Consider the following 108,139-nt stretch of genomic DNA (forward strand, 5'->3'; position numbering starts at 1 on the left):
TCTCCAGCCCTGAAGTCCGTCAAACGGGTATTTCGGGCATGCAAATGAACAATGAGATGGTAGCAAATATCTTCGCTAATCTTCAAACTGAAACCATGACCAATGCAGTTTACATCCAGATTCGCAGTTTGCAAAATTTCAACAATCTCAAGGACGATTCGACCTACTATTGGCGGGTCAAGGCAGTGGATCAATATGGAGCGGAATCCAATTTCACCAGCGGCACTAGTCGGTTCTTTTTTAATAAAACCAACACGGCCCCGCAGCCTGTGATCGCTGGTTTCTCGCCCAAAGATGGCATCGAAGTGCGAACCAACAAGCCTGAGCTAAGCTGGCATCCCGCTAAAGATGCGGATTTGAGCGACCATGCGGGGACGCTGCGCTACAAATTGCAGTTGGATGATGATGGCGAATTTGTAAGCAATTATAAGTATCAATACACCACTGCCATGGGATTGAACACCTTTGAAGTGCCCGATCCGCTCAGCGAAAATGTGAAGTGGTACTATCGAGTGCAAGCGGTCGATGATGAAGGTTTGTTCTCAACCTGGTCAGCGGTTCAGAACTTCTGGGTCAATGCCATCGATGAAGCGCCAAGGCCGTTTGCATTGTACGCCCCTGCTAATAATAGCGCTGTAAGTTCAGACACGCTCAAATTTTCCTGGGCCAGCACCTATGATGTTGATCCCAATGATAAATTCAGCTTCACGATGGAATATAGCACAAGCAGCAGCTTTTCAGAGAATGTTAATTCGATTCCCAATTTGACGGATTCTACTTTCATCATCGAAACCAAAGGAATGAGACAGACAGTCTATTATTGGCGGGTCAAAGCTGTCGATAGTGATGGACTGGTCACGTGGGGCAGCAATAGCGGGATTTCCCCGTGGTCTTTCCAGTTCCATCCCACGGCTGTTTTCGATGATCATAAAAATTTTCCCCAAGAATTTCATTTATCCCAGAATCATCCCAACCCCTTCAATCCTGAGACAGTCATCGATTATCAGCTTCCCATCTCCTGTCATGTGGTGATTACCATCTACAATACCCTTGGCCAGGAAATTAGAAGACTAATCGATAACGACCACCAGCCAGGCTACCACCAAATCCTCTGGGATGGGAAGGACAATTCTGGCAACCAAGTCGGCACGGGAATTTATCTGTATCAGATGCGGGCGGGTGAGTTTGTGGCGGTAAAAAAGATGATCCTCATCCAATAGTCGCTACTAATTTGGCAGCGCTGGGTGATGCGCCGGCGCTGCCGCCTCTAATTTTGGTCTGACCACTTTATCCTATCTTTAAATTTTCGACACATCTATCTCACGATTTCGAGCGCGCTGGAGTTTGCTGGTAAATTATGGTGTTGAACCATAATTTTTTAGAAAGGAATAATCATGAAAACTATCTCCCAAAATCGCCTTGTCCTTGGATTGTCGATCCTTATTTTCTTTTCTTGCGCGTTTTTTCATAGCAGTCAGAAGAAAGAACTGAGCTTAAGAAAAGAGATCACGAAAGGGGTGACAACCGAGGCGAATGTGATGAATCTGCTGGGTATGCCGACCTCAGTAACTCCAAACAGCATCGGGGATGAAGTATGGTTTTATAAGAACCTCTCTTATTCGTTTCAGCAAAGCAATAATGGCAAGAGCCTCATTTTATGGGAAGTCGCTAACGCCGATTCTTCGAACCCCGTACGATCATATAATTTGCTCATCACCATTGATCAAAATGATATCGTAAAAGATTTCAAGCTCGATTGGTTGGATCTCGATAACTTTTAAAACCGTAAATTTTAAATCTTCCTTGAGCGAAGCGGATTTTTCAAGGCCTACTCATGCCAAGCTGAATCAGTTTTCATTAAAAAATTCTCATAGGCTTGTATGCATCGGTCATCGGATGAATTTGCACACGATATGAGCATTTCATTCTAAAATATTCCTCATTGCAGCTTAAGATAAAAATGCTCCTTGAATCCTGCTCCCCAAAAAAATGCTTGTATATTACCGTTTTTTTCGTTATTTTTGTGTCCTTTATTTTGGTTTATCAATTTGGATCTTCCAATTGTTAAGATGGAATACGTTCGAACGAAAATCAAGGGGATTGATTATGACAATGGGCTCCAGTCAAGTGGAATCGATTTATCAACAACTCGAAAGTCGCTTCTCCTATTGGGAGAAACTAAAAGATATGATCGATCAGTGTATTGATATGATGTTGAACCTTAGACAAAGTGGGCACCCTGGCGGTTCGCGGTCCAAGGTGCACTTTTTTTTGGTGACGATGCTGAGCGGGGTCATGCGATATGATATTCGTCACCCAGAGAAACGCTTTGCCGATCGTTTCATTCTTGTGGGTGGACATACGGTGCCTCTGATTTATGCTGCGCTTGCGGTTCTGAATGAGGCACTGAGACGGAAATTCAAGCAAACTGGCGATCCTAAATATAAAATTCCAAATGAAGCAGAGCGAGCATTGTATTGGGAGGATCTTTTGACGCTGCGCCACAATAAAGGTTTGCCTGGCCACGCAGAGATGGGCGGGAAAACCTTGTTTTTGAAGTTCAATACAGGGCCTTCCGGCCATGGTTCGCCGGCTGCTGCGGGTGAGGCGTTAGCATTGAAATTGGCAGGCGCTGATGATATTCGCGTGTTTGCCGTGGAGGGCGAGGGCGGTTCGACCGCAGGCTGCACCCATGAGACCCAAAACTCTGCCTGGGGTTTGGGGCTCAACAATCTCTATTATCTATTTGACTGGAATGATTATGGGATTGATGATCACCCGATGAGTAGTATCATTTATGGCACGCCAGCCGATTGGTTCGGTGCCCATGGCTGGCGGGTATTCGGAACTGAGAAGGGCATGGAATGGCCCTCAGTCACGAGAACCATTTTAGAGATGATCTATTCCGAAAACAAAGAAAAGCGGCCAAATATCGCTTGGTTCAAAACGCGCAAAGGCCGAAATTACGGTGTATACGATAACAAATCGCATGGTACCCCCCACAAGCCGATGAATAGTCCACTGTTCTGGGAGACGACCAAGATCTTTACTGAGCGCTACGGCATCGAGTTCGAGGGGTTTGGTCAACCTGCACCAGAGACGCACGCTGCACAAGTTGAACAAACCAGGAATAATTTGCAACGAGTCATGCAACTTTATGATCATGACCCTGAGTTGTTGGACTATGTGGCGGATACCTTGGTCGAGTTGGGCGAATCGATTCCAGAGCAGAAAACGACTCTGTTTTATGACTTCAACAAGAACCCATTCAAAGATCCAGTTTTTACCGATTATCGAAATTATCCCGCTGATATCTTCGCGAAGCCAGGACAAAAAGAGCCCAATCGAGCTGGACTCTCAAAATTTGGCGCGTGGATCAATGCCAAATGCTATGAAAAATATGGCCGGCCAATGTTCATCGCGATGTCTGCAGATCTGGCGGATTCGACGAACATCTCCGGTTTTGCCAAAGGTTACGGTAATTTCAAGGGCTTTGGAGTGTATGACCGAAACGGCAATCCGCAGGGTTGCCTATTGCCGCAGGCGATCACTGAGTTTACTAATGCCGGCATTTCCGCAGGAATCGCTACTGTAAATCTTTCAGAGCGCCCGTTTGAGGAGTTCAATGGTTTTTATGCTGCTTGCTCCACATACGGCTCATTCATTTATTTGAAATATGGTCCCATGCGATTGTTCAGTCAATTAGCACAGGATTCAGAGATCAAGGTGGGCAAAGTGTTGTGGATCGCTGGGCATTCCGGACCGGAAACAGCCGAGGATTCTCGAACCCATTTTGGCATCTTTGCGCCCGGCGTTTCCCAACTATTCCCCGAAGGCCAGGTGATCAATTTATATCCTTGGGAGCACAATGAAGTGGCGCCGATGCTCGGAGCAGCCTTGGCTACGGATAAGCCGATCATCATTTTACATCTCACTCGACCGCCCATTGAAATCCCAGATCGTCAGAAGCTGGGAATAGCCTCGCATTTTGAAGCAGCGAAAGGGGCGTATCTCATCCGAGATTACAAGCCCAATCTTCCCAAAATGGGAACCATCTTTGTCCAAGGGACCAGCACCACAGCCAATCTGATCAAAATACTACCCAGATTGGAAGAGGCAGGTTTCAATGTTAAATTGGTCGCTGCTGTGAGCTATGAGTTATTTAAATTGCAGCCCGAGAGCTATCAAAAATCAATTGTCTCAGATTCCGATTGGCTCGATTCAACCGTGATCACCAACACTGCCCGACGGAACATGCACGATTGGATTTTTTCCAAGATTTCAGAACAATACGCCATGTGCTCGGATTGGGACAATCGCTGGCGCACTGGCGGCTCAGTGGAAGAGCTTTGTGAAGAGGCGCATATTTCGCCAAATTGGCTATTTAAAGGGATCGAGCGATTTGTCAAAGAGCGCGAACAGAGGTTGCAGATGGTTAAAGCCATGTTGCCGAAAAATTCCTGATTGAAAAGGCGCCTATTATCTGGCGCCTTTTTTATTTGAAGAAAAAAGATATGGTCCTTGGCTCCTAGGGAAATGGATTTCATCTGCCTGGGAACCAAATCTTAAGCTTCTTCAACCATAATTGAAGTATTGACATTCCTTTTTAATTTTTAAAAGTCCAATTTCAATAACCGCCAGAATTCCATCAATTGTCTTGCAATAGTCTTTGCAGATGTTGTTAACTCGCTGGAAAAGTATTTTCAGTTTGTCCCTCGATCAGAATATTGACTCGCACCACAATCGAAGATGTCCTTCAGAAATGTTCTTCTCTCACAATTCGCCCAATCGATAGTCCTGAAGCTATTCCTGCAATTGGTCCGAGTCAAATCTTTTGAAGATTAAGCAATCGCCCTCTCGAGCGATTACTGTAATATCCTTTGGATCACAATGCTCCAGTGATAAAAATTTTTTAGCAATGACGAGCAACTTTTTAGCCTCTCATGTGTTTTACTGTTGAAAGTAGAGAAAAGCAGACCAAAAAAGGAATGGTTTTGGATAAGACTGATCAAGAATTGATGGGCGTTTTTCAGCAAGGTGATGATCTGGCGTTTGTGATATTATATAATCGGCACAAACGCAATTTGGTCTTTTTCTGTTCCAGAGTGCTTCAGGATCATGATGTAGCCGAAGATATAGCACAGGAAGCCTTTTTGAAAGTTTATCTTCAACGAAGCAAACTAAACGCGGATGGGAATTTTAAGAGTTTTTTATTTACGATCGCCAGAAATTTATGCCTGAATCGGTTGAGAGATCAAAAAAAAAATATCCGTATCGCTGAAGAAATCTGCTCAGCCAATGAGTTTGTAATTAAAGAGAATACAATAGCCATTGAAAACAATGACATTTTAAACCGTGCGTTGGCTCAATTAAACGCCGATTATCGGGAATTGGTTCTTCTTAGAGATTATGAAGGATTTTCTTATCGAGAAATTTCTGAAATAACCCGTTTATCGGAAAGCGCAATCAAAGCGAAACTTTTTAAGGCACGATTGAAATTGAGAGATATGCTTTTGCCAATTTTAAAAGAGGGAGCTTAATATCATGTCATGTAAAGATTATGAAGAAATGATTAGCATAGCATTGGATGGAGAATTGTCATCCTCAGACGCCGACCGTTTGCAATTGCATCTCGTTGGCTGTCAGCATTGTCATGAATTTTTGAATTCCTTGCAAAAGATCAAAGGATTGTTCCAATTACAGCCTGATACCATTCTCTCTAAGGACTTTGATCATAAATTTTTTGCAAGGCTGGCCGAGCTTCGACAAGCACGCCAGCGCCAGATGAGCACTCAATCCTGGTGGCGACGAAAATTCCTGGTACCTGCACCTATAGCGTATGCGGTGGCCCTTGCTTTGATCTTCTTTATGGGGTTGGCATTTCATAAAAAAATACCATTCAGAACAGTTCCATCAAAAGAAGCTTACACCCAAAAATATGTTGATGCCCCATATGAAAAAATTCGCAAGATTAAAATCACTAAAGATGATATCTTCAGCATTTATGGAGAAAAGCGTTTTTAAGAGAGGTGAGTCATGAATAAAAATTTGTCTCCGATTCTTAGGGTCATTATTTTGTTCGGCATCTATTTCACAATCATTTCAGTAGCCTTCCCCCAGCAGGATAGCATTATTGTTATGCTAAAGCGGGTAAGTTATAGCAAAGATGGAGAAAAACATCCCGGATCCACAGTTTATCAAACTGTCTATTTAGGAACAGGGCCAAAACTACCAATCGAATTTACACCTTCACTAACTTTTGGCAGCACCGAATCGAAAGATTATATGGAAGGCAGTAGTTCATCTAGATTTCAAACTTATTTTGATTTAAACAGAACAATTGATCCGTTTTGGCTTAAACTAGCGAGCAAGAATGTATCCAAAACAACTCCTTTGTTAATTTACAATTTTTTGATTAGACCGGAACGTCTTTCATCAGATAAGATTCGTATTAAGCTAGCCTATGAGAAAAACGAGTTTGTGCAGTTTTCAAGCAATAATCATCCGATCTATGAAAAATCATTTATGGTACAAGAGTTCGATGCAGATTTCGACAAACCACGCGAGCTCTTTGTGGTTGCAACAGTTCCATCCAAAATTGCTGCCGAGATTGTCATTCAGCATCCTATTCGCCCCCCCATTGAATCAAAAATTTCGACCGATATTCTGGAAAAATTGGCAAATTTAAAGGCTTTGGAAATTCCTGTCACTTTTTATATTGAATATATGCGCAAGGATAGTGCCACTGGTAAAGTAATATTCCGCAAGCAGACGGTTCAGAAGGGTTATAACCGGGACAATCCCTTCTCGCTTGAATACCTTATCGAAACACCTAAAGTATTTCTTCAGAATGATAGGAATTTAAATTACGCCATTAGAGGTTATTTTGTACCACTGGCCCTAAACAGAAACGACTTGGATGTTTGCTTGATTATCGAACAAAAACACATATCAAGTCCTGGCGGGCATGTAGGTCACGGAATCAAAAAAGAACTGAAAATTAAAAAAGGAGAGAAGCTGGAAATTGAACTGGTGAAAAATAATGGAACAACAGGATTTCAAAACAAATCTGGAGAATACATTATATTTGAATATGCAGAGCTATTTAAAGGAATGTCAGAAAGCTTGTTGGTAACAGTTGAATTTTAATGCGGACAAAGATCAAAGCATAAGGCCATTTTCGCTGGCAGATGAATTCCATCTGCCTTACTGCGCATTCTATTTGATCAACACACACCTGCCTGACTTAATATTTCCATCCCACTGCAACTGGTAAAAATATACGCCAGAATTATGCCTGCTGCCATCCCATGATATAATATGAGCGCCCGAACATTGCGCATCATCGGCCAGGACAGCGACCAATTGACCGATGGCATTAAAGATTTTTAGGTGGACTGGCGCCGAATAGGGCAGTTCATAACTAAAATGAGTGATCGAATTGAACGGGTTGGGGTAGTTGCGCACCAAAAAATAGCAGTCGGGCTGAATCCAATGTTCGTTCAGACCGACTGTAACCTGGTGCAAAATCCTGATCATTTGCTCCAGCATCAAATGCAATCCATACAGATGTTTCATGTGATCGCTGGCGGTGTCACCCGCATAGCCTTTGAGATGGAATTTGCCTGTGTCGCAGGCCGATTGCTGGAGCCCAATTTCATCCACCGCCGAGACGAAGACGCGCTGAGCGCCGATGCCGTTGATGAGATAGTTGGCGGTTTGGGTGGTGCTCTCATACCCGCTGGTGGGAATGGCGGAATGGGTGAGACAAAAAATTTTCTTGCCATCCCGAGCATCCCTGGCAAAACGGAGGAAATCCTTCATCTGCTGCTCTTTCAGCGCAGGGTCGGAATTGCAATGGAGTCCATCGGCCAAGGCCAGGGCGTTGATCTGATCGTAATAAGCGGGCGTTTTGAAAATCTCTCGCACGCCTGCGTAGCCTGCGCTAAACGATGTCACGATGAGCGTATCCACTACTGGATTGGCGATGATATTGTGATCCTGGAGCACGGCTTTGACTTTATCCAGAATAAGGCGAAATTTATTGGCGTCCTGAAAATAATTTTGATAAGGACTGGATAGCGCGCCCAGATGGATATTAAATAGCACCGCATTAGCCTGCGCTTTATAAACCACATCTTCAGCAGCCCAGGAGGCGCTATGCAGATGGAACACCAGCATCAATTTTCCATCTTGAGGTGCCTGGTAATAGTTGGGCACAAACACCTGGGCAAATTGACCCGTAGTGCCGTGATTCAATTGCAGCTCAGCCGTCAAATCGAAGCGCTGGCCAATGGCCACTCCTTGCGCCAGAGCCGCAGTCGGGAAAACAGACAATAGCAACAGCACGGCAAAGCATAATTTCATTGGCAATGTTCTCGCTATTTTTTGTAGATTGCTTATATCGACGGCTTTTCTATCATCCATAAGAATAAAATTAAATTGCTTTAAGACTTGTTCATAATCACCTTTTTTTATTATTTTGATTTCTAAAAGACAAAGATACTGCTGCAAGCACATTGATGGAAACTTAACTGAATTATCAGAGCTTAAATTTAAAAACAACAATTTTGGGATTAAGGACATTTTGAAGCGCATTGCTGATCAGGGGAATATCTATATCTATCGGTTCCTCAACTGCAAAAATGCAGTTACCATAGCTGCCAAGGATGGCACTCTTCAAATATTTGGAATTCTCAGTGTCAATTTCAATCTTGCCTTTCAGTAAATTGCCCTTCAGATCAAAAAATGATAAATAATATGTTTCATTTCCAACAAACGTCACCATTGCAATATTATCCTGAATGAAAAATATATCATGGATCATTGTGTGTTGAGAAATCAACTTCAACATCGTCCTAGAATTGTCGACAGAGGCAAAAATTTCTGGTGAAACAGCATTTGGCAAATGGCTGATATGCTCTATAATGGTTCGTTGGACTTGACCATTCGGATCATGAATTCTAATTGTTAAATCAAAAATATTTCCGATCCAAATTTGCCCATTTGGTGCTAATTTCACTGAACCTCCTAGATAAAATATTTTTTGCAACGTTTCTTCCAATTCACTATACCGATATTTAATTCGGCCGTTTTGATCAATTACTACAATTTTTTTCCCTTTAGAGGCATCAGAAAATGATGGATTAATTGTATAAAAATATAATAAGCCATGAGAGTCAATAAAGAATCGCTGAGGAAATATTCCCAAAACATCAAGCCTCATCTGTTTTTGGTACTCTCCATTTCTATCGTAGAAGATTAATTTGAATTTTTGACTATCCAATATCACGATTCTTCCCTCGTTATCTACGCAGGCATACTCAGGAATAAGATACTCGCCAGGCCCCTCACCGTTAATTCCTACTTGGCGAATAAATTTTCCAGTTTCGGAAAAAAGAAGCACGCTCTTGGTTACCCGAGTGTCAACGACAATAAATCTTTCATCAGATTTAATAATCTGATCAATGCTGCCTACATAGCTTTTGGTACCAGTTGCTAATTGAATTTCCTTGGACTTTTCAAACAAATCCTCAAAATTCTTTGCTTGCTGGAATTTTTCCATCAAGGAAATTGGTAATGCCAATTCATTACTGCTTTCACGACTATTTTTCTGACAGGAAATCAACAATAAGCCAAACCATAACGAAACTATCAATTTAATATATCTTCTTAAAATGCTGTTCATAGAATATCCCTTTCATTTTTGAGCAAATAGCCTCTCAATGAATTGAATAAATTTAATAGATTCTTGAGGGACTTTGGCTACTGGAAAATGTGCTTTAAGAATTTTTTTTGTGTCACGATCAACTAAGAAAGATAATGGCGTTTTATGGATATCGAAATACTTTCGAAGTGTATCAGTATTATCGTAAATTAGAGGAAAGCTAAAGTTATTAGCAGCTCGAAATCTGTTAAGCATATTGATGCTGGAGGCATGGGCAATAGCAATAATGCTCATTTTTATCTCGGAGTTAAGGCTTTTTGAATATAAATCTTCAAAATATTGGATTTCATCCTCAACACAGACATTGCAATCGGAGAGCGAAAACAAAAGAATCAAAAGATAATTGTTGTTCTCTTCGTGGAATAAATTTCTCTTTCTTTCAAGCGAAAAAAGAATATCCATCGGAAATGTCAATCCCTCCAGTATAGCCTCGTACGCGTTGGCTTCGATAATTTCGCTCACGACTTTGAAATCTTTTAAGAGTTTGTTCTGATATTGAATCTTTGATTTTAGCTGTTGCAATTTCACTTGCAAAAGAATGTTTAACAGACTGAGAACCAGAATCACAATGAAATAGATCCTTTTGCCATACAACCTCAAATTGTTAGAGCCACCATTCATAAACAAAACTAAATCGACTTAATAATTTCGCTGACTAGTTATGAAAAGAAGCTTCTGCTTACTTTTGAGCAGAAGCTTCTTCTTAAGAACCCTAATGCGGGTCATATGCGCCGCACTTGACTGGTGTGCAATCTTTTGATCCTACCACACATACAATTTCATGTTTGGTACCCCAAAAGTTGCAATGTCTAATCTGCTCTTGCTCGTCATCTTTAGGAATGTTAGCACTAGATTTGACAAGCAAAGACATGAAAGAGCTGATGATGATTACAAGTAGTAAAATGGAACACAGCCTTTTAAGCATGCTTCTCACCTCCTTCAATTGTTTTGCTTTGCAAAAAAAATTGCTGCAACTATTTCTTCTCTCTAGGCCTTGAAATGCTTAGTAAGGTTGAAGTTTCAAATTTTTTTTTCTGAGCCAAGGATTAAGCCATATCAAATGCCTAAAAGAGACAATTTAATTTACAAAAAAAACATTTGTCAAGATTTTTTTAATTTTCAACAAAACTTTCTGATAGCTATTCAGATTCTTTGGTGGGGTGATCTGGATTCGCAGGAAAAAAATCTCGCCAAGCTGAACCACTCATCTAGTCATTCCTACCAAGCTGAATAATTGCAGTTTCTGATGTAATTTTTTTCCCTGAATGTCCGCTGGAATTTTGTCATCCGCCGAAGAATCAAAGTTAATTGTAGTAATTATCTATTGGATCGAAAGAACATTAAGACTCAAAATCGTTTCCCGTGGCTAATAAGACATACCCGATACTCCTTGATCGTTTATATCCTAAGCTGTTTTATCAGCCATAGGGAAATTCCAGAGCGACCATCCGTTGGGTTGTTTCTATCCGTTGGAGAAATAATTTTGGTGCTCACTCAGCTTTCCCACGGATGATAGAACCTCCACAGATATTTTCAATGGCTCATATCCGTGGATGTTTTATTATCCGCGGGAAAAACGGAATAAACATCCTGCTATTTTTCATATAATCCCGATAGGCATCGCCGAATTTTTCCAGATTCTCTTTTTCTTCAATTTTTGCTGTGGCGTAGAGCAATCCCGTGATCAACAAAACCAGCAGCACACTAACGATTGAAATATGCTTGAGCCATGCGCCCCAGGCGCCAGCGAGCAATGAAGCATAGAGCGGATGGCGAATGTAGCGGTAGGCGCCCACCTTGACCAGTACGCTGGTGTCTTCAAAATTCTGTCGAGGTTTTCCAATGATGTGCAATAGATAAAATCCATGAATGGCCAAAACCAGAGAAATCGTAAGCAACAGCCAGGAGATGATCTGCCGAAAAACAAACGGCTGATCAAACCAGTAATTCACGTTTAGCAGCACCAGGATCAAGATGCCTTCGAAAGCGAAAAACCGAAAGAAACCGTGATTACAATATGACTTTAAAGATTTCCAGGAGTAGAGCAAGAACAGAATCGAGCACAAACCGAATATGAAAATTTTGATCATGGTAATCCACCTGACGGTTAGAGCAGAGTTCGACAATTCTCGATTCCCAATCCCAAATCCCAATTTTCAGAGAAGGAAGACCAGTTGCGATTAAAGCTCGGCCAGCGCCTTTTCATAATTTTCCACCACAAACTTTTTGCCTTTTTGAACCACCCTGTGCCCTTCTTGTTCGAGGAAGAACTTCACATTTTCGATGCCACCAGGATATTTCTCGTTCAACACGCCGCCTGCTTTCAAGGTTCGCCAGTATGGGGTGATGTCCTTTTCGCCCTGGCGTGCCTCTTCATCTGCGGCATGGGCAGCCACCCAGGCAAAGATGCCTGTGGTCATGGGACAGCCGATGGTCGCCCCGTGCTTTTTGGCCAGCTTGGCTCGAATTTCATTGATGGTGATCAGCTTGCCCTCGGGCACCTGCCGCATGATTTCGTCCACTTCGCTGGGGGCGGGAATGACCACCGTGCCCGTTCCCCAGCGCTGGCTCATGTTTTCCGTAATGCGCTCGACTCTGGGGAGGCCTTTGTTATCCAGTAGTTTTTGTTTCCAGGATTTTTGTTTTTTCATACGCTCGCTCCCAATTAAAATTTTTGACCACAGAAATGGAACAGCCACAGAAATAGCTTTCGGCATCAATTCTGTGGATTTCATTTCGGTGGGAGACGCTATGTTTTTTTCTCCCACAGAATTGGGATGCCACAGAATTGGAAATCTTAAAAATTGTATTCAGAAATGAAAGGACCGAGAAAAAAACTTAATTCTATTCTGAGAGCTTTACTTTCTGATTGCAAAAGAAATCCACACCACCGAAATGGAACAACGGCTGAAATAATTTTCATCATCAATTCTGAGGGACTTTACCTCTGTGGGAGTCAAAGATTTTTTCTCCCACAGAAATGGTATCCCACAGAAAAAAATTAAATTCTTGGTAAAGCTTGACGCTCCAATTTCTCGAACAGGTCTCGAAAAATAGGATCTCGTTTGACAAAGAATGCCCGACGAATAAAATGCCGTCGCTGATCAAAACTCCAGGTCACTTGATCGGTGACGATGGGGCTGTGGACGATTTCACTGGGTACCCAACTGTCGTTCACCAGCCAGGCGATGGCCGAAATATCCCAGATAGGGCGAGAAAAGGCAAAATGATCGTTGCTGCACGCCTTGAATGTTTCAGCCAAATATTCGCCGATGGCGCCTCGGCCCGCCACATATTGCTCGATCTCTGGCAGCGTGGTTAACAGATGCGAAGCCACGCCCAGACAGGGGATCTGCACGAGGGGCACGCCACAATCGAACAGCAGTCGGGCGGCGAGCACATCTTGCTTCAAATTAAATTCTTTCGTGTGATGCCAGTGATGCGGATGTCCGCCCAGCCAGACGATGACAATGCGATCGATAATTTCAGGCTCAATCAGGATGGCTGAGGCGATATTGGTCAAAACAGCGATGCCGACCACGTAAAGCAATTCGCCTGGATTCAAATTCATGGCGCGATTCACTAGATCCAGCGCGGCTTCGCTGTGGATGGGATGTTCCCAATCCGTTAAATAGCGATCCGATCCTCGGAACACCACTCCTTGAATAGGCCGGTTCAGCTTATTTAATATCTTCAAAATTTCACGATAGCTTTTCTCCATGCCATCTCCTGGACCTACCGATCGATCATTGAAGAACGGCGCCGCGTAGATCGCCTCGACAGTTAATCGTTCAGACGAGAGCAAAGCGTAGACAATGGCAAACTGATCATCAATCTCATTGTATGTATCAGAGTCGATGACTATTTTGATCTTCCCCTGGGGCGATTGTAATCGCTCCAATCGCAAAGATTCCGATATGATTGGGAATTTCATAAATCTCCCTTGTTCCTTTCTGGATGATTGATGCTTAAGATCGCTCATTTTGTCGGATTCCTTGAAAATTGGAAATCAAATAAAGGTCTTAGCCTACATTCCGCTCGAACGAAAACTCACCTTTTCGGCATTTCGACTGAGGGGAGAAAGCTGTAGGTCTAACCTTTTAAATATATCCAGAATCCTCGTTTCGTTCGGAATGACATTTTTAATTCATATTTAATGGATTTCGCTTTAATACCAAAAAATAAACTGGGAATCGGTTCCCGTCTCATTCCTGCTATGATGGCAGATCATTGGGATGGAAAGTCCACGAAAGTTTTTCTAAATTTCGTTTGAAAATTCGGTCAGCACCTTGATAAAATTTTCATAAAATGGTTATGAAAAGATGTATCGCTACTCACGGAATCATTATTTTTGTTTTGAATAAAAATAATGCAATTTTTGATAAAAGCAAAGAATTTTCTAATCAAAATTTCAACTTGCATTTTCCAAATCTTTTTGGTAATTTGCCAAAAAAGGTGATGGACAAAAAATATTGGCCTGTTCGAATCGTGCAACCGTCATCGTGATCCAAAAACTAGGTGGAGGAATTAATGAAGATTATCCGGGTTATTGGGCTGATTATCGTGGTCCTGGCATTCGTTGTACTGATACTCAGCTTATCTGCGCCAAAATCGTATCACGTGGAGCGTTCCATCGTTATTCAGGTACCCAAGCATCAGGTCTTCGAGCATATCAAATATTGGCGCAATTGGAAAGCATGGTCGCCTTGGGCTGAAATGGATTCAGCAATCGTGGTGACCATTGCAGGTATCGATGGGCAGATCGGCTCAAAATTTCAATGGAAAGGAAAGCGCGCAGGCAGGGGCGAAATGATCGCCACCAACATTCAAGAAGATGAGGAACTGGCTTATCATCTTCGATTCGTTAAGCCCTGGGAGAGTGAGTCGAACGGCTATCTTCGGCTAACTGCCGTTGATGATCATGCTACTCAGGTGACATGGGCCTTTTATGGCAAAAGTCCGTTCCCATGGAATTTCATTACATTATTTTTCAGCTTGGATTACATGATTGGGGGCGATTTTGAGCGGGGTTTGGAACGACTGAAATCGATCCTTGAATCTCAATCGAAAACTCGTCCACAAAATTAAAGTGTTGGTATAAAGATTAAACAGCATTCACTTACTGTTTAGTAGGATTCTAACTTTTTTCACCTTCACCTGATTGAATCTCCCCTGTCCTGGAGGCAGCACGGACCGATCGAAGTCATATATTTACCTGAAAATCAAGCCAAAACCAAAATGAAAGAGAACTCTTGCTTAAAAATTTAGCGCGTTACTCTATGGGGCGATGTGCTTGCATAACTTTTTGAAATGCGCTTCTGAACGTTTGAAACAGGACAGCCGATCGCGCCGTTGGTCTTTTATCACTGCCCTGTGCAAGAAATTCTCACTATTGTGATTCTCTTGCGCAGCTTAATAATGAAATAATCCTGAAATCCACTAATGGTTTTGCCTTGAGATAAAATCAGTTTCATCAAAAGAAGCATAATTTTGCAGATTGAAAGAAAATCAGATAACTGCCTACGATTTCGAAATTCAAAATTGAAGTGGACAAACCAGAAAAAGCCATTCGATTCATTAGATGCTCAACGTTTTTATTCTGGGTTATTTAATTTCAGAACAACTTGTTTCGATATATCCGAATGAATCGCTTGCAATTCCCATCAACCAATTGAATTGGTGCAAAATAATCCTGAGTGGGACCATATTGAGTTTCGGTGGCACAAAATTTGTCAAATTGAACGGTCGATTAGCAGGGGAAATCCAGTTAAAAGGTATGAGGATCGCAGTTCGAATCTGAGTTTTCACCAATTTTGCCAAATGAAGGATCGCTAATTGTCATTACGATCTGAAAAGGAAGGGTATTGGTTCGAACTCAGGCTTTCCAGTCATGCAATTTACGTAAGACTCAATCAATGGAGGTACCAATTATGAGAATTAGATTTTTGGCGATGTTAAGTTTGCTGGCGTTAATGAACATGTGCAGCAAAAATGCGACTTCGCCGGACCAGAATGTGGCAAGCCAGCTCAGCAATACCGAGCAGATGCAGATCGTTTCTGCTGAAGTTGCTGCCAGCTCCGGCGGTATTGTGGCTGATCTCGGAATAATGGGGCTCATCGCAAAAGGGGGATTTAGTACTGGGCTTTATAAACCCGCGAGTTTCGATACGACGTTCAAATACGGCTGGATCACCTATTCGGTGAGCCTGTCATTTTATAGCGTGCTTGGCAATGAGCAGCCATTCTATATTCCTCGACTAACTGATAAAATTGTCTACCAAGGCACATTAACTGGCCACGATTCGACAGCAAATCGTGAGGTCGACCTTAACAAAACCGCCTCATTTGTCGTCACTGGCATCACCACGGGCGTAATCACCATCAATGGGACAGCGAGCAATAACTCATCTTATGAATTTACCGGCAAGCAGGTAAGTTCTGAGGCTGAGGTGCACAGCACTTTTGTGGTAACTGATGTGGTTATCGATACCAAGGTTGACCCATTCATCCCGCAAAGCGGCAAGGTCGAATGTAGTTTCAAGGGCAGCTTCCATCGATCGGGCCCAGTGCAAGACAAAGATGTCGAATACGATTTTGCTCTAACATTGGAGTTCACTGGCAACAACCAGGTAAAGGTCACTCTGCCCAACGGCGATCAGTATACGCTGGATTTGATGACTGGGGAGTATACCCCCACCAAACCATAGCGTTCCTTTATGACAACGGCATTCTATTAATTAGGGCTTGAACAAAAACTCAGATCTCTGTTAGGTCGGCTCGCCATTTGACTACTGGTGTCAACTTAAGGATATGGAGTGTTATTCTGAGCGATCCGCCAATTGGCTATTGGCATCGATGGTGGATATTTTGTCTTCAGAGACCGCTGAAGCGGTCAGCAAATACTGTTAATTTGTGATTAATACCTGAATTAATTCGGGCATTAATGACAAACTCATACCGTTTTCAATGAACGTTTTAATGGTTTTAATTTTTTTTTGTACTTAATTTGGCGGTAATGACAAGTTGGCGGTGAGAAATCTGTAACACTAACAATCTCAAGGTCACCAGATTCCTCGCTTCGTTCCGAATGACGCTGTGACTTCAAATTCTAATGTTTTCGTTCAGTCACTAATTGGGCTCTTGGAATGCCGTTGTCATTTTTGGGAAATCATGCGATGAATTCAAAATGGGGGAAAAATAGTTCATTCAGCGGTTAGCATCCAGGATCTTATAAATATTTTCAGGACTAATAATGAGGTTGCCAGATTCAATTTGTTTGGTGAGGCTGATCAATTTTTGATGGATTGGCAAAGTCAAGTTATGCTGTTGACCTTTTTGAACCAGATAGCCATTGATAAAATCGATTTCTGTCCCCTTACCTCGCTGCAAAAATTGCAATGATGATGATTTGACCCGTTGAAATCGTAAGCCCAAGAGTTGCAAGCTGAGATGTTTTTTAAACAACTCAAAGCTAAACCGGGCACTCTGTTCTTTGGCACCAATAGCAAGCTTATGAAGATCGATATTGTTCGCGGTAGGTTCCAGCTTTATTTGGTGGCTATTAGCAACGGCGACGCCCTCCGAGATGGCGAGCAAAATAATGGCGCGAGCCAGGTTAAGTTGGAATAATTTCCCCCACACTAGACCTGTAATACCCGCCAATGAGTTCACGCTGGCATTAAAAATTAAATCAGCGAATCGTGCGCCGAGGATATTGGAGCTGACGGTGACTGGAAAGATTTTCTCCAGCATCGATTTAATAATCAGCAAGCGATGGGTGACTTCACCATCCAACTCGCCAATGATGAAATTTGCATGACTGGTGATTTCGCTTCTCCCAGGTCCCAAAAGGGTAGCGGTCCAACCGACCACGCAGGCAATGGTTCGATCTGGTCGAACAACATCAGCGACAATTTGCTCGCACATGCCTTTTTGCAGCGTAATGACGGCAGTATCGTCTCGTAAAAATGGCACCAAGTTTTGAGCAAGCTCTTTAGTCTCATTGGCTCTGGTTGCAAGAAATATCATATCAGGTTGCTCGACCATCTGGGAAATATCTAAGACCACTTCCGGATAGCAAATGATCGGATCATGTACACCTTCAATACGCAGGCCGTTATTCTCGATGGATTGCAAAATTTCTCGATGTTTACAAACAAGCTGAACATTATAATTCGAATTGCAAAGATACCCAGCGATGACACTGCCGATAGCACCAGCACCAATCACAACGATTTTCATTTCACCTCCACGCACAGACGTAATCGGCACCAAAACGAGATCAATATTTCAAATATTTTCAGTTGTAGCGTGATCGAGGATTCAGATCGATAATACGGCCAGCACCCCGAAATCTGGAGCGGTAATAATGATCGTTTAAATGAGAGATTTTCACCCCAGATGAAATGCTGGCATGAACGAAATAATTTTTGATCAGGTAAATGCCCACATGATCGATCCCTGTCCGGTTCGTAAAAAATACCAAATCACCCAAATAAAGGTCTTTCTTTTTCACGCGAACGCTGGTTCGATAAAGCTGATCCGCATTATGCGGCAGCTCAATACCAAAAGCTCCCTTAAAAACAGTAGCTACCAATCCCGAACAATCCATGCCGTTCGCTGAGTTGCCCCCATAACGGTAGGGTGTTCCGAGATAAATTTTTATCTGGTTCAAAAGACGCTGATGCAAAGATCGAATGCTATCTTCTGTCACAAATCGTGTCTGAGAAAATGCTCCATCAATGGCCTTGCGCTGATGAACCCTTGGATTAGAACAGCAAAAACTGCATAGAAAAGTTATAGTAATGAATAAGCAAATAGAGTATTGCATAGGCGTTGCACTCAAATTAAGTGGCTCAATAAAATTCTTGATCGTTTACTCGATTCCTTCTCATTGATTGAAACGCTAATAATACGCTTTAATCAAGAGATTCGACCAAGACTCAGTTCAGCGAGATATTTCAAAATATCATGGCTTGGGATCAGTCGATTGAGTGGAAAACCCAATAAAGATCCATTAACTATTCAATATAGTTCAAAAATCCTGCCATAATAGTTTTGCAGCCAAAGGGAAACAAAATAGGATTAGAGATAAATTTTAAAATGTCAAGCATCCAGATAAATATCGCGCTGAAAAGCGTTATTTCAGACAGTATTCACAATCCATTGGTATGCTGGGATGGTGCTTTTGTCAGCGCAAACTTATGGGAATTGGATCAAAAAGTCAATAATTATTTGCTGAATTAATGTCCCCCGATGCAACAGTGTTTCAAATTGAACAAAAAATTCATATCCCTTGTCTGCAACTTAATTTTAAAACTAAGCTATATGCTTGATTTTTTAAAAGCCGAAATTGAACTTAATCGGCTTCTGGCTTGGTATGATTTTCGCATATTCATTGCGGGTTTTTTGGAATCTGAAAAATGAGAAAGTATATGTTTATGAAGTGGAAATAACGCAGGGGGACTTCGGTGAAAGAGATTCTATTAATCGGGAATGGTTTAAAAGGAACGAAATTGATTAGTGATTTGATGAAACAGGGCAATTATAAAATTCGACAGGCTAAAACTCCATTAAAGGCCCTGCAGCTATTAAAACAAAATAGCCCTGACTTTTTGATGTGCACGGGCAAAATTCGACAGACGATCGATGGTAAATATTTTTTAGAATTAGAACCTTGAGCACTCATTCATTATTGCGAACGCGTGATCAGTCGCAAAATCCAGTATGAACCGATGAACGAACCGCGTCGGGGATTTTGTCCTTAAAAACTAAAATGAACTCCTTCCTTCAGGCCGACAGGACATGATTCTCTTCAGCAAGGAAGAACTACATCTATTTATCAAGCTCGCAAGGCATTCCATCAATTCGAAAATGAAGCTTAATTCAAAACGAGTGGGCTAAGCTGGTGGGAGATAGATTGAGCCTAAAATGACCAATTCGGCAATTAGATTTTTGGCTGGGGAAAATTGACCTATTAAGTTAATTGGAGAAGTGTAGCATGAGGCATTGCTCGATTCTGAAGATCATCAGTTCATTCAATCGTCGACTTTTTACCAGAATTGGTTTATTTAGTTTATTCCTCATAAGCTTTATCGTACCTTCACATGCGAATGCCCAGCAGATTAGAATTATGCCATTAGGGGATTCGATTACCCATGGTGAGCATGGCTCAACACCGATCGGTGGTTTTCGGGACGATCTGGCGGATCTCTTATTAAGAGAGGGCGTCAATTTTGATTTGGTGGGAACGCTCAATGATGGGACTGGTAGTAATTACCCCTATCATGAAGGGCATCCAGGCAAAACTGCGGAATATTTGGCTAACAATATCCTTACTTGGCTCTCGGCAACCAATCCAAACATCGTCTTGCTTCACATCGGCACCAATGACATAAATTCCTATTATTCGAATACTGATATTCGGGATGACATTGAGCGGATATTAGAAAATATTTGGAGCTTTGATAGCAAAATTCCAGTGTTGCTATGCAGCCTAATTCCTCGAAATGATAATTTGAATAACACCAATACAGCTTTATGCGAGCTTGTTCACGAATTAGCAGTAAAAAAGCTGATGCAGGGCAAATTGATCCGCTATGTAGGTCAAAACGAGGTCTGGGTGGTCAATTCCAATTGGCCGACTGCGTACCTGTACGATAAGTTTCATCCCAATAACTCTGGCTATAATGTGATGGCCGAAGTTTATTTTAATGTCCTCATGAACCAGCTTACCAGTTTCAGTCAATTCATTACTGACAACTTTGATCGAACCAATCTGGGGATGACATGGAATAGTGAGAATGCTTATAAAATCATTTCAAACCAATTGACGATTCAGAGTGGGGGCAATTTTTGGTGGAAACCAGCCATTTATGTAGCGGAAATGGATCCCATATCCGTATCATTTGATTGGGCGAGATCTGTGGATTCAACGAAAGACGGGAATGCGGGACTGGCGCTTCATTTGCAATCGAATCAGATTAATACCAATGGCTATCTGGTTTATAAAGAAAGCGCAACTCGGAAGTTGAAGCTTTATCGTTTGCAAAATGGTGCCGTGGCAGAACTGCTGAGCGAAGTTTCTGGTAAATTGCCACCGGCCAAGCAGGGAGATCAATTTCGCGTAGCGATGTACAGCGATTTTCAAGGGGCCCATTTCACCTGTTACATTAATGGTGACTTTGATGGAGATGTGATTGATCGTAACAGCAGTTATAGCACTGGCAAGAATCATTTCGCTGGCGTGATGCTGGCCGGTACTGCAAACAACGTTGTCGATAATTTCCAGTTGATCCACAGCAAAGGAGCGGCGGAGCGAATCTACGCGATCTGGGGAGATCAACAGCAGGGCGATCCTGGGGAGCGATTGCCTGATTCCCTGGTCGCTATGGTTACCGATCAGAATGGAAATCCAATCCCTGCAATTCCAGTGAGCTTTGAGGTGATCGAGGGCACTGCAACGATTGCCCCTCCTGAATCCCAAAATCATTTCGAGTTCGAAGCAGAAAATGGAGTCCTTACGTATCCAATGCAGGTCATGAATGACCCGAATGCATCGAATGGAAAATATGTGGAGGTCCCAGCCGAATATCCTGATGATTCTAATGCCAAAGTGGTTTTCACATTTACTGTCGCAGAAGAAGCCGATTTTGTGGTTTGGGGCCGGGTCCAATCGGGCGATCATCTGCACGACTCCTTTAAGGTCATTATGGATGAACAACCAGAAATTGTTTGGCACATCTCAGGCAAATATACCTGGACTTGGGATCAGGTGTATGTGTTGAATGGTGAAGATCCGAAAATTTTTCATCTAACCGCTGGTACGCACACACTCGGAATTAAAAATCGGGAATGGGGATCGAAATTAGACAAGATCATCATCACCAACAATTTGAGCTTTAACCCAGCCACATTGCAGAAACCTCAGCAATATTATTATATCACCAATTCTTCAGGCCGTGCGCATGCGATTGTCACACTCGGAGCTACCCCTGGACTGGTGAAAATCAAGGCCAGTTCGCCCAACTTTTCCGATCACATCGTTTTTACAGCAACGATTCGATCTGATAAGGTGCCAGCCAGTCTGGCTATTGTCAGCGGGAACAACCAAAGCGCGAAACCGAATGAAACACTGCCGAATCCGCTCGTGGTCGAGGTGCGCGATGCGCAGGCTCAATTGCTTCCAAACATTGCGGTGAAGTTCGAAATTGTTCAGGGCACAGGCGCCAGCTTGGGCTCTCCTCAACCGGTAATGACCAATAGTCAGGGTCAGGCCGCTACCACCCTCAAACTGGGCAGCGAGTATGGTACTTATCTTGTGCGCGCCAGTTGTCCTGGCTATACCATTTCTCCAGTCACTTTCCAGGCAACTGCGACTTCGGCAGTTTTGGCTATTTCGGGAAGTTGCAACTACTACAATGGCAATACTCCAATTAACAATGTGGTAGTTAGAGCCACTGGTAACGCAAATACCTCTGCGATAACCAATACGCAGGGCCAATACCAGCTTACCGGCCTGGAAATGCACAGCAATTATACTTTGACGCCAGAGCGGGTGATTTTCAATGATTGGTCATCCCATCTGATCACGACTTATCAAGCGGCACTCACCCTGCGACAAGCAGTGGGATTGGAGAACTTTTCCTCGTTGCAAGTGAAAGCTGCCGATGTGGATCGCGATGGCAAAGTCACAGCTTACGATGCTGCTCTCATTGCCCAGTTCGCAGTTGGGTTGCCCAGAAGATCCGATTCGCATGTCGGAGAATGGCAATTCATCCCAGGTTTCCGATCGTATTATGATTTGACCACGAGCTATCAGAATCAGGATTATACCGGCATTCTGCTGGGGGATGTGACAGGCAAGTGGAATCAATCCTATAATGCGCCAAAACCTGCTGTTGAGCTGCCACCAGCATGGTTAGAGGAAATCAGTGTCCATGGCGACCGCCTGGTTATCCCCATCAGCATCCCTCAAGAGGTCGCTGTGCTCTCATGGCAGCTTCAGCTCCGATACGATCCGAGCAAATTGCGATATATCAAGGTAGATTGTATTCACACTGACTTTCATCTGGTTCAAAATCTCAGCCATGGCATGATAGAGGTAGGAATGTATGGCGTTCAACCGATCCATTCTTCCGAGCCGTTTGCAACGCTCGTGTTCCAGGCAATCGATGACAAATCCCAATCATTTGCCATCGAAGTGCCCTATTTTCAGATAAACGATCAGATACACCAACAGGGCAATACCGCGATCGCTGTTCAGACATCGGAACCAAAAGCATTCGTGCTGCTGAACAATTATCCGAATCCGTTTAACCCATCCACCACAATCGTATATCAAATTCCCGAGACTGGATGGGTGAGTCTGAAGATCTACAACCTGGCAGGCCAGCAAATTGTCCAATTGGTTGATGAAGAGCAAACGCCAGGAATTCATCAAGTCGAATGGAACGGTTTGGATCAGAATGGTCACGAGGCAGTGGCGGGGATCTATTTTGGTCAATTGCGCTATCGCAACCAACACAAAACGATCAGATTGGTCAAGATAAAATAATTAATCCGTGTCGCATATAGCAAAACAAGCTGTTTTATTCCAGAAATTATTTGGGAATCTGAACGAAGCAAAGGATATCATGTCATTCTGAGCTTTCCACCAACCGATGGATGCTCAGAATGACAGCGATTTCGTGTTAGTTCGTTTGGATCTAGGCTACTGCTAATGTCCAACTAACTCAAAAGGATCTCAATATAAATCGATCAGCGCAAGGTATCGCAAAGAAAAAAACTGTGCTTTTGGGCATGAGTTTTTGATATTTTGCAGCAAATTCATTCGAAGGCAAGACGGTCATCAGCTTTGTTGTTGCTCGATCGATTGAACTTGTTGAGAGAGCAAGTCGAAAAATTTGCTGAGATCTACATTGCCGCCAGAAATGATGATCCCGACCTTTTTTCCAGCGAGGTTCAGCTTTCCCGAGAGTAACGCGCCGAATGGGACAGCGGATGATGGCTCAATAATAACTTTCATTCGTTCAAAAATATGGCGCATAGCGAGGATGATCTGCTCCTCGCTCACCAACACAATTTCATCCACTAATTGCTGAATAATCGGAAACGTTTTTTCCCCAAGGGATGTTTTTAGCCCATCGGCAATGGTATTGGGATGTACAGGCGGGATGATCTTGCCAGCTTTTATCGAGCGATAGGCATCGTCAGCATTTTTGGGTTCACACCCGATGACCTTGATATTTTTACTGGAAGACCGAGCAGCGATGGCAGTCCCGCTGAGCAATCCCCCACCGCCAACTGGGGCCAGAATATACTCGAGATCGGGGACGTCCTCCAACAATTCGAGGGCGGCTGTCCCTTGGCCAGCGATCACCGTTTCGTTATTGTACGGATGGATCATAACTGCCCCGGTTTGTTTGATAATCTCGGCAGCCGCAGTTTCACGAGCCAGTTGAGTGGGCTCACAAAAGGTGATTTGCCCACCGTAGTTTTTCACCGCGGCGATCTTTACGGCCGGTGCATTGGAAGGCATCACAATCCTCGCTGGGATCCCCCGTTTTCGAGCCGCTAAAGATAACGCCGCCGCATGATTACCAGACGAATGAGTGACCACCCCCTTTGCTGCTTCGTTTTCTGGAAGCGAGAATACAGCATTGCACGCCCCACGGAATTTGAACGCCCCCACCTTTTGAAAATTTTCACATTTGAAGAACAACTGAGCACCAGTCATTTCATTTAATGTCGTACAGGTCAACACAGGTGTCCGATGCACTAAGCCAGCAATGCGCCGCTGTGCAGCGCGAAGATCCTCGATAGTTGGTTGATTGCCCATTTCTCTCGCCTCGATTTTGATATTGCATGATTTTGAGGAAAAAATTGATAACAATTGCTTAATTGGATGGAATCAATCAAAAGAAAAGATCGGCAATTTCAAGTGCCTGAGATCCATTTTTTCACAATCCCATTTTTCATGGTGGAGATTATTGCGCCGCAATTTCAGCCACCGCCTCGATTTCAATTGAGAAACCGTGATGCAAAGTGCCGACAGGCACAATTGAGCGCGCTGGTCGATGATCGCCAAAAAATTCGGCATAAATTTGATTGACGCGATCCCAATCTCGGATATCTGAAAGATAGATCGTGGTTTTAATCACATGTTGTAGTCCGCTGCCGGCAGCTTCAAGGATCGCTCTTAAGTTTCTCAGCACTTGACGCGCTTGGTCTTCGATACTACCCAAAACTTTCGCCCCGGTTCGAGGATCAAAGGGCAATTGCCCAGAAATATAGACCAATCTCTGATGAATTATTGCCTGGGAATAATGTCCACCTGGCACGGGTGCTTCAGTGGTGTTCACTATTTTCATATTATTGATCCATCAAAATGAATTCAATAGTGAGCGAAAGCAAAATGATTCAAAAATCATAACCAGCAAGCTCACGAAAGAAAAAATGATTTGAGAAATCGCCCTTGAGCAGTTTGCAATAGGCAAATTGAATACACATTATCCGCTTTCTGGTGTACCAAACCGCTTAAAGCGATATAAGAGCTGGGAGATCTCTGCAAGCTTAGCGCTGTCCATGTAGAATTTCTGCTTAATGTTTTTTCGAGACGCGCCTGAGAACCAACCGCTGAAAAACGAGATTTAATGGCATTTTTTGTAAGCCAAAAGAATTACCAAGCGTAAGCTTCCGGAGCAGCCCCGCCAGGTCCAGGCCAGATCTCATCCAGACGCTTCAATTGCTGATCAGTCAGCCGCAAGTCCAGAGCACGGAGGCTACCAGTAAGCTGCTCCAGCGTTCGAGGTCCAATAATCGGAGCGGTCACCGCTGGTTGATGGAGCAACCAAGCCAAGGCCACATCGGCTGGCTTTTCTCCGATTTCTCGGCAAAATGCTTCATAGGCCTCGACTTGAGGTCGATATTTTTCTAGAGAGGATTGGACGAATTTCCCTGCGCGTCGTCCCTGCTGTGTCTTTTCCAATACGCCACCTAATAAGCCCCCAGCAAGCGGACTCCACGGAATAATTCCCACACCCAGCGCTTGGCATGCAGGGATCACTTCCAGCTCGATCATGCGCGATTTCAGGTTATATAAACTTTGCTCTGAAACCAATCCCAAAAAATTGCGCTGCGCAGCTATATAATTGGCTTGAACAATATGCCATGCGGCGAAATTGCTGCTGCCCACATAAAGGACTTTTCCTTCCCAAACAAGTTGCTCCATCGCCTGCCAAATCTCCTCCCAAGGAGTCTCCCGATCGATATGGTGCATTTGGTACAAATCAATATGATCGGTTTTCAACCGTCTCAAGCTGTCTTCACACGCACGTTTGATATGATAAGCTGAGAGCCGCTGATCGTTAGGCCCTTCGCCCATCTTACCGTAAACTTTGGTGGCGAGCACCACTTTTTCTCGACGGCCGCCGGCTTGAGCAAACCAGCGACCGATGATCTGTTCGGTAACCCCTTCACCGATCTTCCAACCGTAAACATTGGCCGTATCGAAGAAGTTGATGCCCAGCTCAAGCGCTTTGTCCATGATGACGTAACTATCTTGTTCGCTCGTTTCCGGTCCAAAATTCATCGTGCCTAAACATAAGCGACTTACCTTTAATCCAGTTCGACCTAATTTGACATATTCCATGAGTGCCTCCTAAAATCCGATTGATTCGAGTCATTTCACGATCCGAAAACACCATATATTGCTATTAAGCCGGAAGTTTTTCATTCGGGAAAATCATCTTTTTAGAAACTGAACCATTGACCGAGACGGTTGCATGCCCCATTTGGTGCTCTTGTATTATACTTTTGAAGCGCGCATTCACAACAACCGTGTAGTGTAAAACCAAGTCGCATCGGATTATGTTCCCGGAATTTTCGCTTGACATTTTCGGCTTATTTGTTATATTAAGGCGATGGTTGTTCGGTTTGTATTTCATTATTGAAAACACCCTGAGAGATCACCTCGGAACTTGGATTTGGAATGAACGAGTGATTTTTATATGTACTAGATCGACCAATTTTTTTAGGATAGTATTGGAGCAGATCGAGGGAAAGATTTGTGTCGAAGCCGCGCTCAAAGCTCGTCAGCGAAAAATTTCGCTTTTGGTGATTCGGGAGGGATTGCATTCGCAGCAGATTGAGGCGATCTTGAACGAAGCGCATCAGCGCCACATCCCGATCAAATACGTGCCGCGCGAGGAAATTGATGCCATGGCGCATGGAAAAACCCACGGTGGAATTATTGCCCTGGCTGGCCCGAAACCGCTGACCCCCATCGAAACGTTGTTGGCTCACATCGCGGCAAAAAATTCATCCCACCTTGGCGCGCTTTTGCTTCTTGAAGGCATTGATGATAGTCAGAATTTGGGTTTTACGCTGCGATCGGCTGAAGCACTGGGGATCGATGGGGTACTATTAAAGAAGCACCTTTGGGATTTCGACAGCAATTCAGTGGCGCGGGCTTCCTCGGGCGCATACGAGCGCTTGCCCTTGGTATTGTTGGATGATACCGAGAAAATGCTCAATCGGCTCAAAAATCAGGGATTCACCGTATATGGCTGCATCGCCAAAGCCAAGCGCACCATTTACGACATTGATCTCACCAGAGCGGTGGTGCTGGCAATTGGAGGTGAAAAGCGCGGCCTTTCAGCAGCTGTTCGAAAGCAATGCGACCGGTTGATCAGTATCCCTATGGTTGCCGATATCGGTTCATTGTCGCTGAGCCACGCTGCCAGCATTATTATGGCCGAGCTGATGCGACAACGCTTGCAAAAAACCACTCGCCTGAACCAATCCAATTCAATGACAAGTTGAGTGCTACCATGAGCAAAAAATTTCATTTGGCTGATCAAATCCTGTTTGAAGATGAGGCGATCATCGCTATCAATAAACCCGCTGGGATGCTGGTCATCCCAGATCGGTGGAATTTGGAACGACCCAATTTGCTGGCAATGTTGAAACATCGGGACGCAAAGGCCAAGATTTATGTGGTCCATCGCCTGGATCAGGGAACCAGCGGGGTGGTCCTGTTTGCTAAAACCGCCTCAGTGCATCAACAGCTCAATTACCAATTGGAGACGCGCCAGATGCAGAAAGAATATCTTGCCATTATTCGCGGTGAAGTGGATCAAAAGGGCTTGATTGAATTGGCGATTGATAGGGACCCGCATCGAAGAGGCCGGATGATGGTCTCTCGGGGGGGCAAACCCTCGCTTACAGAATATCAGGTCATCGAGCGATTCAGAGGCTACACTTATTTGAGATTGTTTCCCCGTACAGGCCGAACCCATCAAATTCGAGTTCATCTGAAAGCAATTGGACATCCGCTGGCGATCGATCCCCTCTATGGGACAGCAGAACCGCTTTATCTCTCAAAACTGAAGCGCGACTATCGGTTCAAACCCGATGAACCAGAACGACCGCTCATCGACCGAACGCCGCTCCATGCTGCGGCGATCCAATTCATCCATCCGCTCACCGGCGATCAAATTGTGTTGACCGCTGCGCTTCCCAAGGATATGCGTGCGATGTTACATGCTCTGCGCAAATATCAACCGTTGCTCGAAAACGACTAGCCTCAAGGAAAGTCGTTGTCTCTTATCAAGAAAAATAGGATCAATGGCTGGTCGATAGATCGCCAACACCAGAATGCGAGCCGTGCTGATTAAGGATAGCGATTAATTGATTGAGTTCACGTTGAGAATAGAGGTAGAACGGCCCGCATTTTTTGCTCCCTTTGAAATGAACCGGTAGGTCAACGAGAACCAGCCGACTTAATTTTTCATGGCGAAATCGTTTTTTCTCCCTCCCCTGAAACGATCGGGGGGTACTGATGTAGCAATTCACTCCAAAATATTGGTGCTTATATTTGATAATGAAATCGATCCCATATTTGACATCGATCTCAGGATGATAGAGCACTTGATCAAAGTAGTCGGATTCAGCAAGAATGTAGTAGAAATGAACATCACGGACAAAGGAAGGGTAGGCGCGAAACGCTCTTGCTTGAAGCGCACTGAGATGGCTTTTGATTTGTTCGCTGAAAAGGGATTGGTTCTCATCTAGATAAAATTGCCAGAATTCAGCCTGATTGGGAAGCCGATGAAATTTCGCAATGAAGCGGTAAAATGAATAAATGAACATCGGCGGCATCGTTTTCCACTCTATCTGGTCATCTTTCTCCATGAAAAAGGCAAGCTTCATCGATTGTAGCTGCGTTTCGATGACCTGGGTCGATAGCGGGATTTTTTCCATGAAGTTTCGATAGATGGCAGACATGGAATGATCAATTCTGTAATTGAAAGATAGACCTTAGTTGTCCGGACTAGGTTCGGTGGCCACAACACGCTTTTGAACCAACGGCAAGTTATAAATTTTGTCGCATAATGTCAAGTAGAATTTTAACCAGCGCTTTGAAAGCTCTTTGGTTCACCTGCACGGTGAGTAACTACCCTCAAGCAGAAAAATTCGATTGCTTCATTAAAAAATAGAGCGATTCAATCTGCCAAATCGCGTCCAAAAATATATAAATTCTGCTTGCAAAAGGTCAATTAAATAATTATATTTAAGCTTTTCAAGAATTGAATCAGACTACAGCAGATCGAACTGCTATTAAACAAATGCCTGCCACTCCCGCGGATGCGGGGGTCCATTTTATTTTATCTCACCAATCAGTAAGATGAACGATGCTCGTCCGTAAGCTGGCGGACAGCATGACAGCCATATTGCAAATTATTTGAATTTTGCAGAAGTCTAAAGTTGAAAATGATAGGAGATCGCAATGGAAAATCAGGCCAAATTCAAGTGCTTGCGCTGCGGTCATGAGTTTTATGATAGCTATGATCCCAAGGTCATCGTTGAACGGAGCTGCCCCAAATGCAAAAGCAATAGCGTGCGACGCATGAAAGAAGAGACAAAGTAGTAGTTCAATATGGCCGAATCTTGGCGACATCCTGGGGGCAAATTGCGCGAACTGGGACCAGCCTCGCTGACGGAAGCGGAGTTGCTGGCAATATTGATTTCCACTGGGATCAAAGGGAAATCGGCTCAGCAGATCGCTGAAGAAATTCTTGAAAAATACGGATCATTTTACGGCATGGCCAATCAGCCTTTAGAAAAATTTTTGGAATTCAAAGGGCTATCGGATGTCAAAATTATCCGCATCGCTGCGGCGTTTGAAATTGCCAGACGATTAGCCAGGGACCTAATAGAGCATGATGAAAAACAGCAAACTGCCAGAGACATCGGCTCGGATTCCTGACACCAGGGAAACAAATTGGCAGAAAATCATTCCTGAGTACCTCCAATCGGTGGCCTCGCAGGTGACCGAATCGGCCAGATCGCATCGGTTTTTATTGTTGCTCAACAATCTATTTGGGCTCCAACCCCTGCTTATTGAAGAGTACGTTGTGGGGATCGAAAAATTCATCCAGGTAAAACAAAAAGATCGCATTTTAAAAGGGGAGGTTGACAATTTATTTGGCAATCTGATCATCGAATTCGAGCGGGATCTGAAAAAGAAATTGGGCGAGGCGCAGGAGCTGCTAAAACGTTATGCGGCTTGTCTGTGGTCGCAAGAAGAGAAATCCCAGCGTCGACCGTATTTATGCCTAGCTACTGATGGAGTAAATTTTGTCGTTTACTCTCCGATCATGGCTGATCCCGATAAAAATGAAATTGATCCTACGGAGATCAGCTTAATCTTGATCGAACAGGTTGATTGGTCCCAGCTTGCACCGCGGGATGTCTACTTCTGGTTGGATCGCTATTTTCTCAGAAAGGAGGTGTTGACCCCGAGATCCGATCAAATTACCAAGGATTTTGGAGTCAAAAGCCATGCGTTTCAGTTGATTTCAACAATGCTGAATTCGATCTGGAAGAAGGTTCAAGATCAACCAGATTATCGAGTGATTTTCGAATCATGGGAACGGTATTTAAAAATCGTCTATGGGACCATTGTCACTGAATCTGAACTTTTTTGTCGACATACTTATTTGGCAACGCTGGCCAAATTAATGGCCTGGCACCGTCTCGGTGATAGAAAAATCAGCAATGATGCGATTTATTCCATTCTTAATGGAGAGTTTTTTCGAACCCAGGGATTAGAAAATTTCATTGAAGAGGATTTCTTTTCATGGATTATTCGCAAGGAGACCAAAGAGGTAGGCATAGAAATGGTGTATCGTCTCACCAGCCTACTGAACAATTATAACCTTCGAGAACTCTCCGAAGATGTGCTGAAATCGCTTTACCAGGAATTAGTTGATCCCAAAACACGCCACGACCTCGGTGAGTTTTACACCCCAGATTGGCTGGCCCATCGTATGATCTGCCAACTGCTTGAGGCTAATACTTTGGGTGGATTCTTCGACCCTGCTTGCGGCTCGGGGACATTTTTATATCTTGCAATTCGTGAAAAACGGAAACGCTTAGGAGATTCGAAAGAAACTTTAGAACATATTCTTGATTCTGTATTTGGCATCGATATTCATCCGCTGGCAGTGATTGTGGCAAAAACAAATTACATCCTGGCTTTAGGTGATTTGCTCAAAAGAGAGGGCAAAAAGAACATTCCAGTATATTTGGCTGATACCATTAGGGTCCCTGAGAGGGAGCGTGCAAAGGATGTCAGAATTCCAGTTTGGTTCAATGGCAATGTGTATCGCATTAGCATTGAGGATAAAGACATTTATTTTTCTGAAGCCATCATTAATAATTCTAAAATTTATGACGAAGCAATCGACTGTGCCAACACGTTTGCAGTCCAGAACGCTGGAAAAAAAATTGGTAAATCCGAGTTCGCTGAATTTGTGAAAATTCAGCATCCAAATTTGCCGCAGGATCAGGATTCGATTCAATCAATGTTCTATGCCAGCAAAATCTTAAAAGGTCTCATCGAGCAGAGTCGCGATACCATTTGGGCGTTCATTCTAAAAAATATTTATAAGCCAATTTTCCTAAATGGCAGGTTTGATTTTGTTGTTGGCAATCCGCCATGGCTGTCATTTCGCTATGCAGAGTCATCTTACCAAAATTTTTTGAAAGAAAAGATTGTCAAGAATTATCGTCTCCTTTCAGGAAAGGGCGAGCTAATCACACATCTGGAATTAGCGAGCCTTTTTCTACTGCGAGCGGCGGATCTTTATCTGAAAGAGAACGGAACGATTGCTTTCGTTCTGCCGAGAAGCATTTTCACAGCCGATCAGCATGATGGACTGCGAGCTGGCAATTTCAAAACAATTCAGCTTTCATTCAAAGAGATCTGGGATCTGGAGGCAGTATCGCCTCTGTTTAACGTCCCGAGTTGTGTTTTATTCGCTGAGAAGAAAAAGCATGGTGAAATCGCATATCCGATTTCAGGAAAGCAGATCAGCGGAAGGCTGGACAATAAGAATTCCTCTCTTTATGAAGCAGAACAGAAATTGCAGATAAAAGAGGTATCATTTTATCTTAATAGGCGTGGGAAACATTCTTACTGGGCAACAGAGGTAGAGCAGATAAAAACGCAGGAAAGCTATTATAAGATGCATTTTTTTCAGGGAGCGACCATTGTTCCTCGCTCCTTTTGGTTCGTTGAGGTAAAGTCGTTGCCGATGATCGGTTTTAATCCCGCCTTGCCCCGGCTTGAGAGTTCTCAGAGAGCGAAACACGAAGCAAAAAATAACTATAAAGATTTAGTGATCACGGGAAACGTAGAGAGCAGATATTTGTACGCGACTTTGCTTTCGACGGATTTACTGCCGTTCGGACATTTGGATTATCGGCTGGTGGTGCTTCCGATTGAACCGATAGAAAATCGCTATCGTATTATTAATGCCGCGGAAGCACGGAAACGACAGTACATTCATCTGGCTAAATGGCTCGAAACAGTGGAACAAGAATGGAACAAACGAAGGGGATCAAAAGCGGCCGGGATGAGTGCAGTGGAATGGCTCGATTATCGAAATAAACTTTCGTCTCAAAATCCCAATGCAAGATATCTAGTTCTATATAACACATCGGGCTCTATTTTATGTGCAGCATTTCTGATAAATCGACCAATTGACTTCGATATTAGCGATCAAATTGTGCAGGCGAAAGCATTCATAGTAGAAAGCGTAACATATTACAAAGAGACCCATAATAAGCAAGAAGCGGAGTATTTATCTGCTTTATTGAATGCACCCATTATAGATAAAATGATAAAGCCAATGCAGTCGAGAGGCCTTTGGGGGGCACGCCATATCCATAAAAAAGTCTTAGAACTACCCATTCCGCAATTTGATGCCTCTCATTCTGTTCATATCCAACTGGCGGAATTGGGGGAACAATGTACCGAAAAAGTATCTCTTTGGCTAAAGACAGGAGAGGCACACGCGATCAGGAACATCGGCGTATTACGACGGAAAGTCCGAGAGATGCTCAGCGAACAATTGAAAGAAATTGATGAATTGGTAAAAAAGATCCTATAAAAAAACTGAGAAGAGACGGCTACATGACTGACAAACAAAAGAAACTGCCCACGATCACCATCAAAAAAGAATGGTGCAAGAGCTGCGAAATCTGCGTCGAGTTTTGTCCGACCCATGTGCTGGCAATGAATGGTCCATATCCTGAAGTGGTGAACCTTGAGGCGTGTACTGCTTGTGGCCTCTGTGAAATTCGTTGCCCGGACTTTGCAATTACCGTAACAAAGAATAAATGAACTCATGGTTCGACGGGATGAATTGGATGATCTGGATTCTCGGAAGAAAAAGGTGCTGTCAATTGGTTACTTTTTACTCTTCATAAATTTGTTCGTTCATTATTCGGGTGCTTTACTGATAAATATCTTTTGAAAGAGGATGGGTTCTTTCAATAAAAAATATTTTTTTGAGAGATATTGACAGACCAATCCGAATCATCACCATCAATCCTATCATTCCATTTTTTACTCAGAACATAAATCAGCGATAGGGACGTGAATGGAGAAAGAGACACAAGATCGAATCCGGGTGATGACTGGCAATGAAGCCTGTGCCGAAGGGGCATTGGCTGCTGGGTTAAAATTTTTTGCTGGTTATCCCATTACACCTTCGTCTGAGATTGCGGAGGTATTATCTTACGAGTTACCCAAAAGAGGGGGAAAGTTTATCCAGATGGAGGATGAAATTGCCTCGATGGGCGCGGTGATTGGAGCGTCGCTGGCTGGGGCCAAAGCGATGACCGCTACCAGTGGGCCAGGTTTTTCTTTGAAGCAGGAGAACCTTGGTTATGCTTCTATGGCCGAAGTGCCTTGCGTGGTGGTCAACGTGATGCGCGGCGGTCCCAGCACCGGGTTGCCAACGCTGCCAGCGCAAGGGGATGTGATGCAGTCCCGTTGGGGCACGCACGGCGATCATCCCATCATCGTTCTAGTGCCGAATACGGTTCGTGAGGTATTTGACCTTACGGTTCGCGCCTTCAATCTGGCTGAAAGATATCGCGTGCCAGTGATCTTATTATTCGATGAGATCATCGGGCATGTGAGCGAAAAGGTCGTTCTGCCGCGCGAAGATGAGATCGAGGTGTGGAATCGCGTAAAGCCCAACGTCCCACCCGATCAATATCTCCCTTACCAGGAGACGGAGAACGATATTCCGCCGTTCGTCAGTTTTGGTGAGGGATATCGGTTTCATGTCACTGGATTGGTCCACGATCAAACTGGATTTCCGACTAATAATCCCACACAAATTGATCGAATGTTGCGCCGACTCAATCGCAAGATCGAGCGGTATCGAGACGAGATTATTGAGGTGGAGGAGGATAAGGAGGATGGGGCTCGGATCGGGATTTTCGCCTATGGATCGAGCTCGCGCTCAGCGCGCCGGGCAATGATCTGGGCTAGAGAGCGGGGGATCAAAATTCATTACCTGCGGCCGAAAGTGATCTGGCCATTCCCCGATAAAGAGGTCAAGGCCATGGGCGAAAAGCTGGATTATATTATCGTCCCAGAGCTGAACCTGGGACAGATCGCCCATGAGGTTGAATGGGCAACTCGATGCGGCTGCGAGGTGATCAAAATCAATCGCATTGATGGCGAACCGATCAATCCGCAGCAGATTCTTGATGTGATATTGGAGTTGAATGCTAAGTAAATTGGCACAGAAGATAATCAAGGAAAAGGGATATGTTCGATTACGACAAGTATCTTCGACTGAATAAACTACCATTAATTTGGTGCGCGGGCTGTGGAGATGGCATTGTGCTGAAGGCCATGCTTCGAGCCATTGATCGAATTGGGCTGTCGAAGGACGAAATCTGTATGGTCTCGGGCATCGGATGCTCCAGTCGTCTGACTGGCTACGTGGACTTCAATACGTTGCACACCACTCATGGCCGCGCCATTGCTTTTGCGACTGGTGTCAAAATGGTAAAGCCAGAGATGACTGTGATCGTGGTGACTGGCGATGGAGACGCGACGGCCATTGGAGGCAATCATTATATTCATGCGGCAAGAAGGAATATTGATCTCACTGTGATTCTGTTCAATAATCATATTTACGGCATGACTGGTGGGCAGGTATCGCCCACGACGCCGTTCAGCTACAAAGCCAGCACTGCGCCGTTCGGCAGCGTGGAAAATACCTTCAATATTAGCGGATTGGCCGAAGCGGCTGGTGCCAGCTTCGTGGCCAGAGGTACGGTTTATGATGCCATTAAGCTGGATCGCTTGATCGAAAAGGCGATCCGGAAAAAGGGCTTCTCCGTGGTTGAGGTAATGACCCCCTGTCCCACGGCGTTCGGCCGAAGAAATCGGCTGGGAAGCGGTGCAGAAATGATCAAGCAACTCAAAGAGGCGAGCGTTCCGATCGAAAAAGCTGTTAACATGACTCCTGAGCAATTGAACGGCAAGATCATCACTGGAATTTTGGTCGATCGCGATTTGCCCGAATACACTGCTAACTACCAAAAGCTGATTGAGCAACTTCAGGGAAAAGCAACTTAGCGCAATAGCTGCTTTTGTGGAAGTGAGACGAAAATGAGGAAGAACGAGAAGATAGTCGGCGGCAGTGCCGAACGGCTGGTAGTTATTAGAAAGTAGCATCCAAGAATGTGCGGAGATAGTTACATGAGTTACCGGTATGAAATTCGCTTGAGTGGAGAAGGCGGTCAGGGACTGGTGCTTGCAGGCAAGATCTTGGCCGAGGCGGCCGCGATCTATGATGGAAAAAATGCGACTCAGAGTCAATCCTATGGTCCAGAAGCGCGAGGTGGCGCCAGTCGCTCTGAAGTGATTATCTCGGACGAGGATATCGATTATCCCAAGGCAATCAATATCGATCTGCTTTTGGCATTGACCCAAGAATCCTGTAATAAATATGCCAAAGACTTAAAACCTGGTGGCATCTTGTTAGTGGATTCCGATGCGGTGACCGAATGCCCATCTGGAAAATTTAAAATTTATCGTGTGCCTATTATCGAATCGGCTCGAAATAAAATTGGCCGCGTGGTAGTGGCCAATATTGTGGCGTTGGGAATCATCGTGGAACTCACGAAAATCGTTTCGATGGAGGGAATAGAATCGGCGATTCTGGCGCGTGTTCCCAAAGGGACCGAAAAAATCAATATGCAGGCGTTCCAATTGGGAGTCGAGCTGGCCAAGGGACTGGTGGCATAGCGTCGCTGTAATTCCGAGGGCACGATCGCAGATCGACCGTTATGAACCACGGCAAACCAGGAAGCATCGCCTTCGTGGAACTGCTGGCACTGTTGACGTCAACAAGTTATTGTTCGGCCAGGAGGCTTTGATGCCAGTGGTCGATTTGAATGGTTTGATCTCTGAAAGGTGACGATTGTGCCGATGCTTTTGCATTAGGAATTCAATTCATTCGTTGAAGCGACAAGATAACTAGCGCAGAGATGCCCGGCATTCCGCATCAGGTGAAATCTGTGGATCGTTATTTCAATCGATTGAAAGAACGTGTCAGCCAATTGGGCAATCACCATCAAAAATACATCAGGACAATCGAGCGCTACCTCGATCCGATGGTGAAAAGCCTGGAGGACGCTGGCAAAATTGAGGACGTCCATATCTGGCGTGGTTCAAGCCGAATCAGCCAGGAGATGGACATTGTCGTAGCGGTCGCTGAACATTTACCCGATCAGTTGACCTACTTGGCATGCTACTATTCGCTTCAAATATTGTTCCTCAATCTGCGATCTATCGATGTGCTGAAGCTAAATTTGACCTCAGCAGAAGATCGGTATTCAATTTATAAGAATTTTATGCTTCAGACCGGGGCTGCCTTCCGGACTCTCACTGGCAATTATATGCAAAAATTGTTCGATCTGTTTTTCGGATCACAACCCGCTCCTGAGTTCGTCATGTTGGGCGTTGGAAGCTTGGCCCATCAGGATGATATCGATGTTGGGGTCATTGATGATGGTTCGCCAGCTCGGGTGCAACTCAACGCGGTGATCGGCAAGATCCGAAACGAGATGTTCAAGTGGGCCACAGAACTACACTTTTACTTGTCTGAGCACGTCGGGAGCCAGTTCTACAGCGCTTCGATTCAAGAATATCAGGACCTGCTGGATCGGCAGATTCAAGATTTTGTGATCATCAGTGAGATGTTGAATGCGGTTCCCATTCTCGGCAGCCAAAGGTTATTCGATCAGTTCGAACAGCAAATCACCAGCCGCTATCATTATCACAGTTTTCGGGATAACAAATTTCATGAGGGTTATCTGAGAGGTGTGCTGGGAGAAATCCGTTCGTTGCTGCTTCAGCCGATCAATGCAGAACGGCTTAACCCAAAAGACGATGCGCTGCGAATGGTGTCGATCAGCATCTTGGCAGCAAAAACCATTTTTCGCATCTATCGGGGGAATCGCTGGGATGTGGTCAGTGTCCTCACTCGTAAGGATAGCGACCGCAAGGCTCTCTACCTCGAACTGGAAAGGGTCCTTACATTTTTAGAGATATTCCGGCATCTGTATCAATTGTTCATCGGCCTTGAAGAAGATATTTATTTGGATGATCCAGCCACCCGCGAACAGCTTCAAGTCATTGCCAAGGCGATGGGATATGAAGACGTGGGAGCGATCAGTGCCTGGGATCATCTGTTGATCCATTACCATGAACATGTTGCGATCGCCAAAAAGATCTGCTCGCGACTGATCCAGGATGTTACCGATCATTTGAAATCGGTGAGCATCTTCTCCCCCAAATTGAAAGCCGCCTGGTATCCTGACCCATATCGGAGCTATCCAGGCAATCTGGCGATCGATTTTCTCCGTGATTCCCATTTTTTTAAAGGGGCAAAATTCTGGAACGACATTTTAGAGGCGTTGCAAGCTGAGGATAGCCATGTGCTGGAAAATTTTATAAAGGATTTTCGTCAGTTGCCCGAGCGGTATCAAAGAATATTGATTGATAAGTACGGCCAGGCTGCTCGAAATGCCGTATATACCATGATGTCATTCTTGATCATTTTATGGAACAAGAGAAAAAGTCTCGGCACTGAACAGCTCTGTTTTCAGCTCAATGAAGCGTTCCTCAATAATTTGCGGCAATGTGACGACCGATTGCTGCGATTGGTCAAAGTGTTCCATCAATATCCTGATCTGATCAACAACTACTTAAGTACGCTGCCAACAAACCAACAAGAAAAATTTTGCGCGTTGCTGGACCAATCACTTTGGGAGACAGAGCAACAAAGACTGAAGCATTTGCTAGTAAAATTATGTGAGATTCATTGCAACACCAGCCATTATTTTAAACGTTTTTTCATCCGAGTGGTATCGAAATATCCAATTTATATCCAGTACCTTCAGAACCCAGATCAGTTAGGGCAAATTGCCAAAGGGATCATTGGTCGTATCGATAGTCTGGGCAGTTTTGAAGAGCAAAAGCAATGGTTGGGCGATTATCATGATCTGGAATTCATGCGGGTCGGATTGGCAGCTCTGCAAGGTGAACCGATCGAGAAAATCGATGCCGAGTTCACTGAATTCTCCGATTCTTATTTGCAGGTGCTATTCGATATTTGTAAGCAAGCGGTTAACGAACGAATTGGCCAATATTTTCCCACACGAGACCTGATCGCCATCTATACGGCTGGTGGCTATGCGCGCGAACAAGCCTTTGATGATGATTATGACCTCATCATCTTATTGAATGAAAAGGATGATGAGATTCGCGAATACTGTAGTCGTATCGTCACCATGATGAACACCGAAATCGTGAAACGTGGCATTATGCCCCATTACCGTTTCGCCGACCACTTCGGGGATTATATTACGCTGATCGATGATCTGGATGAATTTCTGGCTAAAGAACATGATGAATCGTTTATCGACAAATCCCAATTGCTCGGCGCTCGGATGATCGTGGGAAGCAGCAAATTCCAACATCAGTTCGAACAGCGGATCATCGAGCGACACATCTATCAAAAATATGAACAGTACAAAATCCAGATGGTCCAGGAGATGACCTCCAGGCAGCGAGATAAAAAAATTACTGAATGGCATAACCTGAACGTCAAAGAGGCTGTCGGAGGGCTCCGGGATATTGAGATGCTGCTGCTGATCTACAAAGCACGTTATCGACTGACACAACCGGTGAATCGAAAACTGATGGAAACGATTTGCCAGATCGATTCCCGACATAAAGAAGATCTGTGCCAGCTAAATAAGCATTTCAATTTTCTCAAACAATTGAGAGATCTGTACCGATTAACAGTCTTCGCAGGAAACGATCTGAAGATCGAGTATCTGGAGCCGGCTGCAAAAATTATGGGGTATCATGATTCCCCCATGGAGAAAGCGGTCGATCGTCTGGTTTGGGATTATTATCTCACCACCGAACGGACGCATGAAATCATCGAGCGCCTGCTCGATGACCTGGAGCGATGAAGACATATTTTGATCGTGAGGTAGCTTCTAGTCATCATTTGAATCGCAGGCAAGTTTCCAAATAGCTGTGCGAAAAAGTTTAAGCAACTTGCATCGATACTTGAGTCAATTCCCTTGATCTATGAGCGAGCGATTACACAGTTTAAAAGCAAGATGTTTTTATATATCCAGATCTATTGGCTCAGCTTGATCATAAAATCTCTTTATGAAGCGATCTCTTGGTATGACAAGTTTGGCCAAAAGTTAGACAACGCATTTTTGAATCTGCTGATGGGACAAAGCAAAGGTCTTGAACTGGAATTGGCATTGCCCTAAAAATGAAATTCATTATCAGGAGTAATACAAAAGTTTATGAGAGATGTTCAGAACGATTTTGATTATCGGAATATCGAGATCAACAAGGTCGGAGTGAAAAATTTAAAGTACCCGATTGTATTGCTCGATAAGGCAAATGATAGGCAGCATACCGTGGCGACGATCAACATGTATGTGAATTTGCCACATCAATTTCGCGGAACGCACATGAGTCGCTTTATCGAGATTTTGAACAAATACCGGCGGGAAATCGACATTCACAATATGGGCGCTATTATGAAGGAGATGAAGGAGCGTCTTCATGCTGAATCAGCCCATTTGGAGATCGCTTTCCCCTATTTTATCGAAAAAAGCGCTCCAGTCTCAGGCGCGAAATCGCTGATGGGATATCAATGTCAATTGATCGGCGAGTTGAACCATCGTATCAAACTATCATTGGGAATTGAGATCCCAATTCAAACCGTTTGCCCTTGCTCAAAAGAGATCTCTGAGCGAGGAGCCCATAACCAGCGAGGCGTTATTCGTGTTCTGCTGCAATTTAAGGGCTTTCTCTGGATCGAAGATGTGATAGAAATGTTAGAGAACTGCGCGTCGGGAACAGTTTATTCGCTGCTCAAACGGGAGGATGAAAAATTCATCACTGAGAGATCATACGATAACCCGGCATTTGTTGAGGATGTTGTGCGCAACGTCGCGCTGAAACTGGAACAAGTCGACAACATCAGCAGTTACCAGGTCGAAGTCGAGACCTGCGAAAGTATCCATAATCATGATGCATACGCGTGTATTATCAAAGAATAATGGCAGCATCCTGAGATGATTTATTATTCCGTGGTGCCAGGTGAAGCTATTCGTCGCTGCATCCGCGAAACTTGATGAATTGAGATATTGTTAGAAGAAAAGTCATTGAAATGAATGCAATGATTTGGTCATTGAATCAGAATGAACTAAAATTAATTTGAAGGAGTGCAGAATGGTACAAAGAACATTGGCGATCTTGAAACCGGATTGTGTCCGAAAGAATTTAATTGGAAAGGTGATCAAACGGATTGAGGCTGAGGGATTTAAAATTATCGCCATGAAGATGGTGAAATTGAATTCCAGGACCGCAGGAGAGTTTTATGCTGTCCATAAGGAGCGACCATTTTATTATGATCTGGTGACGTTCATGTCCTCGGGTAATTGTGTACCAATGGTATTGGAAAAGGAAAATGCCATTGAGGATTTTCGCAAGCTGATTGGGGCGACAGACCCTGCCAAAGCTGAGGAAGGGACCATCCGCAAAATGTACGCGGATAGCAAGGAGCAAAACATCGTTCATGGCTCGGATGGGCCGGAGACCGCCGCTTACGAGATCAGCTTTTTCTTTTCGAACCGGGAGCTTGTTGAAAATAGTTAAGGCGCTCATATTTTTTGCCAATCGATTGTTCCTCTTGTTGCTGATCCTCTTTTGTATGGCAAAATTTGGCCAGTCGAAAATAATTGCATCAAGGGTTTGCAACACAGAAAAATGGAATAAATATGAAGGGGCGTGGAGCGATGATGAAAAAAATCAAATCAACTCGAATGACGATACTGGTCTTGAATTGCGGCAGTTCATCTGTCAAATATCAAGTAATTAACGGCAGTACACGACAATGGTTGGTCAAAGGGAGCATTTCCCGGATCGGTGAAGAGAATTCGGAGATCTGGCAACAACGCAATACTGGCGGGCAGGTGAAATTTTACAAAGTGATCAAGAATCATGAGCAAGCGATTGCCCAGATTTTAGAAGGGCTGTTAAACAAAGCGACCGGGGTGATCCATGATGTTTCGGAGCTATTTGCGGTGGGACATCGCGTGGTCCATGGAGGCGAATATTTTTCGCAGCCAACGCTCATCACCGATGAGGTGATCCAAAGGATTGAGGAGTGCAGCCAGTTGGCTCCGCTCCATAATCCGCCGCAACTGGAAGGCATTCTGGCCTGTCGGAAGCTATTGCCAGCCATCCCCCAGGTAGCGGTATTCGACACGGCTTTTCACCAAACGATGCCGAAAACCGCTTATCTCTACGGCATCCCATACAAATATTATGAGCGCTATAAGATTCGGCGCTACGGTTTTCACGGCACCTCGCATTATTATGTGGCTCATCGCGCCGCAAAATTGCTAGGCAGGCCGATCGCGGATCTGAAGATCATCACCTGCCATTTGGGCAATGGATGCAGTATGGCAGCGGTCAAAGCCGGTAAATGCATCGATACCTCGATGGGTTTCACTCCATTAGAGGGGCTATTGATGGGCACCCGGGCTGGTGATATGGACCCCTCCGTGGCCTTTTTTCTCATGCGCAAGGAAAATCTATCTCTGGATCAGATCGATAACCTGTTGAACAAAGAAAGCGGTTTGAAGGGCTTGTCGGAAAATTCGAATAACATGATGAAAATCCTGGAGGGGATCGAACAGGGAGACCAAAAGAGCCAGGTGGCGTTTGAGATCTTTTGTTATCGGATCAAAAAATATATCGGCGCCTATGCCGCTGCGATGGGCGGGCTGGATGTACTCGTTTTTACGGCCGGCATCGGTGAAAATTCAGCGCTGGTCCGATCGAAATCCTGCGAAGGGCTTAGCTTTCTTGGGATCGAGCTCGATCCGTACGAGAATACCCATGCTAAAGCTGAGGAAAAGCGCATCAGCAAAAAGGACGCTAAGGTATCAACCTGGGTGATCCCTACCAATGAGGAATTGGTGATTGCCGAGGAGACGTTGAATGTGGTTTATTCGGCTAAGTAGTGCCTGAACGAAATCTCACCACTCTGTCATTTCGACTGCGGGGAGAGATTTGCAAATAAAAAAATCTCAGGGCAACCAGATTCTTCACCTCGCTCGAAATGACATTCCTGCTAAAATTTAATAGCTTTCGTTCAAGCACTAACTTGCCGATGATTTCCTTCCCACTCAAGACTGTGGCGCTTGATAGTATGCTCTGAGCGAGAAAGCTCGTCCGCAATTGGCCATGATTTTTTGGTCGAGGGATCATAAAAAAGCCCCGCGGCACGAACCCTCGCTGGAGCAACGCGCCAAATCAGCTCGATGGTAAGCAATAATCAAGCGGGGCCAACTTGGACAAATTATCCTTGTGAACTATTAGAACGAGAAACTATGAGCCAGATCAATGTCATCAGCCGCAAATGTCGACGCTGCTATAGCTGTATTCAGATCTGTCCTGCGAAAGCAATCAAGCGGGAAAAGGGGAACATTAAGATCATTCATGAACGATGCATTCTTTGTGGCAGTTGTATCAAGACTTGCCCTCAGAATGCAATGTTTTATCTGAGCGGCTTATATCAAGTAAAGGAGTTCCTCGATAATAACGAGAAAATCATTGCTTGCCTGGACCCCACCTTTCCTGCGGTTTTGGATCGTGGGACACCGCGGCAATTAGTGACGGCGCTTAAAAAACTTGGCTTCACCGAGGTCTGGGAGGCGGCATTTGCAGCCGAGCTCGTCAGCCGTGAGTATCGGGAGCTGCTGGCTCAAGATGTTGGGAGGACCATTATTGCTTCTTTCTGTCCAGCCATCGCCTTTTATGTTCAGAAATATCTGCCTCAGCTTATTCCGAATCTGGCGCCCATCGTATCACCAATGATTGCGACGGGACGGATTGCTCGAAAAGTAAAGGGACCAGATTGGAAAGTGATCTATATTACAGCTTGTCTCGCCCAAATGGGGGAAATGATGGCGCCAGAAGTGGCAGGGGTGATCGATCAGGTGATCACATTTCACGAAGTGCGCCAATTGTTCGATGAGGCTGGCATCGATCGGCTGGAGCAGGAGGAAACGAACTTCGATGGACCGCGGCCCTATCTGGCGAGAATTTTTCCGGTCACTGGTGGCCTTTATCGTTGCATGGGTGAGAGTTTTGATGTGCTAATGGATGAGATCAGCGTGACGGGTGGCAGAATTCGTTCACTGCGAGCGCTGCATCAATTGGTGGCTGGGTTCATCGAGGCGAAATTCATCGATCTGGAATTTTGTGAAGGCTGTGTCGATGGCCCCTTCGCTGACATGGAGATTTCGGTGATGGGTCGGCGTCAGATCGTGGCGCGGTATACTAAGGCAGAAATGAGCCGACAAAGCCCAGCAGATGTCTTGGTCGAAATCTCCAGGTTCAAAGACATCGACCTGCATCGGAATTTTATGAAAATGGAACAGAATCTCCCCATTCCTGACGAGCGCGAAATTGAAGCGATTTTGCAAGCGATGGATAAAATGCCACCTGATCGCAATTTGGATTGCCGCGCCTGTGGTTATCCCACTTGTCGAGATAAGGCGATCGCAGTCGCTCAGGGATTGGCGGAGATCGAAATGTGTCTCCCCTATCTTTTGGAACGAACTCGAAAAATCTACAATGAGCTGAAAAAATCCCATCAGGAACTTCAAATTTCCCATCAAGAATTAGAGAAAGCCCAGGCTTCACTGATCCGCACAGAAAAATTGGCGTCGTTAGGCCAATTGGCGGCCGGGGTCGCGCATGAGATCAACAATCCGCTGGGTACAATCACCATTTTCGCCCACTTGATTTTAAAATCATTGGCCCCGGATGATCCGCGGCGACAAGATGTCCAGATGATCATCGACGAAGCCAATCGCACCAAGGAAATTGTCCAGGGATTGCTCAGCTTTGCCCGTGAGACCAAAATGCGGCCTGGGACGACCAATCTCAATCAGCTCATCGAAGAGGTCTTGGCTTTGGTGGTCAATCAGTCCTTGTTCCATAACATCTCCATTCATAAGGATCTGGCAATTAATCTCCCGGCGACTTTTGCCGATGGCACTCAGTTAAAACAGGTTTTTCTGAACATCATCCTCAACGCCGCTCAGGCAATGAACGGCGGTGGCGATCTGTTTATTCGGAGTCAATACGATGCTACCAAACAGCACATTGAAATTGCCATACGGGATACTGGCCCAGGCATCGAACCTGAGGTGCTCAATAAAATCTTCGACCCGTTCTTCACCACCAAAGAAAAGGGAACTGGACTTGGGTTAGCAATTTCCTATGGCATTGTTGAGCGGCATCACGGGAAGATCGACGTGCAGACCGAACCTGGCAAGGGGAGCACTTTTATCATCACGCTGCCAATTTTAGAAAACGAACAGAAATTGAGTGGCGAATCCCACCAGGAACCGATCGCTGCAACGCTGAGCTGAGCAATTTCACTTATTGGGTCGTTTATGTATCGATTTCATTTTGAGATCAAAAAGAAGGAGACTTGCAGTGGCTGATAAAATAAAAATTTTGTTGGTTGACAACGATGTTGACTTTGTGGATTTGAATAAAGCGGTGCTCGAAAATAGCGGCTTTGAAGTGGTTACCGCCTTCTCCGGCCGTGAGGGGATTGATAAAGTAAAGGTCGAACATCCAGATTTGATAGTGCTCGATCTGATGATGGAAAAACATGATGCTGGTTTTTCGTTTGCAAAACAGATCAAAGCTGATCCGATTTTCAAGCGAATCCCCATTTTGATGCTCACTTCAGTAGCCGAAGTGACTGGCTTCGGTTTCTCTCAGGAACTCGATGGTTATTGGATGAAGACCGACGATTACGCAGAAAAGCCGATTATGCCAGACGAACTGGTTCGCAGGGTCAGGGCATTGCTGGAGAAATCTAAGGAGAAGGAGCAGCCGCGCTAAGGCGCTTCACCGCCGCTTATCGAATCAGCCAAAGCTCCGATTCATCAGCCATTCGGACTGATTTCGGTCCAAACACGGGAGTTTGATGGGTGGTGGAAGCTATTTCGGTCACCATCATTGGCAATTCTAAGCCTTTAGGAGCATCGGAGTAATTGCGAATGGCAAACGGACAAAAAATTGGGCCCATGCGCTTAGTTTCATTCGCAATTTGATGTTCCCAAATGAAATGTAACTCTGAGTTCTTCCCAATCAACGGAGTCGAACCATGATTACTCCAACCATCGAAAAGCGAATTAAAGAATTAAGGGATCAAATCAATTATCATAATTACCGCTATTATGTTTTGGATGAGCCTGAGATCTCCGATGCGGAATATGATCGGTTGATGCGGGAACTACAGCAACTGGAGCAGCAATATCCAGAGTTAATCACCCCGGATTCGCCGACGCAGCGGGTTGGGGCAGCACCGCTGGAGGCGTTTGAGACCGTGGCTCATACGATCCCTATGTTGAGCCTGGATAACGGATTCGATGAGGCTGATATTCGGGAATTCGATAATCGCCTTCGGAAACTTTTGCCGGCAGGCGAGAAGATCGAATATGTAGCTGAATGCAAATTAGATGGGCTGGCTGTGGAGCTCATCTACGAGCGGGGTAGCTTCACGGTCGGCTCAACCCGAGGCGATGGCATGGTGGGCGAGAACGTCACGCAAAATTTGAAGACGATTCGAACCGTTCCTCTTCGGTTAATTGACCGAAAGCTGCCGATTCCTGAGCGGATTGAGGTTCGGGGTGAAGTTGTTTTTCCAGTGAGAGCGTTCGAGGCGCTCAATCGCCAAAGGGAGCAGGCTGGCGAGCCGTTATTCGCTAACCCGCGCAATGCTGCTGCTGGTTCGCTGCGCCAATTAGACCCGAAGATCACTGCATCGCGCCCGCTGGAGATCTTCTTTCATAGTTTGGGCCAGGTGATTGGCTATGAATTCGAAACGCATTGGCAATTTTTGGATGCATTGCAGGCTTGGGGCTTGCGCGTAACGCCGCAACGTCGTCTCTGCCAAAGCCTCGATGAGGTGTTTCAATTTTATCGCGAACTTGAGCAACAGCGCGAGCAAATGGCCTACGAGATCGACGGCGTGGTGATCAAATTAAATAGTTTGGCCCAGCGGGAGTTGGTTGGCATCAAATCGCGCAGCCCACGATGGGCTATCGCCTACAAATTTCCCGCTCGGCAGGAGATCACCCAGATACTGGATATCAAGGCTCAGGTGGGCAGAACTGGGACCTTGACGCCAGTGGCGATCATGCGCCCGGTGCAGATCGGCGGCGTGGAGGTGAGCCGTGCCACGCTGCACAACCAGGATGAAATCGATAGCAAGGACATCCGCATCGGGGATTGGGTAGTAGTGCAACGGGCTGGAGATGTCATCCCTGAGGTGGTGAAGGTGGTGGAATCACGACGCACCGGGGCAGAGCGAAAATACCAGATTCCAGATACTTGTCCGGTCTGCGGCGGCCATGTGGTTCGGCTCCCTGGTGAGGCTGCCCATCGCTGCCAGAACCTATCCTGCCCCGCCCAGCTCAAACAGCAAATCCGACATTTCGCCAGCCGCGATGCGATGGATATCGAGGGCTTGGGAGATAAATTGATCGACCAACTGGTGGACAAAGGGCTGGTAAAAGATACTGCCGATCTCTATTTTCTGACCAAATCTCAATGGGCTAATTTGGAGCGAATGGCCAACAAATCGGCTCAAAATATCCTCGACGCCCTGGAGCGCAGTAAAAATATCCCGCTGGACCGATTTATTTATAGCTTGGGCATCCGCTATGTCGGCGAGCACACCGCCAGCCTGTTAGCTGATCATTTTAAAACGCTGGACAATCTGAAAAACGCCAGCTACGAGGAACTGCTGGGCGTCTATGAGATCGGCACACAAACAGCGCAAAGCATCGTCCAGTTTTTCAGCGAGCCTAAAAATCTCAACACCATCGATCGTCTGCTTCAGGCTGGCATTAAGATCCAATCCCCAGTTGCTGCTAAAGGGGATCTCCTGGCAGGAAAAACGTTTGTCTTCACTGGCACCTTGCAAAGTATGACACGCGATGAGGCAGAACGATTGGTGGAATCGCTGGGCGGGCACGCTGCTTCGTCGGTCAGCAAAAAAACCGACTACGTTGTGGTGGGTACTGATCCCGGCTCAAAAGCCACTAAAGCTCGAGAGTTAGGAGTAAAGATTTTGAGTGAACAGGAATTTAAAGAAATGGTGCGATTGTAATTGCCTTATTGTTTTAATCAATTTGTATCCATCGATCCTAATTTGCACCTCGCGGATGAATACATGATTGAATAGGGGCGTAGATCCGGCTCATTCAGCCCAATCGAAATCTTTCAAACCAGGAGGATGGCGAAGCTTTGGCTCCCGTGGTTCACTATCTCGGTCAGGTGCTTTTGATCACCTTCAAAATATTTTTCGGTCTTTTTTTCCCGATCATTTTTTGTTGCATCATTTTGAACGTGCTATCTCGGGAGCAAAACCGTCGGCTCTATTATATTGGCGGCTGGAAGGCGCTGTTGGTGACTGCATGGATCGGCACACCGATCCATGAGTTCAGCCATTATTTGTTCGCCGTGCTATCGTTCCACAAAGTCCAGGATCTCAAGCTGTTTCAGCCGGACCCAGAGACTGGCTCCATGGGATATGTCGCCCATAGCTACAAGATCGACAATTTTTACCAGGCAGTCATCGGCAACACTTTCATCGCCATCGCTCCATTTTTCGGTGGCGCAGCGGCCATTTATTTAATTAGCTCGTTCGTTTTCCCTGAGTTCGCGCTATTCGCTGAGCATGTCCCACGTGTCTATTATCTCACCATCGACAATGCCTTGGAATGGAAGAGCTATCTGCTATTTGGAAAGACTGCGTTTCATTTCTTCAATTATTTGTACGACACATTTTTTTCACCCGAAATGCTGCGCGATTGGAAATTATACGTGTTTTTGTTCTTGATGCTGGGTATTGCCAATCACCTCTCTCCCTCGGCATCAGATTTTAGAAATTTCTGGTATCCAATCACTGCATTGCTCGTGACTATCGCGCTATTGAACCTTTTTATCTACCCTTTGGTCAAGGAACCTTCGACCATTATCCTCAGCGCATCAAAATACATCTTTGCATTTCTACCAATCCTGTATCTGGCAATTTTTATCAGTTCGCTCGGTCTGATGATCACCTATCTGCTATCGGCTCTGCTCTGGTTGGTGAGAAAATAACCAGCAGCAACGAAGCCTCTGCCATTCCGCGCTTCAGCGATCCCTGAAACAATTGGTGCAGTCTCTTAAATAGAAACGCCCTCACGAAACTCTCCAATCAAATCCGCTAAATGCCGAGAAAATGTCATTCCGAACGAAGTGAGGAATCTGACCAAATTACGTAACTCGCCGATCATTGCCCCTGAACGCCAAGGGTATCAACATGATCAACCCATTAATAAGCCCTGCCGCCGCTGTTGCAGATGGAAGATTGGTGACAACGCAGGCAATCAAAGGGCAAATCCATTTAGCAACAAGCACAAAAATCAGTCAAATAATTCATGAAGCGTCTGGATTGTGAAATCGATATCCTCGCGAGAAACATCGAGATGGGTGACGGCTCGCACCAGCGATGGACCGAAAGGTACCATAAGGATGCCCTTTGACTTCAGACGATTCAGTACCTCTGCTACGGATCTGCCCGAATGAGCGACGTCAAAAATCACGATGTTGGTTTCCACTTGATCAGGATCGAGGCGAAAGCCTTTAATTTGAGCCAAAGCAGTTGCCAGCATCTTCGCATGGCGATGATCCTCGGCCAGTCGCTGCACATTATGTTCAAGAGCATAAAGCGCAGCGGCTGCTAAAATTCCCACTTGACGCATTCCGCCGCCCAGCATCTTGCGAATGCGATGGGCTCGCTGGATAAATGGCTTTGAACCAGCCAAGATTGAACCAACTGGCGCGCCAAGTCCCTTGGAGAAGCAGAACATCACTGAATCGAAATACTTGGCGTAATCTTTGGGATGGAGCCCTGTGGCCACACAGGCATTGAACAATCGAGCGCCGTCCAGATGCATTTTGAGTCCATGTTGCTGTGCTAACGCGTGGATGGCTTGAATCTTATCGATTGGATAGATCGAACCACCTCCGCGATTGTGCGTGTTCTCCAAACAGATCAATCGAGTAGGTGGCACATGCACGTTCGGCTCCCGAATCTCTCTGGCGATCTGATCAGCCGTGATTATCCCGCGCTCTCCCAAGATGGTATTGATCTGTACCCCGCCGATGACCGCCGCTCCAGCAACTTCATAATTGAAAGTATGCGATTCTCGCTCCACAATCACCTCATCCCCGGGCTGGGTGTGCGCCAAAATGGCGATCGTATTGGCCATAGTACCCGACGGCGTAAACAGCGCTGCTTCTTTGCCCAAGAGTTCAGCCACCTTCGTTTGGAGAAGATTCACCGTGGGATCGTCACCAAACACATCGTCTCCCACCTCTGCCTCGGCCATGGCGCGTCGCATCTCAGGGGAAGGCCGAGTGACTGTATCGCTTCGCAAATCGACTATTTTGTTCATGCGCTTTACTCCCTCTCATTTAAATTCATTAGCCAATATTAACAATATTTCTTTTTAAAGTCAATAGCCATCTATGAAATGGACGGCCAAACTATCTCTGGTTAAAATTTCGATTGAAATTTTAAAACAAAATCTTTATATTCAGCGCAAGGGAGGTCGGTTGGAATGAGGATTGATGATGGCGCATCGCGCATCCGAGCTGAAAGGATAATTATATCAACCATGATTGACGGCATGAATTTCAATCTTTCTTTTTAAGATTGGCAAGAATTGACTTTTTACCATCGTTACATTTCACTGGCGCTTATTAATTTTTTCGTAGTCTGGGAACTGTTATGGCAAAGAGTTTTTGATTTGATCATTTAGAGCAAAGGTGGGATATGACAGATTCGATCGTAGATTATGTCATTGTTCCGGCTTTAATTTTTTCCGCCCGGATCATCGATGTTTCGATTGGAACGATTCGGGTGATCTTATTATCGCGCGGCAACCGGCTGATCGCCCCTCTAATGGGATTCTTTGAGGTGATCATCTGGTTGGCGGCGATCGGCAAAGTGATGCAAAATTTAACCAATGTCGTGTGCTACATCGCCTATGGTGCTGGATTCGCCACGGGAAACTATGTCGGCATGTTGATCGAATCGAAACTGGCGTTGGGATATCAGATCGTGCGCATCATCTCAACCAGCCCTCTGCAATTGCTTCCCAACGAACTCCGCAACGAGGGCTACGGCGTCACCGTGCTAAAAGGCCGCGGTGCTAGCGGTGTGGTCCATATTTTGTTCTCAGTTATTTCCCGAAAAAAAGTGAACGATTTTATCAAATTGGTCCTAAGCATTGAACCCAAGGCGTTCATTTCCGTCGAGGACGTTCGCTCGTCCTATTCTGGCTATTTGCCAACAACGCCCCGAGGCAACTCATTCTGGATGAGAAGAATCTTTAAGAAAAAATGAACTCGCTTTCGCACAGCCTAACCAAGAAGTTCGATCAAGCGATCGGTTTGGTCATCGAAAATTCGACAAAGAACTAAGTGATAGATCTTTGTGCAGCCAAGGTTCAATGGAAAAAAAGAATGTGCCTCGATCTTTATTTTTCGGGCAGATCATTGTTGGGATATTTATCAGTCTCTGCCTTTCGATCCACAGCTATCTGAATTTTTCATCATCTTTTCTGAACTCAGCCTTGCTACTTTAGATCAGACATGGTCGCTTTCTGATTTGCCGAAGCATGGCAACTCTTTAGCACAATTTTGATTTATTTGTTGAGGAGGTGATTTGCCTTTGCGAGGCTCCCTGTTTCATAGCTAAAGCCTCAAATTGTAGTATTGCGGAAGGATGAATCTCTGTGTCATGATCAGCAAGATTTCCCTTCCACTTTGATGACCATTTGTAAGAACACAGCGTGGCTCAAAAGATTGGAGCAAAGGGATCAATTTTTAAGAAATGACTTGACTTTTTATTAAAATGTTATATTTTCTTGGTAGCACAATTGATTTTCTAACCGAACTAAATTGAGATATGCGAGCAGAAAAGCGACCGCTGTTAATCATCTCACCGTTCAAAAGCAATCGAATTACTCCATCCATTCCCGAGTTTCCATCACCCCGCAGCAATGACCTACTGACTGGCAATATAATATGTCTGGCAACAACCGTCATTTATTCCAGATCGATTTATAAATTGGTCAAATCATGAATTCTGCCTTGAACCGCTAAAACAAGGAGATCAAATTTATGCATTACAAATTACTGTCCCCAGACGACCTTAAAGCCATGGATGCGCTAAAGGCATACCATGGCGGTGCAGAAGAGATTATGCGAACGATGCATCATATGCGCGATTTTTCGGTTCGAAAAAGGATTCTTGCGGAGAAAGGTTTTGGAACGATGATCGAGCGAGCCGAACAATTGGTGAAACAATTTGCTAAAGTGCAGGATTTCGAACGGTCGGCGAATATTCGATACAACGAACGATTCGGTATTGCCACTTCTCAGGTTTCTGGGTTTCAAGGCGCTAAAGCGACTTTTCGCTGTATGCAACGCATTGCCGAAAGCGCTCAAACTGATATTCCAGTCTATGTCCCAGCAGAAATGATCTCGGTGATGGCATTGACCGATGACTATGTATACAACGGGGATTTGCTTGCGACTTTGACCATGGCAGAAAACATCATGAAAGTCTCCAAGTTTTGCAACACCAATCTGATTGGTATTCCGCAGCCCGAAAAGCGTTTTCAGGAATTAGAGAAAGTTACTGGCAAAAAATTCCCCCGCATTTCAATTGATCGCGAAACTTCAAAGCTCAGATTGGTCAACCAAGGCACATTTTTCGGCAATTTCGGCGGCATTGAGGTGTCCAATGACAATCATCTGATCTATTTGGATGGGATCACCCGTTGCGCTAAGGCCACCGGCGGTAATTTCTATTTGAATCCAAGTTGGAGCACCATTATAGCGATTTGCTACTACGGCCGCGATCTGACAGACCTTCACATCAAAGTTTCCATGTTACTATCCACCCAAAATCTGATGCAGTTCCGCATGTTGCTCAATATCATGAAAGAATACTTGCGCGATGATGGGACCAGTCCAATTTATGAGGTGAATATCGGCAATGCTGTGACGCCAGAGAACTTCATTCGTTGCAGTGATGAATTAAAAGCAAGCGGGATCAAAGGGGTGAGCTTGGCAGCGCATATTTTTATCAATCCCGATCTTGGGGCGGCAGATTATAATTGGTTCGACAACGCGATTCGGGTGCTGGAGAACGGTACCAATATGACTTTCAAATATGAAAGCGACGGAACCGCTCGCGAGATGGATACCATGGAGGCCTATTTCATTTCCAAAGAGGAATTGGATCAGAAGTCAAATATCATCGGCGATGTGATGTACTACAAATGTCTGCGATGCACCAGAGATGCACGAGAGTTCATGAAACGGGGCATCCGCGTGAAATTCGGTAGCAGCTCATTATAATCAACGGATGGCCTATGGAAGAAAAATTTGCTGAGCTCTATTCAGAGCATATCAAACAGATGAAAGCCTCTGCTATCCGTGAAATTTGCAAATTGATCGCCAAACCAGAGATCATTTCTCTGGCTGGTGGATGGCCAGACCCAGCGACATTCCCCGTCGAGGAAGCACGCGAGATCCTTGCGGATATTCTCGAGAAACAGTGGCGCTATGCCTTACAATACGGGACGACTGAAGGCCTGCCCGAATTTCGGGAGTTCATCGCTCAATGGGCCAAACAGCACGAGCATATCGACATCACGGCCGATCAGATCCTGCTGACCACTGGCTCAACCCAAGGAATGGATCTGGCTGGCAAAACATTGATTAACCCCGGCGATCTGATCTGTGCAGAGTTGCCCACTTATTTCCTCGGTGCCTTCACGATCTATGGCGCCAAAGTCATCGGAATTCCAATCGATGACCATGGCATTCAAACCGATCAATTTGAACAAAAATTAAAGGAATTGTATCGAAATGGCCAGCGGATCAAATTGCTTTACATCCAACCGAATTTCCAAAATCCCACTGGAGCCACCTTAGCTTTAGATCGTCGGCATCAAGTGATCCAGTTGGCCAATGAATATAATTTCATGATTGTCGAGGATAATCCATACGGCGACATAAATTTCGAGGCCCAATCGCTGCCAGCTTTAAAAGCACTGGATCGATCGGAGCGAGTTATCTACCTCCGATCGTTTTCAAAAGTGTTTTCTCCAGGGATTCGGCTTGCCTGGGCTGCTGGGGAGGCTCAAGTCATTCGCAAGATGGCTATTGCCAAGCAATATATTGATGCCTGTAGCTGCACGCTATCCCAATATCTCATGTACGAATTCTGCAAACGGGGGTATCTGGAGCAACAGATCCAAAAAAATATTTCGTTCTATCAGGCCAAACGCGATTTCATGCTACAAGCGCTGGAACGGTACTTTCCTGAATCGGTTCAATGGAACCGACCGAAAGGGGGATTTTTCATCTTCGTTCGATTGCCAGACTACATGGATGCTGGAGAAATTCTGGAGGAAGCAGTGGCCAACAACGTCGCTTTCATCTCTGGAGCACCTTTTTACATTGATGGCAGTGGCTGCAATACGATGCGGTTATCTTATGCGCAATCGTCAAATCATGAAATCGAACAAGCGATTAAAGTGATTGGGCAAATCATCAAAAAGCGGCTCAAATCCTAAATTTGTCCCTGCTTCAATTTTCAAGCATCAACGAGTACCCTATTAAAAAATGACTGATGCTTTTTATTTACATTATTTCATTCGTTCTTCAACATTAGAAAAAGGCCATTTTGCCTGATGCTACTGGTGAATTAAAGGCGGATTGAATAAATATCAACGAAAACAACGGAGCGAACGATGAAGCACAAACTTATTTTAATCGGATTCGGAGTTGTTGGTCAGGGATTAACCGAAATTCTCATTTCTAAAAAAGATTTTCTCCAACAAAAGTTTGGTTTTGAGTATGAAATTGTCGCTGTCTCAGATTTGCTGAAAGGATCGATTGCCAATCCGCAGGGGCTTGATCCTATAATGTTGCTCGATCTGGTGAAATCTGGCAAAAAGCTGAATGAATACTCGCATGGAACAACTGGAATGGATGCGCTGACCACCATTAACCGGGTTGATGCGGATATTATGATCGAGGTTTCCTACACAGATGTGAAGACCGGCGAGCCTGCGACATCGCATTGCCGAGCGGCTTTCCAAAGAGGGATGCATGTGGTCACGACCAACAAAGGCCCAGTGGCGCTGTTCTATCATGATCTGAAAAAATTAGCCAGCTCAAAAGGCTTGATGTTCGGCATCGAGGGGACAGTGATGAGCGGCACTCCAGTGCTCAATACTGGGATGAAAAGTCTGGCTGGCTGCAACTTCACCCGTATCAGCGGCATTTTGAACGGCACGACCAACTTCATCTTGACCGAGATGGAGCAAGGCAAATCTTATGAAGCGGCTTTGAAAAAAGCCCAGGAATTGGGGTATGCTGAGGCTGATCCCACAGGCGATGTTGAGGGCTGGGATGCATTGGCCAAAGTGATTATCCTTTCCAATGTGTTGATGGGAGGCAATGTGAAATTCCAAGACGCCGAACGAGAGGGCATTACCAAAATCACGCTCGAAGATGTTCAAAAAGCCAAAGCAGAAGGAGCGCGCTGGAAGCTCATCGGCGAGACCAGCATCCAAGAAGGCAAAATCAAAGCCAAGGTTGCGCCCAAAAAACTGCCGCTTTCCGATCCCTTGGCAAGCGTGATGGGTGCTACCAATGCCATCACCTTCGAAACCGATCTCATGGGCAATGTGACGGTCATCGGCAAAGGGGCTGGGAAAATCGAGACTGGATTTTCAGTTTTAAGCGACCTATTGGATATTCATCGCACCGTGACGGGCAGGTAACAGCTTTCCATGCAAGGCGCATAGGGCATGGCGCAAGGTATGATCTTGTTGATTCGGGAAAAAAAGCTTTTGCTTCATTCAATAAGATGGAAGGTTGCCTAATTTTCATACTCCATCCATCATGCTGCCTGCAATGGAGTTCACTTCTCTTCATAAACCACTGATCAATGCTTATCTCAGAAGGAGACCAAGATATGTACGGCGCATACATGAATAAATTCATGTCAATCGATTTGACAACCCGCGAGATTACCACAGGCACGCTCGATCCTCAATTAGCAGAAAATTATGTTGGCGCAAAAGGAATGGGATTGCGATTATTGTATGATCTCGCTCCCCGGGTCGATGCGCTATCCCCGGAAAATCTGCTCATTTTCGTCACCGGGCCACTGACTGGCACCTTGGTTCAAACCTCGGCTCGATCCACCGTAGTCACCAAGTCGCCGCTCACCAACGGCTTTTTGGATACCCATGCTGGTGGCCACTTCGGGCCTGCATTAAAGCGAGCGGGGTACGATTATATTGTGATTCGTGGGAAATCGGAACAACCGGTTTATCTTTATATCACACCCAAAGGCTGCGAAATTCGCGACGCAAATCAATTGTGGGGAAAAGGCATCTTTGAGACCGAAAAAAGCTTAAAACAAAACCATCCTGGCAGTCGAGTCGCTTCGATTGGCCCAGCAGGAGAAAATCAGGTGCTCTATGCTTGTATCGGCTGCGATCTCTATCGGCAATTTGGCCGCGGCGGTGCTGGCGCGGTGATGGGGTCGAAAAATTTAAAGGCCGTCGTGGTCAATGGCAATGAAAAAATCCATTACGCCGATGAGGCTGGATTCAAGGAGCTCAACAAAATACTGACCGATGACGTGCGCGAGCATCCCAAGGCCAAGCTGAGATATGATCTCGGCACCATGATGTGGATCCGAATGGGGCAGGAGATTGGGCAATTCCTTCCTACGCGCAATTTTCAAAAGGGTCTGTTTGATCAATATGAGAAGATCACCTCAGAAACGATGAAACGGGAGTTGAACTGGAAAAGCGTCGGCTGTTTCAATTGTATTATCAAATGCTCTAAAATGGCCAAATGGGACGGCTACGAGCTGGAAGGTCCAGAGTACGAAACAACCGCCTTTTTGGGGTCCGGGTGCGAGATCAGCGATGCCAAAACCGTAGCCAAGGCCAACTTGCTCTGCGATGATCTCGGACTGGATACAATCTCAACCGGCGTCACCTGTTCCTTTGCCATGGAGTGCTACGAAAAGGGCTTGCTCAAAGAGACCGATGGCTTGAAATTGAACTTCGGCAATGGTGAAGCGCTGCTAAATCTCATTGCCAAGATCGCCCATCGAAAAGGTATTGGCGATCTATTTGCCAATGGGACGCGACTGGCATCTCAAGCCATTGGCCAGGGCTCGGAATATTTTGCCATCAATACTTATGGCATGGAAATATCCGGCGTTAATATCAAAGGTTGCATGTCCATGGGGCTGGCCATGGCCACATCGGATTTTGCCAGCCATACGCGGCTCTGGACCGCTACCGATGAGATGAACGGCAATCTCACCATCGAAGGCCTGCCGGAATATGTGTATAAAGGCCAGGACGAGATCAATATTCGCAACTCGCTGGTGGTATGCGATTTTCTGATGTTCGGCCTAGATCGCCTGGCACCAATTCTATCGAAAGCGACTGGGATGGAATTCACGCCTGAAAAATTAATGATGATTGGTGAACGCATTCATAATTTAGCTCGACTTTATAATTTGAACAATGGCCGAACGGGCAAAGACGATACTCTCCCGCCACGGTTCTTCGAGGAGGAAATGACCGCTGGTCTGTTGAAAGGCAAGAAAATGACACGGGAATTCTTTCACGACCTGCTGCAAAAATATTATCGGCTCCGAGGCTGGGATGAGAATGGCATCCCCACCTCAGCAAAATTACAACAGTTGGGTCTGCCTCGCTGACGAATCAGTGCGATATTGCTTCAACTCCCCGAGCTGCGCTAACGCCCCCAGGTCATAGCTGGGGGCTAACTTTTCTTCAAAATCACGACTCGATTGGCACCATAGTCTGCCACAAACACATCGCCCTGCTGGTCCACCGCCACATCGATCGGCAGGCTTCCGGCCGCATGATCCAGCTCGATCTGATCCAGAAATTTACCATCTCGATTGAATACCTCTAACGTCCGACAATAAAACGTAGCCAAGTAAATACGATCCTCTCGGTCGATAGCGATTCCAGGATTGTTCACCATGGAACCAAAGTCATTGGTTCTCCCCTTTGAATAATATTTTATGAGACTATTTTCCATCAAACTGATCCGCGTGAGATGGCATCCCACTGTTGAGTCGGGGAAAGACGCCTGCCCTACCAGCCAGACGGACCCTTTGGAATCAATGCTCATATCAGAAACCAATCGCAAAGACGAATCTTGCTCCGTTGGCAGAGGGATTTCAAAGTGTAACCCATTATCCTTATCGATTTTCATCAGTTGCAAGCCATTCGTCACGTAGACATAGCCTTGATAACAAGCGATCGCCGCTGGAGGCAACTGTGCTTCAAACTGAGCAAAGTCGAATTCACCAATAAATCGGCCATCAATCTGAAATCTTAAAATGCAAAAACCTTGACATGGAACCCAAGAACCATCCATTAGTTGCGAATAGGGCTTTACCAGGACATGAAGAATGCGATCCGAATCCATTGCCATGTCGATCGGTTCATAGCGCGCATAAGCGCCACCTGGTTTATCGGTGAAATCGACAATTGTTTTTTGGTAGTTGCCCTGTCGATCAAAGCATTGAATCTTATAGCTATTATTTTGTCGAGCTGGATTGGAATTGACGACAAAAACCAAGCCTGATTGATTCTCAAATAAGATTGAAATTGGTCTTTTTTCTGTAGAGAACTCTTTGACAGATTTGAGGGAGATTGAAACCGGGTTTTTCTCGCAGCCAAGGCAAGCCAAAATCATTAAGGCGATCCCCCCTAACAGCAAGCTACCCTTTTTCATTGTAACCTCCATTTTTTTAGATTTAATTTGAAAGTTTGACATAAAGCGGATCAGCAAAGCCTGAATTCAAGTATTCTTGTGGCAGCCTTTCGCCAAGCAACAATAAAGCTAATGCAGCATCATGTCGCTCCAATTCAGAACTGGTCAGTACCAAATCTCCAGCGGCACACCGATACAAAAGATCAAGTCCATCTTTTTTCTTGCGATAAGCTAGCGCTCTTGCTGCATTGAACCGGAGAAATTGGTCATTCGCGTTTTTCAAAACATCGAACAAGAGTTGCTCTGCCTCGTCCAGTTGGCTTGCTGCCAGCAATAATATGCCCGACCGACTAAAGTCAAGATTATCGAGTTCACTTTTCAACTTTTGGATGAACTCATGTTCTGTGTACCAAGTAACCAGATCTTTTCCAGTCCGTTTGTAATAATTCAGTTCCTCCCACTTCCATGATTTGCTAACATCCAGCAAGTAGATTCTTTTCAACAATTCGATTTTAATATCCTCACTGAAGTAATCGCTCCTGGATGGCTCGGTGGCTTGCGAACAAAACAAAAATAGCGATGTAATAATCGCTAAGAAGATAAGTTGGTAAGTCTTCATAGCGGCCCCTCCATTTTTTGATCCAAGGTTCATTATCGCTTAAGAAAAAGAGATAAAGTTGATGGGCTGAGTTGATCGAGGACTTGGTCAATTCATCGATGCTATTGGGGCAAACCGAATGAAACATCTCACTGAAGGGCTCACTTGTCGCAATGTGAAGAACTGATCTCAGACACCGACTTCAATCGAAAGATGAAATGACCTCTCATTTCGTCCTCATTAACGGTGTTTATTTGATTAACGATTGACAAATGAGTGAGGTTCCCAGCTCTACTTTTCGATTCTGCTCAGGCCTAGGTTCCGAATATGTTGTGATCGAACGGAGATAAATAATGCGAAGATGAATAGTCCTTAATGCTTTGGAAGCTTTGCAATCGATCGCTGACGCCTGCTTCAAAAGTAAACCAAAATTAGAGATTGAAAATAATAACAAAAAGTATCCGCTCAAACCAACCAGAAAGACACGAAAACTTCCCGAAAAATTTTAATTCTGCCTCTTTCACGGTGTTTTGTAATCAAAGGATGCTCATTTTTTCATTGGTGATCATTTTGGGGAGTTTATATTGTATATGATCTTCCACAATAGATGCAGTTTGAAATGGCACCGGGATCCCCACCGATGGTAGGTGTTCTTGCCACATGAGAAAATTTGGAAATGCCTGCATTTGCAAGCATGACACACCTATTTAGTACGTTTGTCCCCTCCATGACATTATTAATACAAAATAAAAATCTCTACCCTTCGATTCATCATCCTTCCCTCGGGCAAATCGTTATCGATCAGCGGCTTGTTCATGCCAAAACCCTGGTAGGTCATTCGGGTTTTGGAGATGCCCTGATCCATGAAATAGCGGGCCACCGTTTCGGCGCGTCGAAGCGAGAGCCGCATGTTGTAATCTGGATCACCGATCACGTCGGTGTGCCCCTGAATGAGCAAAGTAGCAACTGAATTGCTGCGCAATTTCCCAGCGTTTAATTCTAACTCATCTCGCAATGACTTTTGCGACAGGTCCATATCGGCTCGGTCATATTTGAACAGGATTAATCGCGTCTTCTCGATGTTCTTTTGGATGTATTCCCGAGCGACCTCACTGATTCGTTCCACCCGAATCTCTTTTGGACTGGTTGCAAATTCCTGCCCGAATTGATCCCAAAGTCGCAGTTGGTATCGGTAGCTTTTCCCAATGGATACGCTTTGCCCAAGGTCGTTCTTCCAGTCCCAGACGATCTGGTCGTGCACTGGGTTTTTGCCAGCGAAGACTTTGAAGGTATCCTGTGGTTCGGTCAAAATGACCAGCTCCCACCTTTTTAACCCTGATTCTGCAACTAAATTCTGAATATAAAATTCACATTGATCATGGGAAGAGGCGATTTCGCTGGTTTCGGTGACAATGGGATCGAGAATGGGCTGGGAGTTAGGGGGGCATGTGATTTCGACCCGCTGATTTTCTTCGCGGCCGCGGGGATCGAGATTGCTGGCTGGGTCTGGGGGTAAACCATAAGCCTCAATTTTGATCTGTCGCGGGTTCACCCCGCAATTTTTGACCAGGTAATCCCGGACCGCTTCGGCGCGTCGCCTCGATAGCTCAAGATCGCCTTTTTCGATCCCCCAATCGGAATTATACCCGCGAACGATGATCTCCATTTCAGGATGATCCCACAGCCTTTTGGCAATCACATTGAGCGTGTTACGATATTTGGTCAAGATATCCAGCAGCCTTTCAGGAGAAAAGACAAATTTGGTCATTCGATGCTGCTCTGGATTTAAAATTTCATATCGTTTTGGACTGAGCACAGCACTGCCCTCATCAAAAAAGATATAGGGCAAGAGCGGATCACGACTGAAGATGCGGGTGGTCTCACGGATGATTAATTTATCCACGGAAGCAAGGACATCCGCTCCCAAGGCCGGCCGCTTTTTCACCGTGAGATGGATCGGGAGTTGCTTCTGTTTTTCGCGGCTCTGAGCAATCAGTTGGATCGGGTAATCGCCAGGCGGGCATTGGTAGGACGGAGTAATCGTAAGCATCAGACCTTGGTCATCATTGTGGTGCAGCGGGACTATGCTATATTCAAGATAGGAAGGCATTTCACCAATTTTGACGCGAACTGGATCATTGAAATTGCCGATCCGCTTGACGCCGATACGATAACGCGCCTGTTCGCCGGGATAGATTGACTGGCTGGTAGCCTCGGCGACGAGCTCGAAATCATATCTCGGCCGCGACAGGACATAGGACAATAGCAATAAATGGGAAGCACCAGAGACCTGGCTCAGCTCAGAGAGAGGGTAGCGATACTCATAGTCGAAACGCAACCAGTGCTGCTGGATCGGAATCATGAAGGCCGCACCGGCCCCGAGCTCATAGCGATAGAAATTTGCCCGCATCATGGCACGTTGCTCTGCGAACCACCGCTCCATTCCAATCTGAAAATCGATCTGATCCTCCTCGTAACAAAAGCTGAGTGTCGGGTTCGCGATGCGAGTCTTTAAAAGTAGCCCGCTGTGAAACTGGATCGGCAAGCGGACAATATCGTCTGCCAGCGAGATATCAGGACGATTGATATGCTTAACCCCCAATCCAACGAAAAAAGGATCCAAAGGATTTATCAGCAAGCTGACGCCGAAATCGAGCACGCTCTTCGAGGCCCCCTGCGCAAACACAGGATCATTCAGGTCCCTGAGCTTGAAGTTCTCTTCAGCATAAGAGACAGCCAGCAACCCAATGTCCAATCCCAAGCAAAGCCTGTCATCTAATATCGAACGACCATATCCCAGAGCGAGGTTGCTCGTCCGATAAATACCAGAGCTGAAGTAATGCCCAGTCAAGCCCAGACTGCCAAATGGGCGCCACGGATATATGATGCCCGCAAAACCATTTTTTAGCCCAGCTCCCTCCAAGCCAAAATGGTATAGCTCGTAGCCAGCCACAAATTGCGGATCCTGTTGAAGCGCCATCGCTGCCGGGGATAAAAATAGAGTCCGTGGATCATTGGAATTGCCCACATTGCCGCGGACACCCTGAGCAATTCCGACGATTGGAACTAATAGCAAAATACATAACGCGGCTAATCTTTTCATCTTCCAAAACCTTCCAGCATTTTTTTGGCGATTTGGCAATTGGGGAATCGTTGGGTCAATCAGATTAGAAATGCGTCCAATTTATTGGTAAAATGCCATACATTGAAAAATTGCACATCGAGCCCAATTGTCCAACGAACCAGTCACCCAATAAGTCCAATCATCTCGCAATACTAATGATCCCTTTGGCGATCACTTTGCTTCCTTGTTTGACGATATAGATATAAGCGCCCGGCTTTACCACCTTGCCCCGATCATCCAGACCTGCCCAGATGAAGGAATTTTTGAGATCGATGATCTTTCTTCCGCTGATATCGAAAATAGAAATCAAGATATCGCCTGAGATGGCATCTGGGATTTGAAATTCGGTGTAATCATTGAAGCCATCGTTATTCGGCGTGAATGGGTTCGGCAGCACCGAAAACTGTTGAATGGTTCCCTGGCGCGGCAACACATTGACCACCACTGTCTCCTGATGGGTAATCCCACCCCCTGTGGCAGTGACAGTCGGATAGTATAGACCTTGCGGAAAATTGCGTGGCACCCAGAACTCAAGGCTGATGGAAAACGGGATACTGAATGGACGGGACGTATATCTGGCTTCCATCCCCTCTGGGACATTGGACACAGAGACCGTAATCTGAGCGTCAAAGCCACCGACTGGAATAAATGAGATGAAAAATTGGATGTGCTCACCCACCACCACTGCCTGACTATCCGGCTCGATGATCATAATGAAATCCATTCGTTGTAGCACGCGAATAGCAATTCTTGTCTGATGGGTGATCCCGCCTCCAGTGGCAGTAATGACTGGATAATAGACTCCCGGTTCGATATCGGTCGCGGTGGAAAATGCGATAGCAAATGAAGTTGGAATTGCAAACGGCTCAGAAGGATATTGCGCTCTCATACCAAGCGGCAGATCAGTTATCTGCAGGCTTATAGCCGCCGAGAAATCTCCGATCGGCTCAAATGATAGTTGAAAGGTCGCAGTTTCGCCCTGATAGATACTCTGACTATCTGGAACTACGGACATCGAAAAATCGGCTGGGACCACTTTTTGGAGAACGACGATGGTCACCGTATCCTGATGAGTTATCCCGCCATCGCTTGCTCCGATCACTGGCTGATAGCTCCCAGGTACAATCTCGGGCGTTGTGGAAAATGTCACATTCAAAATTGCCGGGATCGAAAATGGCTCTTTTGGATAATCTGCAAACATGCCATCTGGAATATTCGAAATGGTCAGAATCACCGCATCTGTCCACTGGCCAATAGGCGCTAATGAAACCTCGAACACAGCCGATTCCCCCTGGTAGATCGTTTGGCTATCTGGCACGACCGAAATTGAAAAATCGGGCTGGACGATTTTTTCATTCACGATGATCGTGACCGTATCCAGATGGGTAATGCCTCCCCCTGCTGCTGCAATAATTGGTGAATAGGGTCCTGGCAAGATCTCTGAATCGGTAGCGAATGTTAACTTAACTTGATTGGGAATGGTGAACGGCTCTACAGGCAAGCTGACAGACATCCCACTGGGCAGATTCGAGACAGAAACGCTAATATATGAATCGAAGTCCCCGATCGGCTGGAAGCTGAGCGTTACATCCGCGCTGCCGCCCTGATAAATATTCTGGCTATCCGGCTGGACGATCATGATAAAATCGGGCGGAATGGGCCGGGGCTGGACATTGATGAATATGGTGTCTGAATGGCTGATGCCACCTCCGAAAGCTGTGATGATTAGCGAGTAATCGCCTGGGACAAGGGCTTCCGTGGTGGCGAAAATGATCGTTTGCGTCGCTGGAATCGAAATTGGTTCGTTCGGATAAATCGCTTGAATTCCCTCAGGGACATTCAGAATCGAGAGGGTAACTGGAAAATCGAAGACTCCCACCGGGGTCAGCGACACGTCAAACTTTGCGCTATCGCCTGGGAAGACCATCTGGGTATCGGGCACGACATTCATGAGAAAATCGCGCAGCGGCTGAACGATCCGAATGCTTGTCCCAGATGCCAGCAGTGGGATAGGATAGTCGTCGGGATCACTGGCGCTGGTGGTGGGAATGCTGAACTGGATCTCGCTCTGGTCTGGGGTATTGTCATCGCTAAAAAATTGAATTGCAGCCAGGCTGCCATAACCATTGACACCGATCTGGCCTGGAGGCTGAGAAATTTTTATAGAGATTTGACCATCAGGTATGTCAAATTGATATGAGAGGATAGCTGACGACCCAAATAAATTTCCAAGGACGATACTGTCGACAGACACATACTGGGGTTCAGAATATTTGAGGATCAAATCTACTTGAAACAAGTTTTCGACTGGCTCGCCCTCATTGCCGATTTGAATCTCGACCCAGAAACTATCACCGGCAAAGACTTCGCTGTCAGACACTGTTGCAAAAATTGGAACGGCTGTATAAACTGGAGTCACGACGGTCGTATCAGTTTTGATAATTCCCCGATTACCGAGATGGTCTATGGCATAATAGCTATAGAAATAGACGCCTGGTTCGATTTGTCCAGACATCAAGTCTCTGGGCGTGGTCGGGGTTCCTAAGGTATCTTGAAACACATCCATAAAAATCTGAGCCACACCGCAGCCTAGGCTGTCCGTGGCACCAAGGACCTGAACGAGATAAGGCTGACCTTCAGCGATAGTGTCTGGCGCGCTACTGAAATAGCCAAATGGTGCTGTGCCGTCAATTTGAATAGTCGTGACTGCGCTCCCAATATTTCCAGCGCTGTCCTGAAGGCTCACCTGTATCGGGTAATTTCCATCTTTTTTGTTGGCGATGGAAAAATGAAATGCCGTTGTTTGATTGATTCCAGCTCGAATCGCAATTTGAACAAGCGTATCGGCTAAAATTGGCCCAGCCAATTCGATGGCTTTGGGATACAACTCATCATAAGAAACGATCAACGTAGCTGAATCAGTTTGCCCTGGATTGAACCAATTTTCTTGATAGCCAGGCTGAAGAAAACTCAATTTCGTGATTTTCGGCCGTGTAGTATCGGCAGTGAACTTCCAAGCATCGGAAAATGGGCCATAAATCATACCATCAAAGGCAGAAACCCGCCAAAACCACTCCCCTTCAGTGAGCGGGGATTGAATCACATAGCTTGCAACACCAGAGGCGGCGTCGACTGGCGGGCTCGGTGAAAAGCCTGTCGGGTTCTTGTTTGACTCGACCAAAAAGTCGGGAATACCCCAATTGCCATCACGATCCAATTCAATTTTAAAATGCAGCAGATCGTTATTGGGATCGCCAGGAACAAACCAGCTCAATTTCGGATTCAGTTGATTGATGAAACTATTGTTCAGAGGAGCTACAAGTACTGGAGCGAAAGGCGCCTCGTTTTTAAATAGCGGCAAAAATTTCAGGATGAACAGCCCTGTTTCATCGCAGGATAAATAAACATATTCCTGATCTACTGCAACCCCATAAGCTGTGCTACCGGCCACGTAGAATCCCACTTCTTTCGGATCAGCTGGATTCATCACGTCGATAACGCGTAAGCCACTGGCGCCGTTGGCGATGTATAGATAGCGCTGCTGGGCCACAATTTCAAAGGCCGGGCTAATTAGCTGCATTTGTCCGATACGAATGGGACGCACGGGATCGAGGATGTCGATCAACCATAAGTAATTTTGGGCTGTTCCGAGATAAGCATAGTGATCGTTCACATCAACGCTGATGGCTGTCCCATTCACAGATAGGCTGCCCATCTTGACAGGTTGAGAAGGATTATGGATATCAAAAATAACCAATCCATCATCACCAGCCGCGATAAACGCATAATGGTCTTTTATAGCGATCGCTTCGGCGCGTTTGCCAGGCAACTCTACTGATCGAATGACACTCGGTTGAAAAGGATCGCTGATATCGATAATGCGCAATCCAAACGTCGGATCAGCCACATAAGCGAGATCATTTTGAATAGCTACCCGCTTGGCGCTTAGGTTTTGATCGGCCGCTCCGATCTCTTTAGGGGTTATGGGATCCTCGAATGAAACAATGCGCAGCCCCTTATCAAAATTGGTGAGGTAAGCCAGGCGATTATTGAGAACAACATCCTCTGCTTGCCCGCTCAAATCCAATGAGCTGATTCGAGATGGGTTGGTACGATCCGCCACGTCAATCAGTCGGATACCAGCTTCGCGTTTGACCAGAAAAGCGGAATTCCCCTCAAGAGCTATCCCGCGGGAGAAACCATCGGTCTCGATAAACGATATTTCCATCGGGGCAGAGAAATTATCGACATTGATGCATCGTAGCCCGTTCGCGCCATCGGCGACCAATGCCAAGTTATTCGTCAAGGCCAGTTCATAAGGTTGGCCTGCTGTATCGTAATGTCCCACCACCGAAGGGGTCTCAGGACGGGATACGTCAATGATCCATAAGCCAGTTTCTTGGTCGGCGAGATAGGCGTAATTTCCCTTCAGCGAGATCGCAGTGGCAAATTGAAACGTCTCGAGCGCGCCACGCTCAATCGGGTTTGCATACCGATCCGAAATATCGAGCACCCGCAGGCCAGCCGAACCAGCAGCGACATAAGCGAAATTGCCGCTTATTGCGACATCCATTACCCCGTCAAAAGTCGTATACTTTCCTGCACGCGCTGGAGCATATGGATTGGTGATGTCAAATACCTGTAGTCCTCCGTGCTGATCCGCAACGTAAGCAAAATATCCATTGGCATCGGTGGCGACTTTCTTGGCCCAACCATCGCTGTCAACTGCTCCCATTTGCTTGGGCTGCCAGGGGATGGAGATATCGATGACCAACAGACCATTAGGGCCATCGGCTATCAAAAGACGCGTGCCGCTAATGACCAACCCGCTCGCAATCCCTAATGTTTCAAGATAAGATTGCTCGACCGGATTATTTGGTCGTGATATATCGATCACCCGCAAGCCCGCACCTGCATTGGCGATATATGCGTAATTGCTGGAGATCGCAATATGATAGATCGCATCAGGCAGCAGCAAGCGACTCGCTCGGCTCGGGTTGGCTGCATTCGAGATATCGGCAATTTCAAAATATGCTCCGTTCCCAAAATATGCACTTGTGCCATTAGCATTGGCTGATGCTGCCAAACAGGGGCCAAAGCCGTAACGCCCGATCAAGCTCACGTTCCATGCATATGGGATATTGTTTTGTGGGATCGGCTGGGCTGCGATTGTTGGTATCATCAATAGCGTCAGCCCTGCTCCTACCCAAAATGCGATGATTTTTCGGCTGGTGATCTTCACAGTGGCAGCTCCTTTTTAGACAATTGAAATTTGGTAGGGAAATGATCAGCCGATTTTTCTTTTTATTCAATATAGAAAATTTAATTTACTTTGTCAAGATGAAAAATTTTGCCAGACCGAACACGCTTCAGTGTCTTCATTCTCATTGGTGTTCGCTTTCGATAGGACGTCTCCTAAAATTCCAGCGTTCTTGAATAGAAAAATCACTTGACAATTATAAATATTTTTTTATTTTTATCTCAAGAGTGGGTGATTGCATTTCGTCTTAGTGATGGCTGAAGTCTGGATTATGGATTTTGGATTATCAGCGAATGAAAAAAATGGTTCTCAATGGACCATCACGCAATAAACCAAACATTCACCTAAATTAGGAGGGAGCAAATATGCGTCTCAGCGCACCGAAAAAATTCACCTGGTGGATCTCTCTGATTCTCGCTATTATCGCCATTGTCTTTCAGTGGCTCTTGCCTAATGTGCATCTTTTCACTGGTTGGCAATTCGTATTGTTGCTGGTCAGCTTTGTCCTGTTATTCCTGAGCACCTTTGTCAAAGGACTTTAGCGTTCAGGCTGAACTTGATTTGATGGAATGAACTCAAATCGCGCCTTTAGCTGAGTCAGCCGACAAATCCCTTTATACCACTTTGATTGGTTGGATTTCCAAGACCCGGCCGTTCTTGTAGCGGTGCGGGTCTTTTTTATTGATCGAACAATTGAAAGCTGATTTTTCGCTTGATTCTAAAGAGATAAATTGAGATATTAGGCATCGATTTGAATTAGATCGCATCTTTTTCAATGGTCAGATTCTTTTGAAAATTGAAAAAATGTAATCCTTGCTTCGGAATGCAGGTGTTTCTTGATTAGATGATCAAACCGGCAAAATAACCTTTCGTTGCCGTATGTATTGACAATCCCTGTTCGATCATTTTTAAATTTTAAAAATTGATGATGCGGAGACAATGAAAGGACTAATTTTCAATATTCAGCGCTTCTCCATCCATGATGGGCCTGGCATTCGGACGACGATATTTTTAAAGGGCTGTTCATTGCGCTGTTTTTGGTGTCATAATCCCGAGGGAAGGCAGGCGCAGCCTCAAATTCAATTTTTCGCCGAGCGATGCATTGCCTGCGGCCAATGTGTTTCGATCTGTCCCAATCAGGCCCATCGTTTGGACGGCAATTTTCATTTTTTCATTCGAGAAAATTGCCGGGCCTGTGGTGCCTGCGTGCAGGTTTGTTATGCCAATGCGCTGGAACTGATCGGTCGCTATTTGACAATTGATGAAGTGATGGAAGCAATTTTACGCGATCGGGTATTTTATGAAACCTCGAATGGTGGTGTTACACTATCAGGTGGAGAGCCGCTGTTGCAAGCCGATTTTGTCCAAGCTCTGCTTCTGCATTGCAAGAGAGAGGCTTTGCACACTGCCATCGAAACATCTGGGAATTATCCGTGGTCCACATTGGAAGAGCTACTCCCAGCGATTGATTTGATTCTGATGGATTTGAAATTGATCGATCCAGTCAAGCACAAAGCTGCCTGCGGCGATTCTAACGAGCGAATTCTGGCCAATGCAAAGAGATTGGCCCTCACCGACAAACCGATCATCTTTCGCACTCCAGTCGTGCCAACAGTAAACGACTCGTTTGAAGAGATCGGAGCAATTGCCAAATTTGTCCGCAGTTTGGTTGAATTGCGGTCAAAGCATCTTAATGGGAAAGGAAAAGGGGCAGAGATTAAATTAGAACTCTTGCCATTTCATCGGTTGGCTGGTGACAAATATCGCAGCCTTGGCATGGAGTATAAAGCTAAAAATTTAGAGCCACCCTCGAAACAACGGCTCAGGGAATTAGTTACCATAGCCGAAATTCATGGAGTTGAAGTGATCCAATGATTGGGAAACTGGGGGAGCAGGTATCTGGGAGGTCAGCTATCCTCTTGACTACGAATCTGAAAATTTTATAAAGCGAATTGATTAGAGGGTTGACCAGTCTCATTTGGGAGGGAATCAAGGAGCGTGTCCACAATTTTGATGGAAGTGGTGCCCTATTGAGATATCGATTGAAATTAATAAGGGCCTGAACAAAAACCATCAAATTTGAATTAAAAATTTCATTCCGAAAAAAGTGAGGTATCTGGTTCCATGTCGATTGTTGGACTTGCAGATTTCTCCCATCCAACTGGCTACTAGCGTAACCTTAGCGAATGAATGGGTAAAGATTGTCATTATGAGCATGCGCCGAGTGACCATTACTTTCAACTTGAGCTCAAAAAAATTTTAGAACCGTTAAAACGGTTATTGAAAGCGATCCGAGTTTGTCATTGTTGCCTAAATGAATTCAGGCATTAATGACAAATTAATAGGGGCTGCTGTCCGCCTCTGCGGTCTCTAAAAAAATATCTTACTCGAACGCTAATACTCAGTTGGCGGATCGCTCAAAATAGCATTCCATTTCTTAAGTTGACGCCAAAGGCCAACTGGCAGGTCGAAATGATAAAAATGTAATTCTTCGTTCATGCGCTGATTAGCCTCGGCTATAAAATGCAAGATTCAATCAAGCTGTTCCAATCCTGCGAATGCATAAATCTTATTAAAAGTGATTATTTGACTCAATTATAAGTAGAGATGCCTGTCCGCCAGCCAGTAGGCTTCATGACAATATTTTATGCTTTTGACATTTCGAAACAGAGACGAATTAGATAATTGAGACGAAACCGAACAGAGGAGGAAAGCGATAGATGCACAAGATCGTTTTTATTGGCGCTGGCAGCCTTGGGTTTACGCGGGGCTTGGTTCGTGATCTGATGACTTTTCCGATATTGAGAGAAGCAGAGATCGCGTTAGTGGATATCGATGCCGAACGGCTGGAATTTGCCAAGAAGGCTTGCGAAAAAATCATCAGAATGGGCAATTATCCTGCACGAGTCACAGCCTCATTAAACCGCCGCGATTTGTTGAAAGACGCTGATGCGGTGCTGGTCACCATACTCTGCGGCGATACCAATATCTGGCAGCACGATATTTTGATCCCTATGAAATATGGCATCGATATCAATGTTGGAGATACCCGGGGACCATCGGGAATTTTTCGAGCGCTGCGCACGATTCCCACCATGCTAGACATTTGCAGGGATATGGAAGAACTTTGTCCCAATGCCATCCTGCTGAACTATACTAACCCTATGGCCATGCTCTGCCATGCCATGCAGCGAGAAAGTTTCATCAAAGTGACGGGTTTGTGCCACAGCGTCCAAGGTACAGCCGAGATGCTCGCTCGATGGATGGGAGTACCATTTAGCGAGCTGAATTTTACATGTGCGGGCATCAATCATCTGGCATGGTTTATCAGGCTGGAACATCGTGGAAAAGATCTATACCCCAGGTTGCGAGAGGTTGTGATGAACAATGAAAAAGTTTACAACGAAGAACAAGTGCGCAATGAAATGTTTCTGGCCCTTGGCTATTACGTCACCGAATCCAGCGGCCATAATTCCGAATACAACTGGTGGTTCCGCAAACGGCCTGATTTGATCGAGAAATACTGCACCCATGGTACCGGCTGGAACCCAGGCCATCATGCCTTTATTTTAAACGAATACCGCAACGCTGAACAGACTTGGAAGAATGATTTTTTGAATTGGCTGAACAGTGATCATCCGATTTCATTGGAACGGGGTCATGAGTATGCTGCTTACATTATCAACGCTTATTTGGGCGGCGAATTGTACGAGTTCAATGGCAACGTGCCAAACACTGGATTGGTCACTAACTTGCCCGAAGGCGCTTGTGTCGAAGTTCCAGTCCTTGCCTCCCGCAAAGGCTTTGAGCCGATCTACGTCGGCCGTTTGCCCGATTCCTGTGCCATTCTAACCAACCTCACTGCCCAAACCGAAATGATGGCGGTGGAAGGATTTTTTCAAGGCGATGCTATGATGATCTATCAGGCCATCGCTCACGATCCATTGACGGCAGCGAAATTATCGTTGGCTGAGATTCGGAACATGGTAAGGGAGATGTTTGAAATGAATCGGGAGTATTTGCCGCAGTTCAAACTGGTTAATCTCTAAGCAGAATGTCCGGAAATAAAATTGTTCGGAATTCAGGCATCAGCCTTTTATTCGTTGATAAAAGCCTGACGGCTTAACTCCATAGAAAAAGCAGACAGAGCGGAAATAGAAGCGTGGTGATAAAAGGTGAACGTCACCCTTGTAGGGCAAGATGTCATCTTGCCCTACAGATCATCACGCCTCCCTCTTTTGCAGTGCCGCATGGATCATCATAAACTCCCCGATATTTTCCATGTTCAAAAGTCCTGCAAGTTCATTGTTTGAGATCACGGGCATGATGTGACAATCGCAGCTCTGCAAGCGTGCCATGGCCGATTGCAGCATTTCGGATGGCTCAGCAGTTTGAAAATCAGTTGCCATAATTTGCTCGACGCGAGCGTCCTTTCCAAGCTGTGCCAGACCTTTCATCAGCGCGCTGCGCTCTAAAACGCCAACTACATTGCCATTTCGGGTCACGGGAAAATCCTGCTGGGAACCCGCCAATATCAATTCTATGGCTCGGGATAACGGATCTTCAGGATGGAGCGTTTTGAAATCGGTGATCATGGCGCTGCGCACGGGAATGCCATCGAATGCGTAGCGCACCTTGGCCATATTGGCTTCCTGGGCCGCTCCGATCCAGACGAAGAAGGCAATGAACAGCAGAAACGGATTACCGAAAATTCCGATCAAGCCGAACAGCAGCGCCATGCCCTGGCCGATGGAGGCAGCGAGCTGAGTGGCTCGGGAATATTCCATCCGCATGGCCAACAGCGCCCGCAGCACTCTACCGCCATCCATGGGAAAGGCAGGCAGCATGTTGAATCCCGCAATGAAAATGTTGATGACCAGCAACCGCTCGAGCAGATTGCCTCCCGTTACCGAAAGATTACCCAATGGCTCCAGCCCTGCACTAACTTTCAGCACAACATATAAAACAATCGCTAGCACCACATTCACAGCAGGTCCTGCCAGCGCCACCCATAGCTCCTGCCGCGGCTCGTCGGGCATCTTTTCCAGCCGCGCCACGCCGCCGATGGGCAGCAGCGTGATGTCCCGAGTTTTGATGTTGTATCGTTGCGCCATCAGCGCATGGCCGAATTCATGCAGTACCACAATGCCAAATATCAACAATACAAAGAAAATTCCATTGAGCGTCATCGCCAGATCATGCCCCCGAAGCCAATGGCTGAGCGCCACCCACAGGATGATCAGCACAAAGGTGGCATGAATGAAAACGGGAATACCCCGATAGGTGCCGAGTTTGAGTGACCATTTCATCACATTATCTCCTTATCAATTTTATCGAACATATTTTGGTCAATTCAAATTTCTGATATTTAGATGAAATTGTGGGGAATAGGGTTCTGATTGAGCCAATCACGGAATCCACTGGGACACCTCCTGGAAACGGGTGACATGAAAATAGCGCACCACATCGATGCGGAACAGCGCCGTAGAAGCGGAATCGAGGAAATCTGCCAGGTAGGGATGGCGATGTTTGAGGCTGGCGATGCCCTGCTCATAATCACTGCCAGATTGAATTTCTGTCGCTTTGCCCGTGATGGTCACTGCCTCGACCTGCGTCATGTCGTCCTGATGCTGGCAGCGGCTATCGATCACCAGCGCCACCTGCCGACATTGGCTGAGCAATTTGTACTTTCGGGTGGCCACAGGCGTGGTAAAAAAGAACTGTTTCAGATCATCGCTAAAGGCATAGGCGATCAGCGAGCCGTACGGCTGGCCCTCTCCTTGAGTGCACAGCACGCAAAACCACTGCTGGCTCACCAGACGGCGGATGCGATCTTGCAAATTCGAATTCTGGGATGTGGGCAATTTATTGATTTCGAATTCAAGTTCGAAAATGGGTTCATTGTTCGATTTCATTGTTCCCTCAATTTTGAGCCACTACAAAATTTTCCCACTGATGATAAAATTGCCGCTGAGAACTTTAATTAATATTGTACCCGCAGCTACTTCATGATCTGGACAGATGATTTAGAAGAGAAACATTGCTCCAAGCAGCAAGCATTCCAGCGAATCAACAAAGTCAAGGAAAGCAAATTTTATTCATAGAGCCGCGGCGCTTAATATCAGTTACATTGGCTGTGAATCTTTGAAACCGCTGGAAGCACTAATGTTTTTCTGTGGCTCATGTCCAAACTTTGAGTCCAAGATTAAGAGCACATTTTCGGCGAATCGAAGAAGTTTTGAGCTGAAGCTCTAAATCTGTTTGATTCTCTATCTGCACAGGAAGGCAGCGCCGCTCCAATTGAAATGAAATTCTCGATGGGAGTTTTTTATTATCTGCAATCAACTTTATGCCCAAGTTTTTTCGATCAACCCCTTTTCGATTCATTCCAAGTTAAAAACTATCAGTAAGATTTTCAAAATAAAAAATGGCAGAATAATAACGCACAGTCATCATTCTGCCATTTTTGCGATCAACAGCCCCATCTGTTGGTAAAAATTCCATTGCAAGAGCAAGCAAAAGTGCTCATTGATTCAAATCGCTTTGAGAAAATCATATTATTCGAATGATCGGTTTGTGCAAAATAGTTGGATTTTCGAGCTCTCAGGTCGAATGGACATCTTCATTTTTGCCATTCGGCCAGCGTTGCCTTGACTTCGCTTTTAATGACCGCATCTTCTGCCACCCCTTCGATGACCTCGGTCTCTGCGAGAATATCTTTCATCATTTGGATGGCGCGCTCCTTTTGATCCTGAGAATAGAGCGCTTCAGCCAGGAATTGACGGGTATTCAGATTTCGAGGAGCTAACTTGTAGCTCTGTTCCAGAATCTCCACTGCTTTTTTCTTAGACGGCCAGCTCAGCACCAAGGGGATCTTGGGGGCTTTATAATAGACTCGCCCTAACACCCGATAGCCACCGGCCTCATCGAAATTGGGATCGAGCTGGATCACTTTTTCGCAATGCTCTTTGATTTTGCCAGCGACTCCTTCTCGCGCGGCTTTCATGATGCCATATTCTTCACCCCAAACACCCCAGACAATGGCGGAGAACAGATGAATTCCGACCGATTCGGGGAACTCTTTCAGCCCAGCTTGCCCCAGTTCCTTCCCCAAATCATAGATCTTCTTGCGTTCTTCGCTATTATTGGTGGTATATTTCCCCTTGAAATAATAAGCGCGGATCAATTTCCAAATCGCTTCTTCTTTTTGAGCACCCGTAGAAGACTCAATGGCCTTCTTGTATAGCGCAATCGCTTTATCGATATTGCCCGGATCCGCAAGCAGCTTGTCATGATGGAATACCGCTCCTCGGTTCTCATAATAGCTATCCGCCTGCTGGAGAAAATCCTGCGCCGCAAGATTGAGAACCCAAATTGCCAGAAAACTCATCGCCAATAGACTCATTCGCTTCATTGTTTTTCCTCCCGTGACTTGTGTTTTTTGGTTCAGAAGTTAGTTGGCCAACCAGAAAGCCAAAAACATTGTTGGATATCTATCCCGTGAAATAATCACTGATTGCCAAATATCCCAATCGGCCTTAACATCTGCAATAGATATGTTCCGCTAAGCGCCATGAATCATATCAGAGTCTAAGCAGACATAATGCAAAGTGAATATCAAAATCGCAACAGATTTGAACGAGAAATTTTGCTTTATTGATTTCGAATCAAGCTGATTTTCGCTTTTCTGACCTTAACAAGCGCGAGTATCGCTTCTCGATAGCTGGATTCCAATGACCTCGCAGATCAATTGAATTAGCCCTTATACATTTTATTGAAAGCAACCTGCGCTTGAACCACCGCGTCTCGCATCAGATCCTCTGCTTTGGCTGTCTCGCGATTACGCAAATATTGGAGCAATAGATCTGTGTTCAATTGTTTAGCAGCCTGATCGCAGGCTTCCCAACTGAGGATGCTTCGGATGACACGATCGATCCCTTGTTCGGTCGAATCGTAGGCCCGAGTCTGCATATCATGTCCTTTCCAACGAGCATATCCAGCCTCCTGAATCAGTCCAGCGATCGCGATATTCATCCCATTCACCCTCGTCCCATGGTCAATATCATATTTGCCGGGGCCGCCGAGGATGATGCCATCGTTATAGCCTTGGCTGTTGAGATGCATGTGCATCATGGCGTGGTTATCCAGTTCCTCGACCGTGTCATAGACATGATCCAAACCGATCATTTCCGAATGACCGAACTCTTTATTAACGCCTTTATTACGCCTGGAAATGCCGAATTCCTCCTGCAGCTTTCGCCAGAAGATGAGCGCACTGGCAACCGTAGGGATAAGCATTGCTGGGTGGCCTTCATTGGGCTTTGGTTCGAAAGCGATGAATAGCTTGCCCCCTAATTTTTCTTCGTACTGACAAAACCGAGCTACACTCTCTTTCAAATTCTGATACATCTGCTTGATCCCCACAGAAGCGAGATCATAACCAAACGAGCCGTTCCACAACACCAAACTAGGGGCTTTGCCAGGATCAGGATGCCAGGCTTTGCGCAACGGGCCGTAAGCCAGATCAAGCGTGCGCTGGCCGAATTCCTCTGCAGCTTTGCGCTCATTCGGATCCAACGATGAAATTCCTCCATACGCAAAGCGGCTATGCGCCCCTGGTGTGATCATCGCTAAAAATAGCTTATTATGCACCAGCGCATCCGCAACGGCAGCAACATTACCCTCGTTCACCTCAGTGTCATAATGGAGCTCGATCCCTAATTCGATAGACTTGGGGAGTCGCGGGGCAATCTTCTCTGCCACCAATTGGATCATCTTTACTGTGTCGAAGTTTTCATTGCTCCATTCGGGCCGAATATCGGCAGGGACAAAGCCCCCTTTGCCAGGATTAAAAGTCCAGCGGCAGATGCTATGCAGCGATTTCTCCATCGAAATTCCTCCAAAGATTTTTTCATTTAGAAGGGAAATATGTGAACCGAAAAAAGCGCATCGCTCTCAATGATGCATTGGAAGAATAGATTTAAAAACTAATCTTAATTACATCCGTATGCGCAAAACAGCCATGTCCCACATGCAAATTATAGGGCAAACAGCTCAATTTTGATCCTAAAATATAACAAAAAAATTTCAAAGTCAATTCTTTTCTTTTTATGGATCAATGAACAGGCGAATCAAGAGCTTTATGACAATTCATGCTACAACTGTCCTATAAAAAACCGCTCAGTTGAAGATGTTTCGGATCAATTTTCAACCTTTGATAATCAATTCCATCAGGGCGTTGCATTTTCAACATTTCTCAACGAAAACGATTAGCCTTTTTTGCAAAAATGTCATTCCGAACGAAGTGAGAAATCTGGTCACTGTAAGATTACTTCTTTTACAGATTTCTCCCTCTGGTCGAAATGCCAGAGAGGTGAGTTTTCGTTCAAGCATTAATTTGCGGCTCGAATTCTAACAACATATCGTTGGTCTTAAAACCCTGGTTTAAATTCCTTCCCGAAGACAAACTGCCGAATTATGATATCAAATCAACCGTTGTCATTTAACAAGAGAACTTTACATCGAATCCGACAAAACTTATTTTCATTTTTAGGGTAAAAAGGGTATCAAAAATATTAGAATTGAATCGGAAGCGAAAATCAACAAACCAAGGCAGACCTCGATATCAGCTTTGGTTAAGCTTTGACATATAAAACAATTGAGCTGAGAACGAGGAGGTCGAAAATGGTGACGGAGCGCGAATGAAGCGGTTGACAGGAACGGCCACAAATATCACACAGGGTTCGATCAGTGCTGGACTGTTTCAATTGGCATTGCCTGCCATGATATCGATGTTAGCGATCATGCTGTACGAATTCATCGATCTATTCTGGATCGGCAAATTAGGCGCAGAAGCAGTGGCTGCTTTGGGCGCTGCTGCGTTTGTGCTGTGGACCATTAAGGCGCTGGCCAATTGTGTGGCTGCTGGGCTCAATGCACTGATTGCCCGAAATGCTGGGGCTGAAAACTTTCAACGGGCCCAGATGTGGGCGTCTCAAGGCTTAATGCTCACTGTGGCCTTCGCGATGTTTATTGCTGCCATCACTTATCTGGCGAATTTGTTCCTATTCGACCTGCTTGGACTGGCTCCTGCGGTCGCACGCAATGCCCAACGCTATACGATGATCACGACGCTATCGCTGGTTTTCATTTATGGTTCGGTTTCGTTAGATACGATTTTTCGCGCCATGGGCAATACGTTTATCCCGATGGTTATCATGGTGACCGGGCTGGCGCTCAATGCAATTTTGGATCCCGTGTTTATTTTTGGATGGCTGGGGGCACCGAAAATGGGGATGCCAGGCGCAGCGCTCGCTTCTGCTCTGGCCCACTTCGCTTCGATGTTAATGCTGCTATTCGCGTTGCCTCTTATCAAAATACGATTGAAGGTTCAGTTCCATCACTTCCTCATTCATGCGCGACAGGTGCTTGAGATCGGAATGCCTATCGGCCTGCTGGGGGCAATTTTTTCTATTATCTATATCGCCCTATCGAAAAACATCGCTTATTTTGGAACGGTGCCCTTGGCAGCCATTTCCATTGCTCACCGGATTGAGGGCATCCCCTTTTTCATCGCCTTCGGGTTTTCAACGGCAGTTGCCACGGTTGTAGGTCAAAATTTGGGGGCTGGCAAGCCAGATCGAGCGGCTCGCGGTGCGCACCTGTCATTAGCTTATGCTGTTGCCTTCTTATCAATCATTTCAATCAGTTTCATCATCTATGGCAAAGACATGATGCGAGTTTTCATTGACGAGCCTGCTGTCATCGACGAAGGTTATCGGTACCTCTTCGCCGTCGCCGTGTTTGAGATATTTCTGGCCGCCGAAGTGATTTTAGAAGGAGCTTTCACCGGTGCTGGCGATACCAGACCTCCGTTCATGATTTCGATCCCACTTACGGCGCTCAGGATCCCCATGGCTTACTTGTTTTCAATCGTGCTCGGCTATGGCGTTGTTGCTATTTGGTGGACCATTAGTTTCACCACCGTGTTGAAGGGCATTACGTTTTTCTTGTGGTTCCAGCGCGGCCACTGGAAGCATCGTCAGATCGGATAATTTTGCTGGCATGTTACTCATTTTATCGAGGATCGCCCATCGATCAATTCAAAGTTGCTATCGATCCATTGCGATCCTCGCAGTTTGTTCAATCGGTGCTCCATTCAATTGGAAAAAACGGAGATCTACAATATAGAGAATAGTTCAAAATAGAGTTGTCATGCCTGCAAATGCAGGCAGCTCATTACATGCTATTGTTCAGAATGAGTGATATTTTTGGATCCAAAGACGGGACATTTTCATATTCCCTTTTGTTCATTTTAAAGGCCCCAATCATAATAAAGTTTTTTTGGGTACCTTTAGCCGGCTTTCCATATGAGCAGAACGATTTTGGTTTAGCGATATCTATTATTGGGATTATGTATGGATCGTTTGAATAGTAATATTTTGATCGAACAAATCGAATCAGTTGCTGCTGGCGTCTCATGCCACATGATCGAATTGTGGCGTGATGATACCCTTCATGCGCAAGGCAGAGCCGTTTTCATCGATGTTCAAAAAGTACAATTGAAGATCGAATGCTTTTTTGATCTGATCGAGCATAATTTTTTGGGCGTGGGCCAGCTTCGTTCTCAACAATTGCCCAATTTTGGCATGAGTCTTTTCGATTATATTGACCCAATTAAGCGTCAAGCCCGACAGTTAGATGGAGAAGAATTGGAGCACATCTTGGTGGCCTGCAATACAGTGCACACGAATTTCGTCCGTGGTAATGGTTTCGTTATCAACGAGGGGAAGCTGATCCATAAACCCGAAGGTGCCATCGGCATTGATGGGAAAGAATATATTCCGCTCAGTGGGCGATTTGACTGCCTAATCCTTGCGCCTTTACCAGCCAAAGTCCATTCAGTTCTGATCGAAAAAAATAGGCTTCGAAGTGAGCTGACGATCGAATTGGCCATTTCAGGGCCGCAGATCATTCAACATGGATGCAACACTGTCCGATGTATTCCTGTTAGAACTCGGGATAGAGGACAGACGATCGGTAATGAGATCAACTACTCTCCTTACTGCGATCGGACCTCCTTCACTTGTTTTGGCATCACTGACCAAAATGAGCTGATCATTCTTTCAATGTTCGCTGGTAATGCCCAGGAGCAATCGGGCTACCGATATTATGTGTCCCAACCGAACGTGGGGATAACGCTGAACGAAATGGCTGAACTGCTCATTCAGTTGAGAGCCAAAGAGGCCATCGCTGGGGGAGGATCTGGAGACACGCAGCAATATATCAAAGGCAAGGGGCTTTGGGTTTCCATGCCGCGCCCGCAGCCCCAACGCGGCCAGGTAGCCGGATTGCGCGGCCTGGGGGCAATTCTATTGGTAAAATCCCGATAATTCATCAAAGGGATTCAAATAGATCAGGCAATATGCAATTACAGTAGTCCAATGGTTTGCTCCATTCAATTCTCAATCTCGATCCAATTTGCATCGCCCAAAATGACGCGATCATCAGCTTAGCCACACTTCAAAACGATGTACACCATGGACAGAGAACTCTGCATCGAGATAGGGGCTGGCTTCGATCAAAACGTTTTGAAAAGGCCAAGGTTTGCCATCGAATTTTGCCTGACTGGCTTTTGTGGAGGGTGGTAATAAAAGATGCAACCGCAATTGGGCCTCGCCCTCCAGAAGGAGCTGAATCCGCTCCTTTTTCGGATGCCATTCAAATTCATAGCGGATCCCTGCATCTGAGGCAGCATACCCCACCTGGACCTCGGCATTTTGCACATCAGCAACGACCCAGCGCGGGGAGAGCTTGATATTTTTAAAAAGACGTGATTCATCAACAACGCCCGCCAGGCCTTCGATAAAAGCATAGAGCATGGCGGATGATCCCCACCCATCGGTTGGCTGGGCATCAGGGCTGGTGCTGGTCTCTAAAGAAGCAGGCGTGCCATCGGGAAAATACCAGAGGTAGGTCTCCCCTTTTTCGTAGATCATCTTCGCGTATTTGATTAGCGTTTCGAAACCATATTGTTCGAAACCATGCTCGAAAGCAGCGCGGGCCAGTTCGCCACCGACCAGCGGCATAATCCCACCATTGCAATAGGCGCCAGCGACCAATTTCGGATCGCCAAAAAGGCCATCTGGGAACGGGGGATCAATTGAGAACCACTCAGCAAAGGCGTTCGTGAGTTGCTTCCGGCGCTGATATTCGCGAAGAATGGCTACCGCCATGTCGTGAGTGGCAAGACCTCGGTTGATATCCATTGGGTTGGAAAGCGAAAGCTGCTCAGTTTCATTGACTCCAGGCATCCGAAACTCGTCCAAAGGGACACGATGGGCATAGAAGCGGCCGTTCCAACACAATCGATTGGCGCGTTCCCGAAGACCTTGACCGAGTTGCTGCCAATAAGATGCGCGTTCATTGTTTCCCAGATGATGATACATTTTTGCCAATAACACGCATGCTTCATAATAGCCAGAGTTATCGCCATGCATGATGCCCCAATGAGTCCGCTCAGATATTTGAAAATTGAGCCATGGCTGATGTTCATCCACAAAGTCAAAATCCCAAGTATCGATGGTGTAGGCCCGTTTCACTAGGCCATGGGTCGCATCCCAGCGCCAAGGATGATTAAAGATGTAATTCATCGCCCGCTCGGCATGCGTCAAAATCTCTTTCAACCACGTAATATCACCAGTTGCTTGCCAGGCTAAAAAGATCGCTTTGATGAAGCGAAATTCCACATCAGCTTCTACTGGGACGCGCACATATTTAGTCCAGTTCTCTCGATCCATGGCGCACGAGACGAAATCGAAAATCGACCCATTGGCCTGCTGCGTAGCGGCAAAATGCATAACCGCACTGGTCATCTCAGGATCAAAATATCGAGCACCGCGCAGCATATCCGAATGATCCCTTAGCCAGATCGCGTTGCAATCTGGGCTGCGATAGCCATGTACTGGAACATTGTCGATAACATAACAAACTTGATCTTGTTGTAAAAAGCGCTGAATTGTTGGATTAAAATTATCGAATATTTCGTTTTCAGTTTTAAAATAGGTTTTCATTCATTCGCTCCTGTCGTCAAAATATTTTCATGATCGGCGTGCCTAAAAAATATCATTTGGACGTTTTCAATTTAAGCTGAATTTCTAAAATGAGCTCAAACGGCGCAAGTAAAAAATTTTTGCCCCGTGAAAAACATAAAATAGCCCTAAAGTGTGATCCAATAAAATAGCTGTTGTGCTCTTTCGAGCGTTTCGTGGGGCTATTTTTGAATCGTGCATTTCATTTGAGAATTTCGGGTTTAATTTCCATTTTTTTTACAAGCCGACAATAAAAGTACCATGAACAGAGGCTCTGATTCCATTCGCTTATGGCGACGGGATCAAACCTCCAAGAAAGAAATAAGCTGTTGATGACACATTTCGGGCGATAATATACCAAAATAATCTGATCCTGTCAACCTCCGAATTGAAAAATAAGACATGTGAATGAAATATTCAGCCGATTTGATGGCGTTAATCATCGCGCCCAAGAACGAATGCAATACGGTTTTGAATTTGTGATAAAAAATTTATTTGTTTTATTGCAAATTAAGTTTATATTGCTTAGTTGATCGCTGAATTTGTCAATCAGATTTGACATTGGACAGAAATCAATAATGATTTTGGGTTGTGTGTTATGAGAATCATTTTAGCCACAATGATCCTTTTGAGTCTTGCTGTCCCGATACATGCGGGGGAGTGGCAATGGACCGTTCCTTCAGAGAAAGCCATTCCGATTGAAATCTTCAGAATTTGCATGATTGATGGCCTGAACGGATGGATAGTTGGGAATGACGAGTTAGGCGGACGGATCTATCGCACATCTGATGGTTGGGTGCATCATGAGGAAATTAAAATCAACCTTGTTCCGAACGCACGATATTATGACATCGCTTTTGCCGATGCGCTTCATGGATGGATCATCGGCAAAAACGGCGTGATCTTGCATACTGAAGATGGGGGAAACACCTGGCATATTCAGGCGTCGAACCTCACGGCGAATGATTTGCGAAAACTCTCAGTGATCGACTCAAAACACGCCTTCGTATGTGGAAGCAAGAGTACGATCTTATTCACGAAGGATGGTCAGCATTGGAGACCAGCAGTGATTAATGATTGGTTTCCTGAAGATTTGCTTGGAATAGACATGTTTGATTCGAGTCATGGCATTGCTGTCGGTCGAAATGGCAAAATTTTCTTTACCAAAAATGGGACCGAATGGTTTCCTCCATTTTCTCCACCTTTGCCTTTAGGAAAAGATTATTATGATGTAGCAATGGTTGATCAATCAAAAGCGTGGTTAGTTGGAAGCTACAAAGCCAATAATAGCATCAAATGTATTTTTGCTAAAACCGAAGATGGTGGGGATAGCTGGCAACTCAGGATACCGCCAGATACGAGCTTTTCTGGACTTTTTGCGGTCACGTTTCCGAATAACTCCACTGGGATCGCAGCCGGTTCGCGCGGCTGCGTTTTCATGACCCGCGATAATGAGAATTGGGTACTCCTCGATAGACAATTCGGCAATGATGGTCAAACAATTGCGGTCGTTGGCGATCAAATTTGGATCGCGGGTCGTGGAGGCACAATTAATTATTCTTCAGATTTTGGAGCTACTTGGACAATCTTACCATCGATGACTTCAAATTTCTTATATAAAATTAGAGCCGTCGATAATAGTCGGATTCTGGCGATTGGCTATTCAAGCATTTTGGAGTATAGCGATAATGGCGGAATCGACTGGAAAACGATGGCAGTAATTGCCGACAATGAGTCCGCAATCCAGCTTTGGGGCATTGATTTTGCCAATGATCAACTAGGATGGATTGTTGGTACTGGTGGCTTCATTGCTAGGACTCGCGATGGCTGCAAATCCTGGGAACGGCAGGGGAAAGATTTCACCGATCTATGGTTGCACGATATCTGGGCTTCTGATGAAAATGATCTCTGGATTGTAGGTGAAAAAGGGTTGATCATGCACAGTATGGATGGCGGGGACGCCTGGCATCGAAACCCCAAAAATCTAACTAGCAAGGATCTATTTGATATTGAGGGATTGAATCAAAATCAACTCGTCGCAATCGGCGATAATAGCACCTTCCTTTATAGCCATGACGGCGGCAGAAATTGGAATTTTGCAAGGCATAACCTTTCTAAAAATGTTAAGATTAACTCAGTTCATTTGATTGACGAAACCCATGCTTGGGCTGTGGGCGAAGAGGGAACGGTGATGTTCTCTAACGATAACGGAGTCAATTGGAAGCAACAGCCATTTATTTCCGATTTGCGGCTGGAGGGAATACATTTCAAAGATGCGAACATTGGATATATCGTTGGGGAAAACGGATTGATCTTCGAGACAATCGATGGTGGAAAAAGTTGGCATCCTGTGGCTGAGGGTCTTACTAAGAAATATTTGAAATCCATCGAAATTACCAAAGATGGCAAAATTTTAATTTGCGGGTATTATGGTACCATTATCCGATACGGTCCTCCTGTAACTCCTTCATTGGCTGATAACAAGCCTCTGATTCCAATGGGTTTCGTTTTCCAGGAAAATTATCCAAATCCCTTTAATGAACGAACTACACTAAGTTATCAGCTTCCAGTGCAAACCCATGTTCATTTAGCAGTCTATAATTTAATGGGACAGTTGGTTGAGTCTTTAGTAAATAAAGAACAATCAGGTGGAAGCTACTCTGTCTCTTGGAATGCTGCGGGCCAATCCAGCGGTGTTTACCTGTTTAAACTCACCACTCCAGAGTTCAGTGCGGTCCGCAAGGGCTTGTTTCTCAAATGATACTTGGTTCGCTCGCCGTTTCAGCTCAAAATTAGCGATGTGTACGATCCATAATTAATTCGATAGTGTCAGTAATGAGCTGTGCCAGTTGATTTTTCTTTTCACAAAGACCAGTGAATTTCCATTGGATCACCGAAACAGCGAGAAGCGAAAAATAGTTCTTGACTGGAACCAAATTTATTCATATATTTTGGCAACTAAATTGCTAGAGTTGATAGGCAATATTTTCGAATGCCTGCGTCTTACAGTTGAGCATCTTGTCTAAATCATTGGCTCGCCGCTCAAAATTATAAGCGCAAATTGGCATACCAAAAGAACTATCAGATCAGATTAGCAAGGGAAAGATTTTAACCCGTCAATTCCCCTCAGGCTTTGGCGCTTCATAGTTGGTTCATATGGCTCCAGAGAGAGACATCTCCCACAGGTTGATGGTGAAAAATCAATTCGAATTTGACTGATTAGCAAAATAAAATCACGAAAATATTCCCTTGTCATGATTGCCCTACCAATTTGGTTGTTTTTTCGAGAGTCGCATTTGGGACGATCGGATTCTAACCACTCAAATCACATCAGCCTGGTTTATCCCTGAAATCTGCGCAGCAAATCGTTTTGGGAAGATAGGCGAAAATAATTATCACATTAACGAGGAGAGACGATCATGAATCTCTATGTTGGAAATTTATCACCAGAAGTGACCGAAGACGATTTGCGAGGGGCTTTTGAACCATTCGGCCAGATTTCATCCATTAAGGTTATAAAGGATAAATTCACAGGGGAGCCACGTGGATTTGGTTTCGTTGAGATGCCAGGGAAACAACAGGCAAAATCTGCCATGGAAAACCTGAACGGTACCGAACTGAAGGGCAAAAAGATCATCGTCAACCAAGCCCGCGAGCAAACCGATCGGCGTCATGGCGGAGGCGGCGGGCGACGGGGTGGTGGGAATTGGAAGAATCGCTTTTAATCTTATATGAAACACCCAATCTATAACTATTCAACAAAAGGATTACAGATGAAAACAGCACAAAACGGCGATACAGTAAGAGTCCATTACACTGGGACATTAAAGGATGGGACGATATTCGATTCGTCTGAGGGAAGAGAACCATTGGAGTTTACTATCGGAGAAGGTTTTTTAATGCCCGCTTTTGAGCAGGGTGTAATTGGCCTGGCCGAAGGGGAAACGAAGACCATTTCAATCGCAGCGGAAGATGCCTTTGGTCCGCGCCGGGAAAAACTCATCGGCAAAATTCCTCGAAATCAATTGCCCGATGACCTTATCCCCGAAATCGGCATGCAACTTCAAATGATGGCACCCGATGAGCAACCCCTGATTATCCGCATCATCGATGTTTCCGATGACGATATCACGGTAGATGCCAACCATGAACTTGCTGGTGAAGATCTTGAGTTTCATGTCGAATTGGTAAAGATCTTATAATAGACGATATCGCCCTGCTATCCGGGCGGCGGAAGATCAATGGCCGCCGCCCGGGATTTGCTCAACCCATCATTAATTTAAAACGAATCGGAATGCTAAGCCAAACCGCGACCGGAACATTCCGCTGCCAGGCAGAGAGCCAGCGAACCGACGTGGTCGCTGCAACCGCTGCTCCCCAACGGCACGACGATTCGCATATCCACTATATCCTCAGTTTCGCTGATCATTGCATCCATCACCCCCGTTCCCTCGATCCCAGCTCACCGATCCAATTTGGGATAGATCAATTTTTTTTGAATGGCAGCAAATCCAATGATTGGCTGAGGGGGCATCTTAAGAGATAAAATGAAGTGACATCGAGTCTTCAGCCACTGCAGGAGCTGATGGCAAAGGGATCTCGTCGAAATCTCACACGGATTTGCCGAGGGTCACATCGTCGGGGATCTCATTGCTGTCACTTTCAAGCGGAATGGCACACCACTTTGGAAGAGGCAAGATCTTCTCCTGAACCGCTTGTGGGATCTCAATGGCGGTGATCCGCTCCATTTGCAAGGCCGATAAATCTGGATTGTGCTCAAACTTTTTGAATGATTGAAAGATCGCGATATAAAGCGACTATGCCAGCACGAGCGCCAACTGAATGGTGCGATGATACCGTTTTTTCAAAACCAATTTGGTGTGATGCTTTTTGAATATGAATATTTCCCTTTGTTGGTTCAATTCGCCGCTATCATCAGCCAGTCAGATCTGAAAAGTTTCACTTTTTTTGAACCGATGAGTGAAAATGCATGACGGCAAAATTCGGAAGGCCAAGTTATTCGATTCGCATTGCTGCTCCCAAAGGCTGAGCAAGAACTTTTCTTAACCTTTGGGAGCTAACATCAAGTATGAAGATCAGAAGTAATACAGATATTTGAGCTTGAACACCCCGTCTCGATCTTGAACCCGAAGTCGATTGGCGATCAGATGCCCGAGCGCATCGAATTGTGGTTCGCGCGAGCGCGTTTCATTTACTGCGAAATAGATCCAACTCTTTGGCGAAAAGTTGTAGGAGAACAGCAATCCGAAGATCGTCTGCACGGTTCGGTCGGTTGATCGAACGAACAGGTCATCGAGATAAACCCGCAGGCTCAGATTGTTCACTGGCGTAATCGAAAAATAGGGCCGCGCGTTCAGAAAAACATCCTGTACTTGGCCGTTGGGCTTGCCCTCAACAAATACATTGGCTGAGGTCCCAAGTTCCAAGCTATTCAATGCCTGCCATTCCAATTCACCGCTCACCTGCCAGTAATAGGCGAGGTACTCTCGGGCAAAATTGTAGGTCCGATAATAACCTCCCCAAATGTTGCCATGCCATTTGGGATGGGTATGGAACCACGAGCTGAAATTTAACTCTTTGGTGGTATATCGAACTCCCGCATCTTTTGAATCGGCGAAATCGAAGTTGAGCTCAAATCCCCAATTGCTGCGGAATTGCATGTTATACCCAATGAGACCGCCATAATCAGTGAAAGCATCCACCCGTTCATAATTCACCATTCCGCCTGTATATACCATGATTTGGCGGATTGCTCCTTCCTTGAAATACCAGCGCGGTCCTCCCAGTCCAACGAACTGACCGGTACCTTTCCAAGGCACAAATCCTACTTGCTCCACATCGAAATCCTTGCCAATGTATCGACCACGCGCCAATACCATATATTTTTCTCTGAATAAACTGAACCCTGCTGAGCCAGCGACATCGCCAGTACCATTTTTAAATGACTGAGCTAACTGATACGAGAGCTGCCAGTCCGACATCCTCAGGGCTCCGTCAATATCCAGCACCCCATTGTCCTGGTCATGGCTATGTTTGGCGACGGCCAAAATTCCCAACGAAGAATTTCCGAGAATTTGTTTTTTCAGTCGAATTGATCCGAAATAGGCGCGCGGCTCATTATATCTTTGGTCGTTCATTTCATAATCCACGTCCCCGGTCATCGCCACAAATCCGCCATATTCCCAGCTATTCGCTCGGCCAAAAGCCTTAGTTCCAAAGAGCAGCGGCACCTCAGATCCATCAGGCAATTTTTTGCCAATCCTGCGAGAATAGAACAATTCCAAGGGTCGATAAAAACCACTCTGTCGTTCTCTGCCCGATGCCATGAAAATCTCATTCCCTTCAGTGAAAAACGGACGCCGCTCTGAAAAATAGCTTTCGTATCGGGAGATATTGAACTGATAAGGATCCGCTTCTATCTGAGCAAAGTCGGGATTAACCGTGAGCTGATAAGTCAATTTTGGAGAAGGATTGTAAAAAATGTCGATCCCGGCAGATAGCGTGGCTTCATACTTGCGATCACGCAGATAGGAAAATTTTGTGATACCGACAGGATAAATCTCCAAGTTTAATCCTTTGGCAGTTGGCTGGAAGTTTTCGAATACCAGACGACCAAACTTGGAGACGCGCTGCCCCTCGTTTTCCTCATAGCGACACCAATAGATATCCTCAGTTCGGGTCGGGATCCAGCGATCGATATCGAGCCCCCATTCATTCAGCTTCTCATCATATTGGATGGATTTGAATGGAATTTCCATCTCAACTACATAGCCCCAATCATAGATTTGCGCCGCAGAAAACCAGATGCCATCCCAGGAATAGTCACGATTTCGAGCGTCGTCCAAGAGCCGACAATCGGCACGCACCCCAGAAGCAGTCACAGCAAATTTGTACGCAGTGCGTTTATTGCCAAACGTATCTAACATCAGTGAAACGACATCGCCGCCCATTTCATCCAGCATGCCCTTATGGTTCTGAATGCTCGCGCGATCATCGTAGCAAATGATCAGGCAATAAAGCGCTCGTTCACTGGCTAGCAATTTTGCCACGGTTGCGCGAGATGGAGCTACACCATGGTAAGGCTGATGCTGCACAAAATCGCTCACCGAGTCCGCCAGGCTCCACGCCGCATCAATTCGGCCATCAACCTGAATCGGTGTGGAGGTCTGTCGAAGCACCATAATCTTGTCCTGATTATTCGCATACGTGGTGCTGAAGATGATGGCTATCAAAACGATGGTTATCCAATGCTTCATTATAGCTCCTCATTTGTTCTGCTCAGTTCAAGTTAACTCGTCACAGCATCCATTACGCAAAACTGCTGCACAGGTTTCTTTAGACTTCGAATGCTATTTAAACAATTCAGCAAGGGAATCCTTGCAATGTTTCGATATTATTTTGACATGCTAAATAAAAAAGGGCTGTCGATCATCCACTTTTCTCTTCAGGGCAAATTTGTTGAATCCTCTCATAAGCCAATGATGGCTGCGCAACTAATGCTTGACATTTAGCTGCAAATGATTTATCTTCAGATCGAAAGGCTGGATCAGTTTCCAACAAATGAATTATCGAACAAGAAGAACAATGTCCGATCAGTTGTAATTGGCAGAGCCAATGCTGGAATGGATCGAATTGGAATGACAGATCATGATTCAAATCACCGAACATATCAAAATCAGTGAAGACGAAATTCGCGAGGAATTCATTCGATCTTCTGGGCCAGGGGGACAGAACGTGAACAAAGTGGCAACGGCCGTTCAGCTTCGGTTCGATGTCCAGAATTCTCCTTCGTTGCCTGAGGAAGTAAAGGAACGATTGATCAAATTAGCTGGAAATCGGATCACTGAAGATGGTGAACTTATTATCACGGCAAAACGATTTCGCACCCAGGGCAAAAATCGGGAAGACGCTTTGCAACGGCTGATCGAGCTTCTGAGTAAAGCATCTCAGAAACCAAAAGTCCGTCGCCGCAGAAAGATCTCCCTCATTTCAAAATACCGAAGATTGGAAGAAAAACGCAAAATTAGCGAGAAAAAAAAGCAACGGAGATTCTCACAGAGAGAGGCGGATTGAGATTTAAAATCTTCATCCTGAACATTAAGCTTTTGTCGATGATCGTACCGATAAAACCGGCCTTTCAACAACTGCCTCACAGCAGAGCACAAAAACACCCAATTTTGGCTCATGGCTATTCAATATCAACAAATCAATATCCTCGATTTCATAACAATCTTTAGCTTGGATATTCAAAATGAAAATTCCAAAGATAGCCAAAAAACAAATCTCCAATGAATGCCTGAACGAAAACTCATCTCTCTATTATTTCGACCCGCCAGTTGGCGGGGAGAAATCTGCAAGTCTAATATTGAGCTGAAAATCAGATTCCATATTTCATTCCAAATGACAGGTGTGATGAAAATTGAAAATTTGCGGAGAGGCACAAATCAGTCTGTTATAAATTCTGTCATTCGCTCGCAGGTATGCATCTCCAGTCTTATTTGATTTAGGATTCTCTCATTCGCAGCAATGACTCCATTTTTTCTAAATTCGATTTTTGGAACAGACTCTAATTGGAGGGCTTTTGGAAAAAATTGGAGTTGAAAAGCCCTACAAAAGTGATTGCATCTAAAACTTGAATTGGTCATGGTGAGATAATATTTACTAAAAAAGCCAGTGCACAATTCAAAATTTCCATTGTCCACTGGCTTTTCGAATGTCATAACTTATCAGCAGATCACCCGATCACCTTCGCTACGGTCGCTCCTATTTCGGCTGGGCTCTCGCACACATGAACGCCGCAGGATCGGAGAGCTTCCATCTTTTCTGCTGCGGTGCCTTTGCCGCCGGCGATGATAGCACCAGCATGCCCCATTCTTCGTCCTGGCGGAGCGGTTCTTCCGGCAATAAAACTGATAACTGGTTTGGACATATTATCTTTCACGAATTTGGCAGCTTCTTCCTCCGCTGTTCCGCCAATTTCTCCAATCATTACGACGGCTTTGGTATCTGGATCTTGTTCGAACAATGCCAGTGCATCCACAAAGGTAGTGCCAATCACTGGATCGCCGCCAATGCCGATACACGTCGATTGACCAATCCCTCTAATGGTCAATTGATGAACCGCTTCATATGTCAAAGTGCCAGACCGAGAGACAACCCCGATCGATCCTTCTTTATGGATAAAGCCGGGCATGATGCCCACTTTAGCTTTGCCAGGGGAGATCACCCCCGGGCAATTAGGCCCCACCAATCTGGTGGAATGCTTTTTCAAGAAGTCAAAAACTTTAACCATATCAAGTGTGGGAATGCCCTCGGAAATACACACCACCAAACCAATCCCAGCGCTTGCCGATTCGATAATTGCATCGGCTGCAAAAGCTGGGGGAACGAAGATCACCGCGGTATTGGCGCCTTCTTTGGCGACCGCTTCGGCGACAGTGTTGTAAATCGGAATTTTATCATCAAATTTCTGGCCGCCCTTGCCTGGAGTAACGCCCGCTACTACTTTTGTGCCATATTCAATCATCTGACGGGTATGAAATGTACCTTCTCCACCAGTTATCCCTTGAACGACCAGTCGGGTATTTTTATCGACTAAGATGCTCAATTTTTCCCTCCATATTTTTTCAGGGAGCACGGATGACGAGATTTGAGTGGATTCACAAGAATTTCATTTTTAATCTTCTGTTCAAATCAGTGTCATCTGTGCAATCCGTGTTCTATTCGATTATTTTGATCTTTTCCCAAGCAAGCTGAAATATCACAATGCCATCAGCTTTGGGCTGAATTCAATCTTTCAACAAAGCATGTGGCAGAGAGGCCCAGCTATTTTTCGCATTTCTAAAGAAAAGCCAATGGTCAAAAGCGAACTAACTGGCCAACGCTTCAACGACACGCTGAGCCGCCTCTTGAAATGAGTTGGCCACCAAGAACTTCAGGCCCGATTCTTTTAGAATCTGGGCTGCTTCTTCGGCATTGGTCCCGGCCAATCGGACAATCATCGGTACCTTCACGCTGACTTTTTTGGCTGCCTCGACCACGCCGGTGGCCACTCGATCGCAACGAACGATGCCGCCGAAAATATTGATCAGAACGGCCTTCACATTGGGATCGCTAAGGATGATTTTAAAGCCATTTTCGACCGTCTCTGCGCTGGCGCCGCCGCCGACATCAAGAAAATTGGCTGGATTGCCGCCGGCTAATTTGATCAAATCCATGGTCGCCATGGCCAATCCTGCGCCGTTGACCATACATCCGACATTGCCATCCAGCTTGATATAATTGAGATCATATTTAGAGGCTTCAACCTCCAATGGCTCTTCTTCATCAATATCGCGTAGCTCTACAATATCCTTGTGCCGAAATAGCGCATTATCATCGATATTGATCTTCGCATCGAGCGCCAAGACACGGCCATCTGTTGTGACCACTAACGGATTGATTTCAGCCAAAGAGGCATCAACAGCAACGTAAGCATTATAAAGCGCTGTGAGAAATTGGACAGCATTTTTGAATTGATCGCCCGATAGCCCCAGTCCAAACGCCAGCTTGCGCGCTTGGTATGGCATGAAGCCCACCCCAGGATCGATCCATTCCTTCAATATTTTCTCTGGTGATTCGGCAGCCACTTTTTCAATCTCCACTCCGCCTTCGGTGCTTACCATAAAAACCAATTGGGATTTGGAACGGTCTAAAACGATACCAGCATACAGTTCTCGGTCAATGGCCAACCCCTGCTCCACCAGGACGCGCTTGACAATTTTCCCCTCAGGACCCGTTTGATGGGTCACCAATCTCATGCCGATCATTTTGCTGGCGATTTCTTCTGCTTCCTGAGGATTTTTGGCCAGTTTAACTCCGCCGCCTTTTCCCCGACCGCCAGCATGAATCTGTGCCTTGACGACCACGGTCCCGCCACCAAGTTCCTCGGCGATTCGCCTGGCTTCAGCAGCGGTAAAAGCCACCCGGCCCTCTGGCACAGGAACATGAAATTTCCGCAAGATGTCCTTCGCTTGATATTCGTGTATCTTCATTCATCCTCCTAAACATTATTTTGTATCTAACTTTCTGCAAAATGATCGATTAATTAAGCACTCCACATTTTCCCGTATTGATACAACACTGACGATGATTTATTCAGCATCTTTTAACGTTACATCATTCTATTGCCTTTTGAATCATTCTTTAACGATTCGCGTTCCGGTTCTTCCTTCGACCGCATCCGTCATCCGCTCGGTCGCGGTGATAATGCAGACTTCGCCACCGCTCTCGATAAAATTGATGGCTGCCTGAATTTTCGGTCCCATGCTGCCAGCAGGAAATTGGCCTGCTTCGAGGTATTGTTTCGCCTCAGCCACGGTCAACCGATCCAGATCGATCTGATTGTATTGTCGATAATTCAGTGCGACCTTTTCTACGGCGGTGAGGATATAGAGCTCTTGGGCACCGATGTCGCGCGCCAGAATGGCCGCGCTCAGGTCCTTGTCTACTACCCCATCAACGCCCTCTAATGTGCCATCATCTTCAACATAAACTGGAGCGCCACCGCCGCCGACCGTGATCACAACGACTCCGGCATCGACCAACATTCGGATGACATTTTTTTCGACAATTTCCAGCGGGATCGGCGAAGGTACTACCCGGCGCCAGCCACGGCCCGGATCGTACTTAATGACCCAATTCCGGCTATGCTCTAATTGTTTCACCTCATGCTCGTGATAGAACGGGCCAACAAATTTGGTCGGGTTGAGGATGGATGGATCGTTTTTATCAACGATCACCTGAGCCACCACGCAAGCGACCTCCCGCTCGATGCCTCTCAAATGCAATTTATTTTGCAACGACTGCGCGATCATATAGCCCATACCGCCCTCAAGGTCTGCAACCAAGACGCCCAGCGGCACCGGTGGCACTTTATGTCGGGACTCTTCCACTCGAATCAGAGCATTGCCAACCTGCGGACCATTCCCATGCGTGATCGCGACCAGATACCCCCGTTGAATCAGATCCGCAACCCCGACCAAACTGCGCCGCGTATTTGCAAATTGCTGGTAAATATTTCCCTCTTCAAATTCGCGGGTGATGGCATTGCCTCCCAAGGCGACAACTGCTTTGCGTACTGCTGATTTCATAATTTTTTCCTGACAAGTTGACCCCTTGCCAAAATGCAAAATATTTGACTTTGAATTCTGCTAATGACCCAAATTTTTTTGAATGCTCAAACAGCAAATAGAGAAATTAAAAGCATCCAATTTTGGTTTCCAATCAAAATCTTTATTACAGCTTGGTTCAAAATAGCTCGGTTATCTTGATCAAAAAAGAAAATCTCCCGAAGTCAAAAAGTGACCTCGGGAGATATTATTTATTTAAAGCGAATCAACACATCCTCCAGATTCGGCCGACCGATCTCCTGGAGTTCGTAGATCACGCGAACCGCCGGCTTATTGATCTTGATTAACTTTCGCAAGTCAATTGGCGTCCCAATGATTACCACATCGCATTCGGCCTTGTTGATGGTCTTCTCCAGGTCTTTGATCTGTTGTTCGCCATATCCCATCGCTGGCAGCAAAGCGCCGATCTCTGGGTATTTCTCAAATGTCTCGGCGATTTTGCCGACGACCCAGGGTCGCGGATCTACAATTTCGGTCGCCCCGAATTTTTCAGCCGCAACCACACCAGCACCAAAACCCATCTCGCCATGCGTCAATGTGGGGCCGTCCTCAACTACCAGCGCCCGGCGACCACGAATCAGCTCTGGCTGCTCCACAATTAATGGCGAAGCTGCGTCGATAATGATAGCCTTCGGATTCACTTCTCGAACGCTCTGGCGAACATATTCGATATCATCATATTCTGCTGTATCAATCTTATTGATGATCACCACATCGGCCATGCGGAGATTGGTTTCACCAGGATGATAGGTCAATTCGTGACCGGCGCGATGCGGGTCTGCCACCACGATATGGAGATCCGGCTGGTAAAATGGCGTATCGTTGTTCCCACCGTCCCAGAGAACAATATCAGCCTCTTGCTCAGCCTGGCGGAGGATCGCCTCATAATCCACTCCTGCATAAACAATGGTGCCACGATTAATATGCGGCTCGTATTCCTCGCGCTCCTCGATGGTACATCTGTGCTTGTCCATGTCCTCGTAGCTGGCAAAACGCTGCACTTTTTGAGCAGACAGATCACCATAGGGCATGGGATGTCGCACGGCCACCAATTTTTTGCCATATGACTTCAGGATATCGCTCACTCTGCGAGTGGTTTGGCTCTTACCGCATCCAGTTCGAACCGCACAAATCGCGATGACTGGCTTATTACTTTTCAGGCTGGTCGTCCGAGTGCCCATCAGCCAGAAATCTGCGCCCGCCGCAGTAACGATCGAGGCCTTGTGCATTACATACTCGTGCGGCACATCACTATAAGCAAAAACCACCCGATCCACCTGGTGCTGACGGATCAGATCGCTCAATTGCTCCTCTGGGTAAATCGGAATCCCATTCGGATATAATTTCCCCGCTAATTCTGTAGGGTAGGTCCTTCCCTCAATATCAGGGATCTGAGTGGCAGTAAAGGCCACCACTTCAAACATTTCATTATCACGAAATCGTAAATTGAAATTATGGAAATCACGTCCGGCCGCTCCCATGATAATCACTTTTTCTCGACTCATAAAACCTCCACGATATGTTCGATAGAGAACTTGCTGTAATTAGTGGACCAAAAGTTTTTCAATTACAAGTCATCTAGAAATCAATACCAAATAAGACGATGCCCTTACAGCATCAGCTATCGAACATCCGATGCCAGACGTCCTCCAATGATCGAAATACTGGAATTTGATAGTCTATGTCAATCATAGTTGCTCAATTCTGCGAAATAAGCGATGAGATGGTTCATCAGTTCTGTTCCAGCTTTTATCTGAAACAACTCGTTTCTGACCATGCCGCTATTGGGGAGTCCTTTCAGATACCAGCCGAGATGCTTGCGAATTTCACGCAAAGCGATCCGCTCCCCTTTTACCGCTACGAGATCGGCAAGATGCCTTTGAATAACCTCAAGTCTTTGCTCCAAACTGGGGGCAGGCAATTTATGGCCAGTCGTCAGAAAATGATTGGCTTGCTGAAAGATCCAAGGATTTCCGAGGCTGGCTCGACCGATCATCACCAAATCGCACCCGGTTTCATCGATCATGCGTTGAGCATCTTCGCCGGACCGTACATCACCGCTCCCAATGATCGGCAACGATAGTTCCCGCTTGATCGTGGCAATGGTCTCCCAGTCGGCACGACCCGCGTATCCCTGCGTTTGAGTCCTCGGATGAATCGTAATTGCTGCCACACCGCATTGCTCCAGCCGCTTTGCCACCTCCAGCGCATTATTACTTTGGTTATCCCATCCTTTGCGGATTTTGGCCATCACTGGACGCGAACTATGCTGCACGACGGCACGGGCGATCTCCTCAAGGCGATCGATATCTTTGAGCAGCGCAGCCCCAGCTCCGCGTTTGACTACTTTTCGGACCGGGCACCCAAAATTTAGATCAATCACATCGGGCTGAAAAGGCTCAATAATGGACAATGCTCGCACAAATGTGTCAGGATCTGAGCCAAAAAGCTGAAACCCGATCGGACGCTCCGATTCCCGAAAGAAAACATACTCCAGCGTCCGACGATTGTTACGAAGCAGCCCATCCACGCTGATCATTTCGCTGAACACCATGGCAGCACCGAACCCGCGACAAATGTTGCGAAACGTGGAATCGGAGATCCCTGCCAATGGCGCTAAAATTACCCTACCGTCCAAATGAATTTCATTTAATTTCATGAGTTAAAAGATAATAACTTATTGCCAAATTTGCAAGCGCTTTTTCGATAAATTTGCGTCAAGATATCGATTCATTAAAGCAGCATATCGAAGTTTGAAATGTTACCTAAGTTTTTGGGTTGCGCTGGTCTTTCAATGATTGAATAACAAAGTACTGCGTGATCCGGCACAACGCATTCTACCCAGCATCGAAGCTTTGGCCGTAAAACATGGAATTAGCGAAGCCTGTATCAATCTGCATCCCCAGAAATCGCAACAACTCATTTATGAATAAGTTCAACGCGGATTGGACCCATTGCCAAATTTAAGCTGCTACAATACCAGACGTCGTTTGCAGTGGAAATAAATTTCAAAAAAAAGAAGTGGCTAATGGGGCGGCCTGGTATCCTGGCGCTTCGAGAAAAGGCGATTTCACGGTGGAGCTAACCTGCAACGATTTTTTTGATTGTATGCACCATTTCTAATGGGCTACCTGATGCGAGTGTCGGTAAAATGACAAATGGCGCTGAAAGATTTATAATGATTAAACAAATTTTTTTGATCTTAGCTGATATGGTTTTAATTTAATAAACCAATCTGAAGAACTAAAAATGAATTCAATGGAAACTTTCCTTGTTTTGCTGATCGGACTGGTGGCTGGCTGGACGGATTCTCAAAGGCAAAGGATTTGCCTAGCAGGCAATCTGATCGTCGGTGTGATTGGTGCGTTGTTGGGAGGATTTCTCTCTAGCTTATTGGATTTGAAAGTGGTCGGTATTTGGGAGGCTCTGACCGCCGCACTGATCGGCGGCATCGTCCTCATCTGGCTGAACGGCCTCATCAAATTAAAATAGGCCAATTGCTGATTTCTTCAATCAAATGGTCAGCGTTGACAAATTAGCATCACTAGGCAGAGGACTTTCCCCCTGCTAATTTCTTGCCGTAGCAGCAAATCGTCCGAGGAGATTTAGCAAAAGATCGGGCAAATTTGCTCCGTCGCTTCCGCCGCGCGGCGTGACAGCTTATTGAGTGAGCCTGAACAACAACAGTCTGTAGCGCAGCCTCAAATCCTGCGCTACAGACTGCGGAGAGTTATCGCACATGGGAGCAACAATTCACTTCTGTCGAACACCGGCTATTTTATAAAAGTCATTTTTCGCTGTTGTTCAAACTGACCAGCTTTGAGTACACAGATATAGTTGCCAGATACGACCTTTTGCCCGTGATGATCCGTGCCATCCCAAGACAGGCGATAAGCACCAGCGGTTGAGAAACCATCAATGAGCGTCTTCACGATCTTACCCTGCAAATCGTAAATTTTAAGGCTCACATGGCCCGATTCCCTAATGGAAAAAGCGATCGTGGTCGTGGGATTGAACGGATTGGGATAATTTTGTTCTAACAAATAGCCAGATGGATGCGCGGTAAGAGTTACGATAATTGGGCCGTGAAATTTAATAGTGCCGGAAAAATCAACATCCGCTAATTTATAATAATAGGTCTCGCCCATCATCACGTCGCGGTCAACAAATGAATAATGATGTACCTGACTCGAATTGCCTGCACCAGGGATGAGCGTCCGAGTGATTTGTTGATAGTCTCTATCTTTCGATCGGCTGCGATAGAGCTGGAACCCGTAATTTTCGGTCTCGGACTGAGTGGTCCATTTCAACGTGACCAATCCCGCCCCGATTTCAGCAGTGAAAGAGGAAAGCTCAACCGGCGTGCCATCTTCGAGATAAAGCTGCTGGACTTCAGCCTCAGATAGAACGCGACGATAAAGCCTAACTTCATCAATAATGCCTTGATAACTACTCCCGCTGGTCTCTGGTCTAATTCTCCCCATCGTGAATTCACAATTGTGCGGGTCGATATTTCCTGAGGTGGCTACGCTGTTGACCAATTCACCATTAACATATAATTTGCAGAGGCCCGGGTATTGCCACGTGGCGACTATATGATACCAGGTATTTGTATTAACAGGATTGCCCTCAACATTCACCACATTAAAACCTCCAATGCTTGCTGAAATTGCACCGTTGTTATAAAGGTTAAGATTTAAGCCATATTCATAGGTATCGGGATAATCGCTTTTCATCAGAATATGAGAACCACCAGGCGGGATGGTTGGAAAACTAACCCAGGCGCAAATGGTCAAAGAATCTCTTAAATTCATGCTGCTGCTGCTCGGTACGAGAATATAATCATCGATGCCATCAAATTCATAAGCGCTTTGCGGCCTACCCAGACGATCGCTGGTCAGCATTGCGCCATATACTGTGCCATCGTTCCCATTACCACTTTCATCATTGGCATTCCCATTGAATGGATAATAGGCCACTAATCCATCTGAATTTTCCTCATACCAAAGTTCAAGGTCGTCGAAATAGTAGAGATTACCGTCATGCTCAGAGAACAGATAAAATGCATTATAATAATCACCGTAAATGTTGGTCGCCTGCAGCCGAGTGATTTTCTGGATGTCGTTGATCCAGACATCAATGCATTTGGTAATGTGATCGTACCTAACTTTTATTTTGTACCATTGATTGGGTGTAAAATCGTCGATCTCAACATTCAAATCATAACCCACCTGGCAATAAATTTTGCCAAAGTCAAAATAAACGGTACCATAATTGCCCGTCGTTGGGATGTTGGTATTGATCAATCCCAGACCGCCGTCATTTCCGGTAGGTAGAACCCACGCTTGCCAGTAGATAACGTGCCGCTGTACAGTCACGGATTTTTCCATTTGCGCTGTCCAACCCGGCGCACCTTTCATCTGCATGCTTTGTGATCCAGAATGCGAGTGTGAATTGACGACCACCTGATAGGAATTGCCCGCGCCATTATAGCGCAAATACCATCCGCCCGATGACGGAAATGTGCCTGCTGTGTATGAATCAAAATTATCAGCGAATACAGTGCTATGAGCATTCTGGGCCTGAACAGTCGTTAACAGGCAAATAGACATAGCGATTGAAAAAATGATTAGCTTTTTCATTGTAGCTTCCCCCGATGATGAATTTTCCATGATTGTTTGTAGAGTTGATTGACAAATGTTTTGCCTCAGCAAAGCAAAAGATTCACGTATCCACTTTCGAATGAGCCGATTTTGATAGCTATCCCGCATGGATGGCATTTTGGATATTCGTCATTTTCAAAATGAGGAAATGCGAACCAGGTTCTCTAACTGCCAGTGCCTTGGACATCGACAATTTTGATCATCGCCATTGCATCACCCCCCGCGAGAATTTTCTCATTTAATCTTTTATGCTTTTTTAGTAGTTGATTACTGCTGTTTGAACACTATCCGGATAGACTTTCATTTGAATCGTCAGTTTTTGACCATCGCCGTCATAATCGTCCTTGCCTATGGCTTGAATTATCACCAGATGATCATTGGCAGAAATTATCTGGAAATGGCCATTTTCGTTATCGGCAGCAATCCCCAGTTTTTTTAGGCCATCTGCCTCTTTCGTCAAATCCGAGAAAGGATATGGCGTTCCGCCCAAAAACTTTAGCGTGTGATAATAAGCCTGAGCTTTGGCCGCAATGGATAATAAATCCAGTGTCAATGCGTGTTGGCTGGCTTCTTGATGGGCGCTATTGAATTTTTCAATTCCCACGAGAATCGCTGCGCCCACCGCCAGTAATCCCAGCGTGTATAACAACGCCTGTTATTGACCCATTTTGTTCCTGCCTATGAATATGCAAACGCTATAGTGACTGTCACTATTTCTATTAACAAAATCGATGCCAAAAAAATCGATCCCGACAATGGGCTGCTCATTTGCAAAAAAGACAATTACCTATGCTTTGCAAGAAAAAACAAACGGCATGTCCAACGCATGATCAATGTTTTGATTTGTCAACCTGAAAATAGCCGAATGTTGCGGATTTGAGGCGTCTGCCGATCGGATGATGAATTGATGGAAAATAAGGGCGAACTGGTTGGAAAATCATGGAGGATGAGAAATGGCATTCGAGGTTTAGCTAAGAAAATGGTTACTTCTGGAAAAGAGCATCTTGATCGCAAGACAACCAAATTTTTTAAATGAGGCAAATTAGCTAGCGAATGGAATGTGATCGATGAAGCTGACAATCGCCTGACCGATAGCGGAAGTGGCGCTCTGGCTTCTGATTGATTCTGGTGGGCTTGGGATGGGGAAATAGCGTGCGGCATGTAAAATTATTGCTTTTCGATGCCATACTGTTTCATTTTTTTCCACAACTGGGTGCGCTCAATGCCCATGGCGTTAGCGGTTTCCAGAATTTTCCAATTATTGCTGATCAGCATGTTAAGAATAAATTCGCGCTCAAATTGTTCACGTGCCGCATGAAGGGTCAAGCCCTTAGAGTCTGATGGCTTAGCAGCATTCTTCTTCAATGCTTGCCACGCTTCTCGCGTGCTAATGGTGTCGTCATCCGAGAGGACAATCATCCGCTCTACGGTATTGCGTAACTCGCGAATATTGCCCGGCCAATCGTGGTCCAGAAAAATTTTCATCACGCCCCGCTCCAGCTTTTTGGCAGGCAAATGTTTTTCCTCGCTGCAGCGCTTCATGAAAAAATCGACCAACAGCGGGATATCTTCCCGGCGTTCGCGCAATGGGGGCACTTCAATAGTGATGACATTCAACCGATAGTACAGATCCTCACGAAAGCTGCCCTCAGCTATTTTTTCAGTGATATTTTTATTGGTTGCCGCAATCACTTGAATGTCGATCGGGATCGGACGTTCCCCGCCCACACGATCGATAGCGCCATCTTCCAGCACACGCAAGATTTTCGCTTGCAACTGCGCACTGGCATCGCCAATTTCGTCCAGCAGTATGGTGCCCCGGTCGGCCTGCTCGAATTTGCCCCGGTGCGAGGTGTATGCGGTGGTGAAAGCTCCCTTTTGATGCCCAAACAATTCGCTTTCGATCAAATTTTCCGGAATTGCTGCACAGTTGACCGTGACGAACGGTTCTGAGCGCCGCGGACCATTGTGATGAATAGCCCGGGCGATCAGTTCTTTGCCGGTGCCATTTTCACCCATAATGAGCACCTTACTCTGACTCATAGCCGCTCGGTCAATCAGATGATAAATGCGCTGCATAGCCGGCCCGGTGCCAACCATCTGATATCGTTCCTGAGCCTCCTGGACCAGTCGATTGCGCTGTCGGATCAGCGTCAATTTTTCGACTGCATTGCGTACAGTGAGTAACGTGCGTTGCATTTCCAGGGGCTTCTCCAGGAAATCATAAGCGCCCAGCTTCGTGGCTTCCACCGCCAATTGGATGGTACCTTTGCCGCTGATAATGACCACGCCGATCTCAGGAAAATCGGCGGCCACGCGACGCAGAACCTCCATGCCATTGACTCGCGGCATATCCAGATCCAGCAGCATCAGATCAATCGATCGCTGCCCCAGATAATCCAGCGCAATCTTCCCGTCATACGCTTCTTCAATTTCATAGCCATGTTGATGAAGTATCTCGCGCAGACCTTCTCGCACATAACGATCATCATCAACAATAAGAATGGTGGCACCATGAGCAGACATAATCATCCTCGCTTGAATTTTATGGCCGATCTCTTTGCAAAATTGAATTGCAATCTTTGTTCCAGGTGGCATCAATAGACCGGAAGATAGAGAGAAAAGGCTGTGCCGGCGCCAGGCTCACTGGCAACCTCGATATAACCTTGATGATCGTCGATGGTTTTTTTGACATAGGCCAAGCCGAGACCGTTGCCGCCTTCGGTGCGAGTAAAATTGGGCTCGAAAAGATGACCCAATTCCGCTTCGGGAATGCCAATGCCGGTATCCAGCACCTCAATCAGGGCGTAATCTCGTGGGAAGCTACCGTTTCCTGGCAGGATCAATTTCTCTACAAATTGTGTGGTAACGCTAATTTTACCGCCATCGGGCAGAGCATTGACGGCGTTTGCGACCAGATTTTCGATTACCGATTGCATGGCTTCCTGATCGATTTTGATGCTGGGCAAATTGGCACTGGCTTTGAAATCGATTTGAATGTCCGGTGGCAGTCCCGCGCGAATTCCATTCACCATCTCCAGCAAAAATTCATTGAGATTGGTGTTCGCTGGATTCAGGCGATCGACATTGACAAATTTCATAAAATTCTTTGAAATGCGGCGCAGTGACTCAATGCGCTCGATGATTCTTTTGATCCCCGATTCAAATTTTTCCGCTACAGGCGGGGCTAAGTCCTGCTGATACATTTGCAGATGCTCCAGGGTGAGGCGGATGCTGGTCAATGGATTTTTAATGTCGTGAGCAGTTTTTTGGGCCATCTGGCACCAGAGCTTCGCCTGCCAGATTTCCTCGTTTCGAGATTGATCCAGGAAAATGGCCAGCCACCAGGATTTTTGCCTTCCCTTCATGGGCACTGGCTCAACAATGATTAGAAATTTGGCGGGTTTCTGGTTGCTGGTGATGTTCACGATTTTTTCATCGCGTCGCAGGGGACGGCTGGGCGTTTGCTCCAGGAAAGCGACCACATCAGGGAAGCGCTCGAAAATGTCGCTGATCCGCCGATGCCGACCATGAACTGTTGGAACTGCCAGCCATTGCTGCAATGTGCTGTTCATTTGATGGATGCGCAGGTGATGATCAAAGAGCACTATCCCGCGCGGATCGCTTTCGACCACCAGGGACTGAATACCATTGAACAATTGACAGCGCAGGTAGAGTTGGTTCGCGAGGACGGCTAAGAAAATTAGCAGGCCCGTCGTTATTATGGGCCACATCCACGAAGAGTATCGGATAAAGAGATAAAAGCGATTAGGAACCAAATCTCCCAATTCAAAGCCATTCTTTCCCTGCAGCACAAGCTGGGGGGGCAGGTTATCGCCACGGCGCACCACGCCAATGCACCTGGCTTCTGGAAATGTTGCTCGGATGCGCATCTGCTGATTCAATAGAAAATCGCCGCCAACGCTCGATACCACGATGTTATCAATTCCGTCAGGAGGGCTGTTGGATAGATTTTTAATTTCATGAATATGTACCGGAAATCGATGAAAGCTGATCTCTTCAAATCGATTATTTAGCACGATGATTTCCCGCTGGGAGCCCAACGCAATGATCTCCGGAAATTGGTCACGATTCAGATTCGCGGTGATCACGCTGAATAATGAGCGGTTATAGGACCACTTCTTTTTCTCTTCAAATGTCACTGGATTCAATTCGACAATTTTCGATTCCGTAATCCGCTCAGAGTTGCACTCGGTCCAGGCCAGTAGTTCCTTTTTACCATCGCCATTCATATCAGTGTAGCTTAACCAATAATTGGAAAATCGGCTGCTCACCAATTGATGTCGAATGATTTGCGGTGTTGGGGTTAGCTCATACGTAATCAGGTAACTGTGTTGGTCATCAAAGCCGCCAGCAACGGCACCGTTATCGGGAGCTGTACCAAAGCAAATGATTTCCAGCTCACCATTGCCATCAAAATCATCCAGAAAATTGTCGCGCGGGGGGGATCCAACAATCTTACAGCCAATTCGTTTGCCGTCTTGAAGCGAATGCACCAGAATCCCGCGTGGCAATCGGGCGTAGCCGGTCGTAATCACCGTGATCAGTTCTTTTTCCCCATTTTGGTCAAGATCGCGAACATAAAATCCTCGAACGAACGGATCCCAGGGGAAATAGCCGCCATCTTCAATCCTGGGCTGGCCATTGATCAAAAAAAACGTTGCTAATTTCAGCCCGCGATTGGACACCAGACTCACAAACAACGAATCATGGCGCATGAAGGGCACCAGGATTTCCAGCAGACCATCATCATTGTAATCCAGGGTATAAATCACCTCAAGAATGCGACCAGCAAATATCGCCTGTTCAATCGTCTTGCCCTCGAACGTCATCAGCAGAATGAACGAACCATATTGGCCCTGCGCTATGGTCGTATCCACGGCGATGATTTCGGTGAAACCGTTTTTATCCAGGTCGGCCAAAAAAATTTGATCGCCTGCGATTGGCAACACGCTCTTGAATTGAGACGGTTGTTTATCGGGCTGCCAGATCGCTTGTTTGGCTGGCGAGCAGGCAAAACCAGCTAACAAAAGAGCTACAGAACAGCATCTAATGAATGCAATAAAACCTACTAATTCCCCCCCACACTGCTTTTGCTTGAATGCGAAACCCAATTGCTTCATGGAAAAGCCTGCTCAATTTGTTTTGATAAACTGGACCAATCTCAGCCACAAAACCGCTGATTCCAGGATGGTATGCCTGCGTTGCAAATGATGCGCCAGAATCAGAAAATTTGCTTGCTTATTAAATAATACCAACATCGGAATTAAGCTGAGAAAGATTTTTTTGCAGAAACCTCTCCGACTTGACCGGTCGCTGCTAGCGACCGGTCTGTCAGGCTGTGATTCTGGTACTGACCAGCTGGACAGGAGGGCTAAATTAGGTCGGCCAGATTTTTTTCCTTTGAATTAAAATCATCATGTCTAATAACCTGAATAGCTGCAAAAAATTTTAAAAAATCGCTTGAAATTTTGACCCATGAATGTTAAGTTAAATCTGCAATGGATTGCCTCAGAAAGCTAACTAGAACTCGCACACCTATCGAAACCTTTAGCACCTGAACCAGAACCTGAGACGGAAGCCAGATAACAGCCAGCCATTGCCTGGGGGAGCTTACGTTCTTTTATTCTAACAACCCAATGATTTAACTTGTGAACCAACCGAAAGGAGCACTATCATGAACCGATCGATTTTTTCACTGATCACTATTTTTTCACTGATCACTATCTTTTCACTGATCACTGCTCCCTGGGCCTTGTCCCAGGGCATCTGGAAAACGTATACCCGAGCCGATGGATTGGCAGGGGATACTGTGTATTGCATTAACCAGGACAAATTTGGCAATATGTGGTTTGGGACGCGCGGAACTGGATTGAGTAAGCTCGATATTAATGGTGTATTGAATAGCTTTATGACTGGCGATAGCAATGTTTATATCTATGATATTGAAATTGATAGTATCAATAACAAATGGATGGCCTTAGCTCAAATTCATGCGCACTTAGATGGAACTTATGTTGTAAAATTTGATGATTCCAGTTTCACTTATTACAGCCCAAGTGGATATCCAAAGGACGATCCTAAACCTATTTGTTTGGGACAGGATGCTTCAGGACATATCTGGTGCGGTACCACCACGGGGCTTGCCTATTGGTTTGACGGTCTTACCTGGCATCCTGTCGAGATCATTCCCAATTCGGATTGGTCGTTCATCAGGGAAATAAAACTAGATCGCAAAGGTAATCTTTATTTTGCTCATGATAAAGGCATTTCAGTAATAAAAGATGGCATTCCGCGTTGGATTTGGGGTGCCTGGCTCATCTATGTAACACCTGACCTCGCTTTTGATAAACAGAATAGATTATGGTTTGCGCTACTTTACGAAGAGCCCTGGGGCTTAGGCATGATAGATGGCAATACTGTGCGCCTCTGGTCGACAACTGATGGTTTGCTTATGCCTGGTACTCGAGCCGTCGCAATTGATTCAAGCAATTATGTTTGGATAGCTAATATTCCTTATGGCCACAATTTTTTTGGCGTATCCAAATTTGACGGTAATACTTTTACTCATTTTAATCACGATGATGGATTAGCCTATGCTTATGTCTATGATATTTACGTCGACAAGAAAGGGCAGATTTGGTTTGGTACTCATGGTGGCGGTGTTTCAGTTTTAAAAGATACGACTACCAATCTTGTCAATCAGTCCGATCAGATTGATACTTCAGAAAAAAATTTTGCTTTATTGCATAGCTATCCTAATCCTTTCAATTCCTCCACTACTATTCAATACCAGTTAAGCCAGAGAGGCAAGGTTGAATTAGCAATCTATAATCTAACAGGAAGCGAGGTGATGAAGTTAATCAATGAAGAACAATCGGCAGGAGGGCATCAGGTGATCTGGAACTCGAAAGACAAAACTGGAAAAGAGGTGACCAGTGGGATTTATATCGCGGTATTAACATCAGGCAATTTTAAAAAATCCATTAAACTTACATTAATCCGTTAAACGAATAGGAGGTTGTTATGAGCATCAATCATTTAAAACCAATGGTAAAGATAATGGTTATCTGCATAACTATCATCGGACTCAATCGTTGTGTCCTGGCCCAAACGTATTTTCCGCTGGGCATCTGGAACTATGATGTCACAGGCCCAGAGTATCGGGTCTGGTATAACAATGAGATGAATCTCATCAGAAATATTAATGCCACTTATTTGGCGCAAATGTCCTATCATGCTCAAGAAGCGATGATCGATTCCTGTACCACCCGTTTTGCGGGAGCTGTTAGAACAGAATTAGTTCATGATACGACTGGTGATTTTTATCCTATTCCTCCGAATGAACCAAATAATCCGACATTTTGGAGGTACATTTCTGGCAATGATGCAGCAAATATTGATTCCGCGCATGTACTGCAATTTGTCAATAATATAGCATCTTGCTATAATTATTTATCCGATCCCGGACTGGGTGCCATCCGTGTTGCCCATCAAGGTCAAATGGATCAAGCGGATCATTGGCCCTATATTCAGTATGCTTGTTTTCTGATCAGCGTCAATCCCAACTTTGGCGGCTATGTCCAGTCAGTAGCTGTTCACAATGTCTTTCATTGGAATGGCTGGGATACATTGAGTTTAGAAAATTTCTATCGCCAGGTCGATTTTCTGGATGTCTATCAGCATGAATATTATCCGTTTTTCCGAAGCCATCAGCGAAGAAATGTCGGCATTCAATTCCCACCTTACTATGGTAATGACTACCAAACTGCGATTATTGACCAGCGCCTGCTGGCGACGTATGATCAAACCAGAAGAGCGTTATCCAGGAGCGGAAATAACCATACCACTTTAGAAGTTATTATTCAAACTTGTAGCCAGTTCACTTATGAGAGCGATACAACTTATTTTAGACGACCCACTGAAGCGGAGATCTGGCTGCAGGCATTTTTAGCATTAGGTAGAGGATACAAGGGGGTCCATACTTATGTGTACCGAACTGTTCCCTATACAGGGTATTTTGTTCCTTTTGACTCGGGACTGGTGGCCTCTACCACACCACCAACCGCACGGACAGCGATCAATCCTTATTTTAATTATGTTGCTCAGTTATATGAACATTTAGCCGAATTGGGCGATGATATCCTGCCGCTCACCGTTCTGGACGCCTTCACCTGGACGGGAACACCACATAGCTACATCACCGATATTCTGGATGACGTTGACGATGGTGGTCATGCCACGATTGAGGTCAGCCTCATGGATCACCCGTCCAACAATTACGATTATTTCCTGCTGGTCAATCGCCGCTGCTCCAGCGACAACAATGGCACACCAGCGCCAGCGCAGACCATCACCGTTCGCACCAATAAATCAGGGCAATACCAAATTCGGGATTTATATTCTGGCGAATTGTTTGTTACCAGCAATGGCTATTTTCGCAATATCACCATTGGTCCTGGCAGGGGGCGATTATTTGAATTGCGTCCCATGTTTGCGGCCAATGAGACCTGGGATACGGATACGGTCAATGTGTCCAGCAGCATCACCGTGCCGTCGGGAAAGACGTTGACAATTGCTCC

At 45.6% G+C, this 108,139-nt stretch carries 79 protein-coding genes; 45 read left to right on the plus strand and 34 right to left on the minus strand.

Features of this window, described 5'->3' with window-relative positions:
- From ONB37_12295 to ONB37_12320, 6 genes are all read left to right on the plus strand, one after another.
- Positions 1–1,220 (plus strand): T9SS type A sorting domain-containing protein (locus tag ONB37_12295; protein ID MDZ7400933.1); only part of this gene is annotated, 1,220 nt, incomplete at its 5' end.
- A gap of 174 nt (positions 1,221–1,394) precedes the next feature.
- Positions 1,395–1,781 (plus strand): hypothetical protein, encoded by a 387-nt coding sequence (locus ONB37_12300; protein ID MDZ7400934.1) that lies wholly within the window; start codon positions 1,395–1,397, stop codon positions 1,779–1,781.
- Between the two features lie 331 nt (positions 1,782–2,112).
- A complete protein-coding gene (locus ONB37_12305) occupies positions 2,113–4,464 on the plus strand; it encodes a transketolase (protein MDZ7400935.1) in 2,352 nt (783 codons plus the stop codon).
- A 530-nt stretch (positions 4,465–4,994) separates the two neighbouring features.
- Entirely contained in the window at positions 4,995–5,540 is a 546-nt protein-coding gene (locus ONB37_12310; protein ID MDZ7400936.1) for an RNA polymerase sigma factor, read from the plus strand.
- A gap of 4 nt (positions 5,541–5,544) precedes the next feature.
- Complete coding sequence (locus tag ONB37_12315; protein ID MDZ7400937.1) at positions 5,545–6,024, plus strand: zf-HC2 domain-containing protein; 480 nt, start codon at positions 5,545–5,547, stop codon at positions 6,022–6,024.
- Between the two features lie 12 nt (positions 6,025–6,036).
- The gene (locus ONB37_12320; GenBank protein ID MDZ7400938.1) at positions 6,037–7,149 is read left to right on the plus strand and encodes a hypothetical protein; all 1,113 of its coding nucleotides are present in this window, start codon (positions 6,037–6,039) and stop codon (positions 7,147–7,149) included.
- A 69-nt stretch (positions 7,150–7,218) separates the two neighbouring features.
- Here ONB37_12320 and ONB37_12325 read toward each other — a convergent pair whose 3' ends face one another.
- From ONB37_12325 to ONB37_12350, 6 genes are all read right to left on the minus strand, one after another.
- A complete protein-coding gene (locus ONB37_12325) occupies positions 7,219–8,367 on the minus strand; it encodes a T9SS type A sorting domain-containing protein (protein ID MDZ7400939.1) in 1,149 nt (382 codons plus the stop codon).
- A gap of 175 nt (positions 8,368–8,542) precedes the next feature.
- The gene (locus tag ONB37_12330) at positions 8,543–9,688 is read right to left on the minus strand and encodes a 6-bladed beta-propeller (protein MDZ7400940.1); all 1,146 of its coding nucleotides are present in this window, start codon (positions 9,686–9,688) and stop codon (positions 8,543–8,545) included.
- Positions 9,689–9,700: 12 nt separating this feature from the next.
- Positions 9,701–10,294, minus strand: coding sequence for a redoxin domain-containing protein (locus tag ONB37_12335; GenBank protein MDZ7400941.1), 594 nt, complete (start codon positions 10,292–10,294; stop codon positions 9,701–9,703).
- A gap of 974 nt (positions 10,295–11,268) precedes the next feature.
- Positions 11,269–11,817 (minus strand): isoprenylcysteine carboxylmethyltransferase family protein, encoded by a 549-nt coding sequence (locus ONB37_12340; protein MDZ7400942.1) that lies wholly within the window; start codon positions 11,815–11,817, stop codon positions 11,269–11,271.
- 90 nt (positions 11,818–11,907) lie between these two features.
- Positions 11,908–12,378: an MGMT family protein gene (locus ONB37_12345; GenBank protein MDZ7400943.1), complete on the minus strand. Its 471-nt coding sequence runs from the start codon at positions 12,376–12,378 to the stop codon at positions 11,908–11,910.
- Positions 12,379–12,728: 350 nt separating this feature from the next.
- Positions 12,729–13,661 (minus strand): nucleoside hydrolase, encoded by a 933-nt coding sequence (locus ONB37_12350; protein ID MDZ7400944.1) that lies wholly within the window; start codon positions 13,659–13,661, stop codon positions 12,729–12,731.
- A 596-nt stretch (positions 13,662–14,257) separates the two neighbouring features.
- On the opposite strand from ONB37_12350, the gene ONB37_12355 reads away from it, so the two are divergent.
- Complete coding sequence (locus ONB37_12355; protein MDZ7400945.1) at positions 14,258–14,815, plus strand: SRPBCC family protein; 558 nt, start codon at positions 14,258–14,260, stop codon at positions 14,813–14,815.
- An 842-nt stretch (positions 14,816–15,657) separates the two neighbouring features.
- Positions 15,658–16,434, plus strand: a complete 777-nt coding sequence (locus ONB37_12360) for a hypothetical protein (GenBank protein MDZ7400946.1) — start codon at positions 15,658–15,660, stop codon at positions 16,432–16,434.
- 499 nt (positions 16,435–16,933) lie between these two features.
- Here ONB37_12360 and ONB37_12365 read toward each other — a convergent pair whose 3' ends face one another.
- The gene (locus ONB37_12365) at positions 16,934–17,968 is read right to left on the minus strand and encodes a 2-dehydropantoate 2-reductase (GenBank protein ID MDZ7400947.1); all 1,035 of its coding nucleotides are present in this window, start codon (positions 17,966–17,968) and stop codon (positions 16,934–16,936) included.
- 58 nt (positions 17,969–18,026) lie between these two features.
- Positions 18,027–18,401, minus strand: a complete 375-nt coding sequence (locus ONB37_12370) for an NlpC/P60 family protein (protein ID MDZ7400948.1) — start codon at positions 18,399–18,401, stop codon at positions 18,027–18,029.
- 796 nt (positions 18,402–19,197) lie between these two features.
- Here ONB37_12370 and ONB37_12375 point away from each other — a divergent pair.
- Both ONB37_12375 and ONB37_12380 read left to right on the plus strand, forming a co-directional pair.
- Positions 19,198–19,407, plus strand: a complete 210-nt coding sequence (locus ONB37_12375) for a hypothetical protein (GenBank protein MDZ7400949.1) — start codon at positions 19,198–19,200, stop codon at positions 19,405–19,407.
- 452 nt (positions 19,408–19,859) lie between these two features.
- A complete protein-coding gene (locus ONB37_12380; GenBank protein MDZ7400950.1) occupies positions 19,860–23,282 on the plus strand; it encodes a GDSL-type esterase/lipase family protein in 3,423 nt (1,140 codons plus the stop codon).
- Between the two features lie 294 nt (positions 23,283–23,576).
- Here ONB37_12380 and ONB37_12385 read toward each other — a convergent pair whose 3' ends face one another.
- The 3 genes from ONB37_12385 to ONB37_12395 form a co-directional block, all read right to left on the minus strand.
- Complete coding sequence (locus ONB37_12385; GenBank protein ID MDZ7400951.1) at positions 23,577–24,566, minus strand: pyridoxal-phosphate dependent enzyme; 990 nt, start codon at positions 24,564–24,566, stop codon at positions 23,577–23,579.
- Positions 24,567–24,714: 148 nt separating this feature from the next.
- Positions 24,715–25,098, minus strand: coding sequence for a Rid family detoxifying hydrolase (locus ONB37_12390; GenBank protein MDZ7400952.1), 384 nt, complete (start codon positions 25,096–25,098; stop codon positions 24,715–24,717).
- A gap of 308 nt (positions 25,099–25,406) precedes the next feature.
- Positions 25,407–26,378 carry an aldo/keto reductase gene (locus ONB37_12395; protein MDZ7400953.1) on the minus strand — a complete coding sequence of 324 codons (972 nt, stop codon included), beginning with the start codon at positions 26,376–26,378 and terminating at the stop codon, positions 25,407–25,409.
- A gap of 392 nt (positions 26,379–26,770) precedes the next feature.
- On the opposite strand from ONB37_12395, the gene rlmB reads away from it, so the two are divergent.
- Positions 26,771–27,550 (plus strand): 23S rRNA (guanosine(2251)-2'-O)-methyltransferase RlmB, encoded by a 780-nt coding sequence (gene rlmB / locus ONB37_12400; protein MDZ7400954.1) that lies wholly within the window; start codon positions 26,771–26,773, stop codon positions 27,548–27,550.
- Positions 27,551–27,558: 8 nt separating this feature from the next.
- A complete protein-coding gene (locus tag ONB37_12405; protein MDZ7400955.1) occupies positions 27,559–28,311 on the plus strand; it encodes an RluA family pseudouridine synthase in 753 nt (250 codons plus the stop codon).
- 40 nt (positions 28,312–28,351) lie between these two features.
- On the opposite strand, the gene ONB37_12410 is transcribed toward ONB37_12405, so the two are convergent.
- On the minus strand, positions 28,352–28,990 hold the full coding sequence (locus ONB37_12410) for a hypothetical protein (GenBank protein MDZ7400956.1): 639 nt from the start codon (positions 28,988–28,990) through the stop codon (positions 28,352–28,354).
- A gap of 526 nt (positions 28,991–29,516) precedes the next feature.
- On the opposite strand from ONB37_12410, the gene ONB37_12415 reads away from it, so the two are divergent.
- The 15 genes from ONB37_12415 (at position 29,517) to ONB37_12485 (ending at position 48,854) form a co-directional block, all read left to right on the plus strand.
- Positions 29,517–29,657, plus strand: a complete 141-nt coding sequence (locus ONB37_12415) for a hypothetical protein (GenBank protein MDZ7400957.1) — start codon at positions 29,517–29,519, stop codon at positions 29,655–29,657.
- A gap of 9 nt (positions 29,658–29,666) precedes the next feature.
- Positions 29,667–29,996 carry a hypothetical protein gene (locus ONB37_12420; GenBank protein ID MDZ7400958.1) on the plus strand — a complete coding sequence of 110 codons (330 nt, stop codon included), beginning with the start codon at positions 29,667–29,669 and terminating at the stop codon, positions 29,994–29,996.
- On the plus strand, positions 29,950–33,186 hold the full coding sequence (locus ONB37_12425; protein MDZ7400959.1) for an N-6 DNA methylase: 3,237 nt from the start codon (positions 29,950–29,952) through the stop codon (positions 33,184–33,186). Before ONB37_12420 ends, ONB37_12425 begins: the two co-directional genes overlap by 47 nt.
- A 23-nt stretch (positions 33,187–33,209) precedes the next feature.
- Positions 33,210–33,419, plus strand: coding sequence for a 4Fe-4S binding protein (locus ONB37_12430; protein ID MDZ7400960.1), 210 nt, complete (start codon positions 33,210–33,212; stop codon positions 33,417–33,419).
- 259 nt (positions 33,420–33,678) lie between these two features.
- Positions 33,679–34,830 carry a 2-oxoacid:acceptor oxidoreductase subunit alpha gene (locus ONB37_12435; GenBank protein MDZ7400961.1) on the plus strand — a complete coding sequence of 384 codons (1,152 nt, stop codon included), beginning with the start codon at positions 33,679–33,681 and terminating at the stop codon, positions 34,828–34,830.
- Between the two features lie 32 nt (positions 34,831–34,862).
- Positions 34,863–35,681 carry a 2-oxoacid:ferredoxin oxidoreductase subunit beta gene (locus ONB37_12440; GenBank protein MDZ7400962.1) on the plus strand — a complete coding sequence of 273 codons (819 nt, stop codon included), beginning with the start codon at positions 34,863–34,865 and terminating at the stop codon, positions 35,679–35,681.
- Between the two features lie 123 nt (positions 35,682–35,804).
- Complete coding sequence (locus ONB37_12445) at positions 35,805–36,353, plus strand: 2-oxoacid:acceptor oxidoreductase family protein (protein MDZ7400963.1); 549 nt, start codon at positions 35,805–35,807, stop codon at positions 36,351–36,353.
- A gap of 242 nt (positions 36,354–36,595) precedes the next feature.
- Entirely contained in the window at positions 36,596–39,592 is a 2,997-nt protein-coding gene (locus ONB37_12450; protein MDZ7400964.1) for a hypothetical protein, read from the plus strand.
- 351 nt (positions 39,593–39,943) lie between these two features.
- Entirely contained in the window at positions 39,944–40,708 is a 765-nt protein-coding gene (gene folE2, locus ONB37_12455; protein ID MDZ7400965.1) for a GTP cyclohydrolase FolE2, read from the plus strand.
- A gap of 172 nt (positions 40,709–40,880) precedes the next feature.
- Positions 40,881–41,306 (plus strand): nucleoside-diphosphate kinase, encoded by a 426-nt coding sequence (gene ndk, locus ONB37_12460; GenBank protein MDZ7400966.1) that lies wholly within the window; start codon positions 40,881–40,883, stop codon positions 41,304–41,306.
- Between the two features lie 167 nt (positions 41,307–41,473).
- A complete protein-coding gene (locus ONB37_12465; protein ID MDZ7400967.1) occupies positions 41,474–42,679 on the plus strand; it encodes an acetate kinase in 1,206 nt (401 codons plus the stop codon).
- A 369-nt stretch (positions 42,680–43,048) separates the two neighbouring features.
- Complete coding sequence (locus ONB37_12470) at positions 43,049–45,100, plus strand: ATP-binding protein (protein ID MDZ7400968.1); 2,052 nt, start codon at positions 43,049–43,051, stop codon at positions 45,098–45,100.
- 67 nt (positions 45,101–45,167) lie between these two features.
- Positions 45,168–45,584: a response regulator gene (locus ONB37_12475; protein MDZ7400969.1), complete on the plus strand. Its 417-nt coding sequence runs from the start codon at positions 45,168–45,170 to the stop codon at positions 45,582–45,584.
- Between the two features lie 265 nt (positions 45,585–45,849).
- Positions 45,850–47,859, plus strand: coding sequence for an NAD-dependent DNA ligase LigA (ligA, locus tag ONB37_12480; GenBank protein ID MDZ7400970.1), 2,010 nt, complete (start codon positions 45,850–45,852; stop codon positions 47,857–47,859).
- A 137-nt stretch (positions 47,860–47,996) separates the two neighbouring features.
- Positions 47,997–48,854: a hypothetical protein gene (locus ONB37_12485; protein MDZ7400971.1), complete on the plus strand. Its 858-nt coding sequence runs from the start codon at positions 47,997–47,999 to the stop codon at positions 48,852–48,854.
- A gap of 305 nt (positions 48,855–49,159) precedes the next feature.
- Here ONB37_12485 and ltaE read toward each other — a convergent pair whose 3' ends face one another.
- On the minus strand, positions 49,160–50,194 hold the full coding sequence (gene ltaE, locus ONB37_12490) for a low-specificity L-threonine aldolase (protein MDZ7400972.1): 1,035 nt from the start codon (positions 50,192–50,194) through the stop codon (positions 49,160–49,162).
- 380 nt (positions 50,195–50,574) lie between these two features.
- Between ltaE and ONB37_12495 the strand changes: the two genes are divergently transcribed.
- The 5 genes from ONB37_12495 (at position 50,575) to ONB37_12515 (ending at position 57,579) form a co-directional block, all read left to right on the plus strand.
- Complete coding sequence (locus ONB37_12495; protein MDZ7400973.1) at positions 50,575–51,147, plus strand: DUF2179 domain-containing protein; 573 nt, start codon at positions 50,575–50,577, stop codon at positions 51,145–51,147.
- Positions 51,148–51,926: 779 nt separating this feature from the next.
- The gene (locus ONB37_12500) at positions 51,927–53,171 is read left to right on the plus strand and encodes a hypothetical protein (protein ID MDZ7400974.1); all 1,245 of its coding nucleotides are present in this window, start codon (positions 51,927–51,929) and stop codon (positions 53,169–53,171) included.
- A gap of 14 nt (positions 53,172–53,185) precedes the next feature.
- Positions 53,186–54,394 carry a PLP-dependent aminotransferase family protein gene (locus ONB37_12505; protein MDZ7400975.1) on the plus strand — a complete coding sequence of 403 codons (1,209 nt, stop codon included), beginning with the start codon at positions 53,186–53,188 and terminating at the stop codon, positions 54,392–54,394.
- 177 nt (positions 54,395–54,571) lie between these two features.
- Positions 54,572–55,609, plus strand: a complete 1,038-nt coding sequence (locus ONB37_12510) for a homoserine dehydrogenase (GenBank protein MDZ7400976.1) — start codon at positions 54,572–54,574, stop codon at positions 55,607–55,609.
- A gap of 194 nt (positions 55,610–55,803) precedes the next feature.
- The gene (locus tag ONB37_12515) at positions 55,804–57,579 is read left to right on the plus strand and encodes an aldehyde ferredoxin oxidoreductase family protein (GenBank protein ID MDZ7400977.1); all 1,776 of its coding nucleotides are present in this window, start codon (positions 55,804–55,806) and stop codon (positions 57,577–57,579) included.
- Positions 57,580–57,644: 65 nt separating this feature from the next.
- Here ONB37_12515 and ONB37_12520 read toward each other — a convergent pair whose 3' ends face one another.
- From ONB37_12520 to ONB37_12535, 4 genes are all read right to left on the minus strand, one after another.
- Positions 57,645–58,631, minus strand: coding sequence for a hypothetical protein (locus ONB37_12520; GenBank protein MDZ7400978.1), 987 nt, complete (start codon positions 58,629–58,631; stop codon positions 57,645–57,647).
- Between the two features lie 22 nt (positions 58,632–58,653).
- Positions 58,654–59,229 (minus strand): hypothetical protein, encoded by a 576-nt coding sequence (locus ONB37_12525; protein ID MDZ7400979.1) that lies wholly within the window; start codon positions 59,227–59,229, stop codon positions 58,654–58,656.
- 715 nt (positions 59,230–59,944) lie between these two features.
- Positions 59,945–62,311: an OmpA family protein gene (locus ONB37_12530; protein ID MDZ7400980.1), complete on the minus strand. Its 2,367-nt coding sequence runs from the start codon at positions 62,309–62,311 to the stop codon at positions 59,945–59,947.
- 160 nt (positions 62,312–62,471) lie between these two features.
- Positions 62,472–67,574, minus strand: a complete 5,103-nt coding sequence (locus ONB37_12535) for a gliding motility-associated C-terminal domain-containing protein (GenBank protein ID MDZ7400981.1) — start codon at positions 67,572–67,574, stop codon at positions 62,472–62,474.
- Positions 67,575–67,957: 383 nt separating this feature from the next.
- Here ONB37_12535 and ONB37_12540 point away from each other — a divergent pair, with 383 nt between their 5' ends.
- The 3 genes from ONB37_12540 (at position 67,958) to melA (ending at position 71,641) form a co-directional block, all read left to right on the plus strand.
- Positions 67,958–68,134, plus strand: a complete 177-nt coding sequence (locus tag ONB37_12540) for a hypothetical protein (GenBank protein ID MDZ7400982.1) — start codon at positions 67,958–67,960, stop codon at positions 68,132–68,134.
- A gap of 397 nt (positions 68,135–68,531) precedes the next feature.
- Complete coding sequence (locus ONB37_12545) at positions 68,532–69,467, plus strand: glycyl-radical enzyme activating protein (protein MDZ7400983.1); 936 nt, start codon at positions 68,532–68,534, stop codon at positions 69,465–69,467.
- 845 nt (positions 69,468–70,312) lie between these two features.
- Positions 70,313–71,641 (plus strand): alpha-galactosidase, encoded by a 1,329-nt coding sequence (gene melA, locus ONB37_12550; GenBank protein ID MDZ7400984.1) that lies wholly within the window; start codon positions 70,313–70,315, stop codon positions 71,639–71,641.
- 174 nt (positions 71,642–71,815) lie between these two features.
- Here melA and ONB37_12555 read toward each other — a convergent pair whose 3' ends face one another.
- The 4 genes from ONB37_12555 to ONB37_12570 form a co-directional block, all read right to left on the minus strand.
- Positions 71,816–72,901 (minus strand): site-2 protease family protein, encoded by a 1,086-nt coding sequence (locus ONB37_12555; GenBank protein MDZ7400985.1) that lies wholly within the window; start codon positions 72,899–72,901, stop codon positions 71,816–71,818.
- Between the two features lie 99 nt (positions 72,902–73,000).
- Entirely contained in the window at positions 73,001–73,507 is a 507-nt protein-coding gene (locus tag ONB37_12560) for a pyridoxamine 5'-phosphate oxidase family protein (protein ID MDZ7400986.1), read from the minus strand.
- A gap of 707 nt (positions 73,508–74,214) precedes the next feature.
- Positions 74,215–75,006 (minus strand): tetratricopeptide repeat protein, encoded by a 792-nt coding sequence (locus ONB37_12565; protein ID MDZ7400987.1) that lies wholly within the window; start codon positions 75,004–75,006, stop codon positions 74,215–74,217.
- A 341-nt stretch (positions 75,007–75,347) separates the two neighbouring features.
- Complete coding sequence (locus tag ONB37_12570) at positions 75,348–76,481, minus strand: xylose isomerase (protein MDZ7400988.1); 1,134 nt, start codon at positions 76,479–76,481, stop codon at positions 75,348–75,350.
- Positions 76,482–77,293: 812 nt separating this feature from the next.
- Between ONB37_12570 and ONB37_12575 the strand changes: the two genes are divergently transcribed.
- Complete coding sequence (locus tag ONB37_12575; GenBank protein MDZ7400989.1) at positions 77,294–78,646, plus strand: MATE family efflux transporter; 1,353 nt, start codon at positions 77,294–77,296, stop codon at positions 78,644–78,646.
- Positions 78,647–79,009: 363 nt separating this feature from the next.
- Positions 79,010–79,984, plus strand: a complete 975-nt coding sequence (locus ONB37_12580; GenBank protein MDZ7400990.1) for a phosphodiester glycosidase family protein — start codon at positions 79,010–79,012, stop codon at positions 79,982–79,984.
- 114 nt (positions 79,985–80,098) lie between these two features.
- Here ONB37_12580 and ONB37_12585 read toward each other — a convergent pair whose 3' ends face one another.
- Entirely contained in the window at positions 80,099–81,664 is a 1,566-nt protein-coding gene (locus ONB37_12585; GenBank protein MDZ7400991.1) for a hypothetical protein, read from the minus strand.
- 616 nt (positions 81,665–82,280) lie between these two features.
- Between ONB37_12585 and ONB37_12590 the strand changes: the two genes are divergently transcribed.
- The 3 genes from ONB37_12590 to ONB37_12600 all read left to right on the plus strand — a co-directional run bounded on the left by ONB37_12590 (position 82,281) and on the right by ONB37_12600 (position 85,884).
- Positions 82,281–84,443 (plus strand): YCF48-related protein, encoded by a 2,163-nt coding sequence (locus tag ONB37_12590; GenBank protein MDZ7400992.1) that lies wholly within the window; start codon positions 82,281–82,283, stop codon positions 84,441–84,443.
- 658 nt (positions 84,444–85,101) lie between these two features.
- Entirely contained in the window at positions 85,102–85,407 is a 306-nt protein-coding gene (locus ONB37_12595; GenBank protein MDZ7400993.1) for an RNA-binding protein, read from the plus strand.
- A gap of 48 nt (positions 85,408–85,455) precedes the next feature.
- The gene (locus ONB37_12600) at positions 85,456–85,884 is read left to right on the plus strand and encodes a peptidylprolyl isomerase (GenBank protein ID MDZ7400994.1); all 429 of its coding nucleotides are present in this window, start codon (positions 85,456–85,458) and stop codon (positions 85,882–85,884) included.
- Between the two features lie 95 nt (positions 85,885–85,979).
- Here the strand turns inward: ONB37_12600 and ONB37_12605 are convergent, their stop codons facing one another.
- The 3 genes from ONB37_12605 to ONB37_12615 all read right to left on the minus strand — a co-directional run bounded on the left by ONB37_12605 (position 85,980) and on the right by ONB37_12615 (position 88,959).
- On the minus strand, positions 85,980–86,120 hold the full coding sequence (locus ONB37_12605; GenBank protein ID MDZ7400995.1) for a hypothetical protein: 141 nt from the start codon (positions 86,118–86,120) through the stop codon (positions 85,980–85,982).
- Between the two features lie 172 nt (positions 86,121–86,292).
- Positions 86,293–86,430, minus strand: a complete 138-nt coding sequence (locus ONB37_12610) for a hypothetical protein (protein ID MDZ7400996.1) — start codon at positions 86,428–86,430, stop codon at positions 86,293–86,295.
- A 348-nt stretch (positions 86,431–86,778) separates the two neighbouring features.
- The gene (locus tag ONB37_12615; protein MDZ7400997.1) at positions 86,779–88,959 is read right to left on the minus strand and encodes a carbohydrate binding family 9 domain-containing protein; all 2,181 of its coding nucleotides are present in this window, start codon (positions 88,957–88,959) and stop codon (positions 86,779–86,781) included.
- A 391-nt stretch (positions 88,960–89,350) separates the two neighbouring features.
- Here ONB37_12615 and arfB point away from each other — a divergent pair, with 391 nt between their 5' ends.
- On the plus strand, positions 89,351–89,776 hold the full coding sequence (gene arfB, locus ONB37_12620) for an alternative ribosome rescue aminoacyl-tRNA hydrolase ArfB (GenBank protein MDZ7400998.1): 426 nt from the start codon (positions 89,351–89,353) through the stop codon (positions 89,774–89,776).
- A gap of 661 nt (positions 89,777–90,437) precedes the next feature.
- Here arfB and sucD read toward each other — a convergent pair.
- The 5 genes from sucD to dusB all read right to left on the minus strand — a co-directional run bounded on the left by sucD (position 90,438) and on the right by dusB (position 96,511).
- Positions 90,438–91,310: a succinate--CoA ligase subunit alpha gene (sucD, locus tag ONB37_12625; GenBank protein ID MDZ7400999.1), complete on the minus strand. Its 873-nt coding sequence runs from the start codon at positions 91,308–91,310 to the stop codon at positions 90,438–90,440.
- Positions 91,311–91,572: 262 nt separating this feature from the next.
- On the minus strand, positions 91,573–92,736 hold the full coding sequence (gene sucC, locus ONB37_12630; protein MDZ7401000.1) for an ADP-forming succinate--CoA ligase subunit beta: 1,164 nt from the start codon (positions 92,734–92,736) through the stop codon (positions 91,573–91,575).
- 144 nt (positions 92,737–92,880) lie between these two features.
- Positions 92,881–93,834, minus strand: coding sequence for a carbamate kinase (locus ONB37_12635; GenBank protein ID MDZ7401001.1), 954 nt, complete (start codon positions 93,832–93,834; stop codon positions 92,881–92,883).
- A gap of 230 nt (positions 93,835–94,064) precedes the next feature.
- Positions 94,065–95,378: a cyclic 2,3-diphosphoglycerate synthase gene (locus tag ONB37_12640; GenBank protein ID MDZ7401002.1), complete on the minus strand. Its 1,314-nt coding sequence runs from the start codon at positions 95,376–95,378 to the stop codon at positions 94,065–94,067.
- 179 nt (positions 95,379–95,557) lie between these two features.
- The gene (dusB, locus tag ONB37_12645) at positions 95,558–96,511 is read right to left on the minus strand and encodes a tRNA dihydrouridine synthase DusB (protein ID MDZ7401003.1); all 954 of its coding nucleotides are present in this window, start codon (positions 96,509–96,511) and stop codon (positions 95,558–95,560) included.
- A gap of 611 nt (positions 96,512–97,122) precedes the next feature.
- Here dusB and ONB37_12650 point away from each other — a divergent pair.
- The gene (locus tag ONB37_12650) at positions 97,123–97,365 is read left to right on the plus strand and encodes a GlsB/YeaQ/YmgE family stress response membrane protein (GenBank protein ID MDZ7401004.1); all 243 of its coding nucleotides are present in this window, start codon (positions 97,123–97,125) and stop codon (positions 97,363–97,365) included.
- 281 nt (positions 97,366–97,646) lie between these two features.
- On the opposite strand, the gene ONB37_12655 is transcribed toward ONB37_12650, so the two are convergent.
- Both ONB37_12655 and ONB37_12660 read right to left on the minus strand, forming a co-directional pair.
- The gene (locus tag ONB37_12655; GenBank protein MDZ7401005.1) at positions 97,647–99,515 is read right to left on the minus strand and encodes a T9SS type A sorting domain-containing protein; all 1,869 of its coding nucleotides are present in this window, start codon (positions 99,513–99,515) and stop codon (positions 97,647–97,649) included.
- Between the two features lie 277 nt (positions 99,516–99,792).
- Positions 99,793–100,185: a hypothetical protein gene (locus ONB37_12660; GenBank protein MDZ7401006.1), complete on the minus strand. Its 393-nt coding sequence runs from the start codon at positions 100,183–100,185 to the stop codon at positions 99,793–99,795.
- Positions 100,186–100,443: 258 nt separating this feature from the next.
- Between ONB37_12660 and ONB37_12665 the strand changes: the two genes are divergently transcribed.
- The gene (locus ONB37_12665) at positions 100,444–100,572 is read left to right on the plus strand and encodes a hypothetical protein (protein ID MDZ7401007.1); all 129 of its coding nucleotides are present in this window, start codon (positions 100,444–100,446) and stop codon (positions 100,570–100,572) included.
- A gap of 131 nt (positions 100,573–100,703) precedes the next feature.
- On the opposite strand, the gene ONB37_12670 is transcribed toward ONB37_12665, so the two are convergent.
- The gene (locus ONB37_12670) at positions 100,704–102,062 is read right to left on the minus strand and encodes a sigma-54 dependent transcriptional regulator (protein ID MDZ7401008.1); all 1,359 of its coding nucleotides are present in this window, start codon (positions 102,060–102,062) and stop codon (positions 100,704–100,706) included.
- 71 nt (positions 102,063–102,133) lie between these two features.
- Positions 102,134–104,680 carry an ATP-binding protein gene (locus ONB37_12675; protein MDZ7401009.1) on the minus strand — a complete coding sequence of 849 codons (2,547 nt, stop codon included), beginning with the start codon at positions 104,678–104,680 and terminating at the stop codon, positions 102,134–102,136.
- Between the two features lie 554 nt (positions 104,681–105,234).
- On the opposite strand from ONB37_12675, the gene ONB37_12680 reads away from it, so the two are divergent.
- Together ONB37_12680 and ONB37_12685 are read left to right on the plus strand one after the other, a co-directional pair.
- Complete coding sequence (locus tag ONB37_12680; protein MDZ7401010.1) at positions 105,235–106,566, plus strand: T9SS type A sorting domain-containing protein; 1,332 nt, start codon at positions 105,235–105,237, stop codon at positions 106,564–106,566.
- A 17-nt stretch (positions 106,567–106,583) separates the two neighbouring features.
- Positions 106,584–108,139: hypothetical protein (locus ONB37_12685; GenBank protein MDZ7401011.1), on the plus strand; the 1,556-nt coding region annotated here is incomplete at its 3' end.

Source organism: candidate division KSB1 bacterium, from assembly GCA_034506395.1.
Taxonomy (GTDB): Bacteria; Zhuqueibacterota; Zhuqueibacteria; order Thermofontimicrobiales; family Thermofontimicrobiaceae; genus Thermofontimicrobium.

Bases quoted from the DNA above. Each gene is read 5' to 3' on its own strand.
- ONB37_12300 (MDZ7400934.1), top strand. From the start codon at position 1,395: ATGAAAACTATCTCCCAAAATCGCCTTGTCCTTGGATTGTCGATCCTT.
- ONB37_12305 (MDZ7400935.1), top strand. From the start codon at position 2,113: ATGGGCTCCAGTCAAGTGGAATCGATTTATCAACAACTCGAAAGTCGC.
- ONB37_12315 (MDZ7400937.1), top strand. From the start codon at position 5,545: ATGTCATGTAAAGATTATGAAGAAATGATTAGCATAGCATTGGATGGA.
- ONB37_12320 (MDZ7400938.1), top strand. From the start codon at position 6,037: ATGAATAAAAATTTGTCTCCGATTCTTAGGGTCATTATTTTGTTCGGC.
- ONB37_12325 (MDZ7400939.1), bottom strand. From the start codon at position 8,367: ATGAAATTATGCTTTGCCGTGCTGTTGCTATTGTCTGTTTTCCCGACT.
- ONB37_12330 (MDZ7400940.1), bottom strand. From the start codon at position 9,688: ATGAACAGCATTTTAAGAAGATATATTAAATTGATAGTTTCGTTATGG.
- ONB37_12340 (MDZ7400942.1), bottom strand. From the start codon at position 11,817: ATGATCAAAATTTTCATATTCGGTTTGTGCTCGATTCTGTTCTTGCTC.
- ONB37_12345 (MDZ7400943.1), bottom strand. From the start codon at position 12,378: ATGAAAAAACAAAAATCCTGGAAACAAAAACTACTGGATAACAAAGGC.
- ONB37_12350 (MDZ7400944.1), bottom strand. From the start codon at position 13,661: ATGAAATTCCCAATCATATCGGAATCTTTGCGATTGGAGCGATTACAA.
- ONB37_12355 (MDZ7400945.1), top strand. From the start codon at position 14,258: ATGAAGATTATCCGGGTTATTGGGCTGATTATCGTGGTCCTGGCATTC.
- ONB37_12360 (MDZ7400946.1), top strand. From the start codon at position 15,658: ATGAGAATTAGATTTTTGGCGATGTTAAGTTTGCTGGCGTTAATGAAC.
- ONB37_12365 (MDZ7400947.1), bottom strand. From the start codon at position 17,968: ATGAAAATCGTTGTGATTGGTGCTGGTGCTATCGGCAGTGTCATCGCT.
- ONB37_12380 (MDZ7400950.1), top strand. From the start codon at position 19,860: ATGCCATTAGGGGATTCGATTACCCATGGTGAGCATGGCTCAACACCG.
- ONB37_12385 (MDZ7400951.1), bottom strand. From the start codon at position 24,566: ATGGGCAATCAACCAACTATCGAGGATCTTCGCGCTGCACAGCGGCGC.
- ONB37_12390 (MDZ7400952.1), bottom strand. From the start codon at position 25,098: ATGAAAATAGTGAACACCACTGAAGCACCCGTGCCAGGTGGACATTAT.
- ONB37_12395 (MDZ7400953.1), bottom strand. From the start codon at position 26,378: ATGGAATATGTCAAATTAGGTCGAACTGGATTAAAGGTAAGTCGCTTA.
- ONB37_12405 (MDZ7400955.1), top strand. From the start codon at position 27,559: ATGAGCAAAAAATTTCATTTGGCTGATCAAATCCTGTTTGAAGATGAG.
- ONB37_12410 (MDZ7400956.1), bottom strand. From the start codon at position 28,990: ATGGAAAAAATCCCGCTATCGACCCAGGTCATCGAAACGCAGCTACAA.
- ONB37_12415 (MDZ7400957.1), top strand. From the start codon at position 29,517: ATGGAAAATCAGGCCAAATTCAAGTGCTTGCGCTGCGGTCATGAGTTT.
- ONB37_12420 (MDZ7400958.1), top strand. From the start codon at position 29,667: ATGGCCGAATCTTGGCGACATCCTGGGGGCAAATTGCGCGAACTGGGA.
- ONB37_12425 (MDZ7400959.1), top strand. From the start codon at position 29,950: ATGATGAAAAACAGCAAACTGCCAGAGACATCGGCTCGGATTCCTGAC.
- ONB37_12430 (MDZ7400960.1), top strand. From the start codon at position 33,210: ATGACTGACAAACAAAAGAAACTGCCCACGATCACCATCAAAAAAGAA.
- ONB37_12435 (MDZ7400961.1), top strand. From the start codon at position 33,679: ATGGAGAAAGAGACACAAGATCGAATCCGGGTGATGACTGGCAATGAA.
- ONB37_12440 (MDZ7400962.1), top strand. From the start codon at position 34,863: ATGTTCGATTACGACAAGTATCTTCGACTGAATAAACTACCATTAATT.
- ONB37_12445 (MDZ7400963.1), top strand. From the start codon at position 35,805: ATGAGTTACCGGTATGAAATTCGCTTGAGTGGAGAAGGCGGTCAGGGA.
- ONB37_12450 (MDZ7400964.1), top strand. From the start codon at position 36,596: ATGCCCGGCATTCCGCATCAGGTGAAATCTGTGGATCGTTATTTCAAT.
- folE2 (MDZ7400965.1), top strand. From the start codon at position 39,944: ATGAGAGATGTTCAGAACGATTTTGATTATCGGAATATCGAGATCAAC.
- ndk (MDZ7400966.1), top strand. From the start codon at position 40,881: ATGGTACAAAGAACATTGGCGATCTTGAAACCGGATTGTGTCCGAAAG.
- ONB37_12465 (MDZ7400967.1), top strand. From the start codon at position 41,474: ATGACGATACTGGTCTTGAATTGCGGCAGTTCATCTGTCAAATATCAA.
- ONB37_12470 (MDZ7400968.1), top strand. From the start codon at position 43,049: ATGAGCCAGATCAATGTCATCAGCCGCAAATGTCGACGCTGCTATAGC.
- ligA (MDZ7400970.1), top strand. From the start codon at position 45,850: ATGATTACTCCAACCATCGAAAAGCGAATTAAAGAATTAAGGGATCAA.
- ltaE (MDZ7400972.1), bottom strand. From the start codon at position 50,194: ATGAACAAAATAGTCGATTTGCGAAGCGATACAGTCACTCGGCCTTCC.
- ONB37_12495 (MDZ7400973.1), top strand. From the start codon at position 50,575: ATGACAGATTCGATCGTAGATTATGTCATTGTTCCGGCTTTAATTTTT.
- ONB37_12500 (MDZ7400974.1), top strand. From the start codon at position 51,927: ATGCATTACAAATTACTGTCCCCAGACGACCTTAAAGCCATGGATGCG.
- ONB37_12505 (MDZ7400975.1), top strand. From the start codon at position 53,186: ATGGAAGAAAAATTTGCTGAGCTCTATTCAGAGCATATCAAACAGATG.
- ONB37_12510 (MDZ7400976.1), top strand. From the start codon at position 54,572: ATGAAGCACAAACTTATTTTAATCGGATTCGGAGTTGTTGGTCAGGGA.
- ONB37_12515 (MDZ7400977.1), top strand. From the start codon at position 55,804: ATGTACGGCGCATACATGAATAAATTCATGTCAATCGATTTGACAACC.
- ONB37_12520 (MDZ7400978.1), bottom strand. From the start codon at position 58,631: ATGAAAAAGGGTAGCTTGCTGTTAGGGGGGATCGCCTTAATGATTTTG.
- ONB37_12525 (MDZ7400979.1), bottom strand. From the start codon at position 59,229: ATGAAGACTTACCAACTTATCTTCTTAGCGATTATTACATCGCTATTT.
- ONB37_12530 (MDZ7400980.1), bottom strand. From the start codon at position 62,311: ATGAAAAGATTAGCCGCGTTATGTATTTTGCTATTAGTTCCAATCGTC.
- ONB37_12540 (MDZ7400982.1), top strand. From the start codon at position 67,958: ATGCGTCTCAGCGCACCGAAAAAATTCACCTGGTGGATCTCTCTGATT.
- ONB37_12545 (MDZ7400983.1), top strand. From the start codon at position 68,532: ATGAAAGGACTAATTTTCAATATTCAGCGCTTCTCCATCCATGATGGG.
- melA (MDZ7400984.1), top strand. From the start codon at position 70,313: ATGCACAAGATCGTTTTTATTGGCGCTGGCAGCCTTGGGTTTACGCGG.
- ONB37_12555 (MDZ7400985.1), bottom strand. From the start codon at position 72,901: ATGAAATGGTCACTCAAACTCGGCACCTATCGGGGTATTCCCGTTTTC.
- ONB37_12560 (MDZ7400986.1), bottom strand. From the start codon at position 73,507: ATGAAATCGAACAATGAACCCATTTTCGAACTTGAATTCGAAATCAAT.
- ONB37_12565 (MDZ7400987.1), bottom strand. From the start codon at position 75,006: ATGAAGCGAATGAGTCTATTGGCGATGAGTTTTCTGGCAATTTGGGTT.
- ONB37_12570 (MDZ7400988.1), bottom strand. From the start codon at position 76,481: ATGGAGAAATCGCTGCATAGCATCTGCCGCTGGACTTTTAATCCTGGC.
- ONB37_12575 (MDZ7400989.1), top strand. From the start codon at position 77,294: ATGAAGCGGTTGACAGGAACGGCCACAAATATCACACAGGGTTCGATC.
- ONB37_12580 (MDZ7400990.1), top strand. From the start codon at position 79,010: ATGGATCGTTTGAATAGTAATATTTTGATCGAACAAATCGAATCAGTT.
- ONB37_12585 (MDZ7400991.1), bottom strand. From the start codon at position 81,664: ATGAAAACCTATTTTAAAACTGAAAACGAAATATTCGATAATTTTAAT.
- ONB37_12590 (MDZ7400992.1), top strand. From the start codon at position 82,281: ATGAGAATCATTTTAGCCACAATGATCCTTTTGAGTCTTGCTGTCCCG.
- ONB37_12595 (MDZ7400993.1), top strand. From the start codon at position 85,102: ATGAATCTCTATGTTGGAAATTTATCACCAGAAGTGACCGAAGACGAT.
- ONB37_12600 (MDZ7400994.1), top strand. From the start codon at position 85,456: ATGAAAACAGCACAAAACGGCGATACAGTAAGAGTCCATTACACTGGG.
- ONB37_12605 (MDZ7400995.1), bottom strand. From the start codon at position 86,120: ATGGATGCAATGATCAGCGAAACTGAGGATATAGTGGATATGCGAATC.
- ONB37_12610 (MDZ7400996.1), bottom strand. From the start codon at position 86,430: ATGGAGCGGATCACCGCCATTGAGATCCCACAAGCGGTTCAGGAGAAG.
- ONB37_12615 (MDZ7400997.1), bottom strand. From the start codon at position 88,959: ATGAAGCATTGGATAACCATCGTTTTGATAGCCATCATCTTCAGCACC.
- arfB (MDZ7400998.1), top strand. From the start codon at position 89,351: ATGATTCAAATCACCGAACATATCAAAATCAGTGAAGACGAAATTCGC.
- sucC (MDZ7401000.1), bottom strand. From the start codon at position 92,736: ATGAAGATACACGAATATCAAGCGAAGGACATCTTGCGGAAATTTCAT.
- ONB37_12635 (MDZ7401001.1), bottom strand. From the start codon at position 93,834: ATGAAATCAGCAGTACGCAAAGCAGTTGTCGCCTTGGGAGGCAATGCC.
- ONB37_12640 (MDZ7401002.1), bottom strand. From the start codon at position 95,378: ATGAGTCGAGAAAAAGTGATTATCATGGGAGCGGCCGGACGTGATTTC.
- ONB37_12650 (MDZ7401004.1), top strand. From the start codon at position 97,123: ATGAATTCAATGGAAACTTTCCTTGTTTTGCTGATCGGACTGGTGGCT.
- ONB37_12655 (MDZ7401005.1), bottom strand. From the start codon at position 99,515: ATGAAAAAGCTAATCATTTTTTCAATCGCTATGTCTATTTGCCTGTTA.
- ONB37_12665 (MDZ7401007.1), top strand. From the start codon at position 100,444: ATGGAAAATAAGGGCGAACTGGTTGGAAAATCATGGAGGATGAGAAAT.
- ONB37_12670 (MDZ7401008.1), bottom strand. From the start codon at position 102,062: ATGTCTGCTCATGGTGCCACCATTCTTATTGTTGATGATGATCGTTAT.
- ONB37_12675 (MDZ7401009.1), bottom strand. From the start codon at position 104,680: ATGAAGCAATTGGGTTTCGCATTCAAGCAAAAGCAGTGTGGGGGGGAA.
- ONB37_12680 (MDZ7401010.1), top strand. From the start codon at position 105,235: ATGAACCGATCGATTTTTTCACTGATCACTATTTTTTCACTGATCACT.